Annotated in this window: 100 protein-coding genes, 2 tRNA genes, 1 rRNA gene and 3 pseudogenes (1 of these 106 running past the window's edge); 64 read left to right on the forward strand and 42 right to left on the reverse strand. The window is 71.1% G+C overall.

The features are described 5' to 3' along the window. A 5S ribosomal RNA gene (gene rrf, locus BM290_RS21170) occupies positions 1 to 88 on the forward strand; the annotation flags it as partial. A gap of 122 nt (positions 89 to 210) precedes the next feature. On the opposite strand, the gene BM290_RS48485 is transcribed toward rrf, so the two are convergent. After that, entirely contained in the window at positions 211 to 2,055 is a 1,845-nt protein-coding gene (locus BM290_RS48485) for a hypothetical protein (protein ID WP_177319821.1), read from the reverse strand. Between BM290_RS48485 and BM290_RS21180 the strand changes: the two genes are divergently transcribed. The 3 genes and pseudogenes from BM290_RS21180 to BM290_RS50715 all read left to right on the forward strand — a co-directional run bounded on the left by BM290_RS21180 (position 2,005) and on the right by BM290_RS50715 (position 4,181). Beyond that, a complete protein-coding gene (locus BM290_RS21180; RefSeq protein WP_093616725.1) occupies positions 2,005 to 2,946 on the forward strand; it encodes a Replicase polyprotein 1ab in 942 nt (313 codons plus the stop codon). The two genes, BM290_RS48485 and BM290_RS21180, sit on opposite strands and share 51 nt — an antisense overlap. Further along, positions 2,943 to 3,758, forward strand: a pseudogene (locus tag BM290_RS49920) (HAD-IIA family hydrolase); the annotation flags it as partial. The gene BM290_RS21180 and the pseudogene BM290_RS49920, both read left to right, overlap by 4 nt. 174 nt (positions 3,759 to 3,932) lie before the next feature. After that, the gene (locus BM290_RS50715) at positions 3,933 to 4,181 is read left to right on the forward strand and encodes a hypothetical protein (protein ID WP_280522847.1); all 249 of its coding nucleotides are present in this window, start codon (positions 3,933 to 3,935) and stop codon (positions 4,179 to 4,181) included. Positions 4,182 to 4,523: 342 nt separating this feature from the next. On the opposite strand, the gene BM290_RS21190 is transcribed toward BM290_RS50715, so the two are convergent. Beyond that, a complete protein-coding gene (locus BM290_RS21190) occupies positions 4,524 to 4,823 on the reverse strand; it encodes a hypothetical protein (RefSeq protein WP_093616727.1) in 300 nt (99 codons plus the stop codon). A gap of 145 nt (positions 4,824 to 4,968) precedes the next feature. On the opposite strand from BM290_RS21190, the gene BM290_RS21195 reads away from it, so the two are divergent. Next, positions 4,969 to 6,258: a methyl-accepting chemotaxis protein gene (locus BM290_RS21195; protein ID WP_093616729.1), complete on the forward strand. Its 1,290-nt coding sequence runs from the start codon at positions 4,969 to 4,971 to the stop codon at positions 6,256 to 6,258. Positions 6,259 to 6,316: 58 nt separating this feature from the next. Here BM290_RS21195 and BM290_RS21200 read toward each other — a convergent pair whose 3' ends face one another. After that, the gene (locus BM290_RS21200) at positions 6,317 to 6,640 is read right to left on the reverse strand and encodes a sterol-binding protein (protein WP_093616731.1); all 324 of its coding nucleotides are present in this window, start codon (positions 6,638 to 6,640) and stop codon (positions 6,317 to 6,319) included. 96 nt (positions 6,641 to 6,736) lie between these two features. On the opposite strand from BM290_RS21200, the pseudogene BM290_RS49930 reads away from it, so the two are divergent. After that, positions 6,737 to 7,234 (forward strand): annotated as a pseudogene (locus BM290_RS49930) (phasin family protein); the annotation flags it as partial. 182 nt (positions 7,235 to 7,416) lie between these two features. Here BM290_RS49930 and BM290_RS51100 read toward each other — a convergent pair. Beyond that, positions 7,417 to 7,809: pseudogene (locus BM290_RS51100) on the reverse strand (hypothetical protein); the annotation flags it as partial. A gap of 140 nt (positions 7,810 to 7,949) precedes the next feature. Between BM290_RS51100 and BM290_RS21215 the strand changes: the two are divergent. The 12 genes from BM290_RS21215 to BM290_RS21270 all read left to right on the forward strand — a co-directional run bounded on the left by BM290_RS21215 (position 7,950) and on the right by BM290_RS21270 (position 22,352). Next, positions 7,950 to 8,168 carry a hypothetical protein gene (locus BM290_RS21215; protein WP_093616733.1) on the forward strand — a complete coding sequence of 73 codons (219 nt, stop codon included), beginning with the start codon at positions 7,950 to 7,952 and terminating at the stop codon, positions 8,166 to 8,168. A gap of 26 nt (positions 8,169 to 8,194) precedes the next feature. Beyond that, positions 8,195 to 9,019, forward strand: coding sequence for a TlyA family RNA methyltransferase (locus BM290_RS21220; protein WP_093616735.1), 825 nt, complete (start codon positions 8,195 to 8,197; stop codon positions 9,017 to 9,019). Further along, the gene (locus tag BM290_RS21225; protein WP_093616737.1) at positions 9,016 to 9,903 is read left to right on the forward strand and encodes an NAD kinase; all 888 of its coding nucleotides are present in this window, start codon (positions 9,016 to 9,018) and stop codon (positions 9,901 to 9,903) included. Before BM290_RS21220 ends, BM290_RS21225 begins: the two co-directional genes overlap by 4 nt. Positions 9,904 to 9,954: 51 nt before the next feature. Next, positions 9,955 to 11,712 carry a DNA repair protein RecN gene (gene recN / locus BM290_RS21230; protein WP_093616739.1) on the forward strand — a complete coding sequence of 586 codons (1,758 nt, stop codon included), beginning with the start codon at positions 9,955 to 9,957 and terminating at the stop codon, positions 11,710 to 11,712. Positions 11,713 to 11,765: 53 nt separating this feature from the next. Next, positions 11,766 to 12,959, forward strand: coding sequence for a putative cytokinetic ring protein SteA (gene steA, locus BM290_RS21235; RefSeq protein ID WP_177319857.1), 1,194 nt, complete (start codon positions 11,766 to 11,768; stop codon positions 12,957 to 12,959). 7 nt (positions 12,960 to 12,966) lie between these two features. Continuing rightward, positions 12,967 to 13,902, forward strand: a complete 936-nt coding sequence (locus tag BM290_RS21240; RefSeq protein ID WP_093616741.1) for a copper transporter — start codon at positions 12,967 to 12,969, stop codon at positions 13,900 to 13,902. A 25-nt stretch (positions 13,903 to 13,927) separates the two neighbouring features. Beyond that, positions 13,928 to 14,761, forward strand: a complete 834-nt coding sequence (locus BM290_RS21245) for a hypothetical protein (protein WP_093616743.1) — start codon at positions 13,928 to 13,930, stop codon at positions 14,759 to 14,761. Beyond that, complete coding sequence (gene murJ, locus BM290_RS21250) at positions 14,758 to 16,344, forward strand: murein biosynthesis integral membrane protein MurJ (protein ID WP_093616745.1); 1,587 nt, start codon at positions 14,758 to 14,760, stop codon at positions 16,342 to 16,344. The genes BM290_RS21245 and murJ overlap by 4 nt, the downstream gene beginning before the upstream one ends. An 80-nt stretch (positions 16,345 to 16,424) precedes the next feature. Continuing rightward, positions 16,425 to 17,537 carry a glycosyltransferase family 4 protein gene (locus BM290_RS21255; protein WP_239143973.1) on the forward strand — a complete coding sequence of 371 codons (1,113 nt, stop codon included), beginning with the start codon at positions 16,425 to 16,427 and terminating at the stop codon, positions 17,535 to 17,537. A 284-nt stretch (positions 17,538 to 17,821) separates the two neighbouring features. Further along, positions 17,822 to 19,960: a hypothetical protein gene (locus BM290_RS21260; RefSeq protein ID WP_093617437.1), complete on the forward strand. Its 2,139-nt coding sequence runs from the start codon at positions 17,822 to 17,824 to the stop codon at positions 19,958 to 19,960. A gap of 120 nt (positions 19,961 to 20,080) precedes the next feature. Beyond that, on the forward strand, positions 20,081 to 21,775 hold the full coding sequence (locus BM290_RS21265) for a CTP synthase (protein ID WP_093616747.1): 1,695 nt from the start codon (positions 20,081 to 20,083) through the stop codon (positions 21,773 to 21,775). Between the two features lies 1 nt (position 21,776). Further along, positions 21,777 to 22,352, forward strand: a complete 576-nt coding sequence (locus BM290_RS21270; protein ID WP_093616749.1) for an NUDIX domain-containing protein — start codon at positions 21,777 to 21,779, stop codon at positions 22,350 to 22,352. A gap of 2 nt (positions 22,353 to 22,354) precedes the next feature. On the opposite strand, the gene BM290_RS21275 is transcribed toward BM290_RS21270, so the two are convergent. Then, the gene (locus BM290_RS21275; protein WP_093616751.1) at positions 22,355 to 23,521 is read right to left on the reverse strand and encodes a macrolide family glycosyltransferase; all 1,167 of its coding nucleotides are present in this window, start codon (positions 23,519 to 23,521) and stop codon (positions 22,355 to 22,357) included. A 112-nt stretch (positions 23,522 to 23,633) separates the two neighbouring features. Here BM290_RS21275 and BM290_RS21280 point away from each other — a divergent pair, with 112 nt between their 5' ends. Then, positions 23,634 to 24,266 (forward strand): TetR/AcrR family transcriptional regulator, encoded by a 633-nt coding sequence (locus BM290_RS21280; protein ID WP_093616753.1) that lies wholly within the window; start codon positions 23,634 to 23,636, stop codon positions 24,264 to 24,266. Between the two features lie 4 nt (positions 24,267 to 24,270). Next, positions 24,271 to 25,518, forward strand: a complete 1,248-nt coding sequence (locus BM290_RS21285; protein WP_177319825.1) for an MFS transporter — start codon at positions 24,271 to 24,273, stop codon at positions 25,516 to 25,518. A gap of 78 nt (positions 25,519 to 25,596) precedes the next feature. Here BM290_RS21285 and BM290_RS21290 read toward each other — a convergent pair whose 3' ends face one another. Further along, entirely contained in the window at positions 25,597 to 26,667 is a 1,071-nt protein-coding gene (locus BM290_RS21290; protein WP_093616757.1) for a nucleotide disphospho-sugar-binding domain-containing protein, read from the reverse strand. Positions 26,668 to 26,697: 30 nt separating this feature from the next. On the opposite strand from BM290_RS21290, the gene BM290_RS21295 reads away from it, so the two are divergent. Genes BM290_RS21295 through BM290_RS21310 form a run of 4 tightly spaced genes read left to right on the forward strand, consistent with a single transcriptional unit; the run spans position 26,698 to position 28,404 of the window. Continuing rightward, entirely contained in the window at positions 26,698 to 27,114 is a 417-nt protein-coding gene (locus BM290_RS21295; RefSeq protein WP_093616759.1) for a VOC family protein, read from the forward strand. Between the two features lie 40 nt (positions 27,115 to 27,154). Further along, positions 27,155 to 27,592 carry a MarR family transcriptional regulator gene (locus BM290_RS21300; RefSeq protein ID WP_177319826.1) on the forward strand — a complete coding sequence of 146 codons (438 nt, stop codon included), beginning with the start codon at positions 27,155 to 27,157 and terminating at the stop codon, positions 27,590 to 27,592. Then, on the forward strand, positions 27,589 to 27,975 hold the full coding sequence (locus BM290_RS21305) for a VOC family protein (RefSeq protein WP_093616763.1): 387 nt from the start codon (positions 27,589 to 27,591) through the stop codon (positions 27,973 to 27,975). The genes BM290_RS21300 and BM290_RS21305 overlap by 4 nt, the downstream gene beginning before the upstream one ends. Before the next feature lie 33 nt (positions 27,976 to 28,008). Beyond that, on the forward strand, positions 28,009 to 28,404 hold the full coding sequence (locus BM290_RS21310; RefSeq protein WP_093616765.1) for a PPOX class F420-dependent oxidoreductase: 396 nt from the start codon (positions 28,009 to 28,011) through the stop codon (positions 28,402 to 28,404). On the opposite strand, the gene BM290_RS21315 is transcribed toward BM290_RS21310, so the two are convergent. Further along, a complete protein-coding gene (locus BM290_RS21315; RefSeq protein ID WP_093616767.1) occupies positions 28,394 to 29,173 on the reverse strand; it encodes an SAM-dependent methyltransferase in 780 nt (259 codons plus the stop codon). The genes BM290_RS21310 and BM290_RS21315 overlap by 11 nt on opposite strands. A gap of 42 nt (positions 29,174 to 29,215) precedes the next feature. Next, positions 29,216 to 30,424: a barstar family protein gene (locus BM290_RS21320; protein WP_093616769.1), complete on the reverse strand. Its 1,209-nt coding sequence runs from the start codon at positions 30,422 to 30,424 to the stop codon at positions 29,216 to 29,218. A 90-nt stretch (positions 30,425 to 30,514) separates the two neighbouring features. On the opposite strand from BM290_RS21320, the gene ald reads away from it, so the two are divergent. From ald to BM290_RS21345, 5 genes are all read left to right on the forward strand, one after another. Continuing rightward, on the forward strand, positions 30,515 to 31,630 hold the full coding sequence (gene ald, locus BM290_RS21325) for an alanine dehydrogenase (RefSeq protein ID WP_093617439.1): 1,116 nt from the start codon (positions 30,515 to 30,517) through the stop codon (positions 31,628 to 31,630). A 14-nt stretch (positions 31,631 to 31,644) separates the two neighbouring features. Further along, a complete protein-coding gene (locus tag BM290_RS21330) occupies positions 31,645 to 32,541 on the forward strand; it encodes a site-specific tyrosine recombinase XerD (protein ID WP_177319858.1) in 897 nt (298 codons plus the stop codon). 113 nt (positions 32,542 to 32,654) lie between these two features. Beyond that, entirely contained in the window at positions 32,655 to 33,587 is a 933-nt protein-coding gene (locus tag BM290_RS21335; protein WP_093616771.1) for a ParA family protein, read from the forward strand. A gap of 11 nt (positions 33,588 to 33,598) precedes the next feature. Next, a complete protein-coding gene (locus BM290_RS21340; protein WP_093616773.1) occupies positions 33,599 to 34,267 on the forward strand; it encodes a zinc metalloprotease in 669 nt (222 codons plus the stop codon). Positions 34,268 to 34,350: 83 nt separating this feature from the next. Continuing rightward, a complete protein-coding gene (locus BM290_RS21345) occupies positions 34,351 to 35,580 on the forward strand; it encodes an MFS transporter (protein WP_093616775.1) in 1,230 nt (409 codons plus the stop codon). Between the two features lie 126 nt (positions 35,581 to 35,706). Here the strand turns inward: BM290_RS21345 and BM290_RS21350 are convergent, their stop codons facing one another. Both BM290_RS21350 and glpK (BM290_RS21355) read right to left on the reverse strand, forming a co-directional pair. After that, positions 35,707 to 37,416, reverse strand: a complete 1,710-nt coding sequence (locus BM290_RS21350) for a glycerol-3-phosphate dehydrogenase/oxidase (RefSeq protein WP_093616777.1) — start codon at positions 37,414 to 37,416, stop codon at positions 35,707 to 35,709. Between the two features lie 22 nt (positions 37,417 to 37,438). Then, complete coding sequence (glpK, locus tag BM290_RS21355) at positions 37,439 to 38,911, reverse strand: glycerol kinase GlpK (RefSeq protein WP_093616779.1); 1,473 nt, start codon at positions 38,909 to 38,911, stop codon at positions 37,439 to 37,441. A gap of 81 nt (positions 38,912 to 38,992) precedes the next feature. Between glpK (BM290_RS21355) and BM290_RS21360 the strand changes: the two genes are divergently transcribed. From BM290_RS21360 to BM290_RS21370, 3 genes are all read left to right on the forward strand, one after another. Continuing rightward, positions 38,993 to 39,754, forward strand: coding sequence for an IclR family transcriptional regulator (locus tag BM290_RS21360; RefSeq protein WP_093617443.1), 762 nt, complete (start codon positions 38,993 to 38,995; stop codon positions 39,752 to 39,754). Positions 39,755 to 39,785: 31 nt separating this feature from the next. Next, positions 39,786 to 41,243 carry a glycerol kinase GlpK gene (gene glpK / locus BM290_RS21365; RefSeq protein WP_093616781.1) on the forward strand — a complete coding sequence of 486 codons (1,458 nt, stop codon included), beginning with the start codon at positions 39,786 to 39,788 and terminating at the stop codon, positions 41,241 to 41,243. Between the two features lie 234 nt (positions 41,244 to 41,477). Beyond that, positions 41,478 to 41,735, forward strand: coding sequence for a hypothetical protein (locus BM290_RS21370; protein WP_093616783.1), 258 nt, complete (start codon positions 41,478 to 41,480; stop codon positions 41,733 to 41,735). 39 nt (positions 41,736 to 41,774) lie between these two features. Here BM290_RS21370 and BM290_RS21375 read toward each other — a convergent pair whose 3' ends face one another. Then, entirely contained in the window at positions 41,775 to 42,299 is a 525-nt protein-coding gene (locus BM290_RS21375; protein ID WP_093616785.1) for a GNAT family N-acetyltransferase, read from the reverse strand. A gap of 119 nt (positions 42,300 to 42,418) precedes the next feature. On the opposite strand from BM290_RS21375, the gene BM290_RS21380 reads away from it, so the two are divergent. From BM290_RS21380 to BM290_RS21390, 3 genes are read left to right on the forward strand one after another with little or no spacing between them, the layout of a single operon-like run. Next, positions 42,419 to 43,420, forward strand: coding sequence for a segregation and condensation protein A (locus BM290_RS21380; protein WP_177319827.1), 1,002 nt, complete (start codon positions 42,419 to 42,421; stop codon positions 43,418 to 43,420). Further along, positions 43,417 to 44,553 carry an SMC-Scp complex subunit ScpB gene (scpB, locus tag BM290_RS48505; protein WP_177319828.1) on the forward strand — a complete coding sequence of 379 codons (1,137 nt, stop codon included), beginning with the start codon at positions 43,417 to 43,419 and terminating at the stop codon, positions 44,551 to 44,553. The genes BM290_RS21380 and scpB overlap by 4 nt, the downstream gene beginning before the upstream one ends. Beyond that, on the forward strand, positions 44,522 to 45,277 hold the full coding sequence (locus BM290_RS21390) for a pseudouridine synthase (RefSeq protein ID WP_093616787.1): 756 nt from the start codon (positions 44,522 to 44,524) through the stop codon (positions 45,275 to 45,277). The genes scpB and BM290_RS21390 overlap by 32 nt, the downstream gene beginning before the upstream one ends. Positions 45,278 to 45,302: 25 nt before the next feature. On the opposite strand, the gene BM290_RS21395 is transcribed toward BM290_RS21390, so the two are convergent. Next, positions 45,303 to 46,274, reverse strand: coding sequence for an ABC transporter substrate-binding protein (locus tag BM290_RS21395; protein ID WP_239143974.1), 972 nt, complete (start codon positions 46,272 to 46,274; stop codon positions 45,303 to 45,305). A gap of 209 nt (positions 46,275 to 46,483) precedes the next feature. Further along, the gene (locus BM290_RS21400; protein ID WP_093616791.1) at positions 46,484 to 47,398 is read right to left on the reverse strand and encodes a LysR family transcriptional regulator; all 915 of its coding nucleotides are present in this window, start codon (positions 47,396 to 47,398) and stop codon (positions 46,484 to 46,486) included. Positions 47,399 to 47,506: 108 nt separating this feature from the next. Between BM290_RS21400 and BM290_RS21405 the strand changes: the two genes are divergently transcribed. Beyond that, positions 47,507 to 48,439: an NAD-dependent epimerase/dehydratase family protein gene (locus BM290_RS21405; protein WP_093616793.1), complete on the forward strand. Its 933-nt coding sequence runs from the start codon at positions 47,507 to 47,509 to the stop codon at positions 48,437 to 48,439. Positions 48,440 to 48,489: 50 nt separating this feature from the next. Here the strand turns inward: BM290_RS21405 and BM290_RS21410 are convergent, their stop codons facing one another. The 7 genes from BM290_RS21410 to BM290_RS21440 all read right to left on the reverse strand — a co-directional run bounded on the left by BM290_RS21410 (position 48,490) and on the right by BM290_RS21440 (position 56,288). Continuing rightward, complete coding sequence (locus BM290_RS21410; RefSeq protein ID WP_093616795.1) at positions 48,490 to 49,785, reverse strand: ABC transporter permease; 1,296 nt, start codon at positions 49,783 to 49,785, stop codon at positions 48,490 to 48,492. Then, a complete protein-coding gene (locus tag BM290_RS21415; protein WP_093616797.1) occupies positions 49,782 to 50,474 on the reverse strand; it encodes an ABC transporter ATP-binding protein in 693 nt (230 codons plus the stop codon). The genes BM290_RS21410 and BM290_RS21415 overlap by 4 nt, the downstream gene beginning before the upstream one ends. Further along, positions 50,471 to 51,451 (reverse strand): efflux RND transporter periplasmic adaptor subunit, encoded by a 981-nt coding sequence (locus tag BM290_RS21420; protein WP_239143975.1) that lies wholly within the window; start codon positions 51,449 to 51,451, stop codon positions 50,471 to 50,473. Before BM290_RS21420 ends, BM290_RS21415 begins: the two co-directional genes overlap by 4 nt. Positions 51,452 to 51,564: 113 nt before the next feature. Continuing rightward, positions 51,565 to 51,804, reverse strand: a complete 240-nt coding sequence (locus BM290_RS21425; RefSeq protein ID WP_093616801.1) for a hypothetical protein — start codon at positions 51,802 to 51,804, stop codon at positions 51,565 to 51,567. A gap of 39 nt (positions 51,805 to 51,843) precedes the next feature. Continuing rightward, positions 51,844 to 52,620 (reverse strand): metallophosphoesterase, encoded by a 777-nt coding sequence (locus BM290_RS21430; protein ID WP_239143976.1) that lies wholly within the window; start codon positions 52,618 to 52,620, stop codon positions 51,844 to 51,846. A 43-nt stretch (positions 52,621 to 52,663) separates the two neighbouring features. Beyond that, positions 52,664 to 54,907 (reverse strand): putative bifunctional diguanylate cyclase/phosphodiesterase, encoded by a 2,244-nt coding sequence (locus tag BM290_RS21435; RefSeq protein ID WP_239143977.1) that lies wholly within the window; start codon positions 54,905 to 54,907, stop codon positions 52,664 to 52,666. 37 nt (positions 54,908 to 54,944) lie between these two features. Then, positions 54,945 to 56,288, reverse strand: coding sequence for an AMP-binding protein (locus BM290_RS21440; RefSeq protein ID WP_093616805.1), 1,344 nt, complete (start codon positions 56,286 to 56,288; stop codon positions 54,945 to 54,947). A gap of 105 nt (positions 56,289 to 56,393) precedes the next feature. Here BM290_RS21440 and BM290_RS21445 point away from each other — a divergent pair, with 105 nt between their 5' ends. Then, entirely contained in the window at positions 56,394 to 58,145 is a 1,752-nt protein-coding gene (locus BM290_RS21445) for an ABC transporter ATP-binding protein (RefSeq protein ID WP_143133860.1), read from the forward strand. A 652-nt stretch (positions 58,146 to 58,797) separates the two neighbouring features. Here the strand turns inward: BM290_RS21445 and BM290_RS21450 are convergent. The 3 genes from BM290_RS21450 to BM290_RS21460 all read right to left on the reverse strand — a co-directional run bounded on the left by BM290_RS21450 (position 58,798) and on the right by BM290_RS21460 (position 63,009). Then, complete coding sequence (locus BM290_RS21450) at positions 58,798 to 59,484, reverse strand: aminoglycoside phosphotransferase/kinase family protein (protein ID WP_177319829.1); 687 nt, start codon at positions 59,482 to 59,484, stop codon at positions 58,798 to 58,800. 151 nt (positions 59,485 to 59,635) lie between these two features. Beyond that, positions 59,636 to 61,780 carry a 3-hydroxyacyl-CoA dehydrogenase NAD-binding domain-containing protein gene (locus BM290_RS21455; protein ID WP_093616809.1) on the reverse strand — a complete coding sequence of 715 codons (2,145 nt, stop codon included), beginning with the start codon at positions 61,778 to 61,780 and terminating at the stop codon, positions 59,636 to 59,638. Positions 61,781 to 61,794: 14 nt separating this feature from the next. Continuing rightward, positions 61,795 to 63,009, reverse strand: a complete 1,215-nt coding sequence (locus BM290_RS21460; protein ID WP_093616811.1) for an acetyl-CoA C-acetyltransferase — start codon at positions 63,007 to 63,009, stop codon at positions 61,795 to 61,797. A gap of 114 nt (positions 63,010 to 63,123) precedes the next feature. On the opposite strand from BM290_RS21460, the gene BM290_RS21465 reads away from it, so the two are divergent. Continuing rightward, positions 63,124 to 64,329, forward strand: a complete 1,206-nt coding sequence (locus tag BM290_RS21465) for a TetR/AcrR family transcriptional regulator (RefSeq protein WP_093616813.1) — start codon at positions 63,124 to 63,126, stop codon at positions 64,327 to 64,329. 112 nt (positions 64,330 to 64,441) lie between these two features. Next, positions 64,442 to 66,268 carry an AMP-dependent synthetase/ligase gene (locus tag BM290_RS21470; protein ID WP_093616815.1) on the forward strand — a complete coding sequence of 609 codons (1,827 nt, stop codon included), beginning with the start codon at positions 64,442 to 64,444 and terminating at the stop codon, positions 66,266 to 66,268. 48 nt (positions 66,269 to 66,316) lie between these two features. Here the strand turns inward: BM290_RS21470 and BM290_RS21475 are convergent, their stop codons facing one another. Beyond that, complete coding sequence (locus BM290_RS21475) at positions 66,317 to 66,643, reverse strand: hypothetical protein (protein ID WP_143133861.1); 327 nt, start codon at positions 66,641 to 66,643, stop codon at positions 66,317 to 66,319. Positions 66,644 to 66,919: 276 nt separating this feature from the next. Between BM290_RS21475 and BM290_RS21480 the strand changes: the two genes are divergently transcribed. Both BM290_RS21480 and BM290_RS21485 read left to right on the forward strand, forming a co-directional pair. Then, the gene (locus tag BM290_RS21480; protein WP_093616819.1) at positions 66,920 to 67,921 is read left to right on the forward strand and encodes a glycoside hydrolase family 26 protein; all 1,002 of its coding nucleotides are present in this window, start codon (positions 66,920 to 66,922) and stop codon (positions 67,919 to 67,921) included. A 43-nt stretch (positions 67,922 to 67,964) separates the two neighbouring features. Next, complete coding sequence (locus BM290_RS21485; RefSeq protein ID WP_093616821.1) at positions 67,965 to 68,519, forward strand: riboflavin biosynthesis intermediates N-glycosidase; 555 nt, start codon at positions 67,965 to 67,967, stop codon at positions 68,517 to 68,519. A 365-nt stretch (positions 68,520 to 68,884) separates the two neighbouring features. Here BM290_RS21485 and BM290_RS21490 read toward each other — a convergent pair whose 3' ends face one another. Then, positions 68,885 to 69,832 (reverse strand): alpha/beta fold hydrolase, encoded by a 948-nt coding sequence (locus BM290_RS21490; RefSeq protein ID WP_093616823.1) that lies wholly within the window; start codon positions 69,830 to 69,832, stop codon positions 68,885 to 68,887. Here BM290_RS21490 and BM290_RS21495 point away from each other — a divergent pair. Further along, a complete protein-coding gene (locus BM290_RS21495) occupies positions 69,812 to 70,453 on the forward strand; it encodes a TetR/AcrR family transcriptional regulator (protein WP_093616825.1) in 642 nt (213 codons plus the stop codon). The genes BM290_RS21490 and BM290_RS21495 overlap by 21 nt on opposite strands. Before the next feature lie 146 nt (positions 70,454 to 70,599). Here BM290_RS21495 and BM290_RS21500 read toward each other — a convergent pair whose 3' ends face one another. Then, positions 70,600 to 71,067: a DUF2231 domain-containing protein gene (locus BM290_RS21500; protein ID WP_093616827.1), complete on the reverse strand. Its 468-nt coding sequence runs from the start codon at positions 71,065 to 71,067 to the stop codon at positions 70,600 to 70,602. 423 nt (positions 71,068 to 71,490) lie between these two features. On the opposite strand from BM290_RS21500, the gene BM290_RS21505 reads away from it, so the two are divergent. Continuing rightward, positions 71,491 to 72,723: a monooxygenase gene (locus BM290_RS21505; protein WP_093616829.1), complete on the forward strand. Its 1,233-nt coding sequence runs from the start codon at positions 71,491 to 71,493 to the stop codon at positions 72,721 to 72,723. Positions 72,724 to 72,803: 80 nt separating this feature from the next. On the opposite strand, the gene BM290_RS21510 is transcribed toward BM290_RS21505, so the two are convergent. Next, a complete protein-coding gene (locus tag BM290_RS21510; protein ID WP_203779659.1) occupies positions 72,804 to 73,685 on the reverse strand; it encodes an SDR family NAD(P)-dependent oxidoreductase in 882 nt (293 codons plus the stop codon). Positions 73,686 to 73,767: 82 nt separating this feature from the next. On the opposite strand from BM290_RS21510, the gene BM290_RS21515 reads away from it, so the two are divergent. Beyond that, positions 73,768 to 74,664, forward strand: a complete 897-nt coding sequence (locus BM290_RS21515; protein WP_093616833.1) for a LysR family transcriptional regulator — start codon at positions 73,768 to 73,770, stop codon at positions 74,662 to 74,664. An 820-nt stretch (positions 74,665 to 75,484) separates the two neighbouring features. On the opposite strand, the gene BM290_RS21520 is transcribed toward BM290_RS21515, so the two are convergent. Together BM290_RS21520 and BM290_RS21525 are read right to left on the reverse strand one after the other, a co-directional pair. Continuing rightward, positions 75,485 to 75,994, reverse strand: a complete 510-nt coding sequence (locus BM290_RS21520; protein WP_093616835.1) for a pyridoxamine 5'-phosphate oxidase family protein — start codon at positions 75,992 to 75,994, stop codon at positions 75,485 to 75,487. Positions 75,995 to 76,057: 63 nt separating this feature from the next. Further along, a complete protein-coding gene (locus BM290_RS21525) occupies positions 76,058 to 76,855 on the reverse strand; it encodes a S1 family peptidase (protein WP_093616837.1) in 798 nt (265 codons plus the stop codon). 88 nt (positions 76,856 to 76,943) lie between these two features. Between BM290_RS21525 and BM290_RS21530 the strand changes: the two genes are divergently transcribed. Further along, complete coding sequence (locus BM290_RS21530) at positions 76,944 to 77,462, forward strand: hypothetical protein (RefSeq protein ID WP_143133862.1); 519 nt, start codon at positions 76,944 to 76,946, stop codon at positions 77,460 to 77,462. Here BM290_RS21530 and BM290_RS21535 read toward each other — a convergent pair. The 3 genes from BM290_RS21535 to BM290_RS21545 form a co-directional block, all read right to left on the reverse strand. Next, the gene (locus BM290_RS21535) at positions 77,459 to 78,727 is read right to left on the reverse strand and encodes a M14 family metallopeptidase (RefSeq protein ID WP_093616841.1); all 1,269 of its coding nucleotides are present in this window, start codon (positions 78,725 to 78,727) and stop codon (positions 77,459 to 77,461) included. The genes BM290_RS21530 and BM290_RS21535 overlap by 4 nt on opposite strands. Positions 78,728 to 78,794: 67 nt before the next feature. Continuing rightward, complete coding sequence (locus tag BM290_RS21540) at positions 78,795 to 79,712, reverse strand: oxygenase MpaB family protein (RefSeq protein WP_093616843.1); 918 nt, start codon at positions 79,710 to 79,712, stop codon at positions 78,795 to 78,797. Positions 79,713 to 79,714: 2 nt separating this feature from the next. Further along, on the reverse strand, positions 79,715 to 80,743 hold the full coding sequence (locus tag BM290_RS21545) for an LLM class F420-dependent oxidoreductase (protein WP_093616845.1): 1,029 nt from the start codon (positions 80,741 to 80,743) through the stop codon (positions 79,715 to 79,717). Positions 80,744 to 80,799: 56 nt separating this feature from the next. On the opposite strand from BM290_RS21545, the gene BM290_RS21550 reads away from it, so the two are divergent. Then, positions 80,800 to 81,441 (forward strand): GntR family transcriptional regulator, encoded by a 642-nt coding sequence (locus BM290_RS21550; RefSeq protein ID WP_239143978.1) that lies wholly within the window; start codon positions 80,800 to 80,802, stop codon positions 81,439 to 81,441. A gap of 1 nt (position 81,442) precedes the next feature. On the opposite strand, the gene BM290_RS21555 is transcribed toward BM290_RS21550, so the two are convergent. Continuing rightward, positions 81,443 to 82,813, reverse strand: coding sequence for an aldehyde dehydrogenase family protein (locus tag BM290_RS21555; RefSeq protein WP_239143979.1), 1,371 nt, complete (start codon positions 82,811 to 82,813; stop codon positions 81,443 to 81,445). A gap of 91 nt (positions 82,814 to 82,904) precedes the next feature. Here BM290_RS21555 and BM290_RS21560 point away from each other — a divergent pair, with 91 nt between their 5' ends. The 7 genes from BM290_RS21560 (at position 82,905) to BM290_RS21590 (ending at position 89,095) form a co-directional block, all read left to right on the forward strand. Further along, positions 82,905 to 84,029, forward strand: coding sequence for an acyl-CoA dehydrogenase family protein (locus tag BM290_RS21560; protein WP_093616849.1), 1,125 nt, complete (start codon positions 82,905 to 82,907; stop codon positions 84,027 to 84,029). 140 nt (positions 84,030 to 84,169) lie between these two features. Beyond that, positions 84,170 to 84,523 (forward strand): DUF1304 domain-containing protein, encoded by a 354-nt coding sequence (locus BM290_RS21565; protein ID WP_177319830.1) that lies wholly within the window; start codon positions 84,170 to 84,172, stop codon positions 84,521 to 84,523. A gap of 65 nt (positions 84,524 to 84,588) precedes the next feature. Further along, positions 84,589 to 84,939 (forward strand): type II toxin-antitoxin system RelE/ParE family toxin, encoded by a 351-nt coding sequence (locus tag BM290_RS21570; RefSeq protein ID WP_093616851.1) that lies wholly within the window; start codon positions 84,589 to 84,591, stop codon positions 84,937 to 84,939. Positions 84,940 to 84,969: 30 nt separating this feature from the next. Beyond that, a complete protein-coding gene (locus BM290_RS21575; RefSeq protein ID WP_239143991.1) occupies positions 84,970 to 85,242 on the forward strand; it encodes a helix-turn-helix domain-containing protein in 273 nt (90 codons plus the stop codon). Between the two features lie 200 nt (positions 85,243 to 85,442). Continuing rightward, positions 85,443 to 87,722, forward strand: a complete 2,280-nt coding sequence (locus BM290_RS49945) for an Hsp70 family protein (protein WP_239143980.1) — start codon at positions 85,443 to 85,445, stop codon at positions 87,720 to 87,722. A gap of 134 nt (positions 87,723 to 87,856) precedes the next feature. After that, a complete protein-coding gene (locus BM290_RS21585; protein ID WP_093616855.1) occupies positions 87,857 to 89,032 on the forward strand; it encodes an ankyrin repeat domain-containing protein in 1,176 nt (391 codons plus the stop codon). After that, a tRNA-Cys gene (locus BM290_RS21590) sits at positions 89,023 to 89,095 on the forward strand. The genes BM290_RS21585 and BM290_RS21590 overlap by 10 nt, the downstream gene beginning before the upstream one ends. A gap of 127 nt (positions 89,096 to 89,222) precedes the next feature. Here the strand turns inward: BM290_RS21590 and BM290_RS21595 are convergent. Then, complete coding sequence (locus BM290_RS21595; RefSeq protein WP_239143981.1) at positions 89,223 to 90,062, reverse strand: DUF4142 domain-containing protein; 840 nt, start codon at positions 90,060 to 90,062, stop codon at positions 89,223 to 89,225. Between the two features lie 169 nt (positions 90,063 to 90,231). Between BM290_RS21595 and BM290_RS21600 the strand changes: the two genes are divergently transcribed. Then, positions 90,232 to 91,167, forward strand: coding sequence for a TIGR03619 family F420-dependent LLM class oxidoreductase (locus tag BM290_RS21600; protein ID WP_093616857.1), 936 nt, complete (start codon positions 90,232 to 90,234; stop codon positions 91,165 to 91,167). Positions 91,168 to 91,214: 47 nt separating this feature from the next. Here the strand turns inward: BM290_RS21600 and BM290_RS21605 are convergent, their stop codons facing one another. Continuing rightward, entirely contained in the window at positions 91,215 to 92,183 is a 969-nt protein-coding gene (locus BM290_RS21605) for an arabinan endo-1,5-alpha-L-arabinosidase (protein WP_093616859.1), read from the reverse strand. Between the two features lie 340 nt (positions 92,184 to 92,523). Between BM290_RS21605 and BM290_RS21610 the strand changes: the two genes are divergently transcribed. After that, a complete protein-coding gene (locus BM290_RS21610) occupies positions 92,524 to 93,687 on the forward strand; it encodes an FIST signal transduction protein (RefSeq protein WP_093616861.1) in 1,164 nt (387 codons plus the stop codon). Positions 93,688 to 93,691: 4 nt separating this feature from the next. Next, positions 93,692 to 95,326, forward strand: a complete 1,635-nt coding sequence (locus tag BM290_RS21615; RefSeq protein ID WP_093616863.1) for a GGDEF domain-containing protein — start codon at positions 93,692 to 93,694, stop codon at positions 95,324 to 95,326. 1 nt (position 95,327) lies between these two features. On the opposite strand, the gene BM290_RS21620 is transcribed toward BM290_RS21615, so the two are convergent. From BM290_RS21620 to BM290_RS21640, 5 genes are all read right to left on the reverse strand, one after another. Then, the gene (locus BM290_RS21620) at positions 95,328 to 96,056 is read right to left on the reverse strand and encodes a hypothetical protein (RefSeq protein ID WP_093616865.1); all 729 of its coding nucleotides are present in this window, start codon (positions 96,054 to 96,056) and stop codon (positions 95,328 to 95,330) included. Next, positions 96,040 to 98,076 (reverse strand): hypothetical protein, encoded by a 2,037-nt coding sequence (locus BM290_RS21625; RefSeq protein WP_093616867.1) that lies wholly within the window; start codon positions 98,074 to 98,076, stop codon positions 96,040 to 96,042. Before BM290_RS21625 ends, BM290_RS21620 begins: the two co-directional genes overlap by 17 nt. Next, positions 98,073 to 98,888, reverse strand: coding sequence for a hypothetical protein (locus BM290_RS21630; protein ID WP_093616869.1), 816 nt, complete (start codon positions 98,886 to 98,888; stop codon positions 98,073 to 98,075). The genes BM290_RS21625 and BM290_RS21630 overlap by 4 nt, the downstream gene beginning before the upstream one ends. Before the next feature lie 115 nt (positions 98,889 to 99,003). Next, complete coding sequence (locus tag BM290_RS21635; protein ID WP_177319831.1) at positions 99,004 to 99,675, reverse strand: Crp/Fnr family transcriptional regulator; 672 nt, start codon at positions 99,673 to 99,675, stop codon at positions 99,004 to 99,006. A gap of 41 nt (positions 99,676 to 99,716) precedes the next feature. Continuing rightward, entirely contained in the window at positions 99,717 to 100,664 is a 948-nt protein-coding gene (locus BM290_RS21640; RefSeq protein ID WP_203779661.1) for a CE1 family esterase, read from the reverse strand. Between the two features lie 181 nt (positions 100,665 to 100,845). On the opposite strand from BM290_RS21640, the gene BM290_RS21645 reads away from it, so the two are divergent. Further along, entirely contained in the window at positions 100,846 to 101,754 is a 909-nt protein-coding gene (locus BM290_RS21645; RefSeq protein WP_093616874.1) for an LLM class flavin-dependent oxidoreductase, read from the forward strand. Between the two features lie 64 nt (positions 101,755 to 101,818). After that, positions 101,819 to 102,733: a DMT family transporter gene (locus BM290_RS21650; protein ID WP_093616876.1), complete on the forward strand. Its 915-nt coding sequence runs from the start codon at positions 101,819 to 101,821 to the stop codon at positions 102,731 to 102,733. A 433-nt stretch (positions 102,734 to 103,166) separates the two neighbouring features. Here the strand turns inward: BM290_RS21650 and BM290_RS21655 are convergent, their stop codons facing one another. Then, the gene (locus BM290_RS21655) at positions 103,167 to 103,829 is read right to left on the reverse strand and encodes an enoyl-CoA hydratase-related protein (protein WP_093616878.1); all 663 of its coding nucleotides are present in this window, start codon (positions 103,827 to 103,829) and stop codon (positions 103,167 to 103,169) included. Between the two features lie 119 nt (positions 103,830 to 103,948). Here BM290_RS21655 and cmk point away from each other — a divergent pair, with 119 nt between their 5' ends. The 3 genes from cmk to BM290_RS21670 all read left to right on the forward strand — a co-directional run bounded on the left by cmk (position 103,949) and on the right by BM290_RS21670 (position 106,187). After that, on the forward strand, positions 103,949 to 104,629 hold the full coding sequence (cmk, locus tag BM290_RS21660; protein ID WP_093616880.1) for a (d)CMP kinase: 681 nt from the start codon (positions 103,949 to 103,951) through the stop codon (positions 104,627 to 104,629). After that, the gene (gene der / locus BM290_RS21665; protein WP_093616882.1) at positions 104,626 to 106,062 is read left to right on the forward strand and encodes a ribosome biogenesis GTPase Der; all 1,437 of its coding nucleotides are present in this window, start codon (positions 104,626 to 104,628) and stop codon (positions 106,060 to 106,062) included. Before cmk ends, der begins: the two co-directional genes overlap by 4 nt. Positions 106,063 to 106,113: 51 nt before the next feature. After that, positions 106,114 to 106,187 (forward strand) — tRNA-Pro (locus BM290_RS21670). A 108-nt stretch (positions 106,188 to 106,295) separates the two neighbouring features. On the opposite strand, the gene BM290_RS21675 is transcribed toward BM290_RS21670, so the two are convergent. Further along, positions 106,296 to 107,483 (reverse strand): tyrosine-type recombinase/integrase, encoded by a 1,188-nt coding sequence (locus tag BM290_RS21675; RefSeq protein ID WP_203779663.1) that lies wholly within the window; start codon positions 107,481 to 107,483, stop codon positions 106,296 to 106,298. 360 nt (positions 107,484 to 107,843) lie between these two features. Here BM290_RS21675 and BM290_RS21680 point away from each other — a divergent pair, with 360 nt between their 5' ends. The 3 genes from BM290_RS21680 to BM290_RS47430 all read left to right on the forward strand — a co-directional run. Then, the gene (locus BM290_RS21680) at positions 107,844 to 108,515 is read left to right on the forward strand and encodes a hypothetical protein (RefSeq protein ID WP_143133863.1); all 672 of its coding nucleotides are present in this window, start codon (positions 107,844 to 107,846) and stop codon (positions 108,513 to 108,515) included. A 17-nt stretch (positions 108,516 to 108,532) separates the two neighbouring features. Next, positions 108,533 to 110,695 (forward strand): restriction system modified-DNA reader domain-containing protein, encoded by a 2,163-nt coding sequence (locus BM290_RS21685; protein WP_093616886.1) that lies wholly within the window; start codon positions 108,533 to 108,535, stop codon positions 110,693 to 110,695. 744 nt (positions 110,696 to 111,439) lie between these two features. Beyond that, positions 111,440 to 113,339: the 5' portion of an AAA family ATPase gene (locus BM290_RS47430; RefSeq protein ID WP_143133864.1), read on the forward strand. It continues 35 nt past the right edge of the window; only the first 1,900 of its 1,935 coding nucleotides appear in the window; its start codon is at positions 111,440 to 111,442; the stop codon falls past the right edge of the window.

Consider the following 113,339-nt stretch of genomic DNA (forward strand, 5'->3'; position numbering starts at 1 on the left):
CGGTTACATTCCGAACCCGGTAGCTAAGCCCTCCAGCGCCGATGGTACTGCACTCGGGAGGGTGTGGGAGAGTAGGACGCCGCCGGACTCAACGTGATCGGTCGAGGGCCGCCCCACTTCGGGGTCGGCCCTCGACTGCGTTTATGGGCAGATCCCCTAGTAACTTTGTGTGTCGAGAACAGCGTGTGTCGGAGCAGGGCCACTCGGGTCCTAGGTAGTCCGCCGCCGTACTGGAAGGAATGATCCGTGAGTACAGGACCGCAGGACGGCGGCTCCAACAACCGCGACGACGACCGTCGTTCCGGAGGCGGACGCGACGGCGACCGCGGCGGCTACCAGGGCGGTGACCGCGGCGGCGACCGGGGTGGCTTCCGTGGCGGCGACCGCGGCGGCTCCCGAGGTGGTTACCAGGGCGGTGGCGACCGCCGGGAGTTCCGGGGTGGCGACCGTGACCGTGGCGGCGACCGGGGCGGTTTCCGTGGTGGTGACCGTGACCGTGGCGGCTACCAGGGTGGCGGCGACCGGGGCGGCTTCCGTGGTGGCGACCGTCCCTCGGGCGGTGGCTTCCGCAGCGACGACCGGGGCGGGTTCCGTGGTGGTGACCGCGACCGTGGCGTCGAGCGCGGCGGGTTCCGCGGTGGGGACCGTGACCGTGGCGGCTACCAGGGTGGCGGCTCCGGCGGCGGCTTCCGTGGCGGCTCGCAGGGTGGTGGCGACCGCGGCGGGTTCCGTGGTGGCGACCGTGACCGTGGCGGCTACCAGGGCGGTGGTGACCGTGGCGGGTTCCGCGGCGGTGACCGTGACCGTGGTGGTTACCAGGGCGGTGGTGACCGTGGCGGGTTCCGTGGCGGCTCGCAGGGTGGCGGTGACCGCGGTGGGTTCCGTGGTGGTGACCGTGACCGTGGTGGTTACCAGGGTGGTGGCGACCGTGGCGGGTTCCGTGCGGGCTCGCAGGGTGGTGGCGACCGTGGTGGATTCCGCGGTGGCGACCGTGACCGTGGCGGCTATCAGGGTGGCGGCTCCGGCGGCGGGTTCCGTGGCGGTGACCGTGACCGTGGTGGTTACCAGGGCGGTGGCGACCGCGGAGGGTTCCGTGGTGGCGACTCGCGTGGTGGGGACCGTCCGGGCTACCAGGGCGGTGGCGACCGCGGCGGGTTCCGCGGTGGCGACCGTGACCGTGGCGGCTACCAGGGTGGTGGCTCCGGCGGCGGCTTCCGTGGCGGCTCGCAGGGTGGCGACCGCGGTGGATTCCGCGGTGGCGACCGTGACCGTGGTGGTTACCAGGGTGGCGGCTCCGGCGGCGGGTTCCGTGGCGGTGACCGTGACCGCAGTGGCCCCCGGGAGAGCTTCCAGGGCGGCGATCGGGGCGGGTTCCGCGGTGGTGACCGTGACCGTGGTGGTTACCAGGGCGGTGGCGACCGCGGTGGATTCCGTGGTGGCGACTCGCGTGGTGGCGACCGTCCGCAGGGTGGTGGCTTCCGTGGGGACCGGGACCGGTCCTTCGGCGACCGTCCCCGTCAGGACCGGCCGTATGGTGACCGTCCGCAGCGCAGCGACCGGCCCGGTGGGGACCGTGGCGGGTTCCGCGGTGGCGACCGCGACCGTGGCGGCTACCAGGGCGGTGGCTCCGGCGGCGGGTTCCGTGGCGGTGACCGTGACCGTGGTGGTTACCAGGGCGGTGGCGACCGCGGTGGGTTCCGTGGCGGTGACCGTGACCGTGGCGGCTACCAGGGTGGCGGCGATCGTGGCGGCTACCAGGGCGGCGACCGTGGTGGGTACCAGGGTGGTGGCGACCGTGGCGGGTTCCGGGGCGACCGGGACGACCGTGGCGGGTTCCGGCAGGACCGGGACCGGGACGCGCGGCCGCAGGACGAGGCCGGCAAGCCCGCGTTCGAGGCTCCGGAGATCCCCGAGGAGATCACCGCGAACGACCTCGACCAGGAGGTTCGCGCCGAGCTGCTGAGCCTGGCGCGGGACGTCGCCGACAAGGTCGCGCGGCACCTGGTGGCGGCCGGTCAGATCATCGACGAGGACTCCGAGCTGGCACTCAACCACGCCATCGCGGCCCGTCGTCTCGCGTCGCGGATCGCCGTGGTGCGGGAGGCCGTCGGCCTGGCTGCGTACGCGGCCGGGGACTGGACGACCGCGATCGCCGAGCTGCGCACCTACCACCGGATGACCGGCCGGCAGACGCACCTGGCCGAGCTGGCCGACTGCGAGCGGGCACTCGGCCGTCCGGAGCGGGCGATCGACCTGTTCCGTGGCGCCGACGTGGCCAACCTGGAGAAGGCCGGCGCGATCGAGCTGCTGATCGTGGCCGCCGGCGCCCGCGGTGACCTGGGCCAGCACGACGCCGCCGTGGCGATGCTGCAGGTCAAGGAACTGACCGGTGACGACGACGCCGAGTGGGCGGCCCGCCTGCGGTACGCCTACGCCGACGCTCTGCTCGCGGCCGGCCGTCGTGAGGAGGCCCGGGAGTGGTTCGCCCGGACCGCCGCGGTCGACGAGGAGCAGGTCACCGACGCCGCTGAGCGGCTGCTCGAACTCGACGGCGTCACCATCGAGGGTGACGACGCCGACGAGGACGAGGAGGAGGGCGCCGAGGCGTCCGCGACCGGCCGTGACTCGTCGGACGGCGACCGTGAGTCCGACGACCGGGACGACCGGGATGGCGACCTCGATGACGACGAGGAAGAGTACGACGACGAAGACGACTTCGAGGACGAGGACGAGGACGGCGTCGACGGTGACGACGAGTCGGTGGACGTCGCGGACACCGATGTGAACACCGACGGTCTCGGTGACGAGGACGAGAAGGGCGCGCCGGCGGTCAGCGACTCCCTGGAGAAGCCAGCCGGCAATGACGCCGGGGACGACGCCGTGACCGAGCCGGCCGACAAGGACGGCGACGACAAGGCTGACGCCGAGGAGAAGCCGAAGGCGTGAGCGACCACCTTGCCGGCGGCTACGACTTGGTCGTCTTCGACCTGGACGGCGTCGTCTTCCTGATCGACAAGCCGATCCCGGGCGCGGCCGGGGCGATCGACCGGCTGCGCTCCGGCGCCACGCCGATCGCGTTCGCCACGAACAACGCGTCCCGGCGGGCGGCGGACGTGGCGGCGTTGCTGACCGGCATGGGTGTGAACGCGGAGCCGGCCGAGGTGCTGACCTCGGCCGGCGCCGCGGCGGCGCTGCTCGCGGAACGGCTGCCGGCCGGTGCGCCGGTTCTGGTGGTCGGTGCGGAGGCGCTGCGCGCCGAGGTCCGCGACGCGGGCCTCACCCCGGTCGGCACGGCGGAGGACGAGCCGGTCGCGGTGGTTCAGGGGTACGGTCCGGAGGTCGGCTGGAAGATCCTGGCCGAGGCGACGCTCGCGGTCCGGGCCGGCGCGGCCTGGTACGCGACGAACACCGACCGCACCCTGCCCAGCCCCCGTGGCCCGCTGCCCGGCAACGGCTCGCTCGTCGCGGTGCTGCGCACGGCCCTCGGCCGGGATCCGGACGTGGTCGTCGGCAAGCCGCAGCCGGGCCTGTTCCGGACGGCGGCCGCCCAGTCGCGGGCGCAGCGTCCGCTGGCCGTCGGCGACCGGCTGGACACCGACATCCAGGGCGCGGTGACCGCCGGCATGGACAGTCTGCTGGTCCTGACCGGTGTCAGCGGACCGGCCGACCTGCTGGCCGCCCCCGCGGACCGTCGCCCCACCTACGTGGCGGCCGACCTGTCGGCGCTGTTCCGCCCGGCCGGCGAATCACGCCTCCCGGCCGTCGGAGATGAGGCACGCCCTGGCGATGCGGCGCGTCTGCCGGTCTCGGGTGTGGAGTCGGGTTCCGGTGATGGGGCGCGTCTGCCGGTTTCGGGTGTGGAGTCGGGTTCCGGTGATGGGGCGCGTCTGCCGGTTTCGGGGGTGGAGTCGGGTTCCGGTGATGGGGCGCGCGTGCCGGTCTCGGAGGTAGGGGCGGGGCTGGGCGTTTCGGGGGACGAGGTCCCCTGGACCGAGCTCGGTGGGTGGCGGCTGACCCGGGACGCGGACCGGGTGACGCTGGACGGCTCCGGCTCTCCGGTCGACGCTCTGCGGCTGCTCTGCTCGGCCACCTGGACCGGTGTTGCGACCAGCGCCATCACCGGGGGCTCCGATGAAGCCCGTGAGCTTGTGAAGTCCTGGAATCTTCCCGAGGCCACCTGAGCGTCGGCGGGCACGAACCTTCTCGGGTTCCGGTGACGGCCTTCGGGCTGCTCCGGGACCGTACTACCGGCAACGACGGCCCCGGCCGCCGCCTCCGATCGGGGGCGGTGACCGGGGCCGTCTGCTGTCGGTGCCGGTGGTCGGCGGGGCGTCGTGGCCGGTGAGTGGGCAGCCGGCCCGGCGGGCGCGCTGCGGTCCGGAGGCCGGCGGACGTCGCGGGGACAGGCAGGGGAGGTGTGGTGCGGTTGGGGGCGGCCGACGGCGTACCACCGCGGGGTTGGGAAAGGCGAACCACCGGGAGCGCGATGGCGGGCGGGAGTGTCGCCTTCGTCGCGGAAGGGGTCAGCGGTGGATCCGGGTCAGGTCGGCCAGGAAATGACCGGCGCTGTGGGCGGCCGCGTCGATCGGCGGGGTCGTGGGGGCGCCGGCCGGGTGCGGGATGGCGGCCGGCGGCGCGAAGTGGTGGCGTCGCGGGGGCAGCGGCGCGTTCATGTCGATGTGCAGGAGGGCGTCGACGAAGGCGAGGATGGGGGTGGACATCCAGTCGAAGTCGGGCACGGCGACCTGTTCGGCGCGCTCGTGGACGTCGGCACTGGTCAGCGTGGCGTCGAAGCGCGGGAGGCCGGGACGGGTACGGAACATGGTCCCTCCCTGATCGGGGCCGGCACGGCCGCCGGCCGATGGGTTCCCTGCCTCCATCGTGGCACCGTTCGTGGCGGAACGGGCCTGCCTTACGTGTTTTGCCCGTGCGGGTCAAGCGGGGCCGTTCACGGTCGATGAGGGGAATGTGAGCTCACTGACATTGCCCCGCGGCGCCCGGCTGTCCGACGCGTCCTGGCAGGCCCGGCACCGGATCGTGAGCCGGCTGCTGTGGTTCCATGTGCCGGTCTTCCTGATCATCGGCATCCTCGGGCCGCGGACGGCGTGGGAGGCGGTCGGCTTCACCGCGGGTGTCGCCGTCTGGGCCGCGCTGGCGGGGCTCGTGCCCGCGACCAATCGCAAGGCGCGGGCCAGCCATGTCAGCGTCGGGCTGATCGCGTGCACGCTCGTGGCGATCGAGATCACCGGCGGGGAGATGGCCACCCACATCCACCTGTACGCGGTGCTGATCTTCGTGGCGCTGTACCAGCAGTGGGCGCCGCTGGTGTCGGCGATCGTCGTGGTCGTCGTGCACCACGGTGTGCTCGGGCTGGTGGCACCGGAACGGGTGTTCGGCGAACATCACATGGGCATCGGCCCGGCCCTCGGCATGGTCGCCGTGCACGCCGGGCTCCTCACCCTCGAGGTGGCCGGCATCGTGGTCTTCTGGCACTTCGCCGAACAGGCCGAACGCGAGAACGAGGTGCTCGCCCAGGAGGCCGAGGACGCCCGCCGCGAGGTCGAACGGGCCGAGCACGAAGCCCAGGAACGGGCCGCCGAGGAGCTGCGCCTGCGGTCCGAGGAGGCGGCCGCGCAGGCCCGCCGGATCACCGCCGAGGTCGCCCAGATCAGCGGCGAGGCACACACCGCGATCACCGCGGTCGCCGCCGTCGACCGGGAGCTGGCGGCGCTCACCGCATCGGTGCGCGACATCGCGGAACGGTCCGCGCAGGCCGCCGGGACCGCCTCCACCGGCAAGGACGCGGCCGCGTCGGCCGGGCAGAAGGTACGGCAGCTGGAGAAGTCGGTCGGGGAGATCGCCGACGTGAACGCGATCATCGCGTCGCTGGCCGAGCAGACGAACCTGCTCGCCCTGAACGCCACCATCGAGGCGGCCCGCGCCGGTGAGCTGGGCAAGGGCTTCGCTGTCGTCGCCGGCGAGGTCAAGGACCTGGCCCGGGAGACGGCCGTCTCGGTGGAGAAGGTCAACCAGGTGATCACCGCGATCGTGGCGGAGACCGGTGACGTGGCGCACACCTTCGCCTCGACCACCGGGGCCGTCGACGACATCCACGAGCTGCAGCTCAACATCGCGTCCTCGGTGGAGGAACAGGCGGCCGTGCTGGCCGAGGTGACCACCCAGCTGTCCGCGGCGACGGCCGCGGCCGATCAGGTGCTCGCCGGCCTGGAGACACTCTCCGCGACGACCGACCGCTGATCTTTGAACTGACCCGCCGGTTGCGCCCGTATCCCCGGGCGCAACCGGTCCGGTCGTTCTAGAGGAGCTTACGGAGCTTGAGCAGGTCGAACGGGTTCGCCCGGATGGCGGTGACCATCCGGGACAGCTCCAGCTTGCCGGCCACCAGGTCGAGCAGCTCGTCGCTCGTGGTGACCAGGGCGATCTTCGCCTTCGGGTCGTCGCCGTCGGTGATGTCGACGAGGCGGCCGCCGGTGATCCGCCCGTGGAACGCGGCGCCCAGGTCGGTCAGGCGGCAGGCGAGCGTGCGATCCAGGTCGAGTTTTCCGCGGGCCTCGGCGTTGGTCTCCAACCGGGCGGCGAGGTCGTGCAGTGCTCGGCGGCACTCGTCCAAGGTGGCCATAGGACCATCCTCCCTCACGACACCGGCACGGTACCCCAGGAGTTTCCCGGAGGTGCCCGGTAGCGTGGCACCCGACGCGGCGAGAGGAGGCGAGACATGCCGGACGCATGGCGGGCTTATCTGGACCTGGCACTCGGCTTGACGGAGGCACCCCGGAAGAAGGCGCAACAGGTCGCCGGGGAGCTGCTCAACCGAGGTGGCGCCACGGCGGCGCAGGTGCAGGGCCTGGTGGAGGACCTGCTGTCGGCGGGTATCGCCAATCGTGAGGCGCTGACCAACATCGTGCGCTACGAGGTGGACCGGGCACTCGGACGGGTGGGGTTGGCCACCGCCGAGGAGGTGTCCGACCTCACGGCCAAGGTGCATCACCTGGAGCGGCAGTTGCGGCAGGCCCGGGCCGGCGCGCCCGGGAGCGTTGACTCCGAGGTGCCGGATGCGCCGGTACCGGATGCGCCGGTGGCGCCGGTGGCCCGGCCGGTCAAGAAAGCGGTGGCCAAGAAAGCGGTGAAGGCCAAGCCGAACGCCATGCCGGCGGCGGGGACGGAGCGGGCGGCGGTGCCGGCCAACGCGGCTTCCGCTCCGGCGGCTGCTCCTGTCGTCCCGGATGCGGCCCCGGTGGCCTCTGCTGCGCCGGTCAAGCGGGCACCCGGAAAGCGGGCTGCGGCTCCTGCCAAGAGCGCCCCGGTCAAGGGCGCGCCGGTCAAGGGCGCGCCGGTCAAGGGCGCCCCGGTCAAGAGTGCGCCGGTCAAGGGTGCGCCGGTCAAGGACGCCCCGGTCAAGAGCGCCCCGGCCAAGAGCGCGCCCGTCAAGCGGGCACCCGCCAAGCGGACGTTGGCCGGGAGTGGTCCGGCCGAGAGTGCGCCGGTCAAGAGGGCGCCGCGGAAGGCTGCCGGGCCGGCCGCCGAGGTTGCCGGGACGCCGGCCGTCGCGGCTGTGGAGACGCCGGAGGCCGCGCCGGTCGTGGTGCCGGTCGAGACGCCGGCTGCTGTCGCGCCGGTCTTCGTCGAGCCGGTGGCGGCTGCTGTCGCGCCGGTCGAGAAGGCGGTGGCCAAGCGGGCTCCGGCCAGGAAGGCCGTTGCGGAGAAGGCGCCGGCGAAGAAGGCCGTGGCCGGGCAGGCGACGCCTCGCCGGAGTGGTGCGGCCACGGCCGCCGAGCCGCAGAAGGGCACCGGCCGGAAGGCTGCCTCGCCGCGTAAGGATGCCGGGCCGCGCAAGGCTGCGAACCCGCGAAAGGCGGCGCAGGTGCCGGCGCAGTCGACGCCGGCGTCGGAGACGGTCAGCCGGACCGAGAGCTCGGAGGCCTGAGGTCGTGACGTATCCCCAGCCCGGCCCGCGTCCCGGGCCGCCTCCGGGTGGTCTTCCGCCGGCGGTGTCCTCTCCCGGCGGGGAGGACACCGGTCACCCGGCCGTGGACGCGGTGCTACGGTCGCTCGCCAACGCCGCGCGGTTGGCCCCGGCCGAGCAGATCGCCGAGTTCGAGGCCGCGCATCAGGTGCTCCAGGAAACCCTGGCCGGCATCGACCGCTGAACGACCGTACAAAATAAAGGAACGTGATGGCCCGCCGTGCGCGTCTCGACGCCGAGCTCGTCCGACGCAAGCTCGCCCGCTCCCGGGAGCAGGCCGCCGCGCTCGTCGCGGCCGGTCGTGTGCAGGTGCGCGGCACCGCCGCGCTGAAGGTCGCCGCGATGGTCGACCCGGCCGACCCGATCGTGGTGACCGGGGACGACCCGAAGGACGAGTACGTGTCGCGGGGCGGCCACAAGCTGGCCGGCGCGCTGGCGGCGTTCCGGCCCGGCGGGCTGGCCGTCGCCGGGCGCCGCTGCCTGGACGCGGGCGCCTCCACCGGCGGGTTCACCGACGTGCTGCTGCGCGCCGGGGCCCGGCAGGTGGTGGCGGTGGATGTGGGGTACGGCCAGCTGGCCTGGCCGATCCGCAACGACGACCGGGTGGTGGTGCAGGAGCGCACCAACGTCCGGTCGATCACCGCCGAGTCGATCGGTGGCCCGGTCGACCTGACCGTCGCGGATCTGTCGTTCATCTCGTTGCGGCTGGTCCTGCCGGCGTTGACGGCGTGCACCGGACTGGACGGTGATCTGGCGCTGATGGTGAAGCCGCAGTTCGAGGTCGGCAAGGAGAAGGTCGGCTCGGGTGGTGTGGTCCGTGACTGGCGGCTGCGCGCCGAGGCGGTGCTGGACGTGGCGTCGGCCGCGGCCGGGCTGGGCCTGGGGGTGGCCGATGTGACCGCCAGTCCGCTGCCCGGCCCGAGCGGCAACGTGGAGTTCTTCGTGTGGTTCCGGCGGGATGCCCCGCCGGCCGATCCGGTGAGGATCGAAGCTGTCGTCGAAGCTGGACCCGTTCCCCTGCTGGAGGAGAAATGACGCGCTCGGCCCTGCTGGTGACGCACACCGGGCGCCGGCAGAGTACGCAGCACGCCCGCGCGGTGGCGCTGGACCTGATCGCCGCCGGTTTCGAGGTCCGGGTGATCGCCGAGGAGATCGACGACCTGGAGCTGCCCCCGGGGGTGGAGCCGGTGGTCGGGCCGGACGCGGCCGAGGGGGTGGAGATCGTGCTGGCGCTCGGCGGTGACGGCACCATCCTGCGGGCCGCCGATCTGGCCCGGCCGGCGAAGGCGCCGCTGCTCGGGATCAACCTGGGCAAGGTCGGGTTCCTCGCGGAGACCGAGATCGACCACATCGACCACGCGGTCGCCGAGGTGGTGAGCGGTGACTACACCGTCGACGAGCGGCTGACGCTGGACGTGCGGGCGGAGTACGACGGCCGCCTGATCGCCGAGTCGTGGGCGCTCAACGAGGTGACCGTGGAGAAGGGCCAGCGGGCCCAGATGCTCGAGCTGATGGTGGATGTGGACGGGCGGCCACTGTCCCGCTACGGCTGCGACGGTGTGGTGTGCGCCACACCGACGGGGTCGACGGCGTACGCGTTCTCGGCCGGCGGCCCGGTCGTCTGGCCCGAGGTGGAGGCGCTGCTGCTGGTGCCGATCAGTGCCCACGCGCTGTTCTCGAAGCCGCTGGTGACCGCGCCGACGTCGACTTTCGTGCTGACGGTCGACCCGTACACGTCCTTTGCGGTGTTGTGCTGCGACGGTCGCCGGACCTGGGACCTGCCGCCCGGCTCGCAGGTGACGGTCGAACGGGGCCGGCTCCCGGTCCGGCTGGTCCGGCTGGCGCCGCGGCCGTTCACCGACACGTTGGTGGCGAAGTTCGGTCTGCCGGTCGTCGGCTGGCGCGGGAATCGACGCTGATCAGACCAAGGCCGTTGGGCAATTGTCGGGGGCTCCCGATACTGTCTGGCTGTGCTGGAGGAACTGCGCATCACCGGGCTCGGCGTCATCGACGACACGACGCTGCGGCTCACGTCGGGAATGAATGTGATCACCGGCGAGACCGGCGCCGGTAAGACGATGGTGGTGACCGGTCTCGGACTACTCTTCGGTGGCCGGGCCGACGCCGGCCGGGTCCGGGCCGACCCGGGCCGGGCCGTGGTCGAGGGCCGGCTCAAGCTGCGCGGCACGCTCGGCGACGCGGTGCGGACCCGGATCACCGACGCCGGCGGCGAGGCCGACGACGACGGCTCGATCCTGCTCAGCCGCACGGTGACGGCCGAGGGCCGGTCCCGGGCGCACGTCGGTGGCCGCAGCATGCCGGTGTCGACGCTGAGCGAGCTGGGCGAGCAGGTGCTGGCCGTGCACGGCCAGTCCGACCAGCTGCGCCTGCTGCGCCCGTCGGAGCAGCGGTCCGCGCTCGACCGGTTCGCCGGCCCGGAGCACGAGAAGCTGATCGACTCCTACAAGGAGGCGTTCGGCCGGTGGCGGGCCGTCGTGGAGGATCTGGCCGATCGGCGGCGCAACGCGCGGCAGCGCTCGCAGGAGGCCGATCTGCTCAAGCTCGGCCTCGACGAGATCACCCGGGTCGATCCGCAGCCCGGTGAGGACGACGATCTGCGTAACGAGGTGCAGCGGCTGGAGCACGCCGAGGGGCTGCGGGTCGCGGCCACCCTGGCGGCGCAGGCGCTGGCCGGTGGCGTGGAGGTCACCGACGAGACGCCCGACGCGACCCAGCTGCTCGGCCTGGCCCGGCGGACCCTGGAGGGCCAGTCGGCGGTCGACTCGTCGCTCGGCGATCTGGCGGCGCGCATCGAGGAGGCCGCCACCCTGGTGGGTGACGTGGCGTCGGAGCTGTCGGCCTACCTGAGCTCGCTCGACGCCGATCCGGCCCGGCTGGAGGCGATCTACGAGCGGCGGGCCGCGCTGCGGGCCCTGACCCGTAAGTACGCCGACGACGTCGACGGTGTGATCGCCTGGGCGGAGAACGCGCGGACCAAGCTGAGCCAGCTCGACTCGTCCGACGAGCTGCTCGAGGAGCTGGACAAGGAGCGGCAGCGGCTCGAGGCGACGGTCGGCGAGCTGGCCGGGCGGCTGACCGCGGCGCGGCGCGAGGCGGCCGGGCGGTTCTCCGAGGCGGTCAGCGTGGAGCTGGCCGGGTTGGCGATGCCGCATTCGCGGGTCGAGGTGGCGGTGCTCACCCGCGCGCCGTCGCGGGACGAGCCGGCGGTGACGGTGGACGGTGAGGCGCTGGCCGCCGGGCCGGACGGGGCCGACGAGGTGGAGATGCGGCTGCACGCCCATCCGGGGGCGCCCGCTCTGCCCCTGCAGAAGGGCGCGTCCGGTGGTGAGCTCTCCCGGGTGATGCTGGCCATCGAGGTGGTGTTCGCCGGCGCCGGTGGGCCGCCGACGCTGGTCTTCGACGAGGTCGACTCGGGTGTCGGCGGGACGGCGGCGGTGGAGATCGGGCGGCGGCTGGCGCGGCTCGCACGGACTCATCAGGTGCTGGTCGTGACGCATCTGCCGCAGGTCGCGGCCTTCGCCGATCGTCACCTGGTGGTGGCGAAAGACACCGGTGGGGCGATCACCACGAGTGGTGTGCGCATTGTGGAAGAAACCGAACGAGCCCGCGAATTGTCCCGGATGCTAGCTGGTCTGCCCGATTCCGACCTCGGCATTGCGCATGCCGAGGAGCTACTCTCCGTGGCCGCACGGGAGAAACGCGTCTGATAAAGGTGAGCTGGCGCATGTCGCGGGGGCCCCGGGTGCAGGGGCATGTCAGGATGGCCGGGATGCGACTTCCCATTCCCACCCTCCGCCGGACCAGGAGCGTCGACCCCGGTCCGGTCTCCGGCGTGGCCCGGCTGGATCGGCGGACCAAGCGCCTGACCGGCCGGCTGCGGCCCGGCGAGATCGCCGTGATCGATCACGTCGACCTGGACCGGGTCGCCGCCGACTCGCTCGTCGCGTCGGGGGTGATGGCGGTGCTCAACGCGAAGCCGTCGATCTCCGGGCGGTATCCCAATCTGGGGCCCGAGGTGCTGATCCAGGGCGGGGTGATCCTCGTCGACGACCTCGGCGAGGACGTGTTCGCCGGGCTGCGCGAGGGTCAGACGGTCAGCATCGAGGGCGGCGTGGTGCTGCTCGACGGCGAGCCGGTCGCCACCGGGGTCCGGCAGGACGCGGAGACCGTCGCCAAGTCGATGGCCGACGCCCGCGAGGGTCTGTCGGTGCAGCTCGAGGCGTTCGCCGCGAACACCATGGACTATCTGAAACAAGAGCGTGACCTGCTGCTCGACGGCGTCGGCGTGCCGGATGTGCAGACCCGGATCGGCGGGCGGCACGTGCTGATCGTGGTGCGTGGCTACGACTACAAGGAGGATCTCGAGGTCCTCCGGCCGTACATCCGGGAGTACAAACCGGTCCTGATCGGGGTCGACGGCGGCGCCGACGCGCTGGTGGAGAACGGCTACACGCCTGACATGATCATCGGTGACATGGACTCGGTCACCGACGACGTGCTGCGCTGCGGCGCCGAGATCGTCGTGCACGCCTATCCGGACGGCCGTGCTCCCGGGCTCAAGCGGGTGGAGAATCTGGGCGTCGACGCGCTGACCTTCCCGGCCGCGGCGACCAGTGAGGACCTGGCGATGCTGCTCGCCGACGAGAAGGGCGCGTCCCTGATCGTGGCCGTCGGCACGCATGCCAACCTGGTCGAGTTCCTCGACAAGGGGCGCGGCGGCATGGCGTCGACGTTCCTCACCCGGCTCAAGGTCGGTGGCAAGCTGGTCGACGCGAAAGGTGTGAGCCGGCTCTACCGGCAGAGCATCTCCGGGTCGGCGGTGCTGCTGCTGGTGCTGTCGGCGATCGCGGCGATGGCGTCGGCGGTCGCGGTGTCCACGGTGGGGAAGGCGTACCTCACCGTCGTGTCCGAGTGGTGGGACAATCTGCTCTTCCAGCTCGGCAATCTCTTCTGAGGGCGTTGTGATCAACTTCCGGTACCACGTGGTGTCGCTCACCGCGGTCTTCCTCGCGCTGGCGATCGGCCTGGTGGTCGGCACCGCGGCGCTCAACGGCCCGGTCTCGGAGAACCTCCGTAACAACCTGGAGGCGCTCAACAAGGACAACAACGTCCGCCGGGAGCAGGTCAACCAGCTCAACGAGGCGGTCAACCGCAACCAGGAGTTCGCCACCCAGATCGCGCCGGGCCTGCTCAGCGGCAAGCTGACCGGCCGCAAGGTCGCCGTGGTGGCGCTGCCGGGCACCGAGGAGCACACCGCGGGCGTCGTCAAGATGCTGACCGTGGCCGGGGCGACGGTCACCGCCCGGGTGCGGATGGAGGACAAGTTCTTCGACCCCGGCACGGTCAACGACCTGCTGTTCCTGGTCGACCAGCTGTCCCAGCCGAGCATCTCGGTGACCGGCCTGCCCCGCAACAGCGACGGCGTCGAGACGGCCAGCGCGCTGCTCGCCCTCGCCCTGCTGCAGAGCACGCCGAGCAGCCCCACCGCCGAGGACGTGACGGCGGTGCTGTCCGCGTTCACCCAGCCCGGCTACCTCACCGCCGAGGAGGGCGCGACCGGTGGCGCCGAGGCGATCGTGCTGGTCGCCGGCGTGCCGGCCACCGACAAGGACGCGGACAAGAAGAGCCGGTATGCGTTGACCATGGCCGACGTGTTCAGCAAGGCCCCGCGGATGCTGGTCGTCGCCGGTGACAACGCGGGTGACGGCAACCTGGTCGCCGGTATCCGCAACGACCCGGCCCTGGTGACCAGGATCTCCACCGTGGACAGTGTGAACACCGCGCAGGGGCAGGTCATCACCGCGCTGGTCACCATCGAGCGGCTGGTGCAGAACAAGGTCGGCCAGTACGGCCTGGGCGCGGGCGCCACCTCGATCGTGCCTTCGGCCGCCCCCTAGCCGGTCCGGTCTAGACTTTCCGGCCATGGCCTACCTCCGTTCCTCCGCCCTCGGCGCCCTCGTCGCACGCAGCGTGCTCGGCTGGGTCCGCCGCGATCCGCAGGCCCGTGAGCTGGAGCGGACCAACTTCCGGGGGCGGACGGTGACGCTCGCCGGCGGCCCGGCCCTCGCGGTCGGCGCCACCGTCGGCGCGGCCTCGGGCGCGGCCACCGGCCGCCTCGGCGCGGCGGCCGTGGTGGCCGGGGCGGTGAGCGGCGCGGTCGGCTTCTACGACGACGTCGCCGGCAACCGGCCCGAGCAGAAATCGGCGAAAGGCTTCGCCGGCCATCTGGGCGCGCTGCGCGAGGGGTTCGTCACCAGCGGCCTCGTCAAGATCGTCGGGGTCGGCGCGGCGGGTCTCGCGGCGTCCGCGCTGATCGGCAGCAGCCGCACCTCACGGTTCGGGCGCGGCGCCGACCTGCTGCTCGGCGCCGGGGTGATCGCCGGCACGGCCAACCTGATCAACCTGCTCGACCTGCGGCCCGGCCGCGCGCTCAAGGCCGGCGCGATCCTCGGGGCGCCGCTCGCGGTGGGCCGCAACGCGTCGATGACCGCGGGCACGCTCGGCGCGGGCGCCGCCCTGCTGCCGGACGACCTGGGCGAGGACATCATGCTCGGCGACGCCGGGGCCAACGCGCTCGGTGCCCTGCTCGGAGTGGCGTTCGTGGCCCGCAGCGGCACGGCGGGGCGGGCGGCGGCGCTCGCCGGGCTGGCCGCGCTGACCGCGGCCAGCGAGAAGGTCAGCTTCACCAAGGTCATCAAGGACACCCCGTGGCTGCGCGCCCTCGACGACCTCGGCCGCCGGCCACCTCACGCGTGACCCCGTCAACCGCTTCCCGGGGTACGGCGGGCCGGCTCGCCGGCGCGGCCGCGCTGATCTCGATCCTCACCATCGTGGCCAGGCTCGCCGGGTTCGGCCGGACCACGGTGTTCTTCTACACGGTCGGCGACGACGGGCTCGCCGACGTCTATCTGGCCACCAACCTGATCCCGAACATCGTCTTCGAGCTGGCCGCCGGTGGGGCGCTGGCCAGCCTGGTGGTGCCGCTGCTGGCCGGGGCGGTGGCGGCCGGCGACCGTGAGCGGGTCGATCGGGTGGCGTCCGCGCTGCTGTCCTGGGTGCTGGCGCTGACCGTGCCGCTGGCGCTGCTGGTGTTCCTGCTCGCCGGGCCGATCACCGGCCTGTTCGACGACATCCCGGCCGAGCATCGCGAGGTGGCGGCGCGGATGCTGCGGATCTTCGCGCCGCAGCTGCCGCTCTACGGCATCGGGATCGTGCTGACCGGTGTGCTTCAGGCACATCACCGGTTCGCCTGGCCGGTGATCGCCCCGCTGCTGTCCAGCGTGACCGTGATGAGCGCCTATGTGACGTACGCCGGGATCGACGGCGCCCGCACCGGCTTCGCCGGGCTGAGCCGGGCCGGGGAGCTGACCCTGTCGGTGGGCACCACCCTCGGCGTCGTCGCGCTCAGTCTCTGCCTGATCATCCCGGTGGCCCGGCTCGGCCTGCGGCTGCGGCCCACGTGGCGGTTCCCCGGCGACGAGGGCCGGCAGGCGGTGCGGCTCGGCTGGGCAGGTGCGGTCACGGTCGGCGCACAGCAGGTGGTGGCCGCGCTGATCGTGGTGCTGGCGGCCCGGCAGATGGCGCCCTACAGCGGCGCGCAGACCCTCTTCCTGCTGCCGTGGGCGGTGCTGGCGGTGCCGCTCGCCACCGCGGTGTACCCACGGCTGTCGGCGGCGGTGTCGGGCGGCGACGAGCCCGGCTACGCCGCGGCGCTCTCCGGCACCGCTCGCTCGGTGGTGCTGCTCGCCGGCCTGGGCACGGCGGGCCTGGCCGGCCTGGCGATCCCGATGACCGACCTGATGAACGTGCCGGGCGCGGTCCCCGGCGTGGTCGGGTTCGCTCCCGGGCTGCTCGGCTACGCGCTCTTCGCTCTGCTGTCCCGGGCGCTCTACGCTCGCGGCGCGACGGTGGCGGCCGCTGTCGCCTCGGCGGTGGGATGGCTCACCGCCGCCGTGGCAGTGATCGTCGTCACGACCGTACCCACTCCGGGTGGTGAAGTCCTCGGGCTCGGACTCGCCAACGCCGCCGGGATGACGGTGACCGGCCTCCTCCTGGTCGCCGCGGTGCGGCGGCATGCCGGCCCGGCCGCGCTGGCCGGCCTGAGCCGCGCCCTGATCGCGGCGGTGACCGCGGCAGCCGTCGCCGGGCTCGCCGGGTGGGGCGCGGTGACCGGTCTGCGGTCGTCCGTCTGGCCGACCCCGGGCGTGCTGGGCAGCCTCGTTGAAGGCATGCTGGGCGGTGTGGCGGTCGCCGCGGTGTTCGTCGCGGTCGCCTTCGTGCTGGACCGGCGTGACCTCGGGCCGCTGGCCGGCACGGTGGGCAGACGTCTCCGCAGGTGAGCCGGCGGCTGCCGGGCATGCAGGTGAGCCGGCGGCCGCCGGGGGATGACGGTTCGAAGCAGAGTGAGGGGTCAACGGTCGTGAGCAGCGACGGGGAGTGGTGCGGCTCGGTCGTGCTGGTGGTGGCGTCCAGTACCGGCGGGATCGGCCAGCACGTCGCCTCCCTCGCCCGCGGCCTGGTCGCCGCGGGCTGCCGGGTGCTGGTGTGCGGGCCGTCGGCGGTCGACCAGCACTTCGGGTTCACGGCGAACGGCATCGAGTTCGCGCCGGTGGAGATCCCGGCCGACCCCGGCCCGCAGGACTCCGGCGCGATCCGGCAGCTGCGCCGGGCGATCGCCGGCCGTGACGCCGAGGTGATCCACGCGCACGGGCTGCGGGCGGCCTTCGTCGCCTCGGTCGCGCGGACCGGTGTGCCCCTGGTCGTCACCTGGCACAACGCGGTCCTCGCCCGCGGTCTGAAAGGCCAGGCCGGGGCTCTGCTGGAGCGGATCGTGGCCCGCAACGCCATGCTGACCCTGGGCGCCTCCGACGACCTGGTGCAGCGGGCCCTGACGCTCGGCGCCCGCAAGGCACGGCTCGGCCCCGTCGCGACACCCCAGCTGGCGGCGCCGAAACGCAGCAGGTCGGCGGTGCGTGCCGAGTTCGGGCTGCGCGGCGACACCCCGCTGATCCTGTCGGTCGGCCGGCTGCACCCGCAGAAACACCACGACCTGCTGATCGACGGCGCGGCCCGCTGGCGTGACCTGCGCCCCGCCCCGGTCGTCGTGATCGCCGGCTCCGGCCCCAGCTACATGCCGCTGGCGCAACGGGCGTCGATGCTGCATGCGCCGGTGCACCTGCTCGGGCACCGTACCGACGTGCCGGACCTGCTGCTCGGCGCCGACCTCGCGGTGATCACCAGCGACTGGGAGGCGCGGCAGCTGTTCGCGCAGGAGGCGCTGCACGCCGGGGTGCCGCTCGTCACCACAGCGGTCGGCGGGCTGCCCGGCCTGGTCGGGGACGCCGCGGTGCAGATCCCGCCGAACGACCTGGACGCCCTCGACGAGGCGGTCCGGCGGCTGCTCGGCGACCCGGCGCTGCGTGCCGACTATGCGGCTCGCGGGCCGCGGCGGGCCGCCACCTGGCCGACCGAGGCCGACGTGGTCGCGGACGTGCGGTCGGCTTACGCAGAGGTCGCGGCGGTCCGCCGGTGACCGTGGAACCGGAACCGGGCAGATCCGATCCCGAACAGCCGGACGCCGCCCCTCGGAACACCGACGAATCGGGCCCGGCGACCCCTGCGTCGGTCTCGGTCGAGCCGGCCGGGGGCGCGCAGGATGCCGCTGTGCCGAGTGCGGTGGCGGCCGGGTCCGGTAAGGGCCGGCCCTCCCTCGTGGTGAAGGGGGAGACGCCGCGGACCCTGCTCGACCGGCTGCGGCGGGTGCGGCCGCCCGGCACCCCGCGCCGCCCGCTCGTCGGCGCCTGGGTGCCCTATCTGATGGTGGCGCTGGTCGCGGCGGCCAGCCTGGCGGTCCTCGCGATCCGGCCCGCCGAGCGGCAGCGCGGCGGCGACGCCGACTACGTGGTCGTCGCGGCCGCGGCCGGGCTGCGCTGGGAGGACCTCGATCCGCAGCGCACCCCGGCGCTCTGGCAGGAGGCGTCGCGCGGCTCGGTGGGCTGGCTGTCGGTGCGGTCGGCGCACGAGGTGACCTGCCCGTCGGACGGCTGGCTGACGCTGGGCGCCGGCAACTACGCGGCCTGGGACACCAGGGACGTCACCGGCCGCTGCCCGGCCGCCGAGCCCCGGCTGGACCGGCCGGACGGCATCGGCGCCAACGTGCCCGAGCTGCCCACGGTGGTCCGGACCAATCAGGACCGGCTGCCGTACGGCACCACGCCCGGCGCCCTGGCCGAGTCGTTGCGCTGCACGGTCGCCGTCGGCCCGGGCGCGGCGATCGCGGCGGCCCGCCCGTTCGGGCGGGTGGACCGTTACGTCCCGGAGCTTCCGCCGGACCCGGCCACCCTGCTCAGCGACTGCGTCCTGAGCATCGTCGACCTCGGCACGATCACCGGGGACGGGGCGGCGCGTCGGGCGCTGGTGGAGGCTGCCGACCGTACCCTCGCCCGGGTCCTTGCCGCTCGGCCCCCGCGCTCGCTGATGCTGATCGCCGGGCCGGCCGACACGGAGGCCGCTTCCCGCCTGCACGTCGCGATCGCCGAGGGGCCCGGCTGGGAGGGCGGCCGGCTGACGTCGGCCGGCACCGGCCGGGAAGGCTACCTGCAACTGGTCGACCTGGCGCCGACCGTGCTGGCGGCGCTCGGCGAGCCGGTGCCGGAGAAGCTGTTCGCCGGGTACACCGCGTCGATCGCGCCGGGCCGTACCGCCGATCCGGCGCTGGCCATGCAGGGCGCGCAGGACGCCGACCGGCGGGCGATCGCCCAGCGGGGGGTCGCGGAGATCTTCTTCACGGTGCTGGCGATCCTGCAAGCGGTTCTTTTCGTGGCGGTGATCCCGGTGCTGGTCCGGGCCCGCCGGCACGCCGGGCCGCTGGGTCCGCCGCTGCCGCCGCGCCGGTTGGTCGATCTGGCCGAGGCGGCGCTGCTGGCGGGTGGGCTGGCGATCCCGGCCGCGTTGCTCGCCGACGTCGTGCCGTGGTGGAGCAGCCCTCATCCGGCGTGGATGTTCGGGTCGGCGACGGCGGCGTTGATGATTCTCGGCACGCTGCTGATCCGGCTGGCGCCGCGCTATCCCCGGACGCTGTGGCCGATGGCCGCGGCCGCCGCGATCGGTGTGCTGGTGGTGGCGGTCGATCTGGCGACCGGGGCGCGCCTGCAGCTGAACGGGGTGGCCGGCTACTCGGCGGTGCACGGGGTCCGCTACGCCGGTCTCGGCGGGGTCGGCCTGGGTGTGTTCGTGGCCGGGCTGTTCCTGCTGGCCGGTGCGCTGGCGCAGTGGGTGACCAGACGCTGGCGGCCGCTGGTGATGGTGACCTTCGGCGGGCTGGGGGTGGTGATGGTCGGCAGCGGGCACCTGGGCGCGGACCCGGTCGGCGCGATCGCGGTGACGGCCGGGGCGTGCGTGGCGGCGGCGATCAGCACCGGCGGCTGGCTGACGTTCCCGCGGTTCGCCTGGGCGGCGCTGACCGGTGTTGTGGTGACCATCACTTTCGCGGTGCTCGATCTGCGGCGGGCGCCGTTGGAGCAGGGCACGCTGGGCCGGTTCCTGACGTCGCTGGCCGACGGCACGGCCGGGCCGGCGATGCAGCGGGCCGCCGCCGCGAACGGGGAGGCGCTGCTGGACAGCCCGCTCACCCTGCTGGCCCTGCTCGGCGCGGCGATGCTGGCGTTCTGCCAGTTCTCGCCGTGGGGCGGCCTGAATCGTGTCTACGGCCTGCATCCGGCGGTGCGGGCCGGTGTGGCCGGGACCGTGGTGGCGACGGTGATCGCCGGCGTGCTCGGCGGGACGGCGCTCGGCTCGGCGGGTGCGGCGGCGGCCGCGGCGGTGCCGGTGGCGGTGCTCACGGCGCTGCGGGTGCTGTTGCACGCGGCGGACCGGACGCCTCCACCGGGCGAGACGGACGGTCCCGGCGGCCCTCTACTACGTAAATCCGACGAAGGTCCGGTAACTGTGTCATGACACGCACGCCCACCAGCCCGAACGTGGAGGTCCTGGCAAACAGTGTTACGGTGAACTCCCGTGGATGGGGTCCTGCCCCGGCCGCAAGAACCGATGAAACGGCGACCACGGGAGCGGGCCTTGGCCTCAACAGTGCGCGACACGCGGCACATCTTCGTCACCGGGGGCGTCGCCTCCTCGCTGGGTAAGGGCCTCACCGCCTCCAGCCTCGGCAATCTGCTCACCGCCCGCGGTCTCCGCGTCGTGATGCAGAAGCTGGACCCCTACCTGAACGTCGACCCGGGAACGATGAACCCGTTCCAGCACGGTGAGGTCTTCGTCACCGAGGACGGGGCGGAGACCGACCTCGACGTCGGGCACTACGAGCGCTTCCTCGACCGTGACCTGTCCGGCAAGGCGAACGTGACGACCGGCCAGGTCTACTCGGCGGTCATCGCCCGGGAGCGGCGCGGTGAGTACCTGGGCGACACCGTGCAGGTCATCCCGCACATCACCAACGAGATCAAGAGCCGCATCTTCGCGATGGCCGACCCGGACGAGAACGGCAACGTCCCGGATGTGGTGATCACCGAGGTCGGCGGCACGGTCGGCGACATGGAGTCGCTGCCGTTCCTGGAGGCGATCCGCCAGGTCCGCCACGAGGTCGGCCGCGATCACGTCTTCTACCTGCACGTGTCGCTGGTGCCCTACCTGGCGCCGTCGGGTGAGCTGAAGACCAAGCCCACCCAGCACTCGGTGGCCGCGCTGCGCAACATCGGTATCCAGCCGGACGCCCTGATCTGCCGCAGTGACCGGGAGATCCCGGAGAAGATGAAGCACAAGCTGGCGCTCTACTGCGACGTCGACGTCGAGGCGGTCATCGCCTGCCCGGACGCGCCGAGCATCTACGACATCCCGAAGGTGCTGCACGACGAGGGCCTCGACGCGTACGTGGTGCGCCGTCTCGGCCTGTCCTTCCGTGACGTGAACTGGAAGACCTGGAACGACCTGCTGGAGCGGGTGCACCACCCGAAGCGGACGATCACGATCGCGCTGGTCGGCAAGTATGTCGACCTGCCCGACGCGTACCTGTCGGTGAGCGAGGCGATCCGGGCCGCCGGTTTCGGCAACACCGTGAAGATCCAGCTCCGGTGGGTGCCGAGTGACGACTGTGTGACCCCGGCCGGTGCGGCGGCCGCGCTGAAGGGTGTCGACGGCATCGTCATCCCGGGTGGCTTCGGGGTCCGCGGGATCGAGGGCAAGGTCAACACCTCGCGGTACGCCCGGGAGAACAAGATCCCGATCCTCGGCCTCTGTCTCGGCCTGCAGTGCATGACCATCGACGCCGCCCGCAACCTGGCCGGTCTGGCCGGCGCCAACTCGGTCGAGTTCGACGAGAAGGCCGGTTACCCGGTCATCTCGACGATGGCCGACCAGGAGGACATCGTGGCGGGCAAGGGCGACCTGGGCGGCACCATGCGGCTCGGCGCCTACCCGGCGAAGCTCAAGGAGGGCTCCATCGTCGCCGAGGTGTACGGCACGACGGTGATCTCCGAGCGCCACCGGCACCGCTACGAGGTGAACAACGACTTCCGCGACAAGCTGGCGCAGTCCGGTCTGGTGTTCTCCGGCACGTCCCCGGACGGCCGGCTCGTCGAGTTCATCGAGCTGGACCGGGAGGTCCACCCGTACTTCGTGGCGACCCAGGCGCACCCGGAGCTGAAGAGCCGCCCGACCCGGCCGCACCCGCTCTTCGACGGTCTGGTCAAGGCGGCCATCGCCTACGCGTCGGCGGACGAGCTGCCGGTCGAGATCGACGTGACCGAGGCCTCCTGACATGGGGTTCGCCCATCGGACGGTCTCCCGGGCCGAGCGATACCACGGCGCGATCTTCTCGGTCTACACCGACGAGGTGACGATGTCGGACGGCAGCACCGCGGCCCGCGACGTGGTGGAGAACCGCGGCGCCGTCGTCGTGGTCGCGCTCGACGAGCAGGACCGCGTGGTGCTGATCAAGCAGTACCGGCACCCGGTCGGCCGGCACCTGTGGGAGCTGCCGGCCGGGCTGCGTGACGTGGCCGGCGAGGACCCGGCGGTGACCGCGGCCCGGGAGTTGGCCGAGGAGGTGGATCTCGCGGCCGGCCGGATCGAGCCGCTGATCGACCTGCACACCTCGCCCGGTTTCGCCGACGAGGCGGTCCGGGTCTTCCTCGCCCGTGACCTGGCGCCGGTGCCCGAGGCGGACCGTCACGAGCGGACCGCCGAGGAGGCCGACCTGGAGGTCCGCCGGGTCGGCCTCGACGAGTGCGTCGCCATGGTCTTCCGTGGGGAGATCACCAACGCGGCCGCGGTCGCCGGGATCCTGGCCGCGGCTCGTGCCCGCGACACCGGCTGGACGATCCTGCCGGGCTGACATCACGCCGCGGCGTTCTCGATGAGCGTCGCGGCGTACTCCGCGCCGCTGGAATCGCGCAGCTCCCGGCTCACGGCGGCGCTCGCCCGGTGGACCTCCGGGTCGCCGATCAGCTGCAGGAACGTCTCCCGCAGCCGCTGCGCGCTGACGTCGGTGCCGACCCGCCTGGCCACGCCCAGCTCGACCAGCCGGTCGGCGTTGCCGAACTGGTCGGCGGCCTGCGGCGCGACGAGCATCGGCGTGCCGCAGTAGAGCCCCTCCACCGATCCACCCATGCCGCCGTGGGTGAGGAACGCGTCGGCCTGCCGCAGGATCCGCAGCTGCGGCACCCAGCGGTGGACCTCGACCGTCGCCGGCACCGGGCCGAGCGCCGCCTCGTCGACGTGTCTGCCGATCTGCAGCACGGTGTGCCAGCCCGGCAGATCACCGAAAGCCTCGACGCAGCGCCGGTAGAACTCCGGGTGGTCGGTGAACGTGGACCCGAGGGAGACGAGCAGCACGCCGTCAGCCTCGGCGGGCCTGGCCCAGTCGCCCTGGTCGGCGCGGTCGCCGAGGATCGGGCCGGCGAACCGGAAGACACTCTCGTCGACCCGTTCAGCATGCGGCTGCATGGCCCGTGGAATGAGGACCAGCCCCCGGTCGGGTCGCCCCTGGAAGGCCGCGCTGTCGGTGACCGACGACTTCTCGGCGGTGAGCCACCGTTCGAAACGGTCGTAGTAGGCGGCGCCGCGTGGATCGGCGCGCATCTGCTCGATCATCGGCGTCAGCTCCTGCTCGTAGCCGTCCCAGGCGACGAACGTGGGGGAGACCTGCATCGACGGGATGCCCCACTGCTCGGCCAGCAGACGGGCCGGCGCCCCGGCGATGTCGTAGAGGAACAGGTCGGGCCGGTCGTCGGCATAGGCGTCGCGCAGCTGCGGGAGCATCGCGATCGCGTCGTCCAGGAAGAGCGTCAGATGGTCGATCATGTCGCCGCCCCAGTCGTCGCCGGCCGGGAGCGCCGATCGGTAGGGCCTCATCTCGGCGCCGGTCGCCTCGATCGCCGTGGCCCACGAAGGGTCGTTGGCGTAGGTGACCCGATGGCCGCGGGCGACCAGCTCCCGGACGACCTCGATGCTCGGGTTGACGTGCCCGGGGAACGGGATGCTGACCATGGCGATGTGCGGCACGGGGACCTCCGGGGCGCTCGGCTCTGCTCCATAAGACGAGACGTAGCGTCTCGCTTCGACCGGCCGATGTCAAGACGAGACGTTTCGTCTCGCTTCCTGGTAGGCTCGCGCCATGCCCGATGCCGCCCGGCGCAGCGAGCGCTCCCGCAACGCGATCCTGCAGGCCGCCATGGACCTGCTCCAGGAGAAGGGCTATGCCGACCTCACCGTCGAGGGCATCGCCGCCCGCGCCGGCGTCGGAAAGCAGACGATCTACCGCTGGTGGGGCGGGCGTGGCCCGGTCGTTCTCGATGCTCTGGTCGAGAAGCACTCCGGCTCCGGCGGCCCACCCGCGCTGCCCGACACCGGCGATCTCGAGGCGGATCTGAGGCCCGTCATCCGGGCCATCGTCGCCGAGCTGGCCGACGACCGGCTCTCGGCCACCACCCGGGCCCTCACCATCGAGACGCTGTCCAGTGAGGATTTCGCCGGCCGGATGCGTGACCGGCTGCTGCGACCACAACTCGACACCGTGAAGAACCGGCTGCGGTCGGCCCGCGCCGCCGGCCAGGTGCGTGCCGGCGTCGATCTCGACCAGGCCGTCGAGCTGCTGATCGGGCCGATGTATCACCGCTGGATGATGCGGACCGGGCCGCTCACCGAGGAGTATGCGGACGGGATCCTCGAGCTGGCGATGGCGGCTCTGCGCCCCGGGGCGGCTGATCGGCCGGGTGCGCCGCCGACAGCCTCGAGTGATCTCATGTAGGGCGATGAGACATCCACGGGGAACTATCGGAAAAATCCTGCCACCACCCGGACTGCCGCGTACCCTGGCGGTCCAGTCCCTCGTCTACGCCGTCGGCAACGGGGCCTTCCTCACCGGAAGCGTCGTCTTCTTCAGCCTCTACGTGGGGCTGACACCCGTACAGATCGGGATCGGGCTCTCCGCCGCCGGGTTCGTCGGCCTGGTCGGGTCGATGCCGTTCGGTCACCTCGCCGACCGGATCGGCGGGCAACGCGCCTGGGTGATCGGGGCGATCGCCGAGTCGGCGGCGTTCGCGGCCTATCCACTGGCCGACGGGTTCGTGCCGTTCCTGCTGGTGATCTGTGCGCAGACGGCGGCCGAGGCGTTCGCCAACGCGGGCCGGGTCGTCTACACCGCGGCGGCCGTGCCCAGAGAGGGCCGGGTCCGGGTGATGGCGTTCACCCGCGCCTACCTCAACGTCGGCTTCACCGTCGGCTCCGGTGTCGGCGCCGCCGCGCTCGCCCTCGACAGCCGGCCCGGCCTGCTCGTCCTGGTGCTCGCGGCCGCCGGGGGCATCGCCGTCAACGCGTTCTTCGTCGCCCGGATGCCGGCCGTCGACCCGCCGGTCCGTGACGAGGGGCCACGGCCCAGCCCGTGGGGGGTGCTGCGCGACCATCCGTACACTGCGTCCGCCGTGCTGATCGGTGTCCTCTGGCTGCACGGCACCGTCTGGGCCGAGGTCCTGCCACTGTGGGCGATCACCATGACCGACGCGCCGAAACCGGTGCTCGGGGCGCTTGTCGCGCTCAACACGGTGATGGCGGTGCTGCTGCAGGTGCGGGCCGCCCGCAGCGCCGACACCCTGCACGGCGCGACCCGTCTGCTGCGGTGGTCGGCGCTCGCCGCGGCCGTCGCCTGCCCGGTCGTGGCGCTCAGCGGGCGGACCCACGGATGGGTGACCGTCGCCGTGCTCGCCGCCGCTGTCGCGATGCTCACCGGCACCGAGCTGTGGCTGTCGTCGGCACAGTGGTATCTCAACACCGAGGTGCCGCCCGCTGACCAGCGCGGCGCCTACACCGGGTTCGGCAAGTCCGTCGGTGGGCTGAGCAAGATGATCGGCCCGGCCGGCTTCACGGTTCTCGCCATCCAGACCGGCGGATGGGGGTGGTGGGTGATCGCCGGCGTCTTCCTGCTGTGCGCGGCGGCCTGTGGTCCGGTGATCCGGTGGATCGAGCGGACTCCGCGCAACGTGGCGGCGGCCGTCTCGGTCTGAGGGCCGCCCGTCGGCGCTGAAGAGAGCGGCGGGCGATCAGTGGTGGGTGTCGCCGGAACGCTGACGGCCAGGCGGGGTTCAACCTGCCTGCCGGATCGCCTCGACCAGGTGTGACGGCGGCGGCATCGCGGCGATCTCGGCGGCCACCTCAGCCGCCGCGGACGCCACCACCGGATCGGTGACCAGCCTGGTCAGCAGCGCCGGCGTGATGTTCCGCTCGTCGGTGGCGAGCCCCGCACCCCGGGCCGCGACCAGTTCCGCGTTGTGCCGCCGGTCCCCGGCGCCTCGCACGATCAGCTGTGGGGCGCCGGCCTGCAGGGCGCTCAGCGTGGTCCCGGCGCCACCGTGGTGGACGATCGCCGCGCCGGCCGCGAGCGCCGCCGGGATCGGCGCCCAGCCGGTGGCCCGTACGTGCGGCGGCAGCCGGCGCATGTCGGGCCGGAGGAGCACCACGTCGGCGTCGACGTGTTCGGCGGCGGCGGCGACCCGGGCCATCATCCGGTCCGGCCCGGGTGAGGCGACGGTGCTGCGGCTGACCAGGATGCGCGGGCGGCGCGGCGGCTCGGCGAGCCAGCCGGGGAGGGGGCGGTCTCCCGTGTACGGCACGAAGCGCATCGGCAGGTGGGTGCCGCGTCCGGCGACGCTGGCCGGGGCGATCCGGATCACCACGGCCGGGGCCGCGAGTTCGGGTCGTCCCCGCATCCGGGTCGAGGCGAGCAGCGCCGGCCCGTCGTACAGCGAATTCTCGTGGAGGATGCCCGGAACGCCGAGCCGTGCGGCGACCACCGCGCCCGCGGCGGCCAGCGGCTCGTAGACGATCCGGTCGGGCCGCCACTGCCGGGCGGTCCGTTCCAGACGGTCCAGCATCAGGTCGTTGACCGCGCCGAACAGGTGGCCGACCACGCGGGTCCCGGCCGTCCCGGCGAGCTCGGCGCGGATCAGCAGCGGGTGGCGCAGCATGGTCCGTGCCGCGACGCGCGGGAACCGGAAGCCGGGCGCCACGTCGCGCACCTCGAACCCGGTCACGGCGAGCCCGTCGCCGCCGGTGGCGATCAGCACCTCGTGGCCGGCGTCGCGCAGCGCCCGGGCCAGCCCGACGAGGGGGTGGACGTGCCCGACGAGCGGTGCGGCGACCACGAGAACACGCATCAACACACTTTAGGCGGGTACGTCACGGCCATGACCGTGCCGATTCTCCGGGCCTTCGTGCTCGACACCACCGACGCCCGTCGGCTCGCCGAGTTCTACCGGCAGCTGCTCGACCTGGAGTACCGCGAGGGCGACGAGCCGCCTCCGGCGGGCTCGGACGATCCGCGAGGCCGTTCGTGGTTGCAGTTGCGGGCGCGCGACGGCGCGTTCCGGTTGTCCTTCCAGCAGACCTCGGGGGTACGCCCGACGAGCTGGCCCGGCGACGAGGTCCCGCAGCAGGCGCATCTGGACACGTCGGTGGACTCGGTGGAGGAGCTGGACCGGCAGCACGACCGCATCCTGGCCCTGGGCGGCACGCTGCGGTTCGACCGCTCCGACGACCCGGAGGAGCCGTTGCGCGCCTATGCCGACCCGGACGGCCACATCGTCTGCGTCTTCGTGGGATGACCTTGCCGTACAGAATTATGTGCCCCATAGTATCTGGGTGGTGAGTGGCGAAGCGCTCGCGGCCGTTCAGGCCTGGACCCGGCTCGATCAGGCCGTCGCGGGCCTCAACCGGGAGCTGGAGCAGCGGTTCGGGGTGACCGGGGCGCAGCTGGCGATCCTGCGGATCGTGGCCGAGTGGCGTCCGCCGGTGCCCCTGGCCGGCCTGCGGGAACGGCTGGTGATGCACCCGGCGACCCTGGGGCAGTTGCTCGACCGGCTCGCCGGGCGCGGTTTCGTGGCCCTGGCGCCCGATCCGGCCGACCGCCGGCGGCGTCTGGTCGAGATCACCGACCGCGGCCGGGAGCTGCTGGAGCAGGCGCCGGTCGCGGGCCCGGTGCGGCTGCGCCAGACCGGCGCCGACCCGGAGCGGCTGCGCCGGCTGGCGGCTGCCCTCACCGATGCCATCGAACTGTTCGGCCTTGAGGAGTACGCGAGATGACAACGGTCCGCGGGATCGACAATGTGCTGTTCGCCGTCGGGGACCTCGCGACGGCGGTGGACTTCTACGCCGGCCGGCTGGGGCTGCCGCTCGCGTTCCGCATGGACGGCGCCGGGGTGGCTCTCTTCCGGCTCGGCGACGAGACGCCCGGCCTGATGGTGCGGCAGACCCCGGAGGCCGCGGGCGCCGCCACCGGCCCGCGCCTGTGGCTGGAGGTCGCCGACGCCCGTGCGGCCGCCGCGGGACTGGCCGAGGCGGGGGTGGCCCCGCTGGCCGAGCCGTTCCCGGTCGCCACCGGCTGGACCGTCGAGGTCGCCGACCCGTGGGGCAACGTGGTCGGCTTCACCGACTACACGACGATGCCCGAGCGCGGCCGGGGTTGACCTCAACCTTGATCGAGGTTGCAGTCTGAGCCGATGACCTTCACCGCGTCAGAGCTGGAATATCTCGCCGCGCAGCCGCTCGGGCGTCTGGCCACCGTGCAGCCGGACGGGACTCTCCAGGTGAGCCCGGTCGGGTTCACCTGGAACCCGGAGACCGCGACGATCGACATCCGTGGCTTCTCCATGGCGGCCAGCCGCAAGTTCCGGAACGTGGCCGCCAACGGCCGGGTCGCCTTCGTCGTCGACGACCTGCCCTCCACCGATCCGTGGCGGGTCCGCTGCCTGGAGATCCGAGGCGACGGGGAGGCGGTCGACGGCCCGGAGGCGATCATCCGCATCCACCCGCGGCGCGTGATCTCCTTCGGCATCGGCGAGACCGACACCGAGCCGCACCGCCTCACCGTCAGCAAGCGCGACGTCAGCGCTTGACCGCCACCCCGCCGGACATCTGGACGTGGAAGTCGTCCGGGACCGGGCCGGCCGGGCGCCAGCGGCTGACCAGCGTGACACCCGGGTCGACCAGGTCGAGGTCACGGAACAGGCGGCGGACCTCGTCGTCGGTGCGGGGCTTGGCCGGGATGCCGCGGGCCGTGTACGCCTTCGCGCCGAGGACCGCCTGCTCGTTGTGGGCGGTCACGGTCGAGATGGCCAGGGCGCTGCCGGGCACGAGACGCTCCAGCAGGGCATCGATGATCCGGTACGCCTCAGCCTCGTCGGTGATGAACTGCAGGATCGCGACCAGGCTGATCGCAATCGGACGGCTGAAGTCGAGAGCGGCGACCTCGGGGGAGGCCAGGATGGTGTCGGTGTCGCGCAGGTCAGCATCCAGATAGGCGGTCGAGCCCTCGGCTGACGAGGTGAGCAGGGCGCGGGCGTGCACCAGCACGATCGGGTCGTTGTCGACGTAGACGATCCGTGCCGCCGGATCCACGCCCTGCACCACCTCGTGCAGGTTGGGCGAGGTGGGCAGCCCGGTCCCGATGTCCAGGAACTGGCGGATGCCCAGGTCGGCGGCGAGGAAGCGGCCGGCGCGGGCCAGGTAGTCGCGGTTGGCGCGCATCGAGATCGGCAGGCTGGGGGACTGCTTGACGATCTCCGCGGCGGCCTTGCGGTCGGCGTCGAAGTTGTCCTTGCCGCCGAGCAGGAAGTCGTAGATCCGGGCCGAATGGGGGAGAGAGGTGTTGAGATCGACCGGCATGGCAGAAATCTACCTGCCCCGCTGCGATTTGGACAAAAACGGTCAGCGAAGTTCCACATCCACGCCGGAGTCGGCCAGGTAGCCGAGCAGGTCGTCCATCGTCACGGCCGGGGTCCACCAGCGCCGGTCGTAACCGGGCACCAGATGCGTACGCGCCACCTCGGAGTCGTGCCAGACCAGCCGGAACCCCGGCGCCGCGCCCCAGCCGCCGTTGGCGCAGTCGTGCAGGGCGCCCAGGTTCCACCCGAAGTAGCCGCCCGGCCCGTTGATCGCCTCGCCGATGGCGCAGAAGAACCCCTCGACGTCGGTGATGTGCCGCCCGGCCATGTGGTACCGGGTGCCGGTCGGCCGGTCCGGGCGCTGCTCGTGGTGCGCGAGAGCCACCCCGCCCCACTCGTGGCGCAGGTCGGCGTCGTACTCGGCCCATTCGCCGTGCACGTCCGGCCGTCCGGCCCGCCAGCGCTGCCAGACCGTGCGCGCCCCGGCCGGGCGGGGGCCACCGATCGCGTCGCCGTAGGTGGGCTGCAGGGTGACGTCGACCAGGCCGTCACCGAGGCGCGACGGCCGTACCTCCGCGACCTCGGCCCCCAGGCCCGCGCCGACCATGCCGACCGCCGTGCCGTCCCGGTCGACGCTGAAGATCGAGCCCTGGATCCAGCGGCGGCGTGGGGCCGCGCCGCGGCTCAGCGCGTCCAGCGCCCGCTGCAGCGGCGGCTCGGGGCGGCAGCCGATCAGGGTGGCGCCGCGCGGCGGTGGCGTCGGCCGGGACCGGAACACCCCGGCGACCTCCCGGCACGCGCCGAAGTCCTCCTCGCCGGTCCCGGTGACCCCGACCAGCAGATATCCGTCGGCGTCCGGGGCCTTGTCGGCGCCGCGGGCGAACCGGGCCAGCTCCTCGATCCGCAGCCGGCCCTCCAGCGTCACGTCGAGCAGGCCGCGGCCGAGAGTGGACGGGCGGGCGTCGAGGACCGTGATGTCGAGCAGCTCCTCGGCGCAGTGCCAGCAGTGCGCCGGGTGCTTGGACTGCGGCGGGTGGATGGCGTCCAGGCCGACGTTGCCCAGCCAGGCGGGGCCGGCGCCGTCACAGGCCGCGGCCAGCCGCCCGGCCGGCTCGCAGCCGAGCAGGCTGTATCGCTCCACCGGTGGCTGGGGCACCTCGACGAACAGACCGTCGATGTCGGAGCACGCGGCGATCACGAGTTCACCGTCGTCGGTGTTCTGGTCCACCACCAGCCAGGGAAAGCCGCTCATCGGGTGGAACCGTACAGCCCGGACCGTCGACCGGGGGATCCCGGTGCACGAATCCGGATGGATCAGCAGCTCAGGGGTAACGTCCGGCAGATGAAGGTCGGCATTCCCAGCGAGGTCAAGAACAACGAGTTCCGGGTGGCGATCACCCCGGCGGGCGTCTACGAGCTCGCCCGCAACGGTCACGAGGTGGCCGTCCAGTCCGGAGCCGGGGCCGGCTCCTCGATCAGCGACGCCGACTTCCGCGCGGCGGGGGCGGTGATCCTGCCGGACGCCGACGAGACGTGGGGTTTCGGCGAGCTGATCCTCAAGGTCAAGGAGCCGGTGCCGGAGGAGTATCACCGGATGCGCGCGGAGCAGGTGCTCTTCACCTACCTGCACCTCGCCGCGTCGAAGGAGTGCACGGACGCGCTGGTGGAGCGCCGGGTGACCGGGGTGGCGTACGAGACGGTCGAGCTGCCGGACCGCTCGCTGCCGCTGCTGGCCCCGATGTCCGAGGTGGCCGGCCGGCTCGCCCCGCAGGTCGGCGCGTACCACCTGATGCGGCAGGGCGGCGGGCGCGGCGTGCTGATGGGCGGCGTCCCCGGGGTGTACGCGGCGAAGGTCGTGGTGATCGGCGCGGGCGTGTCCGGGCTGAACGCGGCCGCGATCGCGCTCGGCATGCAGGCCGAGGTGCTGCTGCTGGACAAGAACGTGGCCCGGCTGCGGGCGGTGGACGCGGACTACCGCGGGCACATCCAGACGATCGCGTCGAACTCGTACGAGGTCGAGAAGGCCGTCCTCGACGCGGACCTGGTGGTGGGCGCGGTCCTGGTGCCGGGCGCGAAGGCGCCGACGTTGATCTCCAACGAGCTGGTGTCGCGGATGAAGCCGGGCAGCGTGCTGGTGGACATCTCGATCGACCAGGGCGGCTGCTTCGAGGACTCCCGGCCGACCACCCACGACGACCCGACCTACCGGGTGCACGAGTCGATGTTCTACTGCGTGGCGAACATGCCCGGGGCGGTGCCGCACACCAGCACCTACGCGCTCACGAACGTCACTCTGCCGTACGCTCTGGAACTGGCCAACCGCGGCTGGCGCGGCGCCCTGCGCGCCGATCCCGCGCTCGCCGCCGGCCTGAACACGTTCGACGGGAACGTCGTCTACGGCCCGGTCGCCGAGGCGCACGGGCTGCCCTCGATACCGTTGACGGAGGTGCTGCGCTGAGCCTGAACCGGGCGATCAAGAGCTATCTGGACCACCTCACGGTCGAGCGCGGCCTGTCCCGCAACACGCTCGCGTCCTATCGGCGCGACCTGGACCGCTACGCCGAAGCGCTGGCCGCCGAGGGTGTCGAGGATCTCAGTGACGTGCGGCCGGCGCACGTCACCGGGCACCTGGCCCGGCTGCGCGAGGAGGGCCTGGCGTCGGCGTCCGCGGCGCGCGCCATCTCGGCGGTCCGCGGGCTGCACCGGTTCGCGGTCCGGGAGCGGCTGGCGGCCCAGGACCCGGCTTCGGAGGTACGGCCACCCGCACCGCCGAAACGCCTGCCCAAGGCCCTGGACACCGACCAGGTCGGCCGGCTGCTGGCAGTCCCCGACCCGGAGTCGCCGCTCGGCCTGCGCGACCGGGCGCTGCTGGAGTTCCTCTACGGCACCGGCGCGCGGATCTCCGAGGCGGTCGGCGCCGACATCGACGACCTGGAGCTGGAGACCGATCCCGGGGTGATCCTGCGGGGCAAGGGCGGGCGCACGCGGCTGGTCCCGGTCGGCGGTTACGCGCGGGCCGCGTTGCAGGCCTATCTGGTACGGGCCAGGCCCTCGCTGGCCGAGTCGGGCCGGGGCACGCCCGCCGTGTTTCTGAACGCCCGCGGGGGGCGGCTGTCGCGGCAGAGCGCGTGGACGGTCCTGCACCGCTGTGCCCTGGCCGTGGGCCTGCCCGTCGACGGCCCGTACGCGGTGAGCCCGCACACGCTGCGTCACTCGTACGCGACGCATCTGCTCGATGGTGGAGCCGACGTACGGGTGGTGCAAGAACTGCTGGGACACGCCTCGGTCACCACGACGCAGGTGTATACCCTGGTGACCGTCGAACGCCTTCGTGAGGTGTACGCGACCGCACACCCGCGGGCTCGTTAGAGGCTATGGATGCGTAGGCGCGACACGCCGAACGGCTGAACCCTTTCGGGGCGGGGCGGGTGGCGTACAGTCGGGCATCGGCTCCGGCTGCGAGTCGAAGGGGGGCGAGGAACATGTCAGGGAACGGCGAGCGCGCAGAGGCTTGGACCTCCACTCTCCGGGAACAGCAGAACTCGCTGGACCTCGGCGCCGACCTGGGTCCCGCGGACCCCACGGCCTACACGATGCGCCGGCCCATCCCCGAGCCGATGCCGAAGGACCGGCACGGCCCGGCCCGCATCATCGCGCTGGCCAACCAGAAGGGTGGTGTCGGCAAGACGACGACCACCATCAACCTGGGCGCCGCGCTGGCGGAGTATGGGCGCAAGGTCCTCCTCGTCGACTTCGACCCGCAGGGCGCCTGCTCGGTGGGGCTGGGCGTCAACCCGCACAACCTCGACCTGAGCGTCTACAACCTGCTCATGCAGGACGACGTCAGCACCGAGGACGTCATCATCAAGTCCGACGTGGCCGGTCTGCACCTGCTGCCCGCCAACATCGACCTGTCGGCCGCCGAGATCCAGCTGGTCAACGAGGTCGCGCGGGAGATGGCGCTGGCCCGGGCGCTGCGCTCGGTCCGTAAGGAGTACGACTTCATCCTGATCGACTGCCAGCCCTCGCTGGGCCTGCTGGCGATCAACGCGCTGACCATCGCGCACGGTGTGCTCATCCCCCTGGAGTGTGAGTTCTTCTCCCTCCGCGGAGTGGCGCTGCTCCTCGACACCATCGACAAGGTGCGGGAGCGGCTCAACTTCGATCTCGAGCTCGAGGGCATCCTCGCCACGATGTATGACTCGCGTACCACGCATTGCCGTCAGGTTCTGCAGCGTGTGGTCGAGGCGTTCGGCGACAAGGTGTACCAGACGGTCATCACCAAGACGGTGAAGTTCCCCGAGTCGACCGTGGCCGGCGCGCCGATCACTACGCTGGACCCTGCGTCGTCCGGCGCGCGTAACTACCGTCAACTCGCTCGCGAGGTCATCGCCGCCCAGGCAGATCGAGGCTAGGTTCCCGTACCGTGCTCTTCGCTCTCGGCGAACCCGTGGCGTTCGTCGCCCTGGTCGTCGCCTTCCTGCTCGGCCTGGCGTTGCGGACCGTGGCCATGAGGTTCACGGCCCGTGTCGTCGGGCTCGGTGACGGCCGCCCGCCGATGCGGTTCAGTCTGCGCCACGACATCGACCCGTTCGGCGCTGTGTCCGCGGCGATCGGCGGGATGGGCTGGGGCCGGCAGGTGACCGTCGACGAGGTGCCCCGCTGGCGTGGCCGTGGCCGGGCCGCCGCGGTCTTCGCCGCCGGGCCGGTCGCCTGCATCCTCGCCGGTGAGCTGCTCATCGCCGGGTATGCGTTGTTCTTTCCGGCCGAATGGCTGGGCCTGCCGCCCGGCGTGATCCTGCGCGGGTTCCAGCCGCTGGCCGCCGGTGGGCAGATCGTGCTGTCGCTGGGCGTCGGGCTGCTCACGTTCGGCCTTCTGGCGCTGATCCCGATCCCGCCGCTGGACGGTTTCGGCATCATGTACAACGCGCTGCGCAAGCCGGGCCCGAGCACGGCCTGGCTACGGCTCTGGTTCGAGGACAAGAACATCGGCGCGCTGGTCCTGCTGGCGTGTGGGTTCTTTCCCCTCAACTACCCGATCCTGCTGCGGGTCATCGACTTCCTCGGTGTCCTCTTCCTGCGAATCTGGGTCTGAGACCGGCTCCGTCCCGCGGTTTCCGTGCCGTACGGCCGGTCGCCCTGCTGTTTTTCTCCGCCACCGCGGTTAATGTTTGAGCGATGTCGATATCACTGGCTGTCGCTGTGCTGCTGCTCGGCGTGGCCGATTCGATGGTCGGCTCCTATTTCGTCCTGTTCGTGACCGACTACGCCGGTCTGACCCCACTGGAGACCGGCGTCTTCGTGTCCGTCCACGGCGCGGCCGGCATCATGATCGCGTGGCTGGCCGGGCGCGGCTTCGACCGGCGGCCCTCCCGCCTGTACGCGGCCGTGTCCATGCTGTGCGGTGGCGTCGCCCTCTGGCTGATGCCGCTGATCCGGTCGTACCCCCTCTTCCTCCTGCTCGCCGTCACCCTGCTCGGCGCGCTGGCGGCGGCGTTCCCCCAGCTCTTCGCCCTGGGCCGGCACCTGCTCGGCGACGGCTCGGCGGCCGGCCGCTCGGTGGCCCTGCTGCGCTCGGTGTGGTCGCTGGCCTGGGCGGCCGGCCCGCTGATCGGCGCCGCGGTCCGTGCCGTCGCCGGGTTCCCCGCCATCCCGCGCTCCGCCGCCGTGGTCCTGGCCGTGGCCGCCGTCTGGGTGCTGATCGCCGTCCCCCGTCCCGGCCCGCCCCACCCATCGGCGGTCGCCGACGACCGGCCCGACACCCGCCGGCCGAGAGGCACCACCGTCCTGCCGACGGTCGGCGTCACCCTCTTCTTCACCGCGATGTTCGCCGCCTCGGTGGTCATGCCCCTGTTCGTCACCGGCGAGCTGGCCCAGGACGACGCGGCCGTCGGCGTCCTGTTCAGCGTCTGCGCCGCCGTCGAGGTCATCGCCGCCCTGCTGCTCGCCGCGGTCCCCGCCCACATCAGCCAGCGCCTGGTCATCCTCACCGGCATGGGCGGCTTCGTGTTCTTCTTCGCCCTCACCGTCCTGGCCGACGACATGATCCTGCTGGCGGCCGGCCAGGTGGTCCGAGGCATCGCGATAGCCGTCGTCGGCGCGGCGGGCATCCGCTGGTTCCAGGACACGATGGCCCCCGCCACCGGCCGGGCCACCACCCTGTTCGCCAACGCCAGCACCGCCGGCATGGTCCTGGCCGGCATCGTCGGCGGCGGCGCGGTCTCCCTGCTCGGCTACACCGGCACCCTGCTGCTGTGCGGCGCCGTCACCGTGGTCGCCACGATCGCCTTCGCCCTCGGCACCACCACCCATGCCGGCCGTCCGCCACTGGCCCCGGCCAGGCGCCCGCTCCCACGCCCGCGCGGCCCGGCCGGAAGCGAAGCCCGTTCCCGGGCCGACCGAGGCTAGCCGCTGTCGCGAGCCGATCCGGCCGGCTGGTCACCAGGGCTGCCGCCGGACCGCGGGGACGGCCCTGGGAGCCGGCCGGCGACAGGAGTGCTCCGGCGTGCCCCCTCGCACGCCGGAGCCTCTCGATCAGGCGGCGGTGGCCAGGGTGGTGCGGCGGAGGGCGGCGTCGGCGGTGGCGTCGTCGGGCTGCTGCTGGGCGGCCAGCTCGGCGATCACGTGGGACTCGTAGGCCTCGGCCTCCCGGAGGGTGTCGGCCTCCGACCAGCCCAGGACCGGGGCGATCAGGGTGGCGGCGGCGCGGGCCGCGGCGACACCGCGGTCGGGGGTCTCGAAAGCGATCCGGGTACGCCGGGACAGCACGTCGTCGAGGTGCCGGGCGCCCTCGTGGCTGGCCGCGTAGAGGATCTCGGCGCGCAGGTGGCCGGGGGCGCCGTCCAGGGGCCGGCCGAGGGACGGGTCGGCCTCGATCAGGGACAGCACCTCGTCGACCAGCGTGCCGTACCGGCGCAGCAGGTTTTCGATCGTGGTGACGGTGAGGCCGGACTCGCGGGCCAGGGCGGCGCGCCGGTTCCACGCGGCCCGGTAGCCGTCGGCGCCGAGCAGCGGGACCTGGTCGGTGCAGGAGGCGGGGACGCGGGCGGACAGTTCCCGGACGGCGGCGTCGACGGCGTCCTTGGCCATCACCCGGTACGTCGTGTACTTGCCCCCGGCCACCACGATCATGCCGGGCACCGGGTTGCCGACGGCGTGCTCGCGGGACAGTTTCGCGGTGCTGGACGCCTCGGCCGACAGCAGTGGCCGCAGGCCGGCGTAGACACCCTGCACGTCGTCGCGGGTCAGCGGCACGGCGAGCGCCTTGTTGACCTCGTCGAGCAGGTAGTCGACGTCCTTGCCGGACGCCGCCGGGTCGGATTTGTCCAGATCCCACTTGGTGTCGGTGGTCCCGATGATCCAGTGCTGGTCCCAGGGGATCACGAACAGGACGCTGGTGGCCGTACGCAGGATCATGCCGGTGCGGCCGGCGATCCGGTCGCGCGGCACCACCAGGTGGATCCCCTTGCTCGCGGTGACGGTGAACTCGCCGTGCTCGCCGGTGAGCAGCGCCTGGCTGTCACCGGTCCACACCCCGGTCGCGTTGATCACGGTGCGGGCGCGGATCTCCAGTTCGGCGCCGGTCTCCAGGTCGCGGGCGCGGACGCCGACGACCCGGCGGCCCTCCCGGAGGAAACCGGTGACCTCGGTGCGGGAGGCGACGTGCGCGCCGTTGGCGACAGCGGTGCGGACCAGGAACATGGTGTGCCGGGCGTCGTCGACCTGCGCGTCGTAGTAGCGGATCGCGCCGACCAGGGTCTCCGGGCGCAGCGACGGGAACGCCTTGAGGGCCTCGACCCGGCTCAGGTGCCGGTGCACGGGCACACCCGCGCCGCCGCCGGAGAGGGCGAGGATGTCGTAGAGGGCCACGCCGGCGCCGACGTACAGGCGTTCCCAGGCGCGTTTCTGTAGCGGGTAGAGGAACGGCACCGGCCGGACCAGGTGCGGGGCGAGTCGCTGGATCAGCAGGCCGCGCTCCCGCAGCGCCTCCCGGACCAGGCTGAAGTCGAGCATCTCCAGGTAGCGCAGGCCGCCGTGGATGAGCTTGCTGGACCGGCTGGAGGTGCCGCTGGCGAAGTCGCGGGCTTCGAGGAGGCCGACGGAGAGGCCACGGGTGGCGGCGTCGAGCGCCGACCCGGCGCCGACCACACCGGCGCCGACGACCAGGACGTCCAGCTCGGGGCCGGACGACATGGCTTCGAGGGCCTTGGCACGGGCCTGGGGCGAGATCACTCCGGTTTTCATTCTGATCCTCTTTTCCAGCGGGTCAGCCGACGCTGACCCAGTCGAGGGTGCGGTCGATGGCCGCTCTCCATCGGGTGATGCCTTCGGTGCGCCGGGCCGCCGGCCAGGACGGCTGCCAGCGCCGGTCCTCGTGCCGGTTGGCGCGCAGGTCGTCCAGGGAGTCCCAGAACCCGACGGCCAGCCCGGCCGCGTAGGCGGCGCCGAGCGCGGTGGTCTCGGCGACGGCCGGCCGGCTGACCGGGACCCCGAGGATGTCGGCCTGCAACTGCATGCAGAGCGCGTTGGCGGTGACGCCGCCGTCGACCTGGAGGCAGTCCAGGGCGGTCCCGGAGTCCTGCGCCATCGCCTCGACGACGTCGCGGGTCTGGTAGCAGATGGCTTCGAGGGCGGCCCGGGTGATGTGGGCGGCGGTGTGGAAGCGGGACAGCCCGACGATGGCGGCGCGGGCGTCCGGCCGCCAGTAGGGCGCGAACAGGCCGGAGAAGGCCGGCACGAAGCAGACGCCGGCGCTGTCGTCGACCTGCCCGGCCAGGGTCTCGCTGTCGCCGGCCGTCTCCAGGACGCCGAGCTGGTCACGCAGCCACTGGATGGCGGCGCCGCAGGCGGCGATCGAGCCTTCGAGGGCGAAGACCGGGGCGTCGGTCCCGAAGCGGTAGCCGACCGTGGTGATCAGCCCGTGGCCGGAGCGGACCGGGGTGGTGCCGGTGTTCATCAGCAGGAATCCGCCGGTGCCGTAGGTGCACTTGGCCTCGCCCGGCTCGAAACACGTCTGCCCGAACAAGGCCGCCTGCTGGTCACCGATGGCCGCCGCGATCGGCACCCCCGGGAGTACGGCCTCCGCCGTCCCGTAGACCTCGGCCGACGACCGGATCTCCGGCAGCATGGCCCGCGGGATCCCGAACAGTTCGAGCAGCGCCGGGTCCCAGTCCAGCGACTCCAGACCCATCAGCATGGTCCGGCTGGCGTTGGTGACGTCGGTGATGTGCAGGCCGCCGGTGAGGTTCCAGATCAGCCAGCTGTCGATCGTGCCGAAGAGGATCTCGCCCCGCTCGGCCCGGTCGCGCAGACCGTTGTCCAGCAGCCACTGGATCTTTGTGGCCGAGAAGTAGGTCGCCGGTGGCAGTCCGGTCCGGCTCTTCACGAACTCGGCGTCGATGGCCGGGATCAGATAATCGGTACGGGTGTCCTGCCACACGATCGCCGGGGCGACGGGCGTGCCGGTGGCCCGGTCCCAGAGCACGACGGTCTCGCGCTGGTTGGTGATCCCGACCGCGGCCAGGTCGGCCGGGGAGAGCCCGGTGTCGGCGAGCGCCACCGCGATGGTCTTGAGGGTGTTCTCCCAGATCTCCGCGGGATCGTGCTCGACCCAGCCGGCCCGCGGCTGGATCTGCCGGTGTTCCAGCTGGTGACGGCCGATCTCCCGACCGGCCCGGTCGAAGATCATGAACCGTGTGCTGGTGGTGCCCTGATCGATCGCCCCGACGTACCGCGCCACAAGTGCCTCCTGTCCTCGACGTCCGGGACGTTAAGAGGCGTTCAGGGGTGCGGCAACGGACTGCGTGCGACAATGTCGCACGTGCCTGGGCTGATCCAGTCGATCGAGCGGTCGTCGGCCGTGTTGCGCCTGCTCGCGGCCGGGCCGGACCGGCTGCGCGTCAAGGAGGTCGCCGACGCGCTCGGCCTGCCGAAATCCACCGCGCACAGCATCCTGCGGACCCTGGAGCACGTCGGGTTCGTCGAGCAGGACACGCGTACCGCCCGCTACCGGCTCGGCCGCGGCCTGCTCGATCTCGGCTCGGCCGGCATCGACGCCAACGAGCTGCGCGGGCGGGCGCTGAACTGGGCCGACGCGCTGGCGTCGCGCAGTGGTGAGGAGGTCCGGCTGGGGGTGCTCGACGACGGCCGGGTCCTCGTGGTGCACCACGTGTTCCGGCCGGACGACTCGGCCCAGTCGCTGGACACCGGGGTCCGGCTCCCGCCGCACGCCACCGCGCTGGGCAAGGTTCTGCTCGCCTACTCGGCGGCCGCTGAGGCATCGGTGGTGGCGGGCGGGCTGGAGCCGTACACCCGCAGGACAGTGACCGACCGCCGTGCTCTCGCCCGGACGCTGACCGAGACCCGCGCCCGCGGCTGGGGGTTGTCGGTGGAGGAGTGGCGGCCCGGGCTCGCCGGGATCGCCGCGCCGGTGCGCACGTCCGGCGGTCTCGTGGTCGGCGCGGTGGGGATCGCCGGGCCGGTGGAGCGGTTGACCGACACCCGGCGGCTGGCCCGTCCGGCGCTGGTCGATCACGTGGTGGCAGCCGCCCGATCGATCTCCCGGGACGTGGCCGGATCATGAGACCGGTGCGAGGACGGGACGTGGCCGGATCATGAGCTATGTGCTGGCGGTGGACCAGGGGACGACGTCGACGCGGTGCATCCTGTTCGATCGGCGGGCGACGGTGGTGTCGGCGGTGCGGACCGAGCATCCGCAGTCGTATCCGCGGCCGGGGTGGGTGGAGCACGACGCGGCCCGGATCTGGCGTGACCTGCAGCGGCTGATCCGGAAGGTGCTGGCCGACGTGGACCCGTCCGAGGTGGCCGCGATCGGCATCGCGAACCAGCGGGAGACCGTGGTCCTGTGGGATCGTGCGAGCGGTGTGCCGGTGGCGCCGGCGATCGTCTGGCAGGACACGCGGACCGACGTCTCCACCATCGACCCGGATTTCGTGCGGAGCCGGACAGGGCTGCCGCCGGCCACCTACTTCTCCGCCACCAAGATCCAGTGGCTGCTCGACAACGGCCTCCGGGATCGCGCCGAGCGGGGCGACGTCCTCTTCGGCACGATGGACAGCTGGCTGATCTGGAACCTGACCGGCGGCCTGCACATCACCGACGTCACCAACGCCAGCCGCACGATGCTGATGAACCTCTCCACCCTGGACTGGGACGACGAGTTGCTGCAGCTCTTCGGCATCCCGAGGGTCATGCTGCCAGAGATAAGATCATCTTCCGAGGTGTACGGGACAGCCGGCGCCGTCCTTCCCGGAGTCCCGATCGCGGCGGCCATCGGTGACCAGCAGGCGGCCTTGTTCGGGCAGACGTGTTTCGAGCCGGGCGAGGCCAAGTGCACCTACGGCACCGGCGGATTCCTCCTGATGAACACCGGCGCCACCCCGGTCCGCTCCGGCCACGGGCTGATCACCACGGTCGGCTACCGGATCGGCGACGAGCGGCCGGTCTTCGCGCTGGAGGGCTCGATCGCGATCGCCGGTTCGCTGGTGCAGTGGGTGCGCGACGGGCTCGGGCTGATCGGCACCGCCTCGGAGATCGAGACCCTGGCCGGTTCGGTCGCCGACAACGGCGGCTGCTACATCGTGCCGGCGTTCTCCGGGCTGTACGCGCCGTACTGGCACAGCGAGGCCCGCGGCGTGATCGTCGGGCTCACCTCGTACATCACGAAGGGGCACCTGGCGCGGGCCGTGCTGGAGGCGACCGGCTGGCAGACCCGGGACGTGGTCGACGCCATGAACGCCGACTCCGGGCTGGCCCTGACCGCGCTCAACGTGGACGGCGGGATGACCGCGGACAACCTGCTGATGCAGATCGTCGCCGATTTCCTGCAGGTGCCGGTGGTCCGCCCGATGGTCGCCGAGACGGTGTCGCTGGGCGCCGCCTACGCGGCCGGGCTGGCCGTCGGCTACTGGTCGGACCTGCGTGACCTGCGCGCCAACCGGCACTCCGCGGGCCGGTGGCGGCCCACACTGGACTCCGGCCGCCGGGAGCGGGAGTACGCCCGCTGGCGCCGCGCGATCGACTGCGCGGTCCTGTTCAGCCGGGAGGACTGACCAGCACCGTCCACATCGGCCGGCCGTCGACGTCTGTCATCGGGAGTCGCAATTGCGTGCGGCTCCCGGCTTTCCCGTTGTGTGGACGGCTGTGAGCGATCAACCAGAAAACGGAATGGTGAACATCTCACTTCGGTATCACGACCTCCAGATTTCGCGGCGATGTCTATAGTCGCGTCCACACACGCGCGCCGGCCGGGTCCGCGTGAGGTACATCTGCGAAAGGAGGCCGACGTGGCGAAGACCAAGGAAAAGGCCAAGAAGGCGGAGAAGGTCGAGGCTGCGCCGGTTGAGCCGGTGAAGGCCGAGAAGGTCAAGAAGGCCAAGAAGGCCGTCGAGGCGCCGGTCGCCGTCGAGGCCCCCGCCGAGGCTCCGGCCAAGGTGAAGAAGGCCAAGAAGGCCGTCGTGGCCGAGCCGGTCGTCGAGGCGCCGGTCGCCGTCGAGGCTCCCGCCAAGGCCGAGAAGAAGGCCAAGAAGGACAAGAAGAAGTGATCTGCCGGGCCGCCGGGCCGGACAGCGCGGCGGCCCGTTTCAGGACGCGTTCGTGAACAGCTCGAAGGTCGCGTTGTAATACCTGTCGGTCCGGCCCAGATGGCGCATTCCCAGCCGGCGGCAGACCGCCTGCGAGGCCGTGTTCTCCGGGTAGGTCACCGCCAGCACCGTCTCGATTCCGGAACGGGCCGCGTAGGCCATCACCGCGTTGGCCGCCTCCGTGGCGTACCCCTTGCCCCAGGCGTTGGGGTGCAGATGCCAGCCGATCTCGGTCTCGTCGCACGGTTGCAGGGTCTCGCCGGAGGCGAGGAGCGGGACCAGCAGCGCCGTCCCCAGCAGGTGGCCGGTCGCCCGGTCCTGGATCGCCCAGATCGTGTGCACGTCGTCTTGCCGCGACCGCCAGCGGGTGAGCGTCGCGACCGCGTCGTCGCGCCCGGTCAGCACCCGTGGCGCCGAGCCGAGAAACCGTGCCACCTCCCATCGCGAGTACATGTCGAGGAGGAAGTCGATGTCCTTCTCCTCCCACTCGCGAAGAAGCAGCCGGGGTGAGATCAGTGACCGCATCGCCGCAGCGTAACCGGGATCGTGCGGAAATGTAACCGGCCGGTAACCCGTGCGCGGAGCAACCCTGCCTCCGCTTGTGACGTTGGAAGAGCGTGCACCCGGAGGAACTCGTCACAGGCATGGTCTACGGTCGGCACGTGCTTGAAGAGCCCGTCCCGCCGCCTCCGGACGCAGGCGACGCCGTCCCGGTCGTCGTGTCCGCCGGCGTGGAGATCGAGACCAGCGGATTCACCGTCCGGCTGGACAACTTCACCGGCCCGTTCGACCTGTTGCTGCAGCTGATCGGCAAGCACAAGCTGGACGTCACCGAGATCGCGCTGCATCAGGTCACCGACGACTTCATCGCCTACATCAGGGCCATGGGCGACGACTGGGATCTCGGCGAGACCAGCGAGTTCCTGCTGGTCGCGGCGACCCTGCTGGACCTCAAGGCGGCCCGGCTGCTGCCCGCCGCCGAGGTGGAGGACGAGGAGGACCTGGCCCTGCTGGAGGCGCGTGACCTGCTGTTCGCCCGGCTCCTGCAGTACAAGGCGTTCAAGGAGGCCGCCGCGCACATCGCGGAGCTCGAGGCCACCGGGGCGCGTCGCTGGCCGCGGATGGTCACCCTCGAGCAGCGGTACGCGGACGCGCTCCCCGAGCTGGTGCTGGGCATCGGCCCGGAGCGCCTGCTGAAGCTGGCGCTGAAGAGTTTCCTGCCCAAGCCGGGGCCGCCGCAGGTCTCCATCGCGCACATCCACCAGGTGCGGGTCAGTGTCCGTGAGCATGCCAATCTGCTGCGTGATCGGCTGCGCCGGGCCGGGGTGGCCACGTTCAGCCTGCTCGTCGCCGACTGCGAGAACACGCTCGAGGTGGTGGCCCGGTTCCTGGCCCTGCTGGAGCTCTACCGCGAAGGGCTGATCGACTTCGAGCAACCGGTCTCCCTCGACGAGCTGACCGTCCGGTGGATCGGCGGCGACAGCGACGTCGAGCTGGACGTCGACGACTACGAGGGCAGCAAACCGGCCGAGGACGACACCGGTTCGGACGATCCCGCGGCCGCGCGGCTTGACTCGGACGCCGCTGATGGCGATCTTGGCACGGGTGACGACGAGGCCCCGGCGGCCGTGGAGGAGACATCGTGAGCAGCGAGGAGCGTCCGGAGTCGCTGGCCGCCCAGGCGGCGGCGTGGGTGCCGCCGTGGGAGCGGCGACGGGAGCCCGATCGCGAGTACCAGGCCGAGGCGGAGGCGGCTGCCGAGGCCGGCTTCGAGCCCGAGCCGCTTGCTGAGGCCGGGCCGGTCGCCGAGCCCGGGGCGCTCGCCGAGCCCGGGGCGCTCGCCGAGCCCGGGGCGCTCGCCGAGCCCGGGGCGGTCGCTGACGTTGAGCCGGTGATCGGGGCGGAGCCCGCAGCCGAGCCCGAGGTGGCGCCGGTGGCCGCGGTCGCGACGGAGCCCGAGGATCAGGTCGAGGCCGGGGTGGCGCCGGTGGCCTCGATCATCACCGAGCCCGAGGATCAGGTCGAGGTCGGGGCTGAAGCTGAGGTGGCGGCGGAGCCTATGGCGGCGGAGCCTGTGGCGGCGGTGGCCGGGACCGAGCCGGAGATCACACGGGGGGAGCCGGAGCCCGAGCCGGTCGTGGTGGCCACGGTGCCGGCACAGCCGCGGAGGCCGCGGGGCGACGTTCCCGCGGTCGCCGACAGCGTCGCCCGTACCCCCGCCGGCGTGCTGATGGACGACGCCGAGCTGGCCGCCGCTCTCGAATCGATCATGCTGGTCGTCGACGAGCCGGTGGGCGAGTTGCAGCTGGCGCAGGTCATGGAGCAGCCGGTGGAGCGGATCGCGCGGACGCTGGAGAACGTGTCGGCGCGGTACACGGCGGCCGGTCACGGGATCGACCTGCGGCGGGTGGCCGGCGGCTGGCGGCTCTACACCCGCCCGGAGTACGCGGCGTACGTCGAGCGGTTCGTTCTCGACGGCCAGTCGGTGCGGCTCACCCAGGCCGCCCTGGAGACACTCGCCGTGGTCGCCTACAAACAGCCGGTCACCCGATCCCGCATCTCGGCCATCCGCGGTGTGAACTGTGACGGGGTCATGCGTACGCTGGTCACTCGCGGCCTGATCGAGGAGGTCGGCACCGAGCCGGAAACCGGGGCATACCTGTACCGGACGACGCCGTTGTTCCTCGAGAAGCTGGGCCTCAACTCGGTCGACCAGCTGCCGCCGCTCGCCCCGTTCCTGCCCGACGATGTGGAAGAAGTGCTCGATGCCTCAGGCTGACACCGCCGAACGCCTCCAGAAAGTCCTGGCGGCGGCCGGTGTTGGATCCCGGCGCGCCTGCGAAGACCTGATCTTCCGGCGGCGCGTCACCGTCAACGGCCGGGTCGCCAAACTCGGCGACAAGGTCGACCCCGCCACGGCGGAGATCCACGTCGACGGGCAGCGGGTGATCACCAACACCAAGCTCGTCTACGTGGCGCTGAACAAGCCGCGCGGCGTCGTCTCCAGCCTCGACGACGAGAAGGGCCGCACCGAGCTGGCCGACTTCCTCGGCGCTAACTTCGAGCAGCGGCTGTTCCACGTGGGCCGGCTCGACGCCGACTCCGAGGGGCTGCTGCTGTTCACCAACGACGGCGGGCTCGCGCACAAGCTGATGCACCCGTCATATGAGATCAACAAGACCTACCTGGCCGAGGTGGTCGGCCCGCTGCCGCGCAGTGTCGGCCGGGCCCTGCAGGCCGGTGTCGAGCTGGAGGACGGCCCGGCCAAGGTCGACTCGTTCCGGCTGGTCGACGCGATCGGCAAGACCGCGCAGGTGGAGATCGTGCTGCACGAGGGCCGCAAGCACATCGTCCGGCGGATGATGGACGCCGTCGGCCACCCGGTGACCCGGCTGATCCGGACCGCGGTCGGCCCGATCCGCCTCGGCGACCTGCGGCCCGGTGGTTTCCGGCACCTGTCGGCGGCCGAGGTCGCGGCGCTGTTCAAGGCCGTCGGCGACTGATGTCCGGCGCGGAGCCCTGCCGGCCTCAGTAGGTGCGGTCGAGCAGGGCCTCCGCGGCGGTCTCCGCGTCGAAGACCGCCTTCTCGGACGGGATCCGTTTCGGCACGCGCCCGCCGTGGAACAGGTCGACGACCACCGACATGAGTGGCTCGCCGATCTCCGGGCTGCATTCGATCACATAGGTGAGTTTGCCGTCGGCGAGGCCCTGAAGCGCCGCTTTCGTGCCGTCGACGGTGACGATTTTCGGCGCTGATCCCGGTTTCTTTCCGGCCGCTTCGAGAGCGATCACAGCGCCCAATCCCATGTCGTCGTTCTGTGCGAAGACGGCGTCGATGCGCTTGTTGCGCTCCAGGAGCTCGCGCATGGCGGCCTTGCCGCCGTCCTTCGTCCAGTCGCCGGTCGCCTGGTCGACGATGTTGAGGCGGCCGGTCTTGGCGGCGGTCGCGGCGAAGCCCTCGGCCCGCAGCTTCGTCGGGGTGGCCCCGTTCGCGCCGAGGATCTCCACGACGTTCACCGTCCCGGTGGTGCCGGCGTAGTCGTTCTCCAGGTAGATGGCGGCCAGGTTGCCCTCGGAGGCGAACTCGGCGCCGATCGAGCTGGCCCACAGCGAGGTGTCCGTCTCGTCGATCAGCCGGTCGGTCAGCACCACCGGGATCCTCGCGTCGCGGGCCCGGCGCAGCACCTCGCCCCAGCCGGTCTCGACCACCGGGGCGAACGCGATCACGCTGACGCGGGCGTCGATGAACGAGTGGACGTCGGCGATCTGCTTCTTCGGGTCGCCCCCGGCGTCCTTGAAGTTCAGGTCGATCCGGTTGCGCACGGCCGCCTTCCGGATCGAGGCGGTGTTCGCCCGGCGCCAGCCGCCCTCCGCGCCGACCTGGGAGAAGCCGAGGACGATCGGGCCCTTCGGGGGGTTGCGCAGGTCCACACCGCCGGGCTCCTCGTCCTTGCCGCAGCCCGCCAGCAGCGAGCCGAGGCCCGCCGCGGTCAAGGTCACGAAAGAACGTCTGTGCATGGCGGAGCCCCCGGCGGTATGAATTCAGATGATCAATTCACGGAACAAATGTTGACGATAACAACGTGGTTCTTGTCGTTCCACCCCGCTTATTGAATTGTCCGTCTTCACTGTTCGATCGCGCGAGTTCGGACTATTTCCACCGAAGTCGGCACGGTCTGCCGGCGACCCGGGCGATGACGGTGATCGATTCAGGGCGCGTCATCGCCCAGCTGGGCCCGCACATCACGGGGCACCCGCACACCGCGCGTCCGCAGATCGGCGATGAACCGGGCGGCGAGCGGATCGGGCTCTCCCGGCGTCGCCGCGACCAGCCGGCGGGTCCATCGTGGCGAGAAGGAGCGGACCACGCCGGGAAAGCCGGCGCTGACGGCACTGACCGGGCTGATCGCGATCCCGAGGCCGGCCGCCGCGAGCTGGGGCGCCGCAGAGGTCACCGACGTTCTCACCACCGGCCTCAGGCGAACACCGGCCGCGCTGAGCGACCGGTCGAGCCAGTCGCTCAGGCTGTTGTCCGGCGCGAAGTGCACCAGGTCGGCGCCGTCGAGCTCGGCCAGGGTCACCGCTCCGGCCGCGGCCAGCCGATGACCTCGCGGCGCGGTCACCACGATCTCCTCCTCGGCGAGAACCGTGGTGGTGAAACGGCCGTCCACCGGACCGGGCAGCACGAAGACGTCGATGGCCTCGCCGTCGGCGGGACCGAACAGGCCGTCGGGGCTGACCGCCTCCCGGATGCTGATCGCCACCCGCGGGTGATGCCGGTGCCAGGCGCGGATCACCGGCGCGAGCAACGGGACGGTCAGGCTCTGCGCGCAGGCCAGGCGCAGTGATCCGCCCTCCGCCTCACCCGTGGCCCGGGCCGAGCGCACCGCTGACGCGGCTGCGTCGATCGCCCGCCGCGCCTCCGCGAGGGCCGCGCGCCCGGCCGGGGTGAGCGTGACACCCCGTGCCTCCCGGCGCAGCAGGGCAGTGCGGGTCTCGCGCTCCAGCGCGGCGATCTGTTGTGACACCGCGGGCTGTGACGAGTGCAGCAGCCGGGCGGCATCGGTGATCGACCCGGTGTCCGCGACCGCCACCAGACACTCCAGGGCACGCAACGTAGCCATTCGAAAATCTTATCGGAAGCAGTCGAAAGATAACTGTTCCGGAGGGAAGCCGGGGCGGCCGCCGATTGCTGGAACCAGGCGGAGATCGTCACGACCGAGGAGAACGACATGGCACAGACCTTCATCACCGGCGGTTCCGGCTTCATCGGCCGGCGACTGGTTCGCCGCCTGCTGGCCGACGGGCACGCGGTCCGGGTCCTCGTCCGCAGTGCCGCGTCCGCCGGCGTCGTGGCCGGGCTGGGCGCCGAGCCGGTGCACGGTGACCTGACCGATCCCGAGACGTGGCGCACCGGCGTGGAGGGCAGCGAGGTGCTGTTCCACCTGGCCGCGGAGACCGACATCACCGCTGACCGGGAGCGGCAGGAGCTGATCACGGTGGGTGGCACGCGGGCCGCGCTGCAGGCTGCCCGGCAGGCCGGAGTGGCCCGCTTCGTGCACTGCGGCAGCGAAGCGGCGCTCCTGGCCGGGACACCACTGGTCGACGTGGACGAGAGCGCGCCGCTGCGACCGGACTCCGAAGCCGCGTACTGCGCGACGAAAGCGCAGGCCGAGGCGTTGGTCCTGGCCGCGGACGGGCCGGGCTTCACCACCGTGTCGATCCGGCCGCGGTTCGTCTGGGGGCCGGAGAGCTCGCTCGTCGAGGGACTGGTGGATGCCGCCCGCAACGGCCGGTTCGCCTGGATCGACGGCGGCCGGCACCTCACCGATGTCACGTTCGTCGACAACGCCGTCGAGGGACTCGTCCTCGGATGGCGGCACGGCCGGCCGGGTCAGGCCTACTTCGTCACCGACCAGCACCGCGTCAGCCTCCGCGACTTCCTGGAGGAGAACTTCGCGATCTACGGGGTGGACGCCGCCATCCCCGACATGGACGCCGGCACCGCGGCTGACGTGATCCCCGTACCGGCACGGTGGTTCCTGGAGCAGACCTGCACGCTGCGTACCGACAAGGCCGTCACCGAACTCGGATATCAGGCGATCGTCACGCAGGCGGCCGGGCTGGACGCCGTGCGAGACAGGGTCGCCCGCGTCGCCGGCTGACCCCGCGCGCCGGGGCGGGAAACCCCGCCCCGGCGCCGGGACGGCCGGGGCTACGCCCGCATGACGGTGGCGATCGGGATCCCGGCCGCGCGGACGGCCGGGACGAAACCGCCGAGCACCCCCGCGACCAGACCGGCGATCACCCCGGCCACCCCGGCGTCCCAGGGGAACTGCATGCCCTGCAGGAACGGCTGCGAGCTGCCGGCGAACGTCACCAGCGCCTTCATCCCGAGCACGCTCACCCCGATCGCCAGGGCCGCCGTGAGCAGGCCGGTGATCAGCGTCTCGGCCAGCACGATGCCGGCCAGCAGGGTACGTGGCGTGCCGACCGCCCGGCGCAGCGCGAACTCCTCGACCCGCTCGCCGACAGTGGCCAGGCCGACGTTGAGGATCCCGGCGACACCGATCAGCAGCACCAGGCCGGCCATCGCCAGGAAGACCAGCCGCATCAGGGCCAGCTCCTTCTCCTGGTCCGCACGGGAGTTGACGGTACGCACGATCGGCTCCACCCCGATCGCCCGCAACTTCGCCGACAGCACCTGCTCGACCGGGGTGCCCGCGGTCATCAGCACCCGGACCTCGCTGGAGTTCGGGTCGATCAGTTTGGCGGCCGGCACCCAGTGGCTCAGCTCGTCCAGCCGGACGTAGGCGCGCGGCTGCTGGTCGCCGTCGTCGACCACACCGACGAAGTGCGGGGTCATGTTCGCCGACGCGCCCGGCACGCGCATCTCGGCGGGCACCCGGTACTTCTCGAACCCGTACGCCGCCGCCTTGTTCAGCACCAGGCTCGGGCTCAGTGAGGGCATCGTGGCGAAGTCGAGCCAGTCGCCCGACTGCGGACGGTACGGCCGGTACCGCCGGACGTCGCCGGAGAGCGCGGTCAGCCGTACCTCGATGGCCTGGCCCTTCGGTGCGATCTCGGCGGCCGGCAACTCCCGGCAGCCTGTCTCGTCGCAGGTCATCGGGGGTCCGGGGTCGCCCCACGAGCCGTCCAGCGGCACACCGCCCTCGTTGACCGGCCGCACCCCGGGCTCGCCGATGACCGCCTGCATGCCGGTCATCGCCACCGCGTCCGGACGGCCGGCGACGGTGGCCGTGACGACCTGGCCCAGCTGCGGCGACGTGCCGCCGACGTCCATCACCACGGTGCCGTCCAAGCCCTCGAAGAGCTCCATGTCGGCGAGCAGGGCACGCTCGGCGATGCTGGCGCCGGCCTGCACCACGACGACGGCGAGCACGCCGAGGAAGAGGCTGACCATCGACAGCAGGGTCCGGGTCTTGCGCGACCGGATCCCCTGCAGCCCGATGATCAGCGCGGACCGGGCCCGCCCGGAGAACCGGATCATGCCGGGACCCGCTGTTCGGTCAGCACGCCCGCGTCCAGGTGCAGGATGCGGCCCATCCGGGCGGCGTGGTCGCGGTCGTGGGTGACCAGGATCAGCGCGCAGCCACGGGACGTGACCGACTGCAGGGCGTCGATCACCAGCGCGCCGGTCTCGGTGTCCAGCGCGCCGGTCGGCTCGTCGGCGAGCAGGATCCGCGGCTCCCGGACCAGGGCGCGGGCGATCGCCACCCGCTGCTGTTCGCCGCCGGACATCCGGGCCGGCCGGTTCTTCGCCAGATGCGCGATGCCGACCTGTTCGAGCGCCTGCATCACCCGGGCCTTGCGCTGCCGGCGCGGCAGCCAGCCCTGGCCGTTGACCAGCGCCATCGCCACGTTCTGCGCCGCGGTCAGGTGTTTGAGCAGGAAGAACCGCTGGAAGACGAACCCGAAGTGGGAGCTGCGCAGCTTCGCGGCCCTGCGCTCCGGCAGCCGGCTGATGTCGTCCCCGGACAGCAGATAGGTGCCCTGGTCCGGCCGGTCGAAGAGGCCGAGCACGCTGAGCAGGGTGCTCTTGCCGGAGCCGGAGCGGCCGACGATGGCGAGGCTCTCCCCGGCGTGCACGTCGAGGCTCACCCCGTCCAGGATGGTCCGCGGCTGTTCCTGTCCCTTGAGGACCTTGGTGATCCCGGTGAGCTGGATCAGCGCGGTCACCCGGTCACCTCGCCGGCCTCCGGGGCGGGCAGGTTCGGCCCCGGGACGGCGATGGTCTCCTTGCCGGTCAGGCCTTTCTTGATCTCGACGACCTTGCCGTCCGAGATGCCCAGCACCACGTCGACCGTCCGGCGCTGCTTGTCCTCGCCGACGATGTCGACCTTGCCCTTGCCCTGGAGCCCGGCGACCGCCTCGACCGGGAGCACCATGACGTCCTCGGCCCGGCCGGTGATCACGTCGAGGGTGACGTCCGAGCCGTTGATCAGCCGTACCTTCTCCGGCGCGGCGCAGACCAGCCGCAGACCGGTCGCCTCGGAGCCCTCCGGCGCGGCGGGCGGCGCCTTGGTCTCGGTGCCGGCCGGGGGCGCGGCCGACGGGTTCACCGCGGGCGGTTTGGTGGCCACCGGCTCCGGCTCCGGGAAGGTGCCGGCCGGCAGCGCCGCGATGGTGCCCACCGGCTCGCAGTCGAACGGGCCGGGGCCGTTCTTGATCTGCGCCTTGATCTGCTTGACCGAGCCGGAGATCCGGTACGCCTGAGCGCTGTCGATGTCGGCCGTGATGCCGTAGCCGACGTGCCGGGCGGACACCACCGGCATGCCCTTGGCCACCGGGGAACGGTCGTCCATCAGCCGGCCCGCCATGATCGCGCCCTCCGGCACGTACACCTTGCGCGGGGTGTCGCCGTCCCAGACCGTCGCCACCCAGGTGTCCCGGCTGACCGCGACCGTGGTCGGCTGGCGCTCGGTGAACCGCAGCTCGCCCTCGGCGGGCGCCACGATGCCGAAGACCGGGTTGATGCTCACCTTGCCGGTCAGGCTGATCTGGTTGGTCAGGTCCTGCCGGGACGGCTGCACGGTGGTGAGCACGGTGCCCCGGCTCTCCAGCTCGGGTGTCCGGGCGGTGTCGCCGTCGGACGTACACCCACTGAGGACCAGCGCGACGGCCGAGGCGGCCATCACACCCCCACGTCTCTTCACTCGGTACCCCGTTCAGCTTCGACAAGCGGACATACCGGCATCGAAGGTGGTGCCTGTGAGCCGGCGCGGCAGAACGGTACCGTATGGTCGCCACCGGCGAACGGGGGCCGGGCTCAGTCCTCCGGGTAGCCGTGCGCGACCAGCACCGCCAGCAGCCGCTCGTCCCAGGCGACCTGGTCCGCGTCGCGCCAGCGGTGGCCGCGGGGGCACTGCCAGTTCGGCGGCCGCACCGGCATCGTGCAGCCGCCCAGCGCCAGCTCCCCGTGGCGGGCGGCGGCCTGGGCCTCGGCGACCGGCAACCCGAAGATCAGCGGCACGCCGGGCGCCCCGCACTCCGGACACGAAGAACTCATTTCCGCACCGTACCCCGCGGCGGGGCGTCCACACCGCGATCAGAGCAGGCGGGTGACGAGCAGGTCGCCGCCCTCGAAGACGCCGCCGTCGATGGCCAGGACACGGCCCCCGCCGTACCGGAAAGGTCGTCTCGCCTCCGCCCGGCTGAGGCCGAACCCGCTGATCAACGTGCTGTGACCGTGGACGATGAGCGAGCCGCCGAAGGCGGCGAGAAGGAAGTCGGCCGCCTCCGGCGAATGCAGCTCGCCGCGCCCGCTCACCAGGAAGCAGAAGGTCAGCCACTCGCCCGGATCGGTGCCGGCCAGATGCCCGGCGACCGCCTTGTTCACCGCCTCGACCGTGTCGCCGAACTCCAGATAGCGGGTGCTGTCGCAGTGCATCAGCAGGTGACCGTCCACCAGCGCCATCGCCGGCAGCGCCCGCAGCCAGGCCAGATGCTCGGCGGTCAGGCGGCGCATGTCGTCCTCGCGGCCGCCGAGCGTCATCCAGGCGCCCCAGTAGCCGTCGGCGCGCGCCGCCCAGCCCGGCACCGGCGCCGCCCCGAACCGGTGCGCGGCCAGCAGATGCGCCTCGTGGTTGCCGAGCAGCGCGCCGACCTCGCCGCCGGCCGCGGCGGCCTGCCCGCTGATCCGGCGGATGTCGTCGACCACCCCGATCCCGTCCGGGCCGCGGTCGAAGTAGTCGCCGAGCACCCACAGCCGGGCGTCGGCGCCGCACCAGTCCCCGGTGCTGTCGATCAGCCCGGAGTCGCGCAGGGCGGCCCGGAACTCGGCACGATGGCCGTGCATGTCGCTGGCGGCGAAAAGGGGGCGCACGGCCGGGGACTATAGCCCGTCGATGTGTCGATGTTGTTGAGGGTCACGGGGTGAGGACCGGTGCGGTGAGCAGCGCGGTGATGTCGGCGGCCGGCACGGGGCGGGCGAAGTAGTAGCCCTGTGCGTATCGGTAGCCGAGCGCGTGCAGACGGTCAGCCTGATCGCGGGTCTCGACACCCTCGGCGACCGCCCGCAGCCCGAGCGTGCTGGCGATCGTGCTCAGCGACGAGGCGATCGCCTCCTGCTCGGCGGTGCCGTTCAGGTCGTCGATGAACGACTTGTCCACCTTGAGCGTGGTGACCGGGCAGGTGCGCAGCAGGGTCAGCGAGCTGTGCCCGGTCCCGAAGTCGTCGAGAGCCAGACCGACCCCTAGCTCACGCAGTTCGCGTACCGTCTCGAGGGCCGCGCCGCCGGCGAAGACGGCGGTCTCGGTGATCTCGATGGTGATCCGGTCCGGGGTGAGCCCGTGCCGGTGCAGCGCGCCGGCCACCAGCCCGGGCAGGTCCGGGTCGAGCAACTGCCGCGCCGACACGTTGATGTTGACCCGCGGCCCGGCGGCGCCGTGCTCCCGCTGCCAGGCCGCCGCGTCGGCGCACGCCTGGTCGAGGATCCACGCGCCCAGGTCGATGATCAGGCCGCTGTGCTCGGCGACCGGGATGAACTCGGCCGGCGAGACCACCGGCTGGTCCACCGGATGCCAGCGGATCAGCGCCTCGACCCCGGTGACCAGGCCGCTCGGCAGCTCCACGATCGGCTGGTAGAGCAGCCGGAACTCGCCCAGCTCCAGGCCCCGGCGCAGCGCGGCGGACAGCTCGGCGTGGTGCTGCGCGGTCGCGTCCAGGGCGCTGCTGTGCTCCCGCGCCCGGTCCGCGCCGGTGTACTTGGCCGCCTGCAACGCCAGCTCGGCGCGGCGCAGCAGGTCCGGCACGTCGTCGCCGGCGCCGGTGGCCACCCCGGCGGTCACCGTCACCAGCAGGTCTCGGGTGTCCACCCGCAACGGGGTACGGAACGCGTCCACCAGCGCCTCGGCCAGCCCGGTGTCGTCGCCCGGGGCCAGCACGCCGAACTCGTCGCCGAGCAGCCGGGCCACCACCGTGTCCGCGCCGGTGACCGCGGAGACCCGCTCGGCCGCGGCGCGCAGCAGGGCGTCCCCGGTCTCGTCGCCGAGCTGGTCGTTGAGGGCCGCGAACCCGTCCAGGTCACAGACCGCGACGGTGGTCGGCGTGCTGCGGCGGGCGAGCGTGGCGGTGAACAGCCGGCGGTTCGGCAGCCCGGTCAGGTCGTCGCGGTGGGCCTGGTCCTCCAGCCGGTCCAGCAGCATCGCGTTGTCCAGCAGGGCGGTCAGCTGGCGGGTCACCACGAGCACGGTGAGCACCACGGAGCCGCCGGCCAGGCCGGGCGTCAGGAACCCGTCCCGCACGGTGATGAAGATGAGCAGGGAGGCGACCGCGGCGACCGATACGTACGGCACGAGGCTGATGTCGCGCCATGCGTGCCGCCGCCCGGCGGGCATGGTCCGCGCCGGGCCGGAGGTGTTCACCCGGCTCTGCACCCAAGCGGCGAGCGCGAGGAAGAGGCTGGCCACCGGCAGTGACGCGACGGCGGCGTCCAGGTGCGGCCACGGCGCCAGCACCGGGGCCAGCAGCCAGGCGGCCGGGGACAGCAACCCGATCGGCGCCAGCGTCCACAGCGCGGGCGCCAGGGCCGGGCCGGACCCGGCCACGCCGGCCTTGATGACCGCCGCCACCGCGGCCGACCCGGTGATCATCACGATCAGCATGAACGTCGCCGTGGCGGTGCCACCGGAGGCCGGGTTCGCGATGTGCCAGAGGAAGTGGCTGAAGATGATGGCGGCCGCGGTGGCGACGGTGGCCATGTCCAGGCAGAGGGCGACGGACGCGCGCCAGGAGCGGCGCGGATGCGGCAGCCGGATCACCGCCACCATGGCGAACCCGGCACCGGCCGCGAAGCAGGCGGCCGCCACCGGATTCAGCGTCTCGGTGTCCTCGATGAGCAGCCGGCTGCCGAGCTGGACCACCCCGCCGGCGGTGAGACAGGCCACCGCCCAGGTGAGGCGCCGCCAGAACGCGCGCACCGCCTCCGGTCCGGTGGCGGCGGCGACCCGGCAGGCCACCGCGGCGGTGGCGGTCGCGCCGATGGCGGTCGGCCACAGCACCCACGGGGGGACCGGCCACACCATTCCGGCGCCGCCGACCACGACCGCGGCCAGCAGCCAGAGCACCACCAGGGCGAGCATGGCCGCCGGGCGGAGGGTTGGTCTCGTCACGAGCAGAGAGATCGGCACCCGGCGCTCACCGGTTGAGTCAATGGGCGATCAGCAAACTCTTTTGCACCTTTCCCATCGCGTTGCGGGGCAGGCCGTCCACCAGATGCACGGCCCGCGGGCGCTTGTGCGCGGCCAGCCGGGCGGCCACGAAGTCGATCAGGTCGGCCGGCGCGACCGGATCGGCGACCACGAACGCGGTGATCTGCTCGCCCAGATCCGGATGCGGGATCCCGACCACGGCGGCCTCCCGGACGGCCGGGTGCAGCAGCAGGGCGTCCTCCACCTCACCGGCGCCGACCCGGTAGCCGCCCGTCTTGATCAGGTCGGTGGAGGCCCGGCCGACGATCCGGTGCCATCCGTCCGGGGCGATGGTCGCCACGTCACCGGTCGGGAACCAGCCGCCGGTGAGCTCGGGTGGCCGTACCCCGTCCGGGCTCAGGTAGCCGTCGAGCAGGGTCGGGCCCTGCACCTGCAGGTGGCCGATGGTCACGCCGTCGGACGGCAGCGGCGCGCCGGACTCGTCGACCAGCCGGGTGCCGACCCCGGGCAGCGGCAGGCCGACCTGGCCGGGACGGCGCTCGCCGCCGGCGCGGGCGCTCACCGTGATCAGGGTCTCGGTCATGCCGTAGCGCTCCACCGGGGACCGGCCGGTCAGGGCGGCCAGGCCGTCGAAGACCGGAGCCGGGAGCGGGGCGCTGCCGGAGACCAGCAGGCGCGCCGGGGCCAGGGCGCGGGCGGCGGCCGGGTCGGCGGCGATCCGTGACCAGACGGTGGGCACGCCGAAGTACACGGTGCCGGGGGCGGCGGCGTACGCCTGCGGGGTGGGACGGCCGGTGTGGATCAGCCGGCAGCCCAGCCGCAGCGGGCCGAGGACGCCGAGGACCAGGCCGTGCACGTGGTAGAGCGGCAGGCCGTGGACGAGGGTGTCGTCCGCCGTCCACTGCCAGGCCCCGGCCAGGGCGTCGAGGTCGGCGGCGATCGCCCCGGGGGAGATGACGACACCCTTCGGGGCGCCGGTGGTGCCGCTGGTGTAGAGCACGAGCGCGGCGTCCAGCGTTTCCCGGGTGACGGGCAGCTCGGCGAGGTCGCCGCCGGAGAGCAGCGCCGCCGCGCCCGAGTCCCGCAGGATGTGCGCCCGCTCCAGATCACCGGCGTCCGGTGGGATCGGCACGATCGGGACCCCGGCCAGCAGCGCCCCGGTCACCGCGACGACAGTGGACAGATCCGGCGTCGCCTCCACGGCGACGATCGGCGCGCCCGCGATCCGGCCGGCCAGACGGGACGCCTGCTCCAGAAGGTCGTGACGGGACAGCGAGCCCGACGGGGTGACCACCGCGTCCGGCAGGTCGGCGGATTCGTACAGCGAGGCGAGCAGGCGCATGACCGGATCCTACGAAAAGGCGACCGCCCGCCCCCTTGCCGCGCTGGCATCCACACACCGTTCGTTGTCGCTCCCCGAAACCCCTGCCTACGGTCAGATCTCCTGGTGAGAGGGGACACGATGGCCGGCTGGCGGGACCTGGGCCGGCTGGCCCGCGGCTATCGCGGCCCGATCGCCGGCGCCGCCGCCCTCAGCCTCCTGGGCACCCTGCTGGCGCTCACCCAGCCGCTGCTGGCGCGGGCGGCCGTCGACGGCGCCGCCGCCGGGCAGCTGCGGTGGCCGGTGCTCGGGGCGCTGACCGCGCTGTTCGCCGCGCACGCGTCGGCTCTGGCGCTGGGCCGGTACGTGCAGGCGCACACCGGCGAGACGATGACCCGTGACCTGCGTCGCACCCTGACCGGGCATCTGCTGCGGGTACGGATCGCCGCCTTCGACGACCGCCGCGTCGGCGACCTGATCGCCCGCGCGTGCGGCGACACCACAGTGGTGAAGACCCTGATCGCGCAGAGCCTCGGCACCGGGCTGGCCGGGGTGGCCGGGCTGGCCGCCGCGGTCGCCCTGCTCGCCTGGCTGGACCCGTGGCTGCTGGCCACGGTGATGGTGCTGTTCGGTGGCTCGTTCGCGGCGCTGCTCGCCGTGGTGCGCCGGGTGCGGATCGCGTCGCGTACCGCCCAGAACGCCGAAGGCGCCCTGCTCGCCGACCTGGAACGGGCCCTCGGCGGGATCCGGCTGGTCCGCGCCTGCCGGGCCGAGCCGCTCGAAGCCGCACGCCTGGACACCTCGGCCGGGCGCGCCTACCTGGCGAACCTGCGGATGGCCGGCATGGTCGCGCTCAGCGGGCCGGCCAACGACCTGGCGGTCAGCGGCGCGTTCCTGGCGGTGCTACTGTCCGGCGCCGCCCGGGTGTCGTCCGGCGCGATGACCCTCGGTGACCTGGTCGCGTTCACGCTCGCCATGACGTATCTCGCCGCGCCCGTCTACGAGATCTTCCAGGCGGTCAGCGCCGTCCAGCAGGGCGCCGGGGCGCTGCAGCGGATCACCGAGGTGCTGGCCCTGCCGGTGGAACGGGACCGGCCGGTCGCGGTCGCCGCCGTCCGCTCCGGCGCCCGCCCGGCCCGGCCGGTGCTGGAGTTCCGGGACGTCTGGTTCGGTTACCGGCCCGGCGCCCCGGTGCTGCGCGGTGTCGGGTTCACGGTGCCGGCCCGCGGGCAGGTCGCCCTGGTCGGGCCGTCCGGCGCCGGGAAGTCGACGATCTTCGCGCTGGCCGAGCGGTTCTACGAGCCGGACCGCGGATCGGTGCTGCTGCACGGGCGCGACGCGCGGTTCACCCCGTACGCCCGGCATCGCGCCGCCGTCGGCCTCGTCGAACAGGACAGCCCTCTGCTCGCCGGAACGCTCCGTGACAATCTCCTCTACGGCGCCGGCCCGGTCACCGATCGTGAGATCCACCGTGTCCTCGCCATGACCGGCCTCACCCGCGTCGCCGCCGAACTCCCCGCCGGCCTCGACACCCCCGTCGGCGACCACGGCCGTCGCCTCTCCGGCGGCCAGCGCCAGCGCGTCGCCATCGCCCGCTGCCTGCTCGCCCGGCCCGACCTGATCCTGCTCGACGAGCCCACCGCCCACCTCGACCCGGACAGCGAACGCGCCCTCACCACCACCCTCCACGAGGTCGCCGAGGTGTGCGCCCTCATGGTCATCGCGCACCGCTTCTCCACCGTCCGCGCCGCCACCAGCATCCTGGTCCTCGACCGCGGCGCGATCACGGCCACCGGCACCCACAGCGAGTTGCTGCTCGCCAGCCCTTACTACCGACGCCTGGCGGCGCAGACCCCGACCCCGCAGATGTACGGGTGACCCCGTCCCCACCCGCACCACCCCGTCCCGTGGCTCCCCTCGCGACGGGGCTGCCCCCTTCCGCCCACCAGCGCCCCTTTCGGGCGGCAGCCGTTGGTCACCGTCCCACCCTGTCCCGACGGTTCCGCCCCGCGGGTGGCCGGCTGGGCGGGGGCCGGTTCGGTGGACACCCGGGGCCGCCGGGAGCCGGTAGGGCGGCTGGTTCTGGAGCTGCCCGAAGGCCCTTTCGGCAGCTTGGAGGGCCAGCCGGGCGGGGTGACGGTGACCGGTGGCCGCCGCCCGATGCGGGCGCTGGTGGGCGGGAGTGGGCAGCCCCGTCGCGGCGGGGAGTTACGGGACGGGGTGGTGCTGGTGGGGAGGGGTGGCCGTACCTCTGAGGGGTGTAGTTCCCACGGGCTTCGGTGGGGTTTTACCAACAGCGGGCGCACGGCCGCGGCCGGTGGGACGCGGTCGCGGAGGCCGTCGCGGAAGCCGCCGGTGGTGTTCGGCGACGCCGAGGAGGTGCCGGCTGTCGGCGAGTCCGGCGGTGCGGTGAGCGGGCGGGAGGTGGTCGCCGAGGGCGGTGATGTCGTGAGTTCGGGTCAGCATGCCGCAACGATGAGGTCGTGCCTTGCCGCGTCCTGTCAGCGGGCCGCCGCCGGGCGGGGTGAGGTCAGCCGGGGAAGGAGGCCAGTTCCTTGACGGCGGTGGCCAGGCGCAGGTCGTGACCGGAGTGGATCAGCTCGCGGCAGTCGTGGTCGCCGTCGGTGGCGAGGCGGCGGATGTCGTGGATGGCGGCGCTGATCCGGTCGCGGACCTCGCGGACCATGTCGGCGGCGGTGCCGCGCCAGCCGTACGCGTCGAGCAGCATCCGCAGGCGCCGGGGGCGGTCGGTGAGGTCGGTCCAGCCGTCGTCGGCGGCGTCGCCGCGGGCGGTGAGCGGCACCCAGGCGAAGGCGGTGAACGCGAGGTCGGCGTCGCGGCTGACCGGGCCGGCGAAGTCCCAGCCGACGAAGCCGGTGAGACGGCGGCCGGCGCGGGTCGCGTTGTACGGCGCGGCGTCGTTGTGCCCGATGATCAGGCCGGGTTCCCAGGCGCCGCCCTTGCGCCACCGCGCGTCGGCGGGGGGCACGAAGTCGGCGACCGCCTCGTGGTACTCGCGGAGCCACTGGGCGACCTGCCAGAGCGTGTCGTCCTCACGGGTCCACTCGGGCCAGGGCATGGCGGCGCTCGTCGCGGTGCCGTCGACGGGTGGGGCGCCGTCGAAGTCCGAGTCCTCGAGATGGCGCAGCAAGGCCCGTACCGCGGGGGCCCAGGGTTCCTCGACCGGGACGCCGGGTAACTCCGCGTCGATGTTCATGATCAACCTCCGGGGTGGACGGTAGTCCGGAGATCATCGATCATGCATCGGCCTGTTGTCCGACCGGAAGCTGCCGGATGAAGGAAATCATGCAGGTCCGTGTCTCGTGGCTCACCGGGAGGCCACGAGACACGGATCACGCGTCACGGCGTCAGGCGAAGATCTCGCCGGCTTCCGCCTTGGCCACGAGCAGCGGCGGCGGGGTGAACCGGTCGCCGTAGCGGCCGGCCAGTTCCCGGGCCCGGGCCACGAAACCGGGCAGACCGCCCTCGTACTGGTTGATGTACTGCAGGACGCCGCCGGTCCACCCGGGGTAGCCGATGCCGAGGATCGAGCCGATGTTGGCCTCGGCGACCGACAGCAGGACCCCCTCGTCGAGGCATTTCACCGTCTCGATGGCCTCGATGAAGAGCAGCCGCTCCTTGAGGTCCTCGAACGGGATGTCCACGCCCGGCTTGGCGAAGGCGGTCAGGCCCGGCCACAGTCCGGTGCGCTTGCCGTCGGTGTACTCGTAGAAGCCGGCGCCGCCGGAGCGGCCGGGCCGTCCGAATTCGTCGATCATCCGGTCGATCACCGCGTCGGCCGGGTGGATCGCGAACTCCTGGCCGGCGGCGGCCGCGGCGGCGCGGTACTCGTTACGGATCTTGCGGGGCAGGGTGAGGGTCAGCTCGTCCATCAGCTGCAGCACCGGGGCGGGGTATCCGGCCTGGCTGCTGGCCTGCTCGATGCTGGCCGGCGCGACACCCTCGGCGAGCAGCGCGAGGCCCTCGTTGGTGAAGGTGCCGATGACCCGGCTGGTGAAGAAGCCGCGGCTGTCGTTCACCACGATCGGTGTCTTGCGCAGCTTGCGGACCACGTCGAGCGCACGGCGTACGGTCAGGTCGCTGGTCTTCTCGCCCTTGATCACCTCGACCAGGGGCATCTTGTCGACCGGGGAGAAGAAGTGCAGGCCGATGAAGTCGGCTTCGCGGCTGACGCCCTCGGCGAGCAGGGTGATCGGCAGCGTGGAGGTGTTGGAGCAGAGCAGCGCGTCCGGCGCGACGATGCCCTCGATCTCGGCGAACACCTTGTGCTTGAGCGCCGGGTCCTCGAAGACGGCCTCGATCACCAGGTCGGCGCCGGCCAGGTCGGCCACCTGGTCGGTGGCGGTGATCAGGTCGAGCAGCGCCGCGCCTTTCGCCTCGGTGATCCGGCCGCGGGCGACGTCCTTGGCGACCAGTTTCTCCGAGTAGCCCTTGCCGCGTTGCGCGCCCTCCAGGGAGACGTCGCGCAGCACGACCGGCAGGCCGGAGCGGGCCGCGACGTAGGCGATGGCGGCGCCCATCATGCCGGCGCCGAGCACGGCCACCTTGGTGATCGGCGGGACCTCGCCGATGTCGCGCTGGCTGACCTCGTTGAGGTCGAAGAAGAACGCCTTGATCATGTTCTTGGCGACCGGTCCGGTGACCAGCTCGACGAAGTACCGCGTCTCGATGACGAACGCGGTGTCGACGTCGACCTGGGCGCCCTCGACGGCGGCGGCCAGGATGTTGCGGGGCGCCGGATAGTTCGCTCCCTTGAGCTGCTTGCGCAGGTTGGCCGGGAAGGCCGGGAGCATCGCGGCGAGCGCGGGCGTGGACGGGGTGCCGCCGGGGATCCGGTAGCCCTTGGTGTCCCAGGGCTGGGCCGCCTCCGGGTTGGCCGCGATCCACTCGCGGGCGGCGGTGAGCAGTTGCTCCGGGGTGTCCACGATCTCGTCGATCAGGCCGAGCTGCCTCGCTTTCGCAAGACGGTGGCGGGTGCCCTTGAGCAGCACCTCCAGCAGGGCGGTGGCAAGGCCGAGCAGCCGGACGGTACGCACCACGCCGCCCCCGGCCGGCAGCAGCCCGAGCGTGACCTCGGGCAGGCCGATCTCGGTCTTCGGATTGTTCAGCGCGATCCGCCGGTGGGTGGCCAGGGCCAGCTCCAGGCCGCCGCCGAGGGCCGAGCCGTTGATCGCGGCGACGACCGGTTTGCCGAGTGTCTCCAGCCGGCGCAGCTGTCCTTTGACCTTGGTGGACAGGTCGAAGACGTCCTGGCCGCGGTCGGCCGGGACCGAGCCGAGCTGGTCCAGGTCGCCGCCGGCGAACCAGGAGTTCTTCGCCGAGGTGATGATGACGCCGGTGATCTGGTCGCGCTCGGCCTCCAGGCGGGAGACGGTCGCCTCCATGCTGGCCACATACGCGTCGTTCATGGTGTTGGCGCCGCGGCTCGGGTCGTCGAGGGTGAGCACGACGATGCCGTCGTCACCGCGGTCGTAGCGGATGGTCTCGGTCATGGACGTGATTCCCCTCAGAGCCGTTCGACGATGGTGGCGATGCCCATGCCGCCGCCGATGCAGAGTGTGGCCAGGCCGTACCGGCCGCCGCGCCGTTCGAGCTCGTCGACGAGGGTGCCGAGGATCATGGCGCCGGTGGCGCCCAGCGGGTGGCCCATGGCGATCGCGCCGCCGTTGACGTTGACCTTCTCCGGGTCGAGTTTGAGGTCGTCGATGAAGTGCAGCACGACGGCCGCGAACGCCTCGTTGATCTCGACCAGGTCGAGGTCGTCGACGGTGAGGCCGGCCTTGTCGAGCGCCTTGCGGGAGGCCGGGGCGGGGCCGGTCAGCATGATCGTCGGGTCGGCGCCGCTGAGGGCGGCCGACACGATCCGGGCGCGCGGGGTGAGCCCGGCGCGCTGCCCGGCCCGCTCCGAGCCGATCAGGACGAGGGCCGCGCCGTCGACGATGCCGGACGAGTTGCCGGCGCTGTGCACGTGGTTGATCTTCTCGACCCAGTGGTATTTCTGCAGGGCCACGGCGTCGAAGCCGCCCTGGTCGCCGATGGTGGCGAAGGAGGCGGGCAGCCGGCCCAGGCTCTCCACCGTGCTGTCGGCGCGGATGTGCTCGTCACGGTCGAGGACGAGCAGGCCGTTGCGGTCGCGGACCGGGACGACCGAGCGGTCGAACCAGCCGTTGCTCCAGGCCTTCGCGGCTTTCTGCTGGGAGCCGACGGCATACGCGTCGACGTCCTCCCGGGTGAGGCCGTCCATCGTGGCGATCAGGTCGGCGCTGATGCCCTGCGGGATGAAGTCGGTGGCGAGGGCCGTCTCGGGGTCCATCGCCCAGGCGCCGCCGTCGGAGCCCATCGGCACCCGTGACATCGACTCGACGCCGCCGGCGAGGACCAGGTCCTCCCAGCCGGAGCGGATCTTCTGGGCGGCGATGTTGACCGCCTCCAGGCCGGAGCCGCAGAAGCGGTTGAGCTGGACGCCGGACACCTGGTAGGGCAGGCCGGCGGCGAGCGCCGCGGTCTTGGCGATGTCGGAGCCCTGGTCGCCGAGCGGGGATACCACGCCGAGCACGACGTCCTCGATGTCGGCGGGGTCGACCGACGGGAAGCGGCGGCGGAGCTCGTCGATCAGCCCGACCACCAGCGAGATGGGTTTGACCCCGTGCAGGGCTCCGTTCTTCTTTCCCCGGCCGCGCGGTGTGCGCACGGCGTCGTACAGATAGGCCTCGGTCGTCATCGACAGCTCCCCTGCATGCGAATTGCGACTAACTTTTGCCGATGTTTCCGCTAGGTGTCAAGGATACGAAGCCAAAGGTCGGGTGAACCACAGAGCACCGTTAGGCTGTGCTGCATGAGCGTCGCCGCGGCCGGCGAACCGGCACCAGCAGAGGTCCGCAAACGCCCCAAGAACCGCAAGTCGCAGCTGGCTCTGGCCGCGGCCGAGATGTTCTGCGAGCGCGGCTATCACGGTGTGAGCCTCGACGAGATCGCCACCGCGGTCGGCATCAGCGGCCCGGCCATCTACCGGCACTTCCCCAACAAGTACGCGATGCTGGTCCACGCCACCCGGCAGCTGGTCGAGGCAGTACTGACCGCCACCGACCTGCCCGCCGGCGGCGATCCGGAGCAGCGGCTCGACCAGCTGCTCGCGGTGCTGGCGCGGCTCGCCGTCGACCACCGCCGGGTGGCCGGGCTCTACCAGTGGGAGTGGCGTTATCTGGAGCCGGAGCATCGTGAGGAGTTCCTGGCCGAGCTGGGCACGCTCGCCGCGCGGCTGGCCGATCCGCTGCGGGCGGTGCGGCCCGAGCTGACCGGCCGGGATACGTATGCGCTGGTCCGTGCGGCGCTCAGTGTCTTCGGCAGTCTGGGCACGCACCGGGCGGCGATCGCGCGTGGCCGGGCCGAGGCGGTGTTGCGCCGGGTGGCGTGGGCGGTGCTGCGCGACGAGCCGGCCACCCCGGTGTCGCCGTTGCCGGAGCATCCGTCGCCGGAGCCGGTGACGGGGGTGACGGCCCGGCGGGAGATCCTGCTGGCCGAGTCGATCACGTTGTTCCACCGGCACGGCTATCACGCGGTCGCGGTGGAGGACATCGGCCGGGCCGCGGGGATCAACGCGTCAAGCGTCTATCGTTACTTTCCCGGCAAGGCCGACATCCTGGCCGCGGCGTTCTACCGGGCGTCCGAGCGGGTCACCGAGTCGACCGCGGCGGCGCTGGCCGGGGCCGCCGGCGACGAGGACGCGCTGCGGCGGATGGCGGAGTCCTACGTGGAGCTGACCTTCGAGCGCAGCGCCCTGGTCTCGGTCTATCTCGCGGAGAACAACAACCTGCCCCGGGCCGACCGGCATGAGCTGCGCAAGATGCAGCGGCTGCACGTCGAGGAGTGGGTGCGCCTGCTCGGCCGGCTGCGCCCCGGGCTGGCCGCGCCGGAGGCCCGGGTGCTGGTGCACGCCGGGCTCAACCTGGTCACCGATCTGAGCCGGCTGGTCCGCTTCGACCGCCGCTCGGGCATGGACCGGCATCTCGTCCGGTTGACGCTGACCGTGCTGAAAGCCTGATGAAACCCGGAGAAAGTTAAGCCGGATTCGCATGCTGTTCTTCCCAGGAAGTTAGTGCGCGTTTACAGTCGCGCCATAGCCGTCCGTCTTCGGCTCTCCCAGGAGGCAGCTCATGGATCCCGCCGTCCAGCAGCGGTGCGCCGACATGGCCCGCGACCTGACGATCCCCGCTCTGCTGCACCGCAACGCCACCGAGTTCCCCGACCTGCCCGCGCTCAGCCTGCTCGGCTCGGCCGGCACGCTGACCTGGCGACAGCTGCGCGACGAGGTCGCGGTGCTCGCCCGCGGCCTGGCCGACCTGGGCCTCGGCTCCGGCGACCGCCTGCTGATCATGATGTCCGGCCGCCCCGAGCACTGGCTGATCGACCTCGCCGCGGCCTCGCTCGGGGCGATCCCGTCGACCGTCTACGCCACCCTCTCCACCGACCAGTTGCGCTACCTGGCCCGCCACTCGAAGGCCGGGATCGTCGTGCTGGAGGACGACGCCGCGCTGGAGCGCTGGCAGCCGGTCCTCGACGAGGTCCCGCAGATCCGCCGGGTGGTCGTGGCCGACCGGGCCGCCTCCGACCCGGAAGGCCGGATCATCTCGCTGCGGCACGTCAGCATCCGGGGCGCCGCCGCACACCAGGCCGACCCGGGAGCCTTCGAGAAGACCTGGCGGGAGGTACGCCCGGAGCAGCCCGTGACACTGCTGTACACCTCCGGCACCACCGGTGACCCGAAAGGTGTCGTGCTCACCCACCACAACGTGCTCTACCAGTGCGTCGTCATGGAGCACACGATCGACACCCCGGACCACGCCGGCTCCCTGGCGTACCTTCCGCTCGCGCACATCGCCGAACGGATCCTCGGCATCTACAACCCGATCTACCGGGCCGGTCACGTCACCATCTGCCCGGACCCCGCGCAGCTGCTCGCCGGACTGGTGACGGTGCGCCCGGTGTCGTTCTTCGGCGTGCCCCGCATCTGGGAGAAGATGGTCGCCGGCGTCCAGGGGCAGCTGGCCGCCGCCGACCCCGCGGTGCGGGCCGCGGTCGACGCCGCCCGCGCCGTGGCCACCGAGGTCCACCGGCTGCGCGAGGCGGGCCGGCCGGTCCCGGACGAGCTGGCCGCCCGGCACGCCGCCCTGGACGCGCAGGTGCTCCGGCCGCTGCGCGCGAGACTCGGCCTGGACAACCTGCGGTGGGCCGGCAGCGGCGCCGCGCCGATCCCGGTGGCGGTCCTGTTCTACCTGGCGAGCATCGGGATCGACGTGCTCGAGGTGTGGGGGATGACCGAGACCACCGGGACGGCCACGATCAACACGCCGGAGAGCTTCCGGACCGGGTCGGTCGGGCGGGCCAACGGCGGCATGGAGATCCGGCTGGCCGGCGACGGCGAGATCCTGGTCCGCGGGCCGCTGGTCAGCGCCGGTTACCTGAGCGCCGACGGCGGCATCGAGCCGATCACCGACGCCGACGGCTGGCTGGCCACCGGCGACGTCGGGGTGCTCGACGACGACGGCTTCCTGACCATCACCGACCGCAAGAAGGAACTGATCATCAATTCGAGCGGGAAGAACATCTCACCCGCGCAGATCGAGAACCTGCTGCGGGCGCATCCGCTGATCGCGCAGGCGGTGGCGGTGGGCGACCGGCGGCCGTACGTCACCGCCCTGATCGTCCTGGACGAGGAGATCGCGCCGCTCTGGGCCCGTTCCAAGGGCCTGCCCGCCACGACCGTCGCCGAGCTGGCCGACGACCCGGCGCTGCGGGCCGAGATCGACGCCGCGGTGGCCGCCGCCAACAGCCGGCTGTCGCGTCCCGAGCAGGTCAAGACGTACCGGGTGCTGGCCCGCGGCTGGAGTCCCGAGACCGGGGAGCTGACCCCCACGCTGAAGCTGCGGCGCCGGATCATCCACGACCGCTACGCCGACGAGATCGGCGCGCTCTACGGCTGACACGGGCACCGGCCGGAACCCGTGGGGTTCCGGCCGGCCCGGACAACATCAGTAGCAGAACTCGTTGAAGCCCTCGGCGTAGCCGCGTTCCCAGCCGTCCTCGTAACCGCGCCGGTAGTCCGACTCTCCGCCGCCGCCGCGCAGGCTGTAGGCCCTGGAGCGGCTGTCGCACTCGTCCTTGGCTTCACGCCAGCCGTCTTTACGGCCGTCCCGGTAACCCCTGCGGTAGGCCTTGCTCGGCCACGGGTCACTCGGCTGGGCGGTCTGTGTGGTCGGCGCCGGTGTGGCGACAGCCGGGGCCGTCACGCCGATGATTCCGGTGCTGGCCAGGAAGAGCGTTCCAGCGGCCATGACACAGCTCTTGCGAAGGTTCATCGTTTCTCCCCCGTTGGTCCCGGGGCGCCGGCATGGCGTCCCGGCAACGGAAAACCTACGCGCCACCCGGTGGCGGGGGAGGAGAACCGTAGCCGGTGGCCCATTCGTACGAGTAGTTCGCACCGTTCAGCGGACCATGTCGGACATCGGAGAATTACCCCCTATTCGTTGTGTGCTGGATCATGTTTTGCCTGGTCACCGGCCGTTCGGCTGACTTCGTTCCGGCGAGATTGCGGCAAGATCGCTACGGTCACGAATCGGAAAGCGGGTGCCGCCTTGAAACGCCGTCAGCTGTTGACCCTGCTGGCCCTCACCGGCACGGCGGGCTGCGGCACGTCCCCGGAACCGCCCGCCGCCGCGCCGGCGCCCTCCCCGGCCCAGCGGCTCGGGTCGGCGCTCGCCACCACGGCGCCGTCGCCGTCGCTGTCACCCGGGCCGACGGCGACGCCCACTGCGTCGGCCACCGGCAAGCCCGGCGTCATGCTCGGCTCCTACCTGGCGCTCGGCGGGAAGACCCTGCGGCAGAGCCTGGCCCTGCGCCGCGAGCAGCTGGGCCGCGACCAGCGGATCGTGCACCGCTTCTACCCGTGGGACGGCTACGTGCCCACCGCCGAGCCGGACGTCGCCGGCCACAGCATGCTGATGGTCTCCTGGCACGGCGCGCCCTGGGCCGGGATCCTCGACGGTGGCTCGGACGCCGGCATCCGCTCGGTGGCCCGCAAACTGCGGGACATGGACCGCCCGATCCTGCTGCGCTGGGGCTGGGAGATGAACGGCGACTGGTTCCCGTGGTCCGGGGCGGCCAACGGCCAGGACCCGGCGGGGTACGTGCGGGTCTGGCGCCGCCTGCACCGGATCTTCGCCGAGCAGGACGCCGGCAACGTGTCGTGGATCTGGAGCCCCAACTGGAACTCGTCACCGGACGTCTCCTGGAACCAGATGCAGCGCTACTACCCGGGCGACGACTACGTCGACTGGGTGGGCGTGTCCGGCTACAACTTCTACGGCGAGTCCCCGGCCACCCTGTTCGGGCCGGTCACCCGCCGGTACGGCGCCCGTAAGCCGATCATCCTGAGCGAGACCGCCGCGGTGTCCGGCAAGGCCGGGTACATCAGGAAGCTGCACACCTGGGTCGAGGACAATCCGGCGGTCGGCGCCGTCGTCTGGTTCGACACCGACATCCAGGAGGGCACCGACCACGACTTCCGGTTCGACACCGACGCGTCGGCGCTCGCCGCCTACCGGGCGATGGCCCGCGACCCGCATTTCAACGGCTGAAAATGACAGGCGGCGGCGCGGGGGGTGCGGGCAAAATGCCGGCATGCCTTTCGATGACGTCGCAGGCCTCTCCTCCGCCTGGGCGGCCGGGGAGAGGATCAAGTTCCTGTATTTCTGGAAGCACGAGCCCGAGCGGGACGGCAGTGTCGGCGCGGGTTGCCTGAGCCAGTGGTGGCCGGGCACGTTCGAGGTGGACGGGCGGGCGTTCGCGTCGGCCGAGCACTACATGATGTGGCGCAAGGCCGTGCTGTTCGGCGACGAGGCGATGGCCGAGCGGATCCTGGCCGCGTCGCATCCGCACCAGGCGAAACGACTCGGCGGGTTGGTGTCCGGATTCGATCAGGACGTGTGGGACGCGCACCGCAGCCCCATCGTGATCGCCGGCAACCTCGCGAAGTTCGGCCAGGATCCGGCGCTGCGCGAGTATCTGCTGACCACCGGGCGGCGGGTGCTGGTGGAGGCGAGCCCGATCGACCGGATCTGGGGCATCGGGCTGGCCGCCGACGATCCGCGTGCGGGCGACCCGTACCGCTGGAGGGGTCTCAATCTTCTGGGTTTCGCCCTGATGCAGGTCCGCGAGCAGTTGGCCCGGGCCTGACCGGCCCGGCCGCTGGAGCGCCCGCACGATGGTGGCGTCGACCTGCCCGCACCCGTCGAGATCACCGGAGGCATCGGCCTGCGATGCTTCTCGATACGTGCCCAGGTGCCGCCCGGCTTCCACCGGGTGAACCAGTCGTAACAGGTCTTCGCCGGCCGCCGGTCTCACTGTGGTGTCGAAACGTACGGACATGAGGTCCGTCGACGATCAAGCGGTGTCAAATGGGCTGTTCAAACGGTGTTGAAGAACCGGAGATGGCCACTCGGTAGGTGTCCTTCGCCAACGAGGTTTGTCCCGGCGACGGTTTCTGCCGCTCAGGTTAGTCCCTGGCCGGATTTCCGGCGGTGACCCGTAGCCACACGATGTCAAGGGTGGGCCGGGGCGTCCGCGGCGAAGGCGGCGATCCGTGCGGCGAGATCGTCGGGATGCCAGAGGACGAGGTCGTGGCTGGCTTCGGGGATTATCTCCGCGACGGCGCGCGGCATCCGGGCATTGACCGTGGCCGCGATCTCTCCGGTGTCGTACAGCTGGCTGTGGCCGCCTAGCAGCACCAGCGTCGGCGTCGTGATCCGTTCGAGTTCGCCGTCGGTGAGCGGGGTGGGCGGGATGTGCTTTCGCCGGAAGCCGAAGGTGGCTTTGACCAGCGGCATCGCGTCGTCGTCGCGCAAGGCGAGGTTGCGCAGCGGGCGGGCCAGTGCGTGCCGGATCGGTCGGGGCGCGAAGCTGGCGAGCCCGCACGCGATCATCCAGGTCATGAACTTCGGGCTGACCTTGCCGAAGCCGGCCGGGTCGATCAGCACGAGGCTCGCGACCGCGTCCGGTGATCGCAATGCGTGGCGTAGGGCGATCCACCCGCCGTACGAAGTGCCGACCAGGTGGGCACGGCCGACGTCCAGCCCCGTGAGGATCTCGTCGAGCCATCGGGACCATTCGTCGCCGCTGTCGATGGCTCGGGTCTGCACCGACGGACCGGGCTCACCGACGGGGTCGATCGCGATCACCGGGCGAGATGCGGCGAGTTGGCCGACGTATGCGTGCCACATCAGCGACGGCCCGCCCGAGCCTGGCAGCAGCACGAACGGGGTCTGCTCGCCGGAACCGAGCCGGTGGACCCGGGTGGTGCCGAAGCTGGTGACCACATCGGAGTCGACGGACGAGGGGGGCCAGAGCCGATCGACCAGATCGTCGTAGACGGTGAAGAAGCGGTCGCGGGACTGATCACTGCGAAACTCGCCGACTGGCATCGTGGCCTCCGTCCAACACCTTTTCTGATACGAACGTATCATGATGCGGTGCCGAAACGGGTAGACCATGAACAGCGGCGACGGCAGATCGGCGAGGCCCTGCTGCGGATCGCGAGTACGCGCGGCCTGCAGTCGGCCACCATGCGTGAGGTCGCCGCCGAGGCCGGTGTCTCGCTGCGGCTGGTGCAGTACTACTTCCACACCAAGGAACAACTGCTGCTGGCTGCGCTCGCCTACCTCGCCCAGCAACTCACCGAACGGGTGTCGGCGAGCATCCGAGCGCTCGGCCCGATCACCTCACGCGCCGTCGTCTACGGCACGCTCACCGCGATCCTGCCGACTGACGAGGAGAGCGTGCGGCTGACGCGGGCCTACACCGGCTTCTACACCTTGGTCTTCAGCAGCGAGGCGGAGATGGCCACCCGGCACGGCGCGACCTATCCCGACAAGCTGGAATCACTGCTGGCAACGCAGATCGCCGCAGCCCAAGAGGCGGGCGAGGTGGTAACCGACGTGGACCCACCGCTGACCGCGGCCGCGCTGCTCGCGCTGACCAACGGCCTGGGTTCGAGCGTGCTGGGCGGCCAGCGCGACGGCGCCGCCGCGCTGCGGATCCTCAATGACCAGCTAGACCGGCTGTTCCACACCGGGGAGTCATCGACGGCAAAGGACAGCAGCCACGGATCCTGATTTTGGTAGGGCTGATGGTGCTGTGCCGCATGCGAGCGCCTGGTCCATGATCCGGCGGACGAGTCGGTCGAACATGGCCGAGGGTCCAGCCGAGGCGCGCGGATTCCGCTGACGAGACACCGGGACTCCCGTGACGCTCCGTAGGGCTAACCCCAGACCGCCGCGGCGCCCGAGTCACCGGTTCGATAGACGTAATAGCCGGTGATCGCGGCCAGCACCACCATCACCACGGCCAGCCCCCGGTCGGCCACCCTCGGCATCGAACCGGGCCGGCGCCGAGCGGCCAGGACCAGGATCAGCGTGACCACGCCCAGGGCCAGCGAGAACCAGAACGTCATCGTGCCGAACGCCATGTGATCGTTGATGATCTGCGCGCCGCGCCCTTGGAGGCCCTGCCCGAGCAGCCGCTCATGCAGTTTGTCGCCGGACAGCACGGCGACCAGCGCGGTGATCGGCGCTGTCACGGCGAGCAGCACAACCGCCCGGCCGATCGTGGCCCGCCACCGTCGGAACAGCGCGTACACGATGGCGCCGAGCGCCAGCAGCGGCACGAACACGACGGCGGCATGCAGCACGAGAGCGTGCACTGGTAATCCGTTCATCTGGTCGAACATGAAACGCCTCCTTGATCACGGGTCGGGCGACCTGCCGAGTTTGCTCGGACGGCTTTGAATCGACTTCAACAAATAGTTTTTTGGGTACGGTTCACTCAACTCGCCGGACGCCGGATTCGTACCGGGCGAACCTGAGAAGACCGTTAACGCGGCACTCAGGCAGTTGACTCAATCAGGAGCCGCCGATCGTGCTGCTGCTGTTTCTCGGAGTGGTGCCGAGTGAAGAATGCGCAGCTCGCGAGGTTTTGGTGGCGTCGATTGCGGTGGTGGCTCCACTTGGCCCGAGGTGGTCGCTCACCGGCTCGAGCGTCGAGTCCGCGTTCCTTTCGGTCCGCTGGGACCTATTAATGGTCGTCTAAGGTTCGCTCGGTATGAAGTAGGCGTCAGATGCGAAAGAAGCAACCCGCCGGAGAAAGGTCATAGATGAAAGCCAATGAAAAATCGTTCCAGCGAGCGTGGAGGTTCGGGGCGGCCGCCATGGCGCTGGCGACGACGTTCACCGTCGCCGCGTGCGGGTCGGACGCCGGCAGCAGCCCAGCGCCCGACGCCGCCGGTTCACACAGCGCACACAGCGCGCACGCGGACGCGTCGGTGGGCCCACCGCAGCCGCTGCGGGCCGGCGAGCGGTTCGTCAACCTGAGGATGGCCGAGGCGTACACGCCCACGCCGCCGGAGGGTGGCGGCACGGACGAGTACCGGTGCCAGGTGATCGATCCGGGCCTGACCGAGGCGCAGTTCCTGACCGGTACCCAATTCACGCCGGAGAACGTTGCCATCGCGCACCACGCCATCGTGTACGCGGTGCCGCCGGACCGCGCTGCCCTGGTGCGTGAGCAGGACGCGAAGACGCCCGGTCTCGGCTGGCAGTGTTTCGGCGGGACCGGCGTGCCCGGCGCCGACGTGGAGGGCGAGGACCAGGGCGCGACGTGGGTGGACACCTGGGCGCCGGGCGCCACGGAGACGCTGTTCACCCAGGACATCGGGTTCAAGCTGATGCCGGGCAGCTTGATCATCCTGCAGGTCCATTACAACCTGCTCGCGACCGACGGCAAACCGGCCGGCCCGGACCGGTCGGCGGTGCGGCTGCGGCTGACCGACGGCACGCCGCAGACCCGGGAACTCACGACGTTCCCGCTCGACGCGCCGACCGACCTGCCGTGCGCCGCCGGCGAGTCGGGTCCGCTCTGTGACCGGGCGGCCTCGATCGCGGACGTGACGAAGCGGTTCGGCGCGGATGTCGGCGGGTCGGCGGACCGTCAGGTGCAGGAATGCAACCCGGGTGGCGTGCCGAAACCCGGTGACACCCAGACCTGCGACGAGGAGGTGGAGGAGCCGATGACGCTGTTCGCCGGGTTCGGCCACATGCATCTGCTCGGGCGGTCCATCAAGGTCGAGCTCAACCCGGGCACGCCGAAAGCCAAGGTCGTCCTGGACGTGCCGCAGTTCGACTTCGACAGCCAGCGACTGATGAAGCTGCCGTCGCCGGTGGATGTCGGCCCGGGCGACACGCTCCGGGTGACGTGTACACACGACGCGAGTCTGCGCAGACAGCTGCCGCAGCTGAAGAAGCTGCCGCCCCGCTACGTGGTGTGGGGCGACGGCACCAGCGACGAGATGTGCACGGGCATCATGACGGTCTCCCCCCGCAAGTCCTGAAACAACGCCGGACGTGTGTGAGCCTGCCGAGGTCGCTCACACACGTCCGCGCTGAGTCCGTGCGTATCCGGCGTCCGGTTTCAGCGGGTGGCGCGGTGCGGCACCGGCATGCCTGTCTCCCACGGGATGACCCGGCCGAACTGGACGAGTTCGCCGTACCAGGCGGCCAGCGTTTCGGCGGTGAGCGGTCCGAGGGCCAGCTCGACCGGCCAGGTGGCGGCCTGTTGCGGGGTCTGGGCGGTGCTCATGTCCTCGAACCAGGGCCGGGAGGCGGCGGTGTCGATCAGGCCCGGGCACAGCGCCGCGATCAGGGTGCCCTGGGCGAGGTCTGCCTCGCGGCGGTCGCGGGTGAACGCGCGTACGGCGGCGACCTGTCCGACCTTGGACGGGATGTTGAGCCACCCGCCGTAGCCCTCATCGGCGGCGCGGCCGGCGTGCACCGCGGCCCGCCACCGGCCGATCAGATCGTCCACGGCATCGAGGTCGGCTGCGGCGGCACCGGCGAATCGAGGGCGGACCCGGGCGTCGAGTTTGTCGAGGGTGCCGAGCGCGCTGGCCACGATGATCAGCCGTCCGCCCGGCCGCAGCCGTGGGGCGAAGGCGCGCAGGATCGCGGTCGTCGCCAGGTTGTTCGTCTCGGCGACGGCGTCGACATGGTCGGCCGGGTCGGCGTCGGGCGTCATCCGGGCGGTGGCGTTGGAGAAGACGATGTCGACCTCGCCGAGGTCGGCGGCGAGGTCGTCCATGGCGGACCGGTCGCGGACGTCCAGGACGCACGGTTCGAGCCGGGCGCCGGTGCTCTGGTGGGCGGTCAGTTCGGCCACCGCCTGCTCGACGGCGTCCGGGCGGCGGCCCGCCAGCAGCACGCGGTCGCCCGGGTTCATGGCATGGGCCAGGCCGGCGGCGAGGGCCCGGCCGAGCCCCTGGTTGGCCCCCGTGACGAGGGCGGTTCTCGTGGTCACCAGCCGAGGCTAGGCACGTCGCCGGCGGCCCGGCTAGCATGCGGGACGCGACAATGATCGATAGCGGATATGCGAGGTTCGCATGCCTGGGGAGCTTTCGCCGTCCGGTTTGCGGGTGCTTCGCGAGGTGGCGCAGCGAGGCTCGTTCACCGCCGCCGCCCGCGCGCTCGGCTACACCCAGTCGGCGGTGTCCCGGCAGGTGATGGTGCTGGAGAAGGCCGCCGGGCGAGCGCTGTTCGAGCGGCGGCGCGACGGGGTCACGCTGACCGTGGCCGGGGCCCGGCTGCTGCCGCGGGCGATCCGGATCCTCGACGAGCTCGACGCCGCCGCGGGGGAACTGACCGGAGATCCGGTCGCTTCGGGAGCGGTACGGCTGGGCGCGTTCCCCACCGCGACGGCGGCCCTGATACCCGGCGTGCTGCGGGCGCTGCCCGGCGACGTGGTGGTGTCGGTGCGCGAGGGCAGCACCCCCACCCTGGTGCGCTCGTTGCGGGCGGGCACCCTCGACCTGGCCGTGCTCGCCCACGTACCGCCGTTCCGGCCGCTGGACGCCGAGACTCCGGCGCTGCCGCTGGTCACGCTCGCCGAGCGGGAACTGCTGGTGTGCATCGGGGCCGGCCACCCGTTCGCCGCCCGCGACGCGGTGGAGGCGGACGAGCTCGTCGGTCAGGTCTGGGTCGCCGGCCGCTCGGACACCGGCGAGGCGCTGCCCGGAGTCTGGCCCGGCCTGCCGGGGCGGCCCGACGTGCGCTACGTCGTACGGGACTGGTGGTCCAAGCTGCGGCTGGTGGCCGCCGGGCTGGCCGTCACCACGATGCCGGCCGTGGCGGTCGACCTGCTGCCCGACGACGTCCGCACGGTCGCCGTCCGCGGGGCAGCGCGGGAGATGCGCCGGCTGGTGCTCGCGCACCGGCCGGGACCGCTCAGCGATGCGGCCCGCTACGTCGCGGACGTACTGCGCCGCCAGACCCGCCTCTGATCATCATCTGGCCACCATCAGCCACCCCGGGCCGACGCGAGCACGATTCCGGTAGCCGTGTCGAGGGCGGACAGCGGGTGGACCTGACGGCCGCCGAATCGTGCCGGCCGGCACGCCATCAGCGAGGCCGACGTGAACAACAACAGGACCGGCCGTATGGTCGGCTACGGCGTTGCCCGGATTGAATACGACGAGCCGCAAGCATGGAAGCGCATCTGTCGATGCCCCTACCTTCCACCGAGGGTGATCTTGACACCAGCAGCCCAGAGGAACAGGGAAGGCACGCTTCGCCGGACGTTGTCCGCGCTTCTGGGATTCACGCTCGCCCTGAGCATCTCCGGCTGTCAACAGGATGCCGAAGAACTCGAGGAGTGGGGGAGAGCGGAAATCGCACCCTGCTCTTCAACGTCTGCCGCAGACGCGGCTGTCCTGAACGGCGCACCGATTCTCTCGGAGCACCCGCCCGCCGCGGAGCTTTTCGAAGATTCGGCCGGTTGCAACGATGTGGGTCAGCCAGACGCCGGACGTCTGTACCGGACGAAAGCCGGCGCGGAGGCGGTCGCCGCGTTCTACCGCGAAGTCGCTGTGAGACAGAGTTGGACTTTGAATCGACTGGACGCGGTGCCGAACCCTGCGGAATCCATCGACACGGGGGATGTCCTTTGCGCTGCCGTGATGATCGGCGGAAAACCTGCTTACCTGAAACTGTGGTGGCCTGACGAGGACTCCGGATGGATCGACAGCGATCGCGTCGGCGAGATCTACTCGCTGAGCCTGACGCGGGAACCTTTCCGGCAGGCGCAGTGCTCGGCTCCACCGCCTAGAGGTTCAAGGTCTGGCGTGGGGCGTAGCCCTCGCGGCGCAGCCAGTGCTCGGTGTAGACGATGCGGTCCGGGGTGATCACCGCGATCGTGCCGAGCGGCGGCTCGTCCAGGGGCCGGGAGCGTTCCACGTGGTCGGACTGCCAGCGCACCACCGGCCAGTAGGCGCCGAAGTCCGCGTCGTCCGGTTCGAGGACGCGGGCCGTGCCGAAGAGCTGGGCGCCGCGGCTGCTGGCCTGGCCGACGAGCGGCGCGAAGACGCCGGCCGAGACACGCGGGTCGGCGCGCAGGTTGCGGATCTTCGGGGACGTGCCGAGGGCGGTGAAGACCAGCTCGAACCCGAGGTGGAAGTAGCGGACCGGGGTGGCGTGCGGTGCGCCGTCCCGGCCGGTGGTGGCGATGACGCACATGTTCTGCGAGGAGAGCAGGTTGAGGATGCGCTCCTCGAGGCGGTCACGTTCCAGCCGGCGGGTGGGTGACGGGCCGGCGAGCCACGGGTTCGTCGTCATCGAGATATGAAACACCGGGCGCCCGTGGTGCGGGCGCCCGGTGTGATCAATCGATGCCGGGCGTCAGCCGCCGAGCGACGTGGCGGCCGAGCGGATGGCCGAGGAGAAGTAGCTGACCTGGGTGTAGACGCCCGGCTTGTTCGGGCGGGCGCAGCCGTCGCCCCAGCTGACGATGCCGACCTGGACCCAGCCGGACGCGCCCTGGCGGAACATCGGGCCGCCGGAGTCGCCCTGGCAGGTGTCGACGCCACCGGAGGTGTAACCGGCGCAGATCTCCTCGGCGGCGATCACCTCACCGCCGTACATGCTGCTGGAGTTGCAGGTCGTGTCGCTGACGAACGGCACGGTGGCCTTGAGCAGGTAGCGCTGCTGCGATCCGCCCTCGGTGGCGGCGCCCCAGCCGGCGATGGTGAACGTGCCGGTGTCGTACGCCGTCGAGGTGGTGATCGGCAGGGTGCCGATGTTGGTGCCGCTGACCGGGCTGGCGAGGCGGATGAGCGCCCAGTCGTCGCCGTTGCCGTTGTAGCCGGGCGCCCGGTAGACGTAGTTCGACTTGCGGGTGACGCGGCTGCTGGACTGGAGGTCGACCACGCCGAAGGTGGCGGTGATCGAGGTGTTGGTTCCGGTGCCGCTGACGCAGTGGGCGGCGGTCAGCACGAGGGTGGGGCTGTAGAGGGCGCCGCCGCAGCCCATCGAGAGCCGGACCATGAACGGGAACTCGCCGAGAGCGGCGCGGCTGCCTCCGACGACGTACGGGACGACCGGGTCGTCGGCGGCGGCGGCCTGTGCCGGGCTGGGGGACATGGTGGCGGCCGTGACGACCGCGGCGAACATCGCCAGAAGGGTTCGCCATCTGCGCATCTCGGTTCTCCTCTTGTCGGGGGGTGAACCGAGCATTGCATCGATGTTCATGGATATAAACATCTCGTGTCGCTTATATCGTGGGAGGGTGACCTACTCTCCGGTTCCCGAGTTGAACCTGCTGATGGCGTTTCAGGACGAGCACGGCTACGAGTCGTACTCGGAGTGTTTCGGCCTCGACGACTGGAACGACGCCTCCGGGCTGACCGCCGGCTGGTCGAAGGATCCGGCGTTCCTGGCCCGGCTGACGCCGTTCGCGCGGGCCACCGGCGGCGGCTCGTTCTACGCGCTCTGGGACGCCGGCGACGGGACGCGGCCGGTGGTGGTCTTCGGCGACGAGGGCGGCGAGCACGTGGTCGCCCGTGACGTGCGGGAGCTGTTCCAGCTGCTCACCTTCGACAGCGAGCCGATGGTCGACCACGACGGGGTGACCTTCTACCGCTCCGCCGACGACGAGCACAGCGACGCCCACGACGAGTTCGTGACGTGGTTGCAAGCGCACTTCGGCCTGCCGGCCACCGACGACCCGGAGCGGATCGTCGGCGCCGCGCAGGCCGAGTACGGCGAGCGGTTCACCACGTGGAAGAGCGCCTACCTGGACTGCTAGCAGTAGGTGGCTTCCTTGCCGATCACCCGGTACGGGCAGTCCGCGGCCTCGGCGACCATCAGCGCCGCCGTCCGGTTGCGGGCCGTCTCGGCCGGGATCACGCTGGCCGGCGGGTAGAAGCCGCCCCCGCCCGAGCTGCCCGGGTAGAGCTCGAAGGTGAAGGCGAAGATCTTGTGCACGCCCCACAGCCAGTCGAGGGAGTCGCCGTCGGTGATGTAGAGGTCGCTGGACTGCTGCGGGGTGTAGCCGTTGGTCGCGGCCAGCTGCCGGCCCAGGGTGGCGAACGTGTTGGCCTGGTCGGCGTTCATGCCGGTCGCGGTGTTCGCGGTGGTGTGCCCGTACGGCCACAGCACCAGCTTCGAGTACGAGTGGAAGTCGATCGCCGCCTTGATCTGCTGGACGCCGCCCACCACCCGGCTGTTCACGAAGTCGCGGATGACCTTGGTCTCCGGCGCGGAGAACGCCGACGGGCCGCGGTACGTGGCCGACGACGTGCTGCCCGACGAGCCGCCGCAGCAGCCCCAGTTGTAGCCGTAGTTGCGGTTCAGGTCGGTGCCGACGTTGCTGGAGCCGCTGTTGGGCTGCCGGTTCTTGCGCCACGACCGGTAGCTGCCGGAGGCGATGTCGTACTCGACGCCGTCCGGGTTGACCATCGGGATGATCCAGATCTCGCGGGTGTCGACGATGTTCTTGACCCGGGTGTCGGTCGCGTACGTCCGGGTGAACTGCCCGAGCAGGTAGAGCGCCTGCTCCACGGTCAGGTGCTCGCGGGCGTGGTGGTTGGCGTCGTAGAGGACCTCGGGCTCGGACTCGTCGGTGCCGACGTTGTCGGAGATCTTGACGGCCACGATGTCGCGGCCCTCGTAGGACTTGCCGATCACCCGCTTGCTGGCGATCGCCGGGTAGGCGGCCACCACGGCGTTGACCTCGGCGATCGTCTCGGCGTAGTTGTGGTACGCCGCGTCGGCGGGCGGGAAGTCGAGGGTCCGCACCACCGGCTCGACGGTGAACCCGAGCCGCTGCAGCTTGGCGACCTCGCCGGAGGTGGCGGTGACGGTCGCGACGCCGTGCTCGATGTCCTCGATGGCCACACCGGTACGGGCGATCGCGTTCCGGGCGCCCAGCGTGCGCACGTCGGCGATCTCGTACTCGCCGGGCGGGGCGGGCTCGGAGGGCGCCCTGGCGCCGGCGGGTGAGGAGGCGGAGATGGCCGCGGCCGCGCAGAACGTGACCGCGGCGAGCGCTGCTAGGGACCGTCGTCTCATGAACGACCTCCGGATCTGGGGAATGGTGCTCACAGCAAACCCCCAGACATTGAAGGCCAGCAATGCATCAGGGCATGTCAATATTCCCCTGACCCTGACGTGATGACCGCAGGAACTCGGCCGGAAGATCGTCGGGTGGGGGCGGGGCGCCCAGGTCGGACGGCTGATAGCCGGAAGGGTATCCGGGATAGGTGCGGTTTCGCTTGGGTTTGCCCAGCACCGATTCCTTACGTGGTGGAAACAGGCGCACGGCCCGCGCACGAGCTTTCAGACCGGCCGCCGCCAGGCCGCCGACCCAGCGCGGCGCCGGGTCGAAACCGAACGCGCGCAGCATCCGCTCGTCGAGCATCCCGCGGACGCCGAGCCGCACGGCGGGTCTCAGGAAACCGGGGAACCAAGCCGCGAAGATCTCGACGGTGTATCGCCCGACCTCCCGATTCGTAGCCGAATATACGAAGTTTCGCTCCTCGTAATCGGTCTTGAAGCTGCGGAACGACGCGTAGTCGCCGGGGATGTCCCTGATACCCATCCGGGCGCCGACCGCCCGGTAATAGTGGAAGGCCGCCAGCTTCTCGTTCTCGTGCAACGGCCGCCACCCGTAGAGCGACAGCCAGTCGATCGGGTCGTAGACGAACGTCGACAGGACGTAGAGCATGTCGTCGTTGCTGATGGCATACCGGCCGTGCGCCCGGTTCACCACCTTCAGCGCCTCGCGGCCCCGGCCGGAGTCGTACCCGTGCGCCGCGATCTCCGCCATCAGCAGTGCCGTGTCGTCGTAGCGCCGCTGCGGCCGGTCCCGGAACTCCCCGGTCGCCGCCAGCAGCCGCGAGATGCTCGGCACGCAGTAGGTGCGGAACAGCGCGAACTCCAGCGCCCGCGTGTAGTCCCAGGGGAACTCGCGCCCCGACGAGATCTGGTAGATCTCCAGATGGTCCTTCTCCGGATCGAGTGCCGCGATCCGGTCCCGCAGGTCGTAGCGTCCCATCTCTAGCTGATCAGCTCCTTCACCCGGGAGAGCAGGCGCTGCGGGTCGGCGTCGATCGGTGTCACGTTCAGCACCGTCACGCCCGACTCGCGGAAGGCGGCGATCCGGTCCCGTACGTAGGACTCCGGCCCGATCAGGCTGCTCAGCTCCAGCAGCTCCGCCGGCACCGCGGCCGCGGCCTCCTTCTTGCGTCCGGACAGGTACAGCTCCTGGATGAGGTCGGCCTCCTTCTCGAAGCCGTACCTGCTGACCACGTCGTGATAGAAGTTGCGGCCCTTCGCGCCCATGCCGCCGACGTACAGGGCGATCATCGGGCGGGCCAGGTCGCGCAGATGTGTCACGTCGTCGCCGATGGCCACGGGGCCGCCGGCGACGATCTCCAGCGGGGGCAGCGCCGCGTCACGTGCCGCGAAGCCGGCCGTCAAGGAGGCGCCCCAGACGTCGGCGGCCCGTTCCGGCACGTACAGGAACGGCAGCCAGCCGTCGGCCACCTCGGCCGTCATCCGGACGTTCGCGGCGCCGAGGGCGGCCACGTGGATCGGGATCGAGTCCCGTACCGGATGGGTCAGGATCTTGAGGGGTTTGCCCAGGCTGGTGCCCTGCCCCTCGGGCAGCGGGAGCCGGTAGAGGCCGTCGTGGGTGATCACTTCGCGCCGCCAGATCGACCGGCAGATCTCGATGATCTCCCGGGTCCGGCCGATCGGCTTGTCGTAGGCGACACCGTGCCAGCCCTCGATCACCTGCGGGCCGGAGGCGCCCAGGCCGAGGATCGCCCGGCCGCCGGACATCGCGTCGAGGCCGGCCGCGGTCTGCGCCAGCAGCGCCGGGGTACGCGAGTAGATCGGCAGGATCGCCGAGCCGATCTGCACCCGCTCGGTCTTCGCGGCCAGATAGCCCATGATCGTGGGGGCGTCGAAGCCGTACGCCTCGGCCACCCAGATCACGTCGAGCCCGGCGTCCTCCCATCCGGCCGCCGTGTCGGCGGTCGCCCGTGGATCTCCGGCATACATCAGCGTCGTTGCGAGGCGCATCGGTCACCCTTCCTCTTTTTTGATATTTGATACGGTGGCGGCCGATAAAGCGAGAGGTGAGGGCTTTGCTGTCCGAGGAGGTCGCCGGCGCCCTGCGCGCCCGGATCATGTCCGGTGAGCTCCGCCCCGGCGCGCGGATCCGTCTCGAAGAGGTCGCCGCCGGCCTCGGCGTGAGCATCACCCCGGTCCGCGAGGCGCTGCTCACCCTGCGCGGCGAGGACATGGTCGAGCTGGAGCCGCGCAAGGGTTACGTGGTGGCGCCGTTGTCCCGGCAGGACATCCTCGACGTGTTCCAGCTGCAGGGCGACATCGCCGGGGAGTTGGCCGCCCGGGTCGCCACCGGTATCGGCGAGGCCCAGCTCGCCGAGTTGCGGGTCGCGCACAGCAAGGTGGCCCGCGCCCGGAGGGCCGCCGACGTGGAGACGTACGAGTACGAGTTCCACCGCGCGGTCAACCGGATGTCGCGGTCGCGCAAACTCAGCTGGTTCCTGCACACCGCCACCCGCTACACCCCGGCCCGGGTCTACTCGGCCGACCCGGGCTGGCGTGAGGGCATGCGCGCTGATCACGAGGCCGTGCTCGCCGCTTTCGCCGCGGCCGACGTGGACGCCGCGCGGACCGCGATGACCAGGCACTTCACCGACGGGGCGGAGCGCCTGGTCAAGCATCTCGACGACCTGGGCATCTGGGATTCCTAGCTCACCGTCCGTGGCGCAGGTGGAACAGCGTCAACGCCCGCCGCATCACCTTCGGATCCCGGTCCAGCCGCATGAGATCCATCGGCGCGGCGAACCGCTGCCGGGTGACCGCCTGCGCCCGGGAGAACTCGCGCAGCCCGTCCGCCCCGTGGATGCGCCCGAACCCGGAGTCGCCGACCCCGCCGAACGGCAGTGACGGCACCCCGGCGAACCCGAGGACCGCGTTGACCGAGGCCGCCCCGGTCCGCAGTTTCCGGGCGGTGGCGGCGGCCGCGTGCGCGTTCTTCGAGAAGATCGACGCGGCCAGGCCGTACTTCGAGGCGTTCGCCAGGGTTATCGCCTCGGCGAGGCTGTCGACGGGGTTCACCACGAGGGTCGGCCCGAACGTCTCCTCGGTGACCGCGATGCTGTCCTCGGGCACCTCGGCCAGGACGACCGGCGCGACGGTCCGCGCGGTGATCGAGGACGGCTCGCCGACCACGGCCCGGCCGCCTCGCGACAGCGCGTCCTCCACGTGCGCCCGGACGATCGCGGGCTGCTCCGCAGTCGTCATCGTCTGCTCACCGACCGCCAGCGCGCCCAGTTTCGCGAGGAACTGCGGATAGACCGAACGCTCCACATAGACCCGCTCCACGCCCGCACACGTCTGCCCCGCGTTGCCGAACCCGCCGAACGCCGCCGCCCGCGCCGCCGCGTCGAGGTCGGCGTCCGCCGCCACGATCATCGCGTCCTTGCCGCCGCCCTCGACGACCAGCGGGGTGAGTGTCTCCGCGCAGGTCGCCATCACCTTGCGGGCGGTCGCCGCCGATCCGGTGAAGGCGATCTTGTCCACTCCGGACCAGGTGAGCTGCGCCCCGGCCGACCCGTCACCGAGGACCACCTGCAGCACCGGCTCCCCCGGGACGGCGGCCGCCCACGCGTCGGCCAGCCACGCCCCGGTGCGCGGGGTGTGCTCGCTCGGCTTGAACACCACGGCGTTGCCGGCCGCCAGCGCATACGACACCGAGCCCAGCGGCGTGTAGACCGGATAGTTCCACGGCCCGATCACCCCGACCACGCCGAGCGGCAGATACTCCAGCGTCGCCACGTGGTTGGCCGCGAGCATCCCGCTCGGCACCCGGCGCCGGCCGAGCACCTTGCCGGCGTTGCGGGCCGCCCAGTCCAGGTGTTCGACGGCGAGCATCACCTCGAGCGCCGCGTCGTCCTGCGTTTTGCCGGTCTCCTCGGCGACCAGGGCCGCGAGTTCGCCGATGTGCCGTGCGAGGTGCCTTTTCCAGGCCAGCAGCCGGGTGCGGCGTTCGCGGTGACCGAGCCCGCCCCACCACCGTGCGGCCGACCGGGCTTTCTCGACTGTTGCCTGGACCTCGGTCATCGTTGCTCCCGGGCTAAGATTTGATATTTGATATGTTACGGTCGCTGTCAACATAGCGATTCACCTGGGCGTACTCCCGGAAGGTGACGAAATGATCATCGATCTCAGCGACGAGCAGAAGGCGTTCACCGAAGCCGTCGACGACTTCTGCCGCCGCGAGGCCGGCACCCGTGAGCAACGCGGCGACAGCCCGCACCACCCCGGCCTCTACCGCAAGATGGCCGACCTCGGATGGCTCGGCGTCACCGTCGCGGAGGAGTACGGCGGCTCCGGCGCCGGCATGCTCGACACCTGCCTGTTCCTGGAGCGTGTCGGCTACGGCCAGGCCCCGGTCGGCGGGTTCACCACCAGCGCCATCGTCGCCGCCGCCGTGCAGCGCTCCGGCTCCGGGGAGCAGAAGAAGACCGTCCTCGGCGGCCTGGTCAACGGCCGTGTCTACGCGATCGCCATGTCCGAGCCCGAGGCCGGCTCGGACGTCGCCAACCTCTCCTGCCGCGCGGTGCGCACCGGCGACGGGTGGATCGTCAACGGCCAGAAGACGTGGTGCTCCAACGCCCACATCGCCGACGCGATCCTGCTCGTCGCCCGTACCTCGGGCAGCCCCGGCGAGCACACCGGCCTCACCATGCTGCTGGTCCCCGCCGACGCCCCCGGCCTGCGGATCAACGGCATCGAGACGATGGGCGGCAAAGAGGTCAACGACCTCTACTTCACGGATGTACACCTGCCCGCGGACGCCGTGGTCGGCAATGTCGACAAGGGTTGGCAACAGTTGATGGCCGGCCTCAATGTTGAGCGCCTGATCCTGGCGGCATTGATGCTGGGAACCGCCCAGCGCGCCTTCGACGACGCCCTCGACTTCATCAAACAGCGCAAACAGTTCGGCCGCCCGGTCGGCTCGTTCCAGGCGCTGCGCCACCGGGTCGCCGACCTGGCCACCGAGATCGAATGCTGCCGCCTGCTCGTCCAACGGGTCGCCACCCTCACCGACCGCGACCCGCACCAGGTCCTGCCGCGCGAGAGCTCCATGGTCAAACTCAAGACCACCGAGGTCGCCCGGCAGGTCGCGCTGGCCGGCATGCAGATGATGGGCGGCTACGGCTACGCCACCGAGTACGACATGGAACGCCACGTCCGCGCCACGCTCGTCTCGACGATCTACGGCGGCACCAGCGAGATCCAGCGAGACATCATCGGCAAGACCTACGGCCTCTGACCCTTTTGCGGTACGGCCACCCCGCCGGCAACCGCGCCCGGCCCGTCCCGTTCCCTACCCGGCGACGGGGCCGCGTGACCCGGCCCGCAGCGCCCGCTGCGGGCCGAATGCGGTGGTCACCGCCCAGGTAGTCTCCAGCCATGCTGATCATCGGGAACGTCCTGGCCGCCCTCGTGGCACTGATCCACGTCTACATCGCGGTCCTGGAGATGTTCCTCTGGACCAAGCCGCAGGGCCGCAAGGCGTTCGGCTTCACCCCCGAGTTCGCCGAGCAGACCAGGGTGCTGGGCCTCAACCAGGGCCTGTACAACGGCTTCCTGGCCGCCGGCCTGATCTGGGGCCTGCTCGGCGGGGGCTTCGCCGCCATCGTCTTCTTCCTGATCTGCGTGGCGATCGCCGGCGTCGTCGGCGCCCTGACCGCCAGCCGCCGCATCATCTACATCCAGACCGTCCCCGCGGTCCTGGCCCTGATCCCCACGATCCTGGCCCACTGACAGCCCGAGCCACGACCTGCCGCCGGGGCACGGGCGCTTCTCCATCGCGGTATAGCATCTTTGCTATGGCTTGGGGTGCGGTTGAGTTGGAGCCGGAGGTAGAGAAGTGGTTGGAGAGCTTGCCGATCGCTCACTTCGCCCACGCGGCGTTCTACATCGATCTGCTTGCCGAGCAGGGCCCGCTGCTCGGTGAGCCCTACACCAAGCAGCTCGATCGGAAGTTGCGGGAACTGCGGTTCCATCTCGAGCGACGTGCAGTGCGGATCACCTGCTGGATCGGATCCGATCGGAGGATCATCCTCTTGACGGTCTTTCACAAGACCCGGATGAAGGACGATCGGGAAGTCGACCGCGCACGCCGGGCGCTTGCGCGATGTATCGACGAAGAACACACGGTGGCGGACGAGGAGGGATAGGCGATGGCTGAAGGCGGCGGGTGGGCCGCGATGCGGGAGCGACGGCTGGCTGAGCCGGGTGCCGCTGAGGCATATGACGCGGCGCGCTTGGCATTCGAACTCGGGCGCTCCGTGCGAGAGCTTCGTGAGCGCCAAGGATGGAGCCAGGCGCAGCTGGCCAAACGTTCAGGTATGACACAGTCGGCGGTTGCCAGGTTCGAGGCCGGCGGAACCGTTCCGACCCTGCCGGTGCTGGAGCGGCTGGCGGCGGCACTCGACGTGAGTCTCAAGGTCGGTTTCGAGCCACGGGGCCACGCAGCCTGAGTTGCGGGGCCCGCGGCTCGAACCGGCTTCCGTTCCTGCCCCGGGCTGCTGAACCCCATCCCTGAACGGGGTGATCAGTATCCGTGGCGGATCTCCCGGGGCCGGTCCGGTGATCGCGTGACCCTATTCTGGGAGCCCCCACCTGGGGAACCGAGGCGGACCCGTGCCGGTCTCGGGCCGATCGGCTCCTCGTTGTGCGCGTGGGCCTCGACCGGATCCGGAGTCAACTCGGGATGTATGCGCTCGGTATCGACCTGGGGACCACCTATACCGCGGCGGCGGTCTGGCGGGACGGGCATGTGGAGATCGCCACGCTCGGCAGCCGGACGGCGGCGATTCCTTCGGTGGTGCTGCTCCGCGACGACGAGACGATCCTGACCGGGGAGATCGCCGGGCGGCGGGGGCTGACCGAACCGCATCGGGCGGCCCGGGAGTTCAAGCGGCGCCTCGGTGATCCGACTCCGATCCTGCTCGGCGGGGCGCCGTACTCGGCGGAGGCGCTGATGGCCCGGATGCTGCGAGCCGTCGTCGACGAGGTCATGAAACGGGAGGGCGACGCGCCGTCGCGGATCTGCGTGTCGCATCCGGCGAACTGGGGACCGTTCAAGATCGATCTGATGTACCAGGTGATCCGGCTCGCCGGCATCGAGCAGCCCGTCCAGCTGGTCACCGAGCCGCAGGCCGCGGCGGTCTTCTACGCCCGCCAGCAGAAACTGGAGCCGGGCGCCACGATCGCCGTCTACGACCTGGGTGGCGGCACCTTCGACGCGGCGGTGCTGCGCAAGACGGTCGGCGGATTCGAGCTGATCGGCAAACCGGAGGGCATCGAGCGGCTCGGCGGGGTCGACTTCGACGCGGCGGTCTTCGCACACGTCTCCGCGGCGCTCGGCGGGGCACTTGACAATCTGGACCAGGACGACCCGGCGGTCGTCTCGGCCGTCGCTCGCCTGCGTGAGGAGTGTGTGCAGGCCAAGGAGGCGCTGTCGGCCGACACGGATGCGACGGTTCCGGTGCTGCTGCCGGATCTGACCACCGAGGTCCGGATCACCCGCTCCGAGCTGGAGGCCATGGTCCGCCCGGTGCTGAACGGGCCGATCGAGGTGTTGCGGCGCACCATCCGATCGGCCGGCATCGAACCGGCCGATCTGCACGCGGTCCTGCTGGTCGGCGGCTCGTCGCGGATCCCGCTGGTGGCGCGGATGGTCGAATCGGAGCTGGGCCGGCCGGTCGCGGTCGACGCACACCCCAAACACGCGGTGGCGCTGGGCGCGGCGTGGCAGGCCGGCGCGGAGATCTCCGAGGCCTGCACCGCGCTGGTGCTGCCCGCCGCCGTCGACCCATGGGCGACCGGCGCCGCCGAGGCGGTCCCGGCGGCTTGGCCGGAGAACATCACACCCGCGGCCTCGCCGGAGAACATCACACCCGCGGCTTGGCCGGAGAACGCCGCGCCCGCCGCCTCTCCGGGTGATGCATTCGGATCGGCCGCCATGGCGGGCACCGGCGGATCAGCACCCGATCCAGCGGGTGGGGGCGGCCCGGCGTCCGGTCCGGCGGGTTCGGGTGGCGCGATGTCCGGTCCGGCGGGTTCGGGTGGCGCGATGTCCGGTCCGGCCGGTCTGGGAGGCGCGACGTCCGGTCCGGCCGGTCTGGGAGGCGAGAGGCCCGGCCAGGCGGATCGCGGCGGTGCGGTTTCGGGGCCGGGCGATTCAGGAGCCGTCGGATCTGAGCCCACCGGAGCCATTCGACCCGCGGGCGGCGCGGGCCCCGCGGGCGGCGCGGGCTTTGCGGGTGGCGCGGGCGGTGTGGGTGGCACGGACGGCGTGGGATCGGCCGGGGGCGGAGCCGCCGCGGTGACCCCGGGGCGCACGCTCGGCAGGGTCATGGTGGCCGCGCTGGTGGTGGTGATGCTGGCCGGTGTCGCGGGCACGGCCTGGGCTCTGGGGCGGCTCAGGGACGACGAGACGAAGGGCCCCGAGACGCCGGCGGCCGGGGCGACCTCGCAGCACGGCACGCAACAGCGCGGTCAGGATCCGGCCGCCGCGGGTGGGTCGCCGAGTCCCGGGGTGAGCGCCGCCGTCAAAGTTCCCGCGGATGAGGCGTGCACCGATCAGATGCGGGAGAGCCCCCGCTGGGTGTGCCTCACCCGTGCCGTCATCCGGGACGGCAAGCTCACCGTCTGGTACGACGCGGAGTGGAACGGCGAGGAGCCGGACAGGGTGAAGGGCTTCCACCTGCACATCTACGGCGGCGACGGGCAGTCCCCGAAGGAGTCGACGATGGGCAGCCAGGACACCGCGCACGGCAAGTACTACTTCGAGGACCGGCAGCCGTCGGTGCGCAAGACCTCCGACGAGGACTTCCAGGCGGTCGGCGACGCCGCCAAGGTGTGCGCCCGGATCGCCAAGTCGGGGCACGGCCTGGCCCTGGCGGCCGACGGCAGCTACCACACCGGCAACTGCATTCCGATCGTCCGCGAGTGATCGCCGGGACCGGACGCTTTCGCCCGAGAGTCGCGGTGATGGGCCGGAACCGGGGAAACGTCGCGCGGTAGGCCCGGAACGGTGTGGTTCCGGTGGGCGGAATGGCCCGTACCGTAAAAGGTTAGGGTGAGTCCATGGATGCAGCGACGCTGCTCGATGAGAAGGATCGGCGGGCCGCCGGCGAGGCGGGAATCGCCGTTTTCGCGGACCGGCTGATTCTCGAGGCGCAGCCGCCGGTGGACGACGAGACCCTGGACGCGGTGGCGGCGCGCTGTGCCGGGCCGTTGCCGGAGGCGCTCGTCGCGTTGTGGCGGGTGAGTTTCGGCGGGCGGATCGACTATCAGCTGGACGGGCAGATCTCGTTCACGGAATTGTTCTGGCCGGAGTCCGACGGCTATCACGATCTGTGGGGCTGGATCGACCACGAGGCGGATTCCGGTGTGGTGCGGTTCCTGCCGTTCGGTGGTTTCGAGTATCTGGATCGGCTTTATGTGGACACCGCGGAGGGGTTGGAGAACGGGCGGGTCGTCTACTGGCAGCAGGGGCTTCCGCGGGGGTGGGAGCTGACCGAGGGTGATCGGGCGGACGGCCTCGCGGTGGATGTGCGGGCGCTGTTCGGGCAGCTGGCGCTGGAGGACGACCCGTGGGCGGACGGCGACGCCGACGCGGGGACCGACCTGCGTGATGCTGTCGACGATCTGGCCGAGGAGCAGCCGAGGGTCGCCGGGAAGCTGCGTGAGCTGGTGCGCCGGGCCGTGCTGGGCTGGCGGGCGGCACTGGCGGCGGGGACGCTCGCGGGTGAGCCGCGGCTGCGGCGGCTGGCGCTGGACCGGGCCGCGTCCGCCGGTGACCTGGGTCTGCTGGAGCGTTTGGCCACGGCCGGCTGTGATCTGGCCGAGCCGGTCCGGGGTGGGCTGACACCGATCGACATCGCCCTGGTCAACGGGCGGCTGGAGGCGGCCGAGGGGCTGCTGGGCCGGGGTGTGCCGGTGGTGAACACGTTGCGGACCGGCTCGCACGCGGTGACCGCCGAGCTGGCCCGGTCGCTGCTGGGGCGGGGCGCGCTGGTGACGGCGGACGCGGTTGGCGGGGCGATCGACAACGACGACCCGGAGGTGTTGCGGCTGCTGGCGACCCGGCTGCCGTCACCGGGGGAGAGGGCCGAGGCGCAGGTGCTCGTGCCCCGGTTGCGGATGCTGGCGGCGCAGGCCACGCATGCCGCGGACCGTTCGGGGGACCGGCGGATGCGCGACCGGGCGACCGTCCTGAGAGAACTCGCCGATATGATCACGGCTGGTGCGGGCTCGTAGCGCAGAGGTCGTCGCGTCGGCCTGCACAGCCGAAGGACGCCGGTTCGAATCCGGCAGGGCCCGCACCCCGATCGTCGCCGGGCGGGTCCCGGCCGTGTGCCCGGGACCCGCCGCCGAGTTCGGCGACATCGACCCGTCCCGGAACGATAAGAGGGAGCCCGATCGGGCCCCCCCTTGTCTCGCACTGCGCTCAGTAGCCGCCGTAGCCGCCGCTGGGTCGCCGCTGTCGGTAGCGGCGGCGCGGGTCGTTCATCATCTTGCGGCTCACCAGCAGGCCGCCGGCCAGGGCCGCGAGCACGATGCCACCGACCACCGGGAGGCTGACCGACGGGGTGCCGCCGGTGGTCGCGTCGGAGGCGGACAGCACCGGGTTGGCCGAGTTCGTCTTGGCCGGGGTGGCGTTCGGCGGCGGGGCGGTGGGCAGCGCCGCGAAGTTGACGATGTTGCTGCTCTCCAGCAGGGTCAGGTGGGTCATCACGAACTGGTTGGCGCGCTGGGCCAGTTTGCGGACCGTGTCGTTGCGGGTGGTGGTGCGGATGGTGGCGATCGCCGGGAAGATGTTGCCGTGCGCGGCGCGGAGCCGGTCGATGTAGATCTGGTCGAAGTCCTCGCCGACGGCGGCGTCCTCCATCTCCTGCAGCCAGCCCTGCTGGGCCTCGTTCGGCTCATCCGGCAGGTCGACGTCGAGTTTCTTGGCCGCCGCGCGGGTCAGCTGGTCGAGCACCCGGTGCTGCGCGGCGATGTCCGCGCCGATGCCCTTGATCTGCTTGCTCCTCGACTTGTCCTGGGCCATCTCCCCGGCCGGGATCTCCCACAGTCCGGCGAGGCGCACCTTGATGACGAAGTCCTTGTCCGCGGCGGACATCTTGCCCTCGCCGGTGTCGGTGAGCAGGTTGCTCGGCGGGTCCGGGACGCCCGGCTCGACCGCTGCCAGGGCGGCGCGAGGGTCGAACACGACGAGCGCCAGCACGGCTATGAACAACCCGGCCAGCCGGCGGGGCAAGGCGAACATGCGGACGACGGCGAGCACGTGTGCCTCCATGGACTATCTGAAAACCTGCACCAGAATTCCTGTGTTCATGGACACGTATCGGCGCTGCGATCGGATCAACGGGATTCATCAGAACTTCACAGACTTGGGAGCGTGTCCGGTCCGGTATCCGTCAGCGCATGATCATCCAGTGTGGAATGGTCGGGGCATGGTGAAACTCGGTGTCAGTCTTCCCCAGTTCAGTCAGTTCACCCCGGGCGCGGATGTGGCCGCCGCTGCCCGGGCGCTGGAGGAGATCGGTTACGACAGTCTGTGGGCGTTCGAGCGGATGCTCGTGCCGGAGGACCAGAGCGGCGTGCACGGCCTCTACGGGGTGCCCGGGCTGGCCTGGCCGGACATCTACCGCGGGGTGGCCGACGCGCTGGTCACGCTCAGCACGGCGGCGGCCGTGACCGAGCGGATCACGCTGGCCAGCGGCGTGCTGGTGGTGCCGTTGCACGTGCCGTTGCGGCTGGCCCGCGAGCTGGCGACGCTCGACGCGTTCAGTGGTGGCCGGCTGGTCGCCGGGCTCGGGTCGGGCTGGTCGCCGGACGAGTTCGCGGCGTCCGCGCCGGTGCCGCTGAGCGAGCGGGGCCGGGCGCTCGACGACTTCCTGGACATCGCCGCGGCGGTCTGGGGGCCGAATCCGGTCAGCTTCTCCACCAAGAGGTACGAGGTGAGCGCCGCCGACATCGGGCCGAAGCCGGCCGGTCACATCCCGGTGCTGCTGGGGGCGAGCGCCGGGGCCGACCGGGCGTTGCGCCGAGTGGTCGAGCGGGCCGACGGCTGGGTGGCCAGCGGGGTCACGCCCGAGCAGGTGACGGCGACGCTGGCCCGGCTGGGGGAGATGGCATCCGCGGCCGGCCGGACGACGCCGATCTCGTGCGCGGTGCAGATCAGTGTGCTCGGGGTGACCGAGACGTCGATCGAGCCGCGACCGCCGTTCGCGGCCAGCATCGAACAGCTGGTGGCGGACGTGGCGGCGTTCACCGAGGCGGGCGCCGACCACGTGTATCTGACGTTGCCGGCCGGTCTGCGGGACGTGAAGGAGCTGATCGACAGGTCCGCCGAGCTGTACGAGGGCGTTCGCGCCGCCGGGATCTGACCTGTCCGGCGGCGCCGGCCTCGCGAGGGCCGGCGCCGCCGGTGCTGTCAGTAGACGTACGGCCAGGCCGAGGAGTCCCAGCCCAGCAGGTTGATGCCGAGCTTCGCGGTGCCGGACGCGTTGTAGTAGTGGTAGACGAGGACGTCGGCGTCGCTGTCGGTGAACACCGCCGGATGGCCGGGGCCGTGGATGCTGTCGTGCGACGCGAGGATCTCGGTGCCGCCGCCCGCGGTGGTGTAGGTGCCGGCCCGGTCCCGGTACGGTCCGGTGATGCTCGTCGACCGGGCCACCATCGTGCGGTAGGTGCTGGACGCGCCCTGGCAGCAGAAGTCGAACGACATGAACAGGTAGTAGTAGCCGTTGCGGTAGTGGATGTACGGCGCCTCGACCGACTTGCTGTTCACGAACCGCTCGGCGATGTTGTGGATCGTGGAGTCGGCGCGCAGGCCGGTGCCCGAGTTGAGTTTGACCATCTTGAGGCCCGACCAGAACGAGCCGAAGGTCAGCCACCATTCGCCGGACGGGGTGACAGTCAGGTTCGGGTCGATGGCGTTCCAGTTGCTGCTGGTGGTCGACTCGATCACCTTGCCGACGTGGGTCCACGAGCCGGACGCGCCGGTGGTGCTGATGGCGAGGAAGATCGCCGACTTGCTGGAGCCGAAGGTCGAGGCCGAGTAGTACAGCCAGTACCTGCCGTTGCGGTAGGAGAGGTCGGGCGCCCACAGGTTGGCGCTGCCGCCGGTGTACGAGCTGGCCCACGACGTGCCGCCGGGGAAGGCCTTGCCGGCGTCGGCGAAGGCGGTGCGGTCCGCCGACGTCTTGAGGGTGATGCCGTCGCCGGTGGTGGCCAGCAGGTAGCCGCCGGTGGGGCGTTTGACGATGGACGGGTCGTGGGCGTTGGTCGAGCCGGTGACGACGCCGGGGTTGGGGTAGGCGGCCTGGGCGGGTGCGGCGCCGACGGCGGTCAGGGCGAGGATGCCGGCCGCGCCGGCGAGGAGCAGTCTGCGAATGCGCATGGGGATGTCACCTTCGGGGGGATGCGCGGTCCCGTTCGGGGAAACGAGGTCCGCGGCCGGAGGGGGTACATACTCATAGTGGTCTATCCGTTACCGGTATGTTAACGATCACAACAAGTTAGTCAATAGTGGACTTTCCGCTGCTCGTGATCGTTGGCAGCGGTGACCAAACGCTGCAGCCCGAAAGACGCGCTGATGGGCCGGTGTGCCGCCCGCGCCGCGTCCGACAGCCCCGGTGGCCCTGGTAGGCCGTACAAAATCTGTAAAAAGCGGGACCGAACCGCCGAACATCTCTCCCGGACGGTTCGCATCGCGGGCCGCTGACCTGGGGGAGTGGGCAATGGGCGCGGATCGATGGTTCGGAGTCGGGCGCAGCCTCGCGGCGGACCCCGCCACCGCCGGCGCCGAAGCCTGCCGGGAAGCCCTCGGCGGGCGCCGCGCCGGCCTGTTGATCGTCTTCGCGTCGCTGACGCACGCCACCCTCGAGATGGCGCGGGCCGTGCACGCCGAAGCCGGCGGCGACGTCCTCATGATCGGCTGCTCGACGTCCGGCGAGTTCACCGCCGACGGCCGCGGCGCCGGCGTCGTCGTCAACGCGCTCGGCGGCTACACCACGTCGGTGCGCGCCGTCCCCCGCGACGTCGACGACCTCTACGAAGCCGGCATCCGCGCCGCCTCCTGCCTCGACGACGTCGACGCCGACAACCGGGTCGTCCTGCTGCTCGGCGATGGCCGCAGCAGCGACCAGCAGGAAATGGTCCGCGGCGCCTACACCGTCGCCGGCGCGCTCGTCCCCCTCGTCGGCGGCTGCGCCGGCGACAACATCACCCAGACCGGGACGTTCCACTTCTTCAGCGACGGTACGGACGTGCATCTGCTGCCGAACGCCGTCCTCGGCGCCGCCCTCGGCTCACCGGCCCCGTTCGGCATCGGCATCGCCCACGGCTGGCGCAAGACCGGCGAGCCGATGGTCGTGTCCCGCAGCGAATCCGGCACCATCTTCGAACTCGACGGCGAACCCGCCCTCGACGTCTACCTGCGCCGCACCGGCGCCGACCCGGCGCTCGCCGACGACCCCGACGCGTTCCTCACCTTCGCCACCATCCGGCCGCTCGGCCTGACCCGCCGCACCGGCGAGGACATCCGGGTGATCTTCGAGGCCGACCCGGTCGCCCGCTCCATCTCCGGCCTCGCCGACACCCCCGAAGGCGCCATGGTGTGGTTCATGGAGGCCGACGCCGATCAGATCGTCGACGCCGCGTCCGCCGCCGCGGCCACCGCCACCTCCGGCCTCGCCTCCGAAGCCCTCGGACTGCTGGTCTTCGACTGCTGCGTACGCTCGATCGCGCTCGGCCCCGACGGCACCGACCTCGCCGCGTCCCGGCTGCGTGACGCCGTCAAACCGGTCCCGTACGGAGGCTTCTACTCCAACGGCGAGATCGTCCGCAAACCGCAGGCCAAAGGCATGCACCACCTGACCGTCGTCGCGCTGGCCCTCGGCTGAGGTCATGTCCGGCTGGTCCACCCTGCAGCTCACCGAGTTCTTCAGCGCCATCACCCGCGCCGGAACCGTGTCCACCACCGCGCGCCTGGCCGTCCAGCGCGCCACCGAAGCCACCGACGCCGAGGTCGCCGCGGTCGTCTGCGGCGACGAGGTGCCCGCGTCGGTCGGCCTCGGCCGCGCCCCGGCACCGTCGCAGTTCACCCGCCTCGGCCCCGGCTGCGACGAGACCACCTTCCCCGGCGCCGGGACGATGCACGTCACCGTGCACATCCTCGACCGGGACGCGCCGACCGCCGACCGCCTGATCGTGGCCCGCGCCGACGAGCCGTTCGCCGCCGAGGAACGCCAGATGCTCCAGGGCATGGCCCGCGTGCTCGGGCTCGCCCTGCGCAGCCTGCGCACCCTGGAGACCGAACGGCAGCTGCGCCTCGCCCAGGAACGGGAGGCGCTCGCTCGGCTGGAACTGGTTGAAGCCCTCGAACGCCGGGAACGCCTCCTGGAGACGCTGCTGCGCGTCCAGCGGTCGGCCGGGCAGCAGCCTCTCGCCGAGGTCCTCGACATGATCACCTCCGGCGCGGCCGGGCTCCTCGACGGGGTGACGGTGGCGCTGGTCCTGCGGGACGCGGTCGCCTCGGTCAGCGGCACGCCCTGTGAAGGATTGACGTTCGCGGCTGATCGGGCGGTGACGGCGGGGGCGCCGATCACCTGCGGTGATCTGGAGGCGGCGCCGGTGCACATCAACGGCGACGTGGCCGGGGCGCTGGTCATCGCCACGGCGGGCGCGCCGTCCTCCGCTGTCCCGTTGCCCGTCACCGGTGCGCTTCCCGGCGCCGTCTCGCCCTCCGGCGGGGCCTCTTTGCCTGGCGCGGTCTCGTCCTCTGGTGGGGTCTCTTCGCCTGGGGCGGTTTCGTCCTCTGGTGGGGTCTCTTCGCCTGGGGCGGTTTCGTCCTCTGGTGGGGTCGCGTTGCCTGGCGCTGGCTCTTCCGCCGGCGGTGTCGCGTTGCCCGGCGCCGCTTCGTCCTCCGGTGCAGGGCCGGGCGTTCGGGATGCTGAGCGGCGCGATGTGCTCGCCGCGTTCGCCGAGCAGGCCAGCCTCGCGCTGACCGGCGCACACACCCTCGCCGCCGTGCACGAGGCCCAGCACGACCCGCTGACCCGGCTGCCCAACCGGGCCCTGTTCCTGCAGCGGGTCGAGGAGACCATCACCGACGGCGCCGCCGCCCTGCTCTACCTGGACCTGGACCTGTTCAAGCAGGTCAACGACACCCTGGGCCACGCCGCCGGCGACGAACTGCTCCGCGCCGTGGCCGGCCGGCTCCGCGCCGCCGTCCGCGACACCGACATGCCGGCCCGCCTCGGCGGCGACGAGTTCGCCGTGCTGCTGGACCCGCTCACCTACCGCGACCAGGCCCGCGACATCGCCCAGCGGGTCATCGACGCGATCGCCCAGCCGTACGACATCGCCGGCCGCACCGTCCACACCCGGGCCAGCGTGGGCGTCGCCTACAGCGGAGGCCGCTCCGCCGAACGCCTCCTGGAGGAGGCCGACCTGGCGATGTACCGGGCGAAGAAGACCCGAAAGGGCACCTACCAGGAGTTCGAGCCGGAGATGCGACTCGAACTCCCGCAGGTGGTGTAGCTCAGGGGCCGTCGGGATCGGGCGGCAACCGATGGGCCAGGTCGGCCCGGCCGAAGTCGGCGAGCGCCTTCTGCAGCAGCTCCATCATCACCGCTTTGTGCTCCGGCCCGAGACCGGCGAGGAACTCCCGGATCACGTTCGCGACCGCGAGCGTGGACGGCCCCGGCCCGGAGGCCAGCTTCTCGGCGATGCGATCGAACCGGTCGTCGAGCACCTCCTCAAGGCCGGTGGGGTGCTTGTCCAGCCAGTACGTGCGCGCCACCTCGGGTTTGGCGAAGATGTCGTCGCGCAGGTGGCGCAGCCGTTCGATCTCCAGCCGAGCCTGGAGCCGCTCGACTCGCAGCCGGGTCTGTAGCTTCTCCCACTCGGCGGCGGCGTCGCGTACCGCCGGGTCGGCGCTGAGCCGCAGCCCTGCTGTCACGTCCCGCGCGTTCGTGTCACGCGGCCATGCCACCCGGCTCAGGCTCGCGTTGATCGCGGTCGTGGCCGTTTCGAGGTGCGCGGCGCTGTATCTGCCGGCCTCCTGCCGGGCATGACTGATGACGACGTCCCGAAGTTTGAGCCGGTCCGCGGCCTCGGTCTCGTAGGGGCCGACCCACCGGATGAGGCAAGCGGCCCGCAGGTAGCTGCCCTCGATGCTGCTGGCCAGGTCGATGACGGGCCGATCCTCGAACTGCGCCAGAGCGACGGGTACCGGAGGCGGGGTGAACCAGTCACGCAGAGGGCTCATCGAACCGGTCCTTCCGCGCGGCGCTGGTCTCCCAGCCGAGAACGGTGATCCGTTCCAGGAGGCGTTCCCGGAAGGCAGCGCGTGGTGTCATCGCGTCGCGGCCCTGCCATTCGTGCGTGAAGCCGCGAACGGCGGTGATCATCAGTGCGGGCGCGGGACCGGGGATCGCGTCGGCGATCGCGGTGACCAGCCAGGCGGCGAAGACCGAGTCGGCGACTGCCAGGTCCAGCCAGCTGTACAGGGTTTCGCGTACCTCCTCCGGCACGCCGGGCGGCCTCAGCAGACTCCGCAAGGCCGGGCCGGTGGGGAGACGGTTCTCATAGGCGACCCAGATCGCTTCCACTCCGAGGGCGGTGAGCACCGCGGTGGCGACCCCGAAAGCCGGGGAGCCGCGTTCCGAGGCCCAGCCCAGCACTTTGGTGGCCACGTCGCGGCGCAGTCGTGGCCGTTCCCAGAGGCGCAGCACGGCTGTCACGATCGACTCGGCCGTCTCGTCGGTGGCGCGGATTGCCAGGTTGTTGATTCGGGTGAGCGCGATCCGCGGGTAGGCGTCGGCGAGTTCGCTGGAGCAGACCTCGGCTACGACCTGACGGATCTGTGTGCTGGATGACTTTGTTGCCCACAGGTTGAGCAACTGCCGTACCAGCGAACCGGCTTCCGGGCTCAGCGCGGTGCCGGTGAGCAGCGGGATCAAGGCGCGCCGCAGGCTGGGTTGGTCAGCCCATGCCTTGACGACAGGTGGGAGGAAGCTGGTGTCGCGATGGCGGATCGTGATACCGAGAAGAGCCTCGGCGATCAGCTCCGGTGCGTCGGCGGACCGGCGGCTCACAACGGGTGCTTTGGCGAACCAGTCACGCAGGATCATGCGGAACGTGTCCGAGCGGTCCTTGAGGAAGAAGTCGAGCACTGCGGGGCCATAGGCGGGCCGAGTGAACCGCAGACGGCCATCGGCCTCGGCCACCTCGGCACCGACCTCCTTCGCCAGTTCCCGGATCCCGGCCGCGGAGATGTCGTACCTGCCCGTCGGGCTGCCGTCGAGGCTCTCACCCAGGCGTTCGGCATAGCGCAGCACCAATCTGGCCGGCGCATTCTCCAGGATCGCGGCGGCGAGCAGGAAGGTTCGCTCGGTGGCGGAATGATGCTGCTGGAACCAGACGGTCAGCGCCTCGGTCCACTCCTGGAAGGCCTCCGCGATGGTGGCGAGTTGCTGGCCGGACCCCGGATCTTCGTCTGGCACATCGGCGACGGCGAGGATCAGTTCGGCGAGACGGATCACCTCTCGGGGCCGCGCCTGACGGATCAGGGAGTGGATCCGCTGGTCGTCAAGCAGTGTTTGCAGGTCGGTGCGCCGGGCACGGTACCGGATCTCGGCGAGAAGCACCGCCCGTGGTGACGGCGCCGCCACGGAAAGGACATTCTCCGCGACGGCGGCTCCCGTGGCGTGCCACTCTGTCGAGGTGGCGACCACCACGAGGTAGGAGCCGAGTTTGCTCAGCTTGTCGACGTAGGAGTTCAGCTGAGTCCGGAAGTCCGAGTTCGCCGGCACGCCGGTGGGATGCTTGAACAGGTAACCCATGTCGGCGGCAGCCGGCAGGTCGGAAACGGCGAACTGCTGCGGCTGACCGGGGTCCCAGGCGGGGATCTCCTCCAGGGGCAGGTCCAGCCGACCGAGCACCCCGACAGCGGCCGTGCGCCGCCCGGTGTCCGGCTCCCCCATGAGGACCAGGCAGTGGTGTGCCCGCAGGAGCCGTTCGGCTTCCGTGCTGTCCACGTCCCGTCCGAACGCCTGGAATTTTCGTTCGACCAGAGTGTCGAGCGTGCGGCGTACATAGTCGCTGCTGAGAGCCGAGGCGTCGCGGAGACCTTTGACCTGCTTGTGGATGTGCTGGTGCATGCCGCCCTCGTTATGGAGCGCGAACAGCCCGCTGACCTCCCGGATCTGGACGGTGGCCAGCTGCTCCTCGAGGGCCTCGATGTCCTCGACGTCCGGGGTGGGCGCCGGCTCGTCCACGGTGCTCATCGCCGCTCTCCCAGGTGCTGGTGCATGCCGCCGTGGTTCGTGCCGGTGGACAGCAGGCCGCTGTTGGTGCCGATGTGAACCCCACTCTGTTCCCGGGCGCCTCCGGAGTCGCTGCGTTCCGGTCGGTCGGGCGCCGGCGGCGGGGTGAGATCGGGAATTCCGAGCAGGTTGCCCGACGGCTGAGGGAGGTAAAGCCAGGCGCGCTGCTGGAACTGCTTTCCGTCGACCACGGCAGGCACCTCGATGAAGTGGTCCGGGTGCAGGCCCGCGTAGCCCTGCTCGACGACGTCCCCGTACACCCGGTCGGAGACGATCGCGGCCAGGAACGTCACCTGCGGGCTGGCCGCGGCGAGGATGGCCCGGACCGGCTTGGAGTCGAGCAGCCGGTGGGTGTCGTTGCGGGCCACCCCGTTCCCGCCGAGGTACGGGTTCTCGTGCTCCTTGACCGGCCCGACGTTGAGGCTGGCCCGCAACCGGATCAGCGGCTCGGAGGCGCGCCGCTCATTGTTGTAGTCGCCCAGCACCCGCTGCAGTTCCGGCAGCAGCGGGTGGATGAGGTACGGCAGGACGTGTGTGGGCAGGCCGACCGCGAAGCCGTCACCGGTCGGTCCGAAGAACGCCGGCTCGTCCCAGAGCCGTGCCTGGTCGATGCGGGTGAACGCGTTGCCGACCAGCCGGGGGATGAGTCCGCTGATCGACTGGTGCAGACGACCGGGCGTCTTGGTGAAGTCCTTGGCGTCGACCGCGAGGACGGCCCGGTACGGCGGAAGGTCTTCGGAGGTCACGTACGGTGTGCCGGTTTCCGTGGACATCGGTTCTCCTTGACGTGGTGCCGGAAGGACGACGTCATGGTGCGGAGAACCGGTGCCGGTGAACTGCCCGCTGGTGGGCACATCGACAGTGATGGAGGTGACTGTCGGGTGTGTGTCAGAGCGCGGCGATCCGCCGCATCGCGGGCACGTCGCAGATCTGGATCACGCCGCGGCGGGTGCTGATGATCCCGGCGTCGCGCAGAGCGGCGAGTTCCTCGACGACGGCGTTGCGGGAGGCCCCGACGTAGAGGGCGACGTCCAGCTGCGACATCCGTACCACCGTGCCGTCAGCGACCCGGAGCAGCGCCCGGGCGAGCCGGGTGCGGACCGGCAGCAGGGTGATCTCGCTGCGGTGGATGTCGGCCTGGCGTAGCCGTTCGACGGTGTAGACCGCGTATCCGGCGGCAGCCTCCGGCCGGGTCAGGAAGGCGCGGAAGTCGGCGCCGGTCACGAGCTGTGCCCGCACCCGATTCATCGCGATCACGGTGGCCGACCGGAATCCGCGGTCGAACGCCGCCATGTCGCCGAGCACGTCTCCCGCCCCGCGCAGCGTCAGCATCGTCTGCCTGCCGTCGTGCTCGGTGCGGACGACTTTGACGGTCCCTTCGCGGATCACGTAGACGTGCTGCCCGGCGTCGCCCTGAAGGAAGAGGACCTGCTGTCGCAGGAAGTGCACCGGAACACCGAGCGACAGCAGGTCTTCCCAGTCCTGTTGCGGGATGTGATTGATGAGATGGCCACACACGAAATCCCCGACACCCGACACGTACTCACGGTAGTCGATCAACTGCTTGCTGCAACCGTGTCGTGCGTGCCGGGCCTTGCCGATCAGTGGCCGTGGTGGATCGGCAGCCGATGGCGGAGGAAGAACTTCCAGATGAGCGGGGTCGCGTCGAGCACGCTCGGGACGTCCGAGTCCGGGTTCGCGGTGGTGCTCGGCCAGTCGTGGCCCAGGCCGTCGATCCGGTAGTGCTCGACCGCCGCGGCGCAGCGCCTCCACACCGAGCGGGTCACCGTGGCCACCGGTGTCGAGATCACCGGGCCGGCGGCGCACCGGTTGCGGGCCGCCCAGCCGGCCAGCCAGTCCGGGATCGACGGCAGGATCTTCGCCGTGCTGCCGTCGTACGGGATCGTGGTGTCGGCCGAGCCGTGGATCTCCAGGACCGGGATCGGCCGGCGCGGCTCACACGCCCCACCCTGCGGGTAGAAAGCGCCGCTGACCTGCGCGGACGCGGCGATCCGGCCGGACAGCCGGCAGGCCAGCACGCCCGCGAAGCCGCCGCCGTTCGACTTGCCGGACACGTAGATCCGCGCCGGGTCGACACACAGCTGCCGCTGAAGCTGGTCGAGGAGGTCGCTGGTGAACAGCACGTCGTCGGCGCCGGACGAGTACGGCGCACCCTGGAACGAGGGCTCACCGTCGGTACCGATCGTGCCCTGCGGGTAGGCGACGATCGCGTCCAGCTCGTTCATCCGGGTGAGTTCCTGCTGATATTCGCTGGTGCGGGTGCGTCCGTGGAAGGACAGCACGACCGGCGTCGCCGTCCACCTGCGATAGCCGGGCGGGACGTGCAGGAGATAGGTACGGGTGAGCCCACCGCTCAGGATCGTCCGGGTGGCCGGTGTCCCCGCGGGTGCGGGCGGCGTCTTCCCGCAGCCGGTGGTGCGCACCGGCCGGTCGACGGGGCCCGGCTCGCCGGTGGACGCCCCGGCGGGCTGACCCGTGACGACGGTCGACAGCAGCAACAGGGCCGGGAGCATGATTCGTCCGAACATGACAGCGGGGGCCTCCTCTTGTCAGGCGGCCGGGGCGCCGCCGGAAGATGCCCCTCACTGTGATCCAGGGCTCATCGAAGGATGCCGTTGTGTTCATTCTGTCGAGGTTCCGGAACACGGCGGCCGTCTGCCGTACGCAGAAAGGATTGGTCCCCGCAATCGCCGATGGAAGGCTCGGGCGGTGACCACGTTCGCGCTGCACGCGCAGCCCGCCGACGCCGCCTCCTGGCTGGACCTCGCCCGCCGCGCCGAGGCCGCCGGCTTCGACACCCTGCAGGCCGCCGACCATCCCGGCGTCTGCGCCGCCCCTTACGTCGCGCTCGCCGCCGCGGCTGCCGTGACCAGCCGCATCAGCCTCGGCGCCTACGTCGCGAACGCCGGCATCCGCGAACCGCTGCTGCTCGCCGCCGACGTCGCCACCCTCGATGTCGTCTCCGGCGGACGCGCCCGTGTGGGCCTGGGCGCCGGTCATACCCCGGCCGAGTGGCTCGCCGTGGGCCGGGAACGCCCCGACGTCGCCGGCCGTGTCGACCGCTGCATCGCCGTCGCCGACGCGGTCCGCGCCCTGCTCGACGGCGAGACCGTGACGGTGCACACCCCGCATCTCGACGTGCACGAGGCCCGTCTCGACAAGCCGCGCCCGGTGCAGGACCGTGTCCCGCTGCTGCTCGGCACCGCGAACACCCGCCTGCTGCGCTGGGGTGGTGCGCACGCCGACCTGATCGGCCTGTCCGGGCTCGGCCGCACTCTCGCCGACGGCCACAACCACACCGTCCGCTGGCGGCCGGATCAGATCGACGCGCAGATCGAGCAGGTCACCGTCGGGGCGGCGGGCCGGGCGACGCCGCCGCCGCTGGAGGCGCTGGTGCAGGTCATGGAGATCACCGACGATGCCGAAAAGGTCGCGGCGCCGTTGGCCGACGAGCTCGACATGTCCGTTCCTGATCTGCTGGCGGCGCCGTTCGTGCTGATCGGCACGGTCGGTGAGATCCGCGCCTCCATCGAGCGCCACGAGAAACGCTGGGGCATCACCCGCTATGCCGTGCGTCTGCCCGCCTTCGAGGCCGTGCAGGCTCTCGGCCTGCTGTGACGTCGGCAACGCCAGGTCCGATTTTCGCTAGCGTCCAGCCGCGCGGCACGCTTGGCTTGCTTGCATGACCCCCGATTCGGTACGCCCTTCGCGCGCTGCGATCGCCGCGGCAATGGTCACGGTCGTCCTGTGGGCGTCCGCGTTCGTCGGCATCCGCGCCGCCGCCCCGTACTTCTCCCCGGGTTCGCTGGCGCTGGGGCGGCTGCTCGCCGGTTCGGCCGCGCTGCTGATCTTCCTGGCGATCAGCCGTCAGGGCCTGCCACCGCGTCCCGCCTGGCCGGGAATCATCATCTCCGGGGTGATCTGGTTCGGTCTCTACATGGTCGCCCTCAACTGGGGTGAGGAGCTGGTCGACGCCGGCACCGCCGCGATGCTGGTCAACGTCGGCCCGGCGGTGATGGCGCTGCTCGCGGGCTGGCTGCTGCACGAGGGTTTCCCGCCTCGGCTGCTCGCCGGGATCGCCGTCTCGTTCGTCGGCACGGTGGTCGTCGGTTTCTCCATGTCCGGTGGTGGGCGCACGTCGATCCTCGGTGTCGTGCTGTGCCTGCTGGCGGCCGTCACCTACGCCGGTGGGGTGGTCGCGCAGAAGCCGGCGCTGAAGCACGCCACCGCGCTGCAGGCCACCACGTTCGGCTGTGTGATCGGCGCGATCGCGTGTCTGCCGTTCGCCGGTCAGCTGGTCTCGGATGTGGCCGGCGCCCCGTGGCGGATCACCCTGAGCGTCGTCTACCTCGGCGTCTTCCCGACCGCGATCGCGTTCACGACCTGGGCGTACGCGCTGGCCCGCACCACCGCCGGCAAGATGGGCTCCACCACCTACGCCGTTCCCGCCGTGGTGGTGGTGATGTCCTGGCTGGTGCTCGGCGAGGTGCCGGGCTGGCTGACGCTGCTGGGTGGTGCGCTGTGCCTGGCGGGTGTCGCGGTCTCCCGCAGTCGTCCCCAGACCGTCTCCGCCCCCGATCCGGCCGCTGCTCGCTGACGTCGTTCGCCCCCGAGCCGCAGCTGTCGTCGCCGGCGGCGCTGCGGCCGTCGTTCGCCGTGGCCACGGCCGTTGCTGTCGGTGGAGCCAGAGCCTGCATTCGCCGTCGAAGCATGGCCCTCATTCTCCGGGTGGCCGCGGCGCCGGAAAATGTCGTACCCCTCCGGCAGGATCGCGGCATGACAGTTCTGGTCGATGCCCGTCATCTTCGGCTCATTGGTGGTATTGCGGTGCTGAGCTGCGAGTTCTCGCCGGTTCCGGTGCCGCGTTGTGCCGCTGTAGGTGTGCGGCCGCGCCGGCCGGGGCTCGCGCGTGGGTGCGGGCATCGCCACCGAGGGCTGCGGGCTCGGGGGTGCAGCCCTCGGGTGACGTCGCGTGGATCAGGGGGCGGGGGAGTGCCTCTTGCGCTTGGCGGGGCTCGCGGGGCGTACCGCTAAAGCTGGTTTGAGCGCAGGGATTGCAGGACGCCGGGGTAGAGGCGGGTTTTGATCGTGCCGAGGGTGGGGCCGGCTTTGCCGGCCTGTGATCGAGCGAGGGTGATCGCGGTGGAGAGGACGGATTCGGCGGGGACGGCCTGGTCGATGATGTGGCGTTCGGCGGCTTCGAGACCGCCGTAGCGGCGGGCGGTGACCATCGCCTCGTGTGCGGTCTGCGGCGTGAGTCGGGCCTGGATGAGCGCGCTCATGCCGGGGGTGAAGGGCAGGTTGATGTCCGCTTCCGGCAGGCACCAGAAGCCGCGGTCGGCGCGCATGACGCGCAGGTCGTGGGCGAGGGACAGCATGGCGCCTCCGGCGAAGACGTGGCCGGGCATGGCGGCGACGGTCACCATGGGCAGGGTCAACAGGCGGGCGAGGAGTTCTTGTACGGCGGTGAGGTACGTCGTCTGCTGGTCCGCGTGGGCCATCAGCCAGTCGAGGTCGAGCCCGAGGCTGTAGTGCTTTCCGGTGGCGGTGGTGACGAGCGCCGCGGGTGACGGGGCTTTCTCCACCTCGTCGAGCAGGTTGTTGACGGCGGCGATCAGGTCGGGGTGCAGACGGTTCTCGGTGTCGCCGAGGTCGAGGACGTATACGTCGTCGTGGCGGTCCAGGGTCGGCATGGCAGGCCTCCTTAGTTACTGATGGGTAACATAGCCGACCGGCCCCGGTTCGTCGATGCCCGCGCGCTTCGGCACAATGGGAGGGTTGGTTCGGCGGTGGTTATCCCTCAGGAGGCACGGTGGCACTTCACGAACGGCCGGAGAAGTGCGTGGTGGCCGTCGACGGCCCCTCCGGATCCGGCAAATCCACCGTGTCTCGGCGCCTCGCCAGCGCGGTCGACGGGGTCTACCTCGACACTGGAGCCATGTATCGGGCGGTGACCTGGGCCGTGCTCCAGGGCGGCGCCGACCTGGCCGACCCCGACGCGATCGCCAAGATCGCGCTGGAGACCGAGCTGTCGATCGGCACCGATCCGGCCGCCCCGCACTTCGCCGCCAACGGCACCAACGTCGACGCCCCGATCCGCGGCCCCGAGGTCACCGGCGCCGTCTCCGCGGTCGCCGCGGTCCCGGCCGTCCGCAAACACCTCGTCGCGCTGCAGAAGGCCATCATCGCCGGCCACCCGCGCATCGTCGTCGAGGGCCGCGACATCGCCTCCGTGGTCGCCCCCGACGCCGACCTCAAGGTCTACCTCACCGCGTCCGCCGCCGCCCGCGCCGCCCGGCGCAGCGCCGAGGACGCCACCGACGTCGCCGCCACCGAGGCCGACCTGGCCCGCCGCGACAAGCTCGACTCCAGCCGCGCCGTCGACCCTCTCAAGCAGGCGTCCGACGCCGTCGAGGTCGACACCACCGGTATGGGCATCGACGACGTCGTCGCCCACCTCCTGCATCTGCTGAACAGCAAGGTAAGTAAGTGACTGAACTTCCCGCCGGCCTCGATCTCAACGACTTCGAGGGCGGGTTCGAATTCTCGTCGGGCGGCTCCGCCGCTGCCGAGGAGTCCTTCTCCGGCCCCGTCCCGGTCGTCGCCGTCGTCGGCCGCCCCAACGTCGGCAAGTCGACGCTGGTCAACCGCATCATCGGCCGCCGCCAGGCGGTCGTCGAGGACAAGCCCGGCGTCACCCGCGACCGGGTGCCCTACGACGCCCAGTGGAGCGGCCGCCGCTTCACCGTCGTCGACACCGGCGGCTGGGAGCCCGACGCCAAGGACCGCGCCGCCGCCATCGCCGCCCAGGCCGAGATCGCCGTGCAGACCGCCGACGTCGTCGTCTTCGTCGTCGACGTCTCGGTCGGCGCCACCGACGTCGACGAGGCCGCCGTCAAGATGCTGCGCCACAGCCACAAGCCGGTGATCCTGGTCGCCAACAAGGCCGACAACCAAAACCTCGAGCTCGAGGCCGTCCACCTGTGGAGTTTGGGCCTCGGCGAGCCGCACCCCATCTCCGCCCTGCACGGCCGCGGTTCGGGTGACCTGCTCGACGACATCCTCAACGCCCTCCCACCGACCCCACCGGTCGTCGAGGGCGGCCCGCGCGGCCCGCGCCGCGTCGCGCTGGTCGGCCGGCCCAACGTCGGCAAGTCCAGCCTGCTCAACCGGGTCGCCAAGGAGGAGCGCGCCGTCGTCGACTCGGTCGCCGGCACCACTGTCGACCCGGTCGACAGCCTGGTCGAGATGGACGGCGAGGTCTGGCAGTTCGTCGACACCGCCGGCCTGCGCAAACGCGTCCACCAGGCCTCCGGCACCGAGTACTACGCGTCCCTGCGCACCGCCGGCGCCGTCGAGGCCGCCGAGGTCGCAGTGGTCCTGCTGGACTCCGGCGAGGTGATCAGCGAGCAGGACCAGCGCGTCATCACCCAGGTCATCGAGTCCGGCCGGGCCCTGGTGATCGCCTTCAACAAGTGGGACCTGGTCGACGCCGACCGCCGGTTCTACCTCGACAAGGAGATCGACCGCGACCTCAAACGCGTCACCTGGGCGGTCCGCGTCAACATCTCCGCCAAGACCGGCCGGGCCGTCGACAAGCTGGCCCCCGCCATCCGCCGCGCCCTGGCATCGTGGGAGACCCGCATCCCCACCGGCACCCTGAACCAGTGGCTGACCGCCCTGACCCAGGCCACCCCCCACCCGGTCCGCGGCGGTCGTGCTCCGCGAGTGCTGTTCGCGACCCAGGCCGGCGTGGCGCCGCCCCGCTTCGTGCTGTTCACGACGGGGCCGTTCGACGCGGGCTACCTGCGCTTCATCGAGCGCAAGCTGCGCGAGGAGTTCGGCTTCGAGGGCACCCCGATCGAGGTTTCCGTCAAGCCGAGAAAGAAGACGGGGCCGGGGGGTCGCGGAAAAGCCCACGGGTGAGGTTGGTAGTCTGTAGGAGATGTCGCGCGGGGCTGAGGTTCCGGGCGGGATCGGGCTGTAGCGCAGCTTGGTAGCGCACTTGACTGGGGGTCAAGGGGTCGCAGGTTCAAATCCTGTCAGCCCGACCGATCTGCTCAGGGGATATGCATTAACATGCATATCCCCTGAGCTGTTTATTGGGCGATGTGGTCGCCAGGTGGTCGCACCCCAGCACGGATCTTGCAAAGGCGTGCTCAGGCTGCTTTCTTAGCCACGTTGTCGAGCGCGGCCGCGGTGGCGTCCACAGCCGCCTGGGCTACTTCCTGGGTGAGGTGGCCGTAGATGTCGACGGTGGTGGCCAGGTTCTTGTGCCGCAGCGTCTTGGAAACCATCGCGATGGGAACGCCGGCGCTGAGCATGATGGTGGCGGCGAGATGGCGCAGGTCGTGGACGCGGATACGAGGCAGTGCGGCCTCGGCCGTCAGCTGCCGGAACCGGTCGAGGACGTACTGCGGCCGTAGCGGCCGGCGGTCCTTGGTGGTGAAGACCAGACCGTCGGGATCGGTGGTCTTTCGTTGCCGTTGACGGCGTAGCGCCTCGACCGCGCGCTGGGAGAGTGCGACCCAGGCGCGGCTACCCTCCGTCTTGGGCTCGCTGAGCATCGACCGCGAGTTGTTGATGCTGACCAGCGTGTGCCGGACGAACAGCACCCGGTTGTCGAGGTCGACGTCATCCCAGTGCAGGCCTAGCATCTCGCCCTTGCGCATGCCGGTGCAGATCATCAGCTCGAACAGGTCGGCCAGCGGATCGTCGATGCGATGGCAGGTGCGAAGGAAGCCTTCGGCTTGCCTGGTGGTCCAGCAGGTGAGGTTTCGGCGCGCGGGTCGCGGCAGGCCCGCATACCTGGCGGGACTGTAGGAGAGTCGTCGTTGCTTTACGGCGTCGTTGAGGGCGCTGGACAGCGTGGTGATGCACCGGGCCAGGGTGACGCGTCCGCGGCCGGCGGTGAGCTGGTTGCTGATGAACTGCCGGACGTGTTCGTGGGTGAGCTGCTCGAGCCGGACGGCGCCTATTGCGGGGATGAGGTCCTGGTTGATGTAAGCCCGGTAGCGCAGGACGGTGTTGGTCCTGAGGTTCGGTGCCTTCGCGTCGAGCCAGGATGTGAGGTACTGGGCGACAGTCTCGGCGTCGTTGAGGTGGACGCCGGCGCGCTCGCATTCGAGGACCTTGCTTAGCGCTTCACTGGCTTGGATCTTGGTAGCGAATCCGCCGCGGCGCAAGGTCTTTCGCATGTTGTCGGCGTTCGGCCGGTCGACGGCGAATGTCCAGGTGCCGTGGCGGGAGCTGGCGAGCTTGGGGCAACCGGCGCCGATCTGCTTGCCGGTGTTGTCGCGGCAGCCGCAGCGGCGGTAGACACGTCCCCGGTTCGGATTCGGCCTCATGATCGGGCCTCCTAACGTCTCGGTTTCGGTCGGTCGTCATTGCGGTGCCCGGTTGAGGTGCGACCACAACGCGACCACCGGGCATGTCCTCCCTGCGTGTGGCGATCCGAGTTGAAACCTGGTCAAGGGATCGGGATCGTTTCGCCGAAATCCTGGTTCAGCTCGCCCCCATCTGCGCGGACCATGACATGTATAAATGGCGGCCCGGCATACATGATCGGTCCCCGTGATCGGAAGGCGACGGTATTGTCGCGGTGACGACACCTCGGCGATCATCGATCGATGTTTATGATGTAGCTGTTCGATTGGTAACGGCGCTTACGGTCAATAACTGCTCTGCCGACGGTGAAGGTGGACGGCGTGGCTCTGCTCGATCAGTTCGACAAAGACGCGGAATCCGTGTTCGCGGAGATCATCGAACGGGCGGGGCGCCCGGTTCAGCTTCGCGATATCCGCGAGGTGATCGTCCGGGGTGGCGCCGATCCCGCGGTGGTGAACCGCCGATGGAAGTCGACGCAGAAAAGGCTCGCCGAGCATCCGCAGATCAACCGGCCGGACAAGACCCATTACGAATGGTCGCCCGTCAAGGTAACCTCGGAGAAAGCACTGACCGAGTTAACCGATCTGGCCCTGAAGTCCAGCCGTGATTGGATCGTGCGACCGTATGTCAAGGCGATCAAGAATGTGCTGGCCGCGGTCGAAAACTCGGGCCCCAGAGCCAGGCCTGACTGGACTGAGCAGAGCACGCGGGAGAAGGTCACGCTGCTGGCCGACGTGGTAGCGGGCGCCGATCAGCTCGCCGCCGAGGACCAGAAGGCACCCGAAATCGTGGCATGGCTGATGCGTGAGGCCCAGGACAATCGGCTAGACGTGATCGGACCCGTCGGTGCCACCGTGGACTTCGATGTCGAGCGGCACGAAGTGAACGCCCGAACCGGAGTGCGCGTCAGAATCAGGCGTTGCGGATTCATCTGGACCGGAACAGGTAAACCGATCGTCGTTCTCAAGGCGCAGGCCGAACCGGTTTCCTGAGTTCGCTGGGGGTCGTCATGGTCGGATCATCAGGTCCGAAGGAGATCGTGTGCGCCCGGTCCGCGACGGTGCGCGTTCTTTTCGAGGGAAATGCCTACGGCCTCGGCTATTTCCAGCGCCGATATGCCTGGGAAAAGCTTCAGGTTGAAAAATTGATGCTGGATCTGGTCAGAAAGTTCGAGCGGGAATGGCAGCAGAATCACCAGGTCGCTGACGCGCTGAACTATGAGCCCTATTTTCTCGGCTCTGTCATCACCTACCGTCGCGCCGACGGGAAGTATCTGGCCGACGGGCAGCAGCGGGTGGTCACCCTCCTGCTCCTGCTGATCCGGCTCTACCATCTGACGTCCTCGCGCGAGGACACCAGGGATCAGAGCGCCCACCTACGGACGCTGATTCTCGGCGGCGACCCTGTCAGACGACAGTTCACCATCACCGACATCAAGTACCGTTCCTGCTTCAACGACCTGCTCAACGGGCACGAGTTCAGCGCGTACGGCGCACCGGACATCGTCCGGGTGTGGCGCGCCTATCAGGACGTCACCCAGTTTTGTCTACAGAACCTTCCGGGTGAGGCGCTGCCGAACTTCGTCACCTGGCTGCTCGAGCGAGTGTCGCTCGTCGTACTCGACGCCGGCGACCCCGACCGTGCCCTTGAGATGTTCGTGGCGATGAATGACCGCGGCGTCCGGCTCACACCGCTCGACCTGCTGAAACATTACCTGCTCAGCGACGCGCGGCCCGATCCGGGCGTGCACGACGCCGGCTGGCAGTCCATGCAGGCCACACTCGACGCCGTAGCGAAGGACGCGACGCTTGACTTCGTGCGCGGCGTGCTGCGGGCGCACTATTTCCACCTGCACCCTGACGACGGTGACGGCATCACCCTGGACGAGGCGCCGCACGAATGGCTGGTGCGGCACGAAGACGCGATCTGGCCGCGTTACAAGAAAGGCGACCATGCCGCGCTCTTCACCGAGGAACTCCAGCCGCTCTACCCGTTCTACGCGGATCTGTTGCGATGGGCTGCCGCGCCGGTGGACGGGCACCTCGGCACCTGGTTCAACAACTCCAACGGCATCATCCGGCAGTTCGACCTCACGATGGCCGCCATCCGCCCTGGCGACGACGAGGGCGTCATGCACCGGAAGGCCACCCTCGTCGCCAACCTCCTGGATCTGTTCGTCGTCACCCGCGGCCTGGTTGCCGAGAACTACGGGCAGAGCGAGATCGACGAACTGGTAAGCGAACTGCGGCCGGCCGTGCGCGAATCCCGGACGGTGCACGACCTCGCCGTCGTGCTGGGAAAGGCCGCGGCCGACTGGTATCCGCGTTTCGGCGGCGTGCTGACGTTGCGCTACCGCGAGCGCGGAAACCGGCCCTTCGTCGTCTACTTCCTCGCCCGGCTGACCGCCTGGCTGGAATCGGGCACGGGCCGCGGCGACCGCGCCGTGCACATGCTCAGCCATGTCGACGGCCGAGGGCACGAGGTCGAACATCTCTTCACCAGCAGGCACGCCGACTACCGCGACGTACTCGCCGACGGCGGCGCCTACTCCCGCGAGCGCAGCCGACTGGGCGCCCTGGTCCTATTGGAAGGTTCGGACAACGCGAGCCTTGGCGCCCTGCGCCTCGTCGACAAGCTCGGTGCATATCGCAGCCATTACCTGCTCGCCGGCTCACTGCACCCCGGCAGCTACGGGCGCGGTGAGGTACGGTTCCGCCGGTTTCGGGAGGACGAGAAGCTCGATTTCGGCGCGTACGACGAAACTGTGCCCATTCCCGAGTTCGTGGAATCCCGTGGCCGGTTGTTCAAAGCCATGGCCGAGAAGATCTGGTCGGCGGACAAGCTCGGCCTGATCCTGCCGGCGGAGCCAGCCGCCGCGCCGAAGGGCAAGCAGCGGAAGAGGTCGCTCGTCACCCTCGCCGAACTGATCCGGGAAGGCATGCTGGCTCCCAGCACGGGTCTGGTGGGTACGCGTAACCGCAAAGTCTTCCGCGCGACGCTACTCGGGGACGGCAGAATCCGCACAGCGAACGGGGAACCCTTCCCCTCCCCGACCGCCGCAGCCGAAGCGGTCCTCGACGGAAAATCTGCGAATGGCTGGACCTTCTGGCGCATCGGTGAGGGGAAGGAAACCCTCGCCGAGGTGCGGACGAGATACGAGCGCCGCCACTGACACCGGGATTCGGACTTGCTGGCACGCGCGACCGTGAGCATCATCTGCCGATGAATGCCCAAGAAGATCAACGCCCGATCGCTCGTCCGCAAGCGCTGGAATCCAGGGCGTGCCCAGGCCGGCGCCGAGGTCTTCAAGGAATCCTTACCCGACCTGATTCCGTTTGGCGCGGCCTCCCAGCGCCCGGATCACCCGAATCAGCTCCGACGCCGCCGGCTGGAACCACGAAGCCCTCGCCCCAGCACTGCCCACAAAGGACCCGCGGTGCCGACGCCTTCTACGTCGTCGCCCGGGTCACCGACGCCCTCGAAGAAGTACGCGGAACTGCCTGGAACCAAGGTCGCGCCAACAGCCGCGCCAACAGCCGCAACCATCGCCCGACTGGCGACACCAAAGCCCTCGAACACGCCAGCTGAGCACTCCGGAAGAACCCCAAGAACCTGATCGAACGCCGGCACAAGCAGATCGCCTGGATCGCCAATCGTCCAGCAGACCGGCCAGGTCCAGACTCTCTGTTGCGGCCATCGCAGGACTAGCCTTGAGAAGTCACCTCATCCGGAAACGAGCTCAACATCCCGGAACGCCCCCTTAGGCCACCGGAGTCGGCGAAGCAAGGACCCGACGTGACACCCTAACCCCCGCTTTACCGACGTGGCCGAAGCCACGAGCAACGCCACTGTGATAGACCGTTGCAGGGCGTCCCGGCGAGCAGGAGCCGCCGGCGCGGTAGCTGAGGGGTATTGCATGCATCTCGAGTCCATCGCAGTGTCGGGGTTCCGGAGTTTGGAGAAGGTTGACTGCATCCCCCTCGGCAGGCCCACCATCCTCACCGGCCACAACGACGGTGGGAAGACCGCCACCCTGGATGCCATCGCTTTCCTACTTGGTGCGTACACGCTGCGAGACGCAGACAGAACCTTCACCCGGCAGATTCACAGTGACCGTGGAAGGGACGTGCTGGCTACCGATGAGACGCCGGAGACCGCAACGGCGGCCGACGGAGACGGACAACGAGTCACCCACACGTGGGTCGAAGGAACATTTAGACTGAGTGCGGCTGAACAATCCGATCCTGGACTGACGGCGAGTGTACGGATCCGGCGATTCGCCGCGCAGGAGCAAACACCGGTGCTCCAGGCTTTCCGCAACGTCACCGCCGATCCGGATCTCCGCAACCTCGAAGGCCTGAAAGTCACAGACCTCAAGGTGTTGGCGACTAAGCACGGTTTGACTGCCGAGAAGGTACCGTCGAACAAGGCTGGCTGGGTAGAGCTGCTGCAGGCCTTTGCGAACGAAGCTCCTCACATCGATGACTGGGTCGACGTACCGTTGGATGTTCACCAGCGATTGCCGCGCTTGCTGAGATTCGGTGGTGAACAAGCGTCAGTCGACGCAGCGGTGAAAACTATCCTAAACGCCCGCTATAAAGTGCACGTCGAGGCACCCAGAATGCACATCCGTATCCGAGAATTGGAGACGGAACTCAGTGACCTGCTGAGGGACGATGCTGCGGAACTCTGCAAACACATCATGGAGCGGTGCCCAGATCTAGCTGAGGTCGAAGTTCTCCCAGAGGTCTCTTTCTCCGGCGCGTTCAAATCTGCACGTTTGCAGCTCGCCCGCACAGGAGGGGAAGCCGTCGCTGTAGATGCTGCGGGGGCAGGCCGGGCACGGCGTATCAGCCTGGCGGTCTGGGAATGGGCCAATGAAGTGCTCCAAACCGAAACCCGATCAACCGTCACCGACTCTGGCTTGGCAGACACTGACGGGGACGAGAACGGCGCTCAGGCGACTCAGCCCGATGTCGTAATTCTCTACGACGAGCCCGATACTCATCTGGACTACTCGCACCAACGTCGCGTAATGCAGCTGATCCGCCAGCAGTGCGACCTGCCCCAAATCCGCATGATGATCGCCACCCACTCGATGAACCTGATCGATGGAGTCGATATCGCCTCAATCGTGCATCTCACCTTGCGTGACAACCGCACCGTGATGGAACGCCTCGCTGACGAATCAGGACACAACGAGACTGATCGGCATCTCGCGCACATCGCGGCGGCCCTGGGCCTGCGCAACAGCGTGCTCCTGCACGAAAGGCTATTCGTCGGAGTCGAGGGGCCGACCGAGCAGCAATCTATTCCAGTACTGTTTCGGCTTGCGACCGGAATGCCTCTGCAGTCAGCTGGTATCGCGCTCTGGGCCTGCAACAACAACGAAGGCGCACTCATGTTCGCCAAATTCCTCGCGAGCCACGACCGGAGAGTTTCTGTACTCATCGATGCTGACAGCTTGAAAAATCAGAAGATCTTCGGAGATGACAAATTCAAGAAATACGGTCTTGACCCCGACCGAGACCGCCTTCTGATCGGCGGTGAAGACAGGGAACTGGAATATCTTTTCACCGATGAGCAATGGGCGGCCGTGGCCCAAGCCAAGTGGCCGCGAACCGATAGTTGCCCGTGGACCCCTGACATGATCGCGAAAAAGCGATCAGCAAAAAAGTTTAGTGAAGAATTATTGCTCGAGTTCAAGACTTCCAGCCTCGAAGGTCCGCAGACCAAACCTGAGATGGTGTATGAGCTCGTCGCAACCTTCCGGACGGCGGAGGAGGTGCCCGAAGAGCTGCACCAGCACTTTTCGG

Origin of the sequence: Actinoplanes philippinensis, assembly GCF_900113015.1 — a bacterium.
In the GTDB taxonomy this organism is placed as follows: Bacteria; Actinomycetota; Actinomycetes; order Mycobacteriales; family Micromonosporaceae; genus Actinoplanes; species Actinoplanes philippinensis.

Excerpts from the sequence above, each read along its gene's own strand:
- BM290_RS21675 (WP_203779663.1), bottom strand. The coding sequence starts at position 107,483 with ATGAGGCCGAATCCGAACCGGGGACGTGTCTACCGCCGCTGCGGCTGC.
- BM290_RS21295 (WP_093616759.1), top strand. The coding sequence starts at position 26,698 with ATGACCGTGCCGATTCTCCGGGCCTTCGTGCTCGACACCACCGACGCC.
- BM290_RS21545 (WP_093616845.1), bottom strand. The coding sequence starts at position 80,743 with ATGCGCCTCGCAACGACGCTGATGTATGCCGGAGATCCACGGGCGACC.
- BM290_RS21565 (WP_177319830.1), top strand. The coding sequence starts at position 84,170 with ATGCTGATCATCGGGAACGTCCTGGCCGCCCTCGTGGCACTGATCCAC.
- BM290_RS21605 (WP_093616859.1), bottom strand. The coding sequence starts at position 92,183 with ATGCGCATTCGCAGACTGCTCCTCGCCGGCGCGGCCGGCATCCTCGCC.
- BM290_RS21305 (WP_093616763.1), top strand. The coding sequence starts at position 27,589 with ATGACAACGGTCCGCGGGATCGACAATGTGCTGTTCGCCGTCGGGGAC.
- BM290_RS21320 (WP_093616769.1), bottom strand. The coding sequence starts at position 30,424 with ATGAGCGGCTTTCCCTGGCTGGTGGTGGACCAGAACACCGACGACGGT.
- BM290_RS21310 (WP_093616765.1), top strand. The coding sequence starts at position 28,009 with ATGACCTTCACCGCGTCAGAGCTGGAATATCTCGCCGCGCAGCCGCTC.
- BM290_RS21600 (WP_093616857.1), top strand. The coding sequence starts at position 90,232 with ATGGTGAAACTCGGTGTCAGTCTTCCCCAGTTCAGTCAGTTCACCCCG.
- ald (WP_093617439.1), top strand. The coding sequence starts at position 30,515 with ATGAAGGTCGGCATTCCCAGCGAGGTCAAGAACAACGAGTTCCGGGTG.
- BM290_RS21400 (WP_093616791.1), bottom strand. The coding sequence starts at position 47,398 with ATGGCTACGTTGCGTGCCCTGGAGTGTCTGGTGGCGGTCGCGGACACC.
- BM290_RS21625 (WP_093616867.1), bottom strand. The coding sequence starts at position 98,076 with ATGAGCACCGTGGACGAGCCGGCGCCCACCCCGGACGTCGAGGACATC.
- BM290_RS21575 (WP_239143991.1), top strand. The coding sequence starts at position 84,970 with ATGCGGGAGCGACGGCTGGCTGAGCCGGGTGCCGCTGAGGCATATGAC.
- steA (WP_177319857.1), top strand. The coding sequence starts at position 11,766 with ATGGCCGGGATGCGACTTCCCATTCCCACCCTCCGCCGGACCAGGAGC.
- BM290_RS21280 (WP_093616753.1), top strand. The coding sequence starts at position 23,634 with ATGCCCGATGCCGCCCGGCGCAGCGAGCGCTCCCGCAACGCGATCCTG.
- BM290_RS21270 (WP_093616749.1), top strand. The coding sequence starts at position 21,777 with ATGGGGTTCGCCCATCGGACGGTCTCCCGGGCCGAGCGATACCACGGC.
- BM290_RS21650 (WP_093616876.1), top strand. The coding sequence starts at position 101,819 with ATGACCCCCGATTCGGTACGCCCTTCGCGCGCTGCGATCGCCGCGGCA.
- BM290_RS21455 (WP_093616809.1), bottom strand. The coding sequence starts at position 61,780 with ATGACCGAGACCATCCGCTACGACCGCGGTGACGACGGCATCGTCGTG.
- BM290_RS21640 (WP_203779661.1), bottom strand. The coding sequence starts at position 100,664 with ATGTTCGGACGAATCATGCTCCCGGCCCTGTTGCTGCTGTCGACCGTC.
- BM290_RS21500 (WP_093616827.1), bottom strand. The coding sequence starts at position 71,067 with ATGTTCGACCAGATGAACGGATTACCAGTGCACGCTCTCGTGCTGCAT.
- BM290_RS21475 (WP_143133861.1), bottom strand. The coding sequence starts at position 66,643 with ATGAACCTTCGCAAGAGCTGTGTCATGGCCGCTGGAACGCTCTTCCTG.
- BM290_RS21540 (WP_093616843.1), bottom strand. The coding sequence starts at position 79,712 with ATGGGACGCTACGACCTGCGGGACCGGATCGCGGCACTCGATCCGGAG.
- BM290_RS21560 (WP_093616849.1), top strand. The coding sequence starts at position 82,905 with ATGATCATCGATCTCAGCGACGAGCAGAAGGCGTTCACCGAAGCCGTC.
- BM290_RS21410 (WP_093616795.1), bottom strand. The coding sequence starts at position 49,785 with ATGATCCGGTTCTCCGGGCGGGCCCGGTCCGCGCTGATCATCGGGCTG.
- BM290_RS21610 (WP_093616861.1), top strand. The coding sequence starts at position 92,524 with ATGGGCGCGGATCGATGGTTCGGAGTCGGGCGCAGCCTCGCGGCGGAC.
- BM290_RS21620 (WP_093616865.1), bottom strand. The coding sequence starts at position 96,056 with ATGAGCCCTCTGCGTGACTGGTTCACCCCGCCTCCGGTACCCGTCGCT.
- BM290_RS21485 (WP_093616821.1), top strand. The coding sequence starts at position 67,965 with ATGCCTTTCGATGACGTCGCAGGCCTCTCCTCCGCCTGGGCGGCCGGG.
- BM290_RS21555 (WP_239143979.1), bottom strand. The coding sequence starts at position 82,813 with ATGACCGAGGTCCAGGCAACAGTCGAGAAAGCCCGGTCGGCCGCACGG.
- BM290_RS21490 (WP_093616823.1), bottom strand. The coding sequence starts at position 69,832 with ATGGTCTACCCGTTTCGGCACCGCATCATGATACGTTCGTATCAGAAA.
- BM290_RS21220 (WP_093616735.1), top strand. The coding sequence starts at position 8,195 with ATGGCCCGCCGTGCGCGTCTCGACGCCGAGCTCGTCCGACGCAAGCTC.
- BM290_RS21615 (WP_093616863.1), top strand. The coding sequence starts at position 93,692 with ATGTCCGGCTGGTCCACCCTGCAGCTCACCGAGTTCTTCAGCGCCATC.
- BM290_RS21465 (WP_093616813.1), top strand. The coding sequence starts at position 63,124 with ATGAGCGTCGCCGCGGCCGGCGAACCGGCACCAGCAGAGGTCCGCAAA.
- BM290_RS21375 (WP_093616785.1), bottom strand. The coding sequence starts at position 42,299 with ATGCGGTCACTGATCTCACCCCGGCTGCTTCTTCGCGAGTGGGAGGAG.
- BM290_RS21315 (WP_093616767.1), bottom strand. The coding sequence starts at position 29,173 with ATGCCGGTCGATCTCAACACCTCTCTCCCCCATTCGGCCCGGATCTAC.
- BM290_RS21190 (WP_093616727.1), bottom strand. The coding sequence starts at position 4,823 with ATGTTCCGTACCCGTCCCGGCCTCCCGCGCTTCGACGCCACGCTGACC.
- BM290_RS21470 (WP_093616815.1), top strand. The coding sequence starts at position 64,442 with ATGGATCCCGCCGTCCAGCAGCGGTGCGCCGACATGGCCCGCGACCTG.
- BM290_RS21520 (WP_093616835.1), bottom strand. The coding sequence starts at position 75,994 with ATGACGACGAACCCGTGGCTCGCCGGCCCGTCACCCACCCGCCGGCTG.
- BM290_RS21245 (WP_093616743.1), top strand. The coding sequence starts at position 13,928 with ATGGCCTACCTCCGTTCCTCCGCCCTCGGCGCCCTCGTCGCACGCAGC.
- BM290_RS21460 (WP_093616811.1), bottom strand. The coding sequence starts at position 63,009 with ATGACGACCGAGGCCTATCTGTACGACGCCGTGCGCACACCGCGCGGC.
- BM290_RS21425 (WP_093616801.1), bottom strand. The coding sequence starts at position 51,804 with ATGAGTTCTTCGTGTCCGGAGTGCGGGGCGCCCGGCGTGCCGCTGATC.
- BM290_RS21290 (WP_093616757.1), bottom strand. The coding sequence starts at position 26,667 with ATGCGTGTTCTCGTGGTCGCCGCACCGCTCGTCGGGCACGTCCACCCC.
- glpK (WP_093616781.1), top strand. The coding sequence starts at position 39,786 with ATGAGCTATGTGCTGGCGGTGGACCAGGGGACGACGTCGACGCGGTGC.
- BM290_RS21380 (WP_177319827.1), top strand. The coding sequence starts at position 42,419 with ATGGTCTACGGTCGGCACGTGCTTGAAGAGCCCGTCCCGCCGCCTCCG.
- BM290_RS21260 (WP_093617437.1), top strand. The coding sequence starts at position 17,822 with ATGGTGGCGCTGGTCGCGGCGGCCAGCCTGGCGGTCCTCGCGATCCGG.
- BM290_RS21200 (WP_093616731.1), bottom strand. The coding sequence starts at position 6,640 with ATGGCCACCTTGGACGAGTGCCGCCGAGCACTGCACGACCTCGCCGCC.
- BM290_RS21585 (WP_093616855.1), top strand. The coding sequence starts at position 87,857 with ATGGATGCAGCGACGCTGCTCGATGAGAAGGATCGGCGGGCCGCCGGC.
- BM290_RS21390 (WP_093616787.1), top strand. The coding sequence starts at position 44,522 with ATGTGGAAGAAGTGCTCGATGCCTCAGGCTGACACCGCCGAACGCCTC.
- BM290_RS21345 (WP_093616775.1), top strand. The coding sequence starts at position 34,351 with ATGTCGATATCACTGGCTGTCGCTGTGCTGCTGCTCGGCGTGGCCGAT.
- BM290_RS21515 (WP_093616833.1), top strand. The coding sequence starts at position 73,768 with ATGCCTGGGGAGCTTTCGCCGTCCGGTTTGCGGGTGCTTCGCGAGGTG.
- BM290_RS21535 (WP_093616841.1), bottom strand. The coding sequence starts at position 78,727 with ATGAGACGACGGTCCCTAGCAGCGCTCGCCGCGGTCACGTTCTGCGCG.
- BM290_RS21655 (WP_093616878.1), bottom strand. The coding sequence starts at position 103,829 with ATGCCGACCCTGGACCGCCACGACGACGTATACGTCCTCGACCTCGGC.
- BM290_RS21450 (WP_177319829.1), bottom strand. The coding sequence starts at position 59,484 with ATGAACATCGACGCGGAGTTACCCGGCGTCCCGGTCGAGGAACCCTGG.
- BM290_RS21685 (WP_093616886.1), top strand. The coding sequence starts at position 108,533 with ATGGTCGGATCATCAGGTCCGAAGGAGATCGTGTGCGCCCGGTCCGCG.
- BM290_RS21350 (WP_093616777.1), bottom strand. The coding sequence starts at position 37,416 with ATGAAAACCGGAGTGATCTCGCCCCAGGCCCGTGCCAAGGCCCTCGAA.
- BM290_RS21525 (WP_093616837.1), bottom strand. The coding sequence starts at position 76,855 with ATGCGCAGATGGCGAACCCTTCTGGCGATGTTCGCCGCGGTCGTCACG.
- BM290_RS21225 (WP_093616737.1), top strand. The coding sequence starts at position 9,016 with ATGACGCGCTCGGCCCTGCTGGTGACGCACACCGGGCGCCGGCAGAGT.
- BM290_RS21570 (WP_093616851.1), top strand. The coding sequence starts at position 84,589 with ATGGCTTGGGGTGCGGTTGAGTTGGAGCCGGAGGTAGAGAAGTGGTTG.
- BM290_RS21505 (WP_093616829.1), top strand. The coding sequence starts at position 71,491 with ATGAAAGCCAATGAAAAATCGTTCCAGCGAGCGTGGAGGTTCGGGGCG.
- BM290_RS21335 (WP_093616771.1), top strand. The coding sequence starts at position 32,655 with ATGTCAGGGAACGGCGAGCGCGCAGAGGCTTGGACCTCCACTCTCCGG.
- BM290_RS21630 (WP_093616869.1), bottom strand. The coding sequence starts at position 98,888 with ATGTCCACGGAAACCGGCACACCGTACGTGACCTCCGAAGACCTTCCG.
- BM290_RS21285 (WP_177319825.1), top strand. The coding sequence starts at position 24,271 with ATGAGACATCCACGGGGAACTATCGGAAAAATCCTGCCACCACCCGGA.
- BM290_RS21405 (WP_093616793.1), top strand. The coding sequence starts at position 47,507 with ATGGCACAGACCTTCATCACCGGCGGTTCCGGCTTCATCGGCCGGCGA.
- BM290_RS21440 (WP_093616805.1), bottom strand. The coding sequence starts at position 56,288 with ATGCGCCTGCTCGCCTCGCTGTACGAATCCGCCGACCTGCCGGACGCG.